The organism is Stutzerimonas stutzeri (assembly GCF_002909485.1).
Classification (GTDB): domain Bacteria; phylum Pseudomonadota; class Gammaproteobacteria; order Pseudomonadales; family Pseudomonadaceae; genus Stutzerimonas; species Stutzerimonas stutzeri_AH.
This window is the reverse complement of record NZ_PPXG01000011.1, coordinates 1-115343: the sequence shown is the minus strand read 5'-3', so window position 1 is coordinate 115343 and position 115343 is coordinate 1. Positions and strand designations below refer to the sequence as shown.

Annotated in this window: 99 protein-coding genes, 2 tRNA genes, 1 other RNA gene and 1 pseudogene (1 of these 103 running past the window's edge); 50 read left to right on the top strand and 53 right to left on the bottom strand. The window is 60.2% G+C overall.

Annotated elements, in window-relative coordinates; genetic code table 11:
• The 3 genes from CXK91_RS21735 to CXK91_RS21725 form a co-directional block, all read right to left on the bottom strand.
• Positions 1-1563 carry the 5' portion of a DUF4011 domain-containing protein gene (locus tag CXK91_RS21735; RefSeq protein WP_258035667.1) on the bottom strand. The gene continues 2034 nt to the left of window position 1, outside the view, so only the first 1563 of its 3597 coding nucleotides appear in the window; the start codon lies at positions 1561-1563; its stop codon lies off the left edge, out of view.
• 749 nt (positions 1564-2312) lie between these two features.
• Complete coding sequence (locus CXK91_RS21730; RefSeq protein ID WP_103458074.1) at positions 2313-3170, bottom strand: hypothetical protein; 858 nt, start codon at positions 3168-3170, stop codon at positions 2313-2315.
• Positions 3171-3258: 88 nt separating this feature from the next.
• Entirely contained in the window at positions 3259-4164 is a 906-nt protein-coding gene (locus tag CXK91_RS21725; RefSeq protein WP_336440733.1) for an ADP-ribosylglycohydrolase family protein, read from the bottom strand.
• Between the two features lie 345 nt (positions 4165-4509).
• On the opposite strand from CXK91_RS21725, the gene CXK91_RS21720 reads away from it, so the two are divergent.
• From CXK91_RS21720 to CXK91_RS21700, 5 genes are read left to right on the top strand one after another with little or no spacing between them, the layout of a single operon-like run.
• The gene (locus CXK91_RS21720) at positions 4510-6486 is read left to right on the top strand and encodes a type I restriction-modification system subunit M (protein ID WP_103458072.1); all 1977 of its coding nucleotides are present in this window, start codon (positions 4510-4512) and stop codon (positions 6484-6486) included.
• Positions 6483-7847: a restriction endonuclease subunit S gene (locus CXK91_RS21715; RefSeq protein WP_103458071.1), complete on the top strand. Its 1365-nt coding sequence runs from the start codon at positions 6483-6485 to the stop codon at positions 7845-7847. The genes CXK91_RS21720 and CXK91_RS21715 overlap by 4 nt, the downstream gene beginning before the upstream one ends.
• Positions 7848-8879, top strand: a complete 1032-nt coding sequence (rhuM, locus tag CXK91_RS21710) for a virulence protein RhuM/Fic/DOC family protein (RefSeq protein WP_103458070.1) — start codon at positions 7848-7850, stop codon at positions 8877-8879.
• 41 nt (positions 8880-8920) lie between these two features.
• Positions 8921-12118, top strand: coding sequence for a type I restriction endonuclease subunit R (locus CXK91_RS21705; protein ID WP_103458069.1), 3198 nt, complete (start codon positions 8921-8923; stop codon positions 12116-12118).
• Positions 12119-12146: 28 nt separating this feature from the next.
• Positions 12147-13058: a restriction endonuclease gene (locus tag CXK91_RS21700; RefSeq protein ID WP_103458068.1), complete on the top strand. Its 912-nt coding sequence runs from the start codon at positions 12147-12149 to the stop codon at positions 13056-13058.
• A 30-nt stretch (positions 13059-13088) separates the two neighbouring features.
• On the opposite strand, the gene CXK91_RS22640 is transcribed toward CXK91_RS21700, so the two are convergent.
• From CXK91_RS22640 to CXK91_RS21650, 11 genes are all read right to left on the bottom strand, one after another.
• On the bottom strand, positions 13089-13886 hold the full coding sequence (locus CXK91_RS22640; RefSeq protein ID WP_146048140.1) for a hypothetical protein: 798 nt from the start codon (positions 13884-13886) through the stop codon (positions 13089-13091).
• A 38-nt stretch (positions 13887-13924) separates the two neighbouring features.
• Positions 13925-14149: a helix-turn-helix transcriptional regulator gene (locus CXK91_RS21695; RefSeq protein WP_103458067.1), complete on the bottom strand. Its 225-nt coding sequence runs from the start codon at positions 14147-14149 to the stop codon at positions 13925-13927.
• A gap of 73 nt (positions 14150-14222) precedes the next feature.
• Positions 14223-14714 (bottom strand): hypothetical protein, encoded by a 492-nt coding sequence (locus CXK91_RS21690; protein WP_103458066.1) that lies wholly within the window; start codon positions 14712-14714, stop codon positions 14223-14225.
• The gene (locus CXK91_RS21685) at positions 14711-15952 is read right to left on the bottom strand and encodes a tyrosine-type recombinase/integrase (protein WP_103458065.1); all 1242 of its coding nucleotides are present in this window, start codon (positions 15950-15952) and stop codon (positions 14711-14713) included. Before CXK91_RS21685 ends, CXK91_RS21690 begins: the two co-directional genes overlap by 4 nt.
• A 165-nt stretch (positions 15953-16117) precedes the next feature.
• Positions 16118-16496, bottom strand: a transfer-messenger RNA (tmRNA) gene (gene ssrA, locus CXK91_RS21680).
• Between the two features lie 132 nt (positions 16497-16628).
• Positions 16629-16925: a hypothetical protein gene (locus tag CXK91_RS21675; protein ID WP_003280841.1), complete on the bottom strand. Its 297-nt coding sequence runs from the start codon at positions 16923-16925 to the stop codon at positions 16629-16631.
• A gap of 181 nt (positions 16926-17106) precedes the next feature.
• Positions 17107-19959: an FAD-binding and (Fe-S)-binding domain-containing protein gene (locus CXK91_RS21670; RefSeq protein WP_103458064.1), complete on the bottom strand. Its 2853-nt coding sequence runs from the start codon at positions 19957-19959 to the stop codon at positions 17107-17109.
• Positions 19956-20627: a LutC/YkgG family protein gene (locus CXK91_RS21665; RefSeq protein ID WP_103458063.1), complete on the bottom strand. Its 672-nt coding sequence runs from the start codon at positions 20625-20627 to the stop codon at positions 19956-19958. Before CXK91_RS21665 ends, CXK91_RS21670 begins: the two co-directional genes overlap by 4 nt.
• Entirely contained in the window at positions 20624-22084 is a 1461-nt protein-coding gene (locus CXK91_RS21660) for a LutB/LldF family L-lactate oxidation iron-sulfur protein (protein ID WP_103458062.1), read from the bottom strand. Before CXK91_RS21660 ends, CXK91_RS21665 begins: the two co-directional genes overlap by 4 nt.
• Entirely contained in the window at positions 22081-22902 is an 822-nt protein-coding gene (locus tag CXK91_RS21655) for a (Fe-S)-binding protein (protein ID WP_103458061.1), read from the bottom strand. Before CXK91_RS21655 ends, CXK91_RS21660 begins: the two co-directional genes overlap by 4 nt.
• 88 nt (positions 22903-22990) lie before the next feature.
• Complete coding sequence (locus tag CXK91_RS21650; protein ID WP_103458060.1) at positions 22991-24685, bottom strand: L-lactate permease; 1695 nt, start codon at positions 24683-24685, stop codon at positions 22991-22993.
• 267 nt (positions 24686-24952) lie between these two features.
• Between CXK91_RS21650 and CXK91_RS21645 the strand changes: the two genes are divergently transcribed.
• Positions 24953-25747, top strand: a complete 795-nt coding sequence (locus CXK91_RS21645; protein ID WP_103458059.1) for a GntR family transcriptional regulator — start codon at positions 24953-24955, stop codon at positions 25745-25747.
• A gap of 106 nt (positions 25748-25853) precedes the next feature.
• On the opposite strand, the gene smpB is transcribed toward CXK91_RS21645, so the two are convergent.
• Positions 25854-26336, bottom strand: a complete 483-nt coding sequence (gene smpB, locus CXK91_RS21640; RefSeq protein ID WP_103458058.1) for an SsrA-binding protein SmpB — start codon at positions 26334-26336, stop codon at positions 25854-25856.
• A gap of 208 nt (positions 26337-26544) precedes the next feature.
• Between smpB and CXK91_RS21635 the strand changes: the two genes are divergently transcribed.
• Both CXK91_RS21635 and CXK91_RS21630 read left to right on the top strand, forming a co-directional pair.
• Positions 26545-26979: a type II toxin-antitoxin system RatA family toxin gene (locus CXK91_RS21635; protein WP_003280861.1), complete on the top strand. Its 435-nt coding sequence runs from the start codon at positions 26545-26547 to the stop codon at positions 26977-26979.
• Positions 26972-27286 carry an RnfH family protein gene (locus CXK91_RS21630; RefSeq protein ID WP_103458057.1) on the top strand — a complete coding sequence of 105 codons (315 nt, stop codon included), beginning with the start codon at positions 26972-26974 and terminating at the stop codon, positions 27284-27286. The genes CXK91_RS21635 and CXK91_RS21630 overlap by 8 nt, the downstream gene beginning before the upstream one ends.
• A 49-nt stretch (positions 27287-27335) precedes the next feature.
• Here CXK91_RS21630 and CXK91_RS21625 read toward each other — a convergent pair whose 3' ends face one another.
• Positions 27336-27851 carry an outer membrane protein assembly factor BamE gene (locus CXK91_RS21625; protein WP_103458056.1) on the bottom strand — a complete coding sequence of 172 codons (516 nt, stop codon included), beginning with the start codon at positions 27849-27851 and terminating at the stop codon, positions 27336-27338.
• A gap of 95 nt (positions 27852-27946) precedes the next feature.
• On the opposite strand from CXK91_RS21625, the gene fur reads away from it, so the two are divergent.
• Positions 27947-28351, top strand: coding sequence for a ferric iron uptake transcriptional regulator (gene fur / locus CXK91_RS21620; RefSeq protein ID WP_103458055.1), 405 nt, complete (start codon positions 27947-27949; stop codon positions 28349-28351).
• 61 nt (positions 28352-28412) lie between these two features.
• On the opposite strand, the gene recN is transcribed toward fur, so the two are convergent.
• Positions 28413-30086 (bottom strand): DNA repair protein RecN, encoded by a 1674-nt coding sequence (recN, locus tag CXK91_RS21615; RefSeq protein WP_103458054.1) that lies wholly within the window; start codon positions 30084-30086, stop codon positions 28413-28415.
• Positions 30087-30302: 216 nt separating this feature from the next.
• Between recN and grpE the strand changes: the two genes are divergently transcribed.
• The 8 genes from grpE to CXK91_RS21575 all read left to right on the top strand — a co-directional run bounded on the left by grpE (position 30303) and on the right by CXK91_RS21575 (position 40527).
• Positions 30303-30872, top strand: a complete 570-nt coding sequence (gene grpE, locus CXK91_RS21610; protein ID WP_103458053.1) for a nucleotide exchange factor GrpE — start codon at positions 30303-30305, stop codon at positions 30870-30872.
• A gap of 98 nt (positions 30873-30970) precedes the next feature.
• Positions 30971-32884, top strand: coding sequence for a molecular chaperone DnaK (gene dnaK / locus CXK91_RS21605; protein ID WP_103458052.1), 1914 nt, complete (start codon positions 30971-30973; stop codon positions 32882-32884).
• A gap of 122 nt (positions 32885-33006) precedes the next feature.
• Positions 33007-34137 (top strand): molecular chaperone DnaJ, encoded by a 1131-nt coding sequence (gene dnaJ, locus CXK91_RS21600; RefSeq protein WP_103458051.1) that lies wholly within the window; start codon positions 33007-33009, stop codon positions 34135-34137.
• 78 nt (positions 34138-34215) lie between these two features.
• The gene (gene dapB, locus CXK91_RS21595) at positions 34216-35022 is read left to right on the top strand and encodes a 4-hydroxy-tetrahydrodipicolinate reductase (RefSeq protein WP_103458050.1); all 807 of its coding nucleotides are present in this window, start codon (positions 34216-34218) and stop codon (positions 35020-35022) included.
• A 216-nt stretch (positions 35023-35238) separates the two neighbouring features.
• Positions 35239-36387, top strand: a complete 1149-nt coding sequence (gene carA, locus CXK91_RS21590; RefSeq protein ID WP_103458049.1) for a glutamine-hydrolyzing carbamoyl-phosphate synthase small subunit — start codon at positions 35239-35241, stop codon at positions 36385-36387.
• A 36-nt stretch (positions 36388-36423) separates the two neighbouring features.
• A complete protein-coding gene (gene carB / locus CXK91_RS21585; RefSeq protein ID WP_103458048.1) occupies positions 36424-39645 on the top strand; it encodes a carbamoyl-phosphate synthase large subunit in 3222 nt (1073 codons plus the stop codon).
• Positions 39642-40118 (top strand): transcription elongation factor GreA, encoded by a 477-nt coding sequence (gene greA / locus CXK91_RS21580; protein ID WP_103458047.1) that lies wholly within the window; start codon positions 39642-39644, stop codon positions 40116-40118. The genes carB and greA overlap by 4 nt, the downstream gene beginning before the upstream one ends.
• The gene (locus CXK91_RS21575; RefSeq protein ID WP_103458046.1) at positions 40096-40527 is read left to right on the top strand and encodes a DUF4149 domain-containing protein; all 432 of its coding nucleotides are present in this window, start codon (positions 40096-40098) and stop codon (positions 40525-40527) included. Before greA ends, CXK91_RS21575 begins: the two co-directional genes overlap by 23 nt.
• A 32-nt stretch (positions 40528-40559) precedes the next feature.
• On the opposite strand, the gene CXK91_RS21570 is transcribed toward CXK91_RS21575, so the two are convergent.
• The gene (locus tag CXK91_RS21570) at positions 40560-40871 is read right to left on the bottom strand and encodes a YhbY family RNA-binding protein (protein ID WP_003280880.1); all 312 of its coding nucleotides are present in this window, start codon (positions 40869-40871) and stop codon (positions 40560-40562) included.
• A gap of 730 nt (positions 40872-41601) precedes the next feature.
• Between CXK91_RS21570 and ftsH the strand changes: the two genes are divergently transcribed.
• The 15 genes from ftsH (at position 41602) to CXK91_RS21495 (ending at position 56704) form a co-directional block, all read left to right on the top strand.
• Positions 41602-43512, top strand: coding sequence for an ATP-dependent zinc metalloprotease FtsH (ftsH, locus tag CXK91_RS21565; RefSeq protein ID WP_103458045.1), 1911 nt, complete (start codon positions 41602-41604; stop codon positions 43510-43512).
• 169 nt (positions 43513-43681) lie between these two features.
• Positions 43682-44533 carry a dihydropteroate synthase gene (gene folP, locus CXK91_RS21560; RefSeq protein WP_103458044.1) on the top strand — a complete coding sequence of 284 codons (852 nt, stop codon included), beginning with the start codon at positions 43682-43684 and terminating at the stop codon, positions 44531-44533.
• 11 nt (positions 44534-44544) lie between these two features.
• Positions 44545-45882: a phosphoglucosamine mutase gene (gene glmM / locus CXK91_RS21555; RefSeq protein ID WP_103458043.1), complete on the top strand. Its 1338-nt coding sequence runs from the start codon at positions 44545-44547 to the stop codon at positions 45880-45882.
• A 65-nt stretch (positions 45883-45947) separates the two neighbouring features.
• Positions 45948-46703, top strand: coding sequence for a triose-phosphate isomerase (tpiA, locus tag CXK91_RS21550; RefSeq protein WP_103458042.1), 756 nt, complete (start codon positions 45948-45950; stop codon positions 46701-46703).
• Between the two features lie 4 nt (positions 46704-46707).
• Complete coding sequence (gene secG, locus CXK91_RS21545; RefSeq protein ID WP_103458041.1) at positions 46708-47091, top strand: preprotein translocase subunit SecG; 384 nt, start codon at positions 46708-46710, stop codon at positions 47089-47091.
• A 7-nt stretch (positions 47092-47098) separates the two neighbouring features.
• Positions 47099-47184 (top strand) — tRNA-Leu (locus CXK91_RS21540).
• Between the two features lie 95 nt (positions 47185-47279).
• A tRNA-Met gene (locus CXK91_RS21535) sits at positions 47280-47356 on the top strand.
• 127 nt (positions 47357-47483) lie between these two features.
• Complete coding sequence (gene rimP / locus CXK91_RS21530) at positions 47484-47942, top strand: ribosome maturation factor RimP (RefSeq protein WP_103458040.1); 459 nt, start codon at positions 47484-47486, stop codon at positions 47940-47942.
• A gap of 48 nt (positions 47943-47990) precedes the next feature.
• A complete protein-coding gene (nusA, locus tag CXK91_RS21525; RefSeq protein WP_103458039.1) occupies positions 47991-49472 on the top strand; it encodes a transcription termination factor NusA in 1482 nt (493 codons plus the stop codon).
• Between the two features lie 28 nt (positions 49473-49500).
• Entirely contained in the window at positions 49501-51999 is a 2499-nt protein-coding gene (gene infB, locus CXK91_RS21520; RefSeq protein ID WP_103458038.1) for a translation initiation factor IF-2, read from the top strand.
• A 102-nt stretch (positions 52000-52101) separates the two neighbouring features.
• Complete coding sequence (gene rbfA, locus CXK91_RS21515) at positions 52102-52491, top strand: 30S ribosome-binding factor RbfA (RefSeq protein WP_103458037.1); 390 nt, start codon at positions 52102-52104, stop codon at positions 52489-52491.
• A gap of 2 nt (positions 52492-52493) precedes the next feature.
• Positions 52494-53411, top strand: coding sequence for a tRNA pseudouridine(55) synthase TruB (gene truB / locus CXK91_RS21510; protein ID WP_103458036.1), 918 nt, complete (start codon positions 52494-52496; stop codon positions 53409-53411).
• Positions 53412-53525: 114 nt separating this feature from the next.
• Positions 53526-53795: a 30S ribosomal protein S15 gene (gene rpsO / locus CXK91_RS21505; RefSeq protein ID WP_003280896.1), complete on the top strand. Its 270-nt coding sequence runs from the start codon at positions 53526-53528 to the stop codon at positions 53793-53795.
• Positions 53796-53963: 168 nt separating this feature from the next.
• Positions 53964-56069: a polyribonucleotide nucleotidyltransferase gene (gene pnp / locus CXK91_RS21500; protein WP_103458035.1), complete on the top strand. Its 2106-nt coding sequence runs from the start codon at positions 53964-53966 to the stop codon at positions 56067-56069.
• 266 nt (positions 56070-56335) lie between these two features.
• A complete protein-coding gene (locus tag CXK91_RS21495; protein WP_103458034.1) occupies positions 56336-56704 on the top strand; it encodes a BON domain-containing protein in 369 nt (122 codons plus the stop codon).
• Between the two features lie 73 nt (positions 56705-56777).
• On the opposite strand, the gene CXK91_RS21490 is transcribed toward CXK91_RS21495, so the two are convergent.
• The 16 genes and pseudogenes from CXK91_RS21490 to dksA form a co-directional block, all read right to left on the bottom strand.
• Positions 56778-57086, bottom strand: a complete 309-nt coding sequence (locus tag CXK91_RS21490) for a DUF2845 domain-containing protein (protein ID WP_103458033.1) — start codon at positions 57084-57086, stop codon at positions 56778-56780.
• Positions 57087-57103: 17 nt separating this feature from the next.
• Complete coding sequence (locus CXK91_RS21485; RefSeq protein ID WP_103458032.1) at positions 57104-57400, bottom strand: DUF2845 domain-containing protein; 297 nt, start codon at positions 57398-57400, stop codon at positions 57104-57106.
• Positions 57400-60292: pseudogene (locus CXK91_RS21480) on the bottom strand (DUF748 domain-containing protein). The gene CXK91_RS21485 and the pseudogene CXK91_RS21480 overlap by 1 nt, the downstream one beginning before the upstream one ends.
• 86 nt (positions 60293-60378) lie before the next feature.
• Positions 60379-61395 (bottom strand): class I SAM-dependent rRNA methyltransferase, encoded by a 1017-nt coding sequence (locus CXK91_RS21475; protein ID WP_103458031.1) that lies wholly within the window; start codon positions 61393-61395, stop codon positions 60379-60381.
• 66 nt (positions 61396-61461) lie between these two features.
• Positions 61462-62337: an oxygenase MpaB family protein gene (locus CXK91_RS21470; RefSeq protein ID WP_103458030.1), complete on the bottom strand. Its 876-nt coding sequence runs from the start codon at positions 62335-62337 to the stop codon at positions 61462-61464.
• Positions 62338-62481: 144 nt separating this feature from the next.
• Positions 62482-64146, bottom strand: a complete 1665-nt coding sequence (pgi, locus tag CXK91_RS21465) for a glucose-6-phosphate isomerase (RefSeq protein WP_103458029.1) — start codon at positions 64144-64146, stop codon at positions 62482-62484.
• Positions 64147-64504: 358 nt separating this feature from the next.
• Positions 64505-64885, bottom strand: coding sequence for an aspartate 1-decarboxylase (gene panD, locus CXK91_RS21460; protein ID WP_021205856.1), 381 nt, complete (start codon positions 64883-64885; stop codon positions 64505-64507).
• A gap of 83 nt (positions 64886-64968) precedes the next feature.
• Positions 64969-65829 (bottom strand): pantoate--beta-alanine ligase, encoded by an 861-nt coding sequence (panC, locus tag CXK91_RS21455; protein ID WP_103458028.1) that lies wholly within the window; start codon positions 65827-65829, stop codon positions 64969-64971.
• On the bottom strand, positions 65826-66626 hold the full coding sequence (gene panB / locus CXK91_RS21450; RefSeq protein ID WP_103458027.1) for a 3-methyl-2-oxobutanoate hydroxymethyltransferase: 801 nt from the start codon (positions 66624-66626) through the stop codon (positions 65826-65828). The genes panC and panB overlap by 4 nt, the downstream gene beginning before the upstream one ends.
• Before the next feature lie 124 nt (positions 66627-66750).
• Positions 66751-67278, bottom strand: a complete 528-nt coding sequence (gene folK / locus CXK91_RS21445) for a 2-amino-4-hydroxy-6-hydroxymethyldihydropteridine diphosphokinase (protein ID WP_103458026.1) — start codon at positions 67276-67278, stop codon at positions 66751-66753.
• Position 67279: 1 nt separating this feature from the next.
• On the bottom strand, positions 67280-68674 hold the full coding sequence (locus CXK91_RS21440) for a polynucleotide adenylyltransferase PcnB (protein WP_103458025.1): 1395 nt from the start codon (positions 68672-68674) through the stop codon (positions 67280-67282).
• A gap of 743 nt (positions 68675-69417) precedes the next feature.
• Complete coding sequence (locus CXK91_RS21435) at positions 69418-70830, bottom strand: sigma-54-dependent transcriptional regulator (RefSeq protein WP_103458024.1); 1413 nt, start codon at positions 70828-70830, stop codon at positions 69418-69420.
• 61 nt (positions 70831-70891) lie between these two features.
• Entirely contained in the window at positions 70892-73846 is a 2955-nt protein-coding gene (locus CXK91_RS21430; protein WP_103458023.1) for a sensor histidine kinase, read from the bottom strand.
• Complete coding sequence (locus CXK91_RS21425) at positions 73830-74006, bottom strand: hypothetical protein (RefSeq protein WP_003284901.1); 177 nt, start codon at positions 74004-74006, stop codon at positions 73830-73832. Before CXK91_RS21425 ends, CXK91_RS21430 begins: the two co-directional genes overlap by 17 nt.
• Before the next feature lie 106 nt (positions 74007-74112).
• On the bottom strand, positions 74113-75018 hold the full coding sequence (gluQRS, locus tag CXK91_RS21420; protein ID WP_103458022.1) for a tRNA glutamyl-Q(34) synthetase GluQRS: 906 nt from the start codon (positions 75016-75018) through the stop codon (positions 74113-74115).
• A 91-nt stretch (positions 75019-75109) separates the two neighbouring features.
• Positions 75110-75556, bottom strand: a complete 447-nt coding sequence (gene dksA, locus CXK91_RS21415; protein WP_003284903.1) for an RNA polymerase-binding protein DksA — start codon at positions 75554-75556, stop codon at positions 75110-75112.
• A 191-nt stretch (positions 75557-75747) separates the two neighbouring features.
• Between dksA and CXK91_RS21410 the strand changes: the two genes are divergently transcribed.
• From CXK91_RS21410 to CXK91_RS22770, 5 genes are all read left to right on the top strand, one after another.
• On the top strand, positions 75748-76920 hold the full coding sequence (locus CXK91_RS21410) for a pyridoxal phosphate-dependent aminotransferase (protein WP_103458021.1): 1173 nt from the start codon (positions 75748-75750) through the stop codon (positions 76918-76920).
• Positions 76920-77627, top strand: a complete 708-nt coding sequence (gene sfsA / locus CXK91_RS21405; RefSeq protein ID WP_103458020.1) for a DNA/RNA nuclease SfsA — start codon at positions 76920-76922, stop codon at positions 77625-77627. Before CXK91_RS21410 ends, sfsA begins: the two co-directional genes overlap by 1 nt.
• 272 nt (positions 77628-77899) lie before the next feature.
• A complete protein-coding gene (rfbD, locus tag CXK91_RS21400; RefSeq protein ID WP_103458019.1) occupies positions 77900-78820 on the top strand; it encodes a dTDP-4-dehydrorhamnose reductase in 921 nt (306 codons plus the stop codon).
• A gap of 112 nt (positions 78821-78932) precedes the next feature.
• Positions 78933-79832 carry an AEC family transporter gene (locus tag CXK91_RS21395; RefSeq protein WP_103458018.1) on the top strand — a complete coding sequence of 300 codons (900 nt, stop codon included), beginning with the start codon at positions 78933-78935 and terminating at the stop codon, positions 79830-79832.
• Between the two features lie 41 nt (positions 79833-79873).
• Positions 79874-80047 carry a hypothetical protein gene (locus CXK91_RS22770; RefSeq protein WP_181003997.1) on the top strand — a complete coding sequence of 58 codons (174 nt, stop codon included), beginning with the start codon at positions 79874-79876 and terminating at the stop codon, positions 80045-80047.
• A 60-nt stretch (positions 80048-80107) separates the two neighbouring features.
• Here CXK91_RS22770 and CXK91_RS21390 read toward each other — a convergent pair whose 3' ends face one another.
• The gene (locus CXK91_RS21390) at positions 80108-80842 is read right to left on the bottom strand and encodes a VC0807 family protein (RefSeq protein ID WP_336440735.1); all 735 of its coding nucleotides are present in this window, start codon (positions 80840-80842) and stop codon (positions 80108-80110) included.
• A 105-nt stretch (positions 80843-80947) separates the two neighbouring features.
• On the bottom strand, positions 80948-81895 hold the full coding sequence (locus CXK91_RS21385; protein ID WP_103458017.1) for a lysylphosphatidylglycerol synthase transmembrane domain-containing protein: 948 nt from the start codon (positions 81893-81895) through the stop codon (positions 80948-80950).
• A gap of 223 nt (positions 81896-82118) precedes the next feature.
• Here CXK91_RS21385 and CXK91_RS21380 point away from each other — a divergent pair, with 223 nt between their 5' ends.
• Positions 82119-83369 carry a cytochrome P450 gene (locus CXK91_RS21380; protein ID WP_003284912.1) on the top strand — a complete coding sequence of 417 codons (1251 nt, stop codon included), beginning with the start codon at positions 82119-82121 and terminating at the stop codon, positions 83367-83369.
• A 15-nt stretch (positions 83370-83384) separates the two neighbouring features.
• On the opposite strand, the gene CXK91_RS21375 is transcribed toward CXK91_RS21380, so the two are convergent.
• The 12 genes from CXK91_RS21375 to CXK91_RS21320 all read right to left on the bottom strand — a co-directional run bounded on the left by CXK91_RS21375 (position 83385) and on the right by CXK91_RS21320 (position 98119).
• Positions 83385-86192, bottom strand: a complete 2808-nt coding sequence (locus CXK91_RS21375; protein WP_103458016.1) for a hybrid sensor histidine kinase/response regulator — start codon at positions 86190-86192, stop codon at positions 83385-83387.
• Positions 86193-86308: 116 nt separating this feature from the next.
• On the bottom strand, positions 86309-87601 hold the full coding sequence (gene purD, locus CXK91_RS21370; RefSeq protein ID WP_103458015.1) for a phosphoribosylamine--glycine ligase: 1293 nt from the start codon (positions 87599-87601) through the stop codon (positions 86309-86311).
• 218 nt (positions 87602-87819) lie between these two features.
• Complete coding sequence (gene purH, locus CXK91_RS21365; RefSeq protein WP_103458014.1) at positions 87820-89424, bottom strand: bifunctional phosphoribosylaminoimidazolecarboxamide formyltransferase/IMP cyclohydrolase; 1605 nt, start codon at positions 89422-89424, stop codon at positions 87820-87822.
• 75 nt (positions 89425-89499) lie between these two features.
• A complete protein-coding gene (gene fis, locus CXK91_RS21360) occupies positions 89500-89820 on the bottom strand; it encodes a DNA-binding transcriptional regulator Fis (RefSeq protein ID WP_003279911.1) in 321 nt (106 codons plus the stop codon).
• The gene (gene dusB, locus CXK91_RS21355) at positions 89817-90830 is read right to left on the bottom strand and encodes a tRNA dihydrouridine synthase DusB (RefSeq protein WP_103458013.1); all 1014 of its coding nucleotides are present in this window, start codon (positions 90828-90830) and stop codon (positions 89817-89819) included. Before dusB ends, fis begins: the two co-directional genes overlap by 4 nt.
• 204 nt (positions 90831-91034) lie before the next feature.
• Positions 91035-92267 (bottom strand): DUF3426 domain-containing protein, encoded by a 1233-nt coding sequence (locus tag CXK91_RS21350; RefSeq protein ID WP_103458012.1) that lies wholly within the window; start codon positions 92265-92267, stop codon positions 91035-91037.
• Positions 92268-92366: 99 nt separating this feature from the next.
• On the bottom strand, positions 92367-93248 hold the full coding sequence (gene prmA, locus CXK91_RS21345; protein ID WP_103458011.1) for a 50S ribosomal protein L11 methyltransferase: 882 nt from the start codon (positions 93246-93248) through the stop codon (positions 92367-92369).
• Between the two features lie 148 nt (positions 93249-93396).
• The gene (gene accC, locus CXK91_RS21340; RefSeq protein ID WP_003279902.1) at positions 93397-94746 is read right to left on the bottom strand and encodes an acetyl-CoA carboxylase biotin carboxylase subunit; all 1350 of its coding nucleotides are present in this window, start codon (positions 94744-94746) and stop codon (positions 93397-93399) included.
• Between the two features lie 17 nt (positions 94747-94763).
• Positions 94764-95222, bottom strand: a complete 459-nt coding sequence (gene accB / locus CXK91_RS21335) for an acetyl-CoA carboxylase biotin carboxyl carrier protein (protein ID WP_003279900.1) — start codon at positions 95220-95222, stop codon at positions 94764-94766.
• 73 nt (positions 95223-95295) lie between these two features.
• Positions 95296-95739, bottom strand: coding sequence for a type II 3-dehydroquinate dehydratase (gene aroQ, locus CXK91_RS21330; protein ID WP_003279899.1), 444 nt, complete (start codon positions 95737-95739; stop codon positions 95296-95298).
• A 213-nt stretch (positions 95740-95952) separates the two neighbouring features.
• Complete coding sequence (locus CXK91_RS21325) at positions 95953-97752, bottom strand: protein-disulfide reductase DsbD (protein WP_103458010.1); 1800 nt, start codon at positions 97750-97752, stop codon at positions 95953-95955.
• Between the two features lie 31 nt (positions 97753-97783).
• On the bottom strand, positions 97784-98119 hold the full coding sequence (locus tag CXK91_RS21320; RefSeq protein ID WP_011914334.1) for a Rieske (2Fe-2S) protein: 336 nt from the start codon (positions 98117-98119) through the stop codon (positions 97784-97786).
• A 133-nt stretch (positions 98120-98252) separates the two neighbouring features.
• Here CXK91_RS21320 and CXK91_RS21315 point away from each other — a divergent pair, with 133 nt between their 5' ends.
• The 3 genes from CXK91_RS21315 to CXK91_RS21305 are packed head-to-tail and all read left to right on the top strand — an operon-like array spanning position 98253 to position 100953.
• Entirely contained in the window at positions 98253-99290 is a 1038-nt protein-coding gene (locus tag CXK91_RS21315; protein ID WP_103458078.1) for a FecCD family ABC transporter permease, read from the top strand.
• 5 nt (positions 99291-99295) lie between these two features.
• Entirely contained in the window at positions 99296-100057 is a 762-nt protein-coding gene (locus tag CXK91_RS21310) for a heme ABC transporter ATP-binding protein (RefSeq protein ID WP_423834297.1), read from the top strand.
• 11 nt (positions 100058-100068) lie between these two features.
• Positions 100069-100953, top strand: coding sequence for a ChaN family lipoprotein (locus tag CXK91_RS21305; RefSeq protein ID WP_103458008.1), 885 nt, complete (start codon positions 100069-100071; stop codon positions 100951-100953).
• Between the two features lie 216 nt (positions 100954-101169).
• On the opposite strand, the gene CXK91_RS21300 is transcribed toward CXK91_RS21305, so the two are convergent.
• From CXK91_RS21300 to CXK91_RS21285, 4 genes are all read right to left on the bottom strand, one after another.
• Positions 101170-101967 carry a Crp/Fnr family transcriptional regulator gene (locus CXK91_RS21300; protein ID WP_103458007.1) on the bottom strand — a complete coding sequence of 266 codons (798 nt, stop codon included), beginning with the start codon at positions 101965-101967 and terminating at the stop codon, positions 101170-101172.
• Positions 101968-102077: 110 nt separating this feature from the next.
• Positions 102078-102341, bottom strand: a complete 264-nt coding sequence (locus tag CXK91_RS21295) for a TfoX/Sxy family protein (RefSeq protein ID WP_103458006.1) — start codon at positions 102339-102341, stop codon at positions 102078-102080.
• An 18-nt stretch (positions 102342-102359) separates the two neighbouring features.
• On the bottom strand, positions 102360-103145 hold the full coding sequence (locus CXK91_RS21290; RefSeq protein WP_103458005.1) for a class I SAM-dependent methyltransferase: 786 nt from the start codon (positions 103143-103145) through the stop codon (positions 102360-102362).
• A 73-nt stretch (positions 103146-103218) separates the two neighbouring features.
• Entirely contained in the window at positions 103219-104781 is a 1563-nt protein-coding gene (locus tag CXK91_RS21285) for an AAA family ATPase (protein ID WP_103458077.1), read from the bottom strand.
• A gap of 158 nt (positions 104782-104939) precedes the next feature.
• Here CXK91_RS21285 and mrcB point away from each other — a divergent pair, with 158 nt between their 5' ends.
• From mrcB to CXK91_RS21270, 3 genes are all read left to right on the top strand, one after another.
• Positions 104940-107252 carry a penicillin-binding protein 1B gene (gene mrcB, locus CXK91_RS21280; protein WP_103458004.1) on the top strand — a complete coding sequence of 771 codons (2313 nt, stop codon included), beginning with the start codon at positions 104940-104942 and terminating at the stop codon, positions 107250-107252.
• Between the two features lie 65 nt (positions 107253-107317).
• Positions 107318-108019, top strand: a complete 702-nt coding sequence (locus tag CXK91_RS21275) for a tetratricopeptide repeat protein (protein ID WP_103458076.1) — start codon at positions 107318-107320, stop codon at positions 108017-108019.
• Positions 108019-108354: a YqcC family protein gene (locus CXK91_RS21270; RefSeq protein WP_103458003.1), complete on the top strand. Its 336-nt coding sequence runs from the start codon at positions 108019-108021 to the stop codon at positions 108352-108354. Before CXK91_RS21275 ends, CXK91_RS21270 begins: the two co-directional genes overlap by 1 nt.
• Positions 108355-108386: 32 nt before the next feature.
• Here CXK91_RS21270 and CXK91_RS21265 read toward each other — a convergent pair whose 3' ends face one another.
• Positions 108387-108824, bottom strand: a complete 438-nt coding sequence (locus CXK91_RS21265; protein ID WP_103458002.1) for a DUF4124 domain-containing protein — start codon at positions 108822-108824, stop codon at positions 108387-108389.
• 407 nt (positions 108825-109231) lie between these two features.
• Between CXK91_RS21265 and CXK91_RS21260 the strand changes: the two genes are divergently transcribed.
• The 6 genes from CXK91_RS21260 (at position 109232) to msrQ (ending at position 115216) form a co-directional block, all read left to right on the top strand.
• Complete coding sequence (locus tag CXK91_RS21260) at positions 109232-110956, top strand: acetolactate synthase 3 large subunit (RefSeq protein WP_103458075.1); 1725 nt, start codon at positions 109232-109234, stop codon at positions 110954-110956.
• 2 nt (positions 110957-110958) lie between these two features.
• Positions 110959-111450 carry an acetolactate synthase small subunit gene (gene ilvN / locus CXK91_RS21255; protein ID WP_003279875.1) on the top strand — a complete coding sequence of 164 codons (492 nt, stop codon included), beginning with the start codon at positions 110959-110961 and terminating at the stop codon, positions 111448-111450.
• Between the two features lie 78 nt (positions 111451-111528).
• Positions 111529-112545 (top strand): ketol-acid reductoisomerase, encoded by a 1017-nt coding sequence (gene ilvC / locus CXK91_RS21250; RefSeq protein WP_103458001.1) that lies wholly within the window; start codon positions 111529-111531, stop codon positions 112543-112545.
• A 152-nt stretch (positions 112546-112697) separates the two neighbouring features.
• The gene (gene pssA / locus CXK91_RS21245) at positions 112698-113537 is read left to right on the top strand and encodes a CDP-diacylglycerol--serine O-phosphatidyltransferase (protein WP_103458000.1); all 840 of its coding nucleotides are present in this window, start codon (positions 112698-112700) and stop codon (positions 113535-113537) included.
• A gap of 54 nt (positions 113538-113591) precedes the next feature.
• Positions 113592-114599: a protein-methionine-sulfoxide reductase catalytic subunit MsrP gene (msrP, locus tag CXK91_RS21240; RefSeq protein WP_103457999.1), complete on the top strand. Its 1008-nt coding sequence runs from the start codon at positions 113592-113594 to the stop codon at positions 114597-114599.
• Complete coding sequence (gene msrQ, locus CXK91_RS21235) at positions 114599-115216, top strand: protein-methionine-sulfoxide reductase heme-binding subunit MsrQ (protein ID WP_103457998.1); 618 nt, start codon at positions 114599-114601, stop codon at positions 115214-115216. The genes msrP and msrQ overlap by 1 nt, the downstream gene beginning before the upstream one ends.
• Positions 115217-115343 lie beyond the last annotated feature (127 nt).

The window sequence follows — 115343 nt, the reverse complement described above, 5'->3', positions numbered from 1 at the left end:
GCTTTTGTGGCTATGCAACTCCAGACAGAATTCCCCTAATCCTGCACGTGTGAGTCGATTTTTAACGACCTCTAGCGCGGCGCGTTTTTCCGCCACGAATAGCACCTTTTTGCCCTGTGCCATTGCTGCGGAGATCATATTGGTGATGGTCTGTGACTTACCTGTGCCAGGCGGCCCTTCGATCACCAAGTCCTCGCCGCGCATTACATCGACGAGCGCACTGTGCTGTGAGCTGTCCGCGTCATCGATCAACGGGTAAAGCTGATGAACTTCCTGAAGCTCGTCAATGGCATGCTCGGAGCTAAAAGTACTGGCAGCAAATTCGGGCCTTTGGCTATCTACGAGGCCAATTAGTCGCTGGACCAGACTATTCTGCAGTAACGCCTGGTTTTTACCTGGCTCCAGATCGAGGTACATCATCAGCTTGCCGAACTCGAACAAACCAAGGGAAGCAAAGCGGTGCAGCTTCCAATCAGGCTTCACTTCGAGAACAGTCTCCCGTACGCGGGCGAAGTACTCTTCTGGCAGGATATCGTCGGTGATACGTGGCAGTGCGATTCCGAAGTCGCGGCGTAGCTTCTCCCGGAGCGAGAGGTTGGTGAGAATGTCTTCGCCGGTGTACAGAACCTCATAGTCGAAGGTCGCTGTTTTGGAGTTGAGCTTCCCCTTCTCCAGGCGGACGGGCAGCAGCATCAGGGGTGCCAGGCGCGAGCTGTCTTTTCCGGCTATCGACTCGTCCCATTCGAGGAAACCGAGCGCTAAATAAAGAATGTTGGCGCCGGTTTCATCCAACGAGAGTCGCGACTGCGCGTGCAGAATCTGCAGGCGTGACTCAAGCTCGGCTGGGTAGTAAAGCGTTTGAATGGCATCGTCAGCGTGTTTCCCGCTAGGGGCATCCGATCCTGTTGGCAGTTCATAGCTTGTTTCCATGCCTAGGACCTGCGCCCACGTTTCCGCTGTTGGCGGTTTTTTCAGCTCGCTGACACTGCCGGTTTGCTCGTCGTATTTAAGGTAGCCGTGCTCGATCAGCTGTCGCTCCGTTGGCTCGGGTACCGGCGCGAAGCGCATCGTTTCTTCGGCGGTTAACGTCTCAAACAGATGATCGGGGAGCTCGTCGATGATCCGCGCGAAACGTTTGGACCGTGCGTGCGAAAAATTCAGGAGCCTGTTTCTAGCGCTGAGATCTAGCAGGCGGCTGCGAAGTTTCTCCAAGCTTTCTGGACTGTCGCTGGCAGCATCGTCGAGATCCTCCCAGTTGGATGGCTCGTCGGGTCGAGGTTGCTGACTGCTCGGTCTCCAGCTGCTGTCGACGCGGTACACCGAGCCGCCCCGACCGCTTCCTTTTTGCAGCTTGCCCTGGCCAATCAATTCTTCACGGACTGACCAGTAATCATCGTCGGCGATTCCGAAGTCGTGAAGTTCTGCTTTTTCTTCAAGCCGCTGTTTTAGCGTCTTGTTACCTACTGCCGTCCCGTCGCCGGGAACCAGGTCCAGTATCCAATCCTGTACGAGTTTCCGTTCATTGGCTGTCAAAGGCATGCTGGCCGAAGATTGCACTGTCATCTAACTCATCCATCGAGAAAAACGTATAGGTAGATGCAGACCGAGCTTGTCGCGTCGGGACAGTTAGGTAGGAGGGCGAAGGCTGGATGCGTTTGAGGCGCTGCTAAGCTTGCGGAGTCCATCCCTGGTGTCTTGCGGCAATACTGTGACTGCGTTCCCATCACAGTAGCGAGGTGCAAGATTGCGGTAAAGCGTGATGGCGCGTTAATAGCAGAAGTGCTGAGGATTTTTAGACGCATGGCTAAGCCAGCTTCCGGTTTGACCCATTTGGTTGCCTGCTATCGCCGACGGCTGATAGTTCGGTTTCGTTGGATACCGGCTTGGATACTGCTCGACCGAGAGCTTGACGCAAGTCGCGAGCACTAGGAATCCGTGTTAACTAGCTTGTTAACCTGCAGTTGTTAATCCTAGCGGTTGTCCCTGCCAATGGAAGTTTCCGTGCGTACCAAGCTGCGTACCGATCACTGCGTACCATTTTGACTATCGCGATAATGGTCACCCGGTGCAGTTACCGTAGCGAGTCGTCTAACTGAGCCGTCATGACGCTTCCGTTGCTGTCCTCACTGGCCAAAGCACGCTCCGGCCTACTCACACGACAACTACTCACTGCAGCCTTGTTCGTTGGTCGTGCCCACAAGCGCCTCAGCGTAAATCGACATTTGACGACCGAGGGCCACAGGCTTCCACAAACTTCGGAGTGAAGCCACAACCGGTGCAGTGGCTCGTTATGGTCAGGAGCTGAACTGCCGTCAAGCTCCTAAGCTCTGAAGGCCGTCAAAGCTAAAGCCAATATTAGCTGCGGTTATCTCCGATTTTTCATGACCCTGTTTGGCACGCCTGTTTAAAGCTATCAATCCCGCATAACGCAGGTATGCACCCGCAGCTGTAGCTTCCTGTTGGAATCTCTCCAGTACGAAGGGCGCAGGGGTTGTACGCGCAGGCCAGATGTCCACATGCAGCAGTACATGAAAAATAATGGTGCCTTTTTCAATGATCAGGCTGGGAATGTCGCCCCGGCTTTCGCCCATCCACTTGATCGCGTATCCCTCATCACAGAGCTGAAGGCTCAAAAATTCAATAGCATGGGTATAGGCCTCGGCCTTACTTATTAAGCCAGCGGTATTCCTAGGTTTCGACTCAGTCGGTCTTTCTGATTGCCTATTGCCAGAATGCTGAGCTCTGGACAGCAGTTCAGCATTGAGGAGATGTTTTTCGATGCGTTTGGCTTCAAGCCTGCGTTGTTCTTCCAATGTCTCAAGCCTTTCCTGTTCAGCAAAGCGCTCGCCTGCTAGGCGGATTGCCGGATTGAAAATTGCGGTAGCGGCAGCGAGCTCTACGGCAAGTTCCCTAGTGGCGTTGCGACACTCGGGGCTTAGTCCAGCGCTGTGGCCGTAGATATCTAAGAACCGAACAAGCCCGCTGGCGAGAATGAACTGGGCCTCTGGATCAGGGTGATTGAAAGTCCAGTTGCCAAGAGATGTTAGCCAGGCGTCCTCTGTCCTCATGTTGGCGGTCTTTATCAGACCTGAAGCCATCGTGGCTATTTGCCCGCCATCGCCGGGGTCGAGTCGCGTTGCATCCATCCATAGCCCAGCAATCTTTGCCATCCGGGTTCGTTCAGAGAGCCATCCAAGCATTCTTGTACCCTTATTTTTGAGTAGCTTCGTTTGCCGTTTCGAAATAGCAGACTGATAGTCAACTCGCTTCGTGTTGCTTCAGCTGTGCCAGCTGGTGAGCTATCCGCCGGATGTCTTCACCCCGGTACAAACTGCTAATCCAGTCCTCGGGGATCTGGCTGCTCCCGTAATACGCACCAGCTATCTGCCCACATATCGCAGCTGTGGTGTCCGCATCATCGCCAAGATTCGCGGCCGCGAGTATCGCGTCCCGGAAGTTGTCCGTATGCCAAAAAGACCAGAGCGCAGCCTCAAGGCTTTCCACCACATAGCCGGACCCAGATACTTCTGCTTCTGACGCATGGCGAAAACGCTGCTCGATGATCCGTTTCATTGTCTCCGGGGCGTCAAACTCAAGGCGAGCTGGGAACAGCTTAGCCTTGTCTCGTTCACCGGCTAACGCTCGTAACAATACCGACGCGAAATAGCGGCAACTGGCGAGACACTCTTCTGATGCGTGTGTAGTGGCCGATCCCAGGGCCGCATAATCCAGCGCTCGGTCCGGGTCGTTGAGGTAGTACATGGGAATAGGTGCCAACCGCATCAGCGAGCCATTGCCCGATGAGCTGGGGTCCGTTGAGCCGCAGTAAGGTTCGCCGGTTCGGTGAAAGCGGGTCAACGCTGCCGCAACGGTCTTTCCAATGCCGAAAGCATGTGGCCGGCACGAGTTGTGCCCCTGATCAGCCCATTGCCAGTACCGCTGCATCTGGTCGAGTGGGTCGAAGCCGTTACACTCGATCAGGCTTTCCGCGAGGCACAGCGCCATCGAGGTGTCGTCTGTCCATTCTCCTTTGAGAAGTCTGAATTTCCCGCCTCCAGTCATATCTGTTAATGGCGCAAACCGCCCCCGCGGCACGAACTCCACTGCTGTGCCTACAGCGTCGCCACAGGCCAAGCCCAGTAGACAACCCTCGTAGCGATCCATATTCACGTCCATAACCGTCCCTGACAAAACTGAATGAGCTCATAGGAGGGCTCGCCGTCACGTTCGCGACTCCCAGCCATGTGGATACTAAGCTGGATACCACCGTCGTGAGCATCCACGCTGTATTGCTTTGAGCAGGGAAGGGGCATGTGAATATTGTGGACTGATGCGTTCAGAGTACCTTCCAAAAGATGGCTATTTCGTGCGTACCACCTTGCGTACCAACTTTTGCGTACCAGTTGGTAGTGACAATGGCGTGGAAGGGATTGGGTTCGCATTAGTCTAATTCTTGGTGATCTCCTCGGGTTAAAGTAGCGGCTTTGCTCGATACCCGGGAGCTGTAGCGTGAACACGGAAAACCATTCCCAGACGGCCGCTTTTCTCTGGTCGATTGCCGACCTGTTGCGCGGTGACTTCAAACAGTCCCAGTACGGCCGCATCATCCTGCCGTTCACCCTGCTACGGCGGATGGAATGCGTGCTGGCTCCGACCAAGGATGAGGTGGTCAAGCAGACCTACGCGCAGGAAGGCCGTCCCGATACTGTGCGCGAAATGATTCTGCTGCGCGCCGCGGGCCAGCAGTTTTTCAACGCCTCGCCGCTTACTCTTGGCACCCTATCCGACACCCAGACCGCCGACGACCTGATGAAGTACGTGCACTCCTTCAGCAAGGACGCCCGCGAGATTTTCGAGCACTTTCACTTCGAGGATTTCGTTCAGCAGCTGGCCAGCGCCAACCTGCTGTACCAAGTGGTGCAGCGCTTCGCTGCCACCGACCTGAGCCCAGAGCGCATCAGCAACTTCGGCATGGGCATCATCTTCGAAGAGCTGATCCGCAAGTTCGCCGAAAGCTCCAACGAAACCGCCGGGGAGCACTTTACCCCGCGCGATATCGTGCACCTGACCACCTCGCTGGTGATCACCGGGCAGGACGGCAAGCTCGCGCCCAACAGCATCGTCACCATCTATGACCCGACTGCGGGCACCGGCGGCTTCCTCTCCGAGGGCGACGAGTACATCCAGTCCATCAGCGAAAAGGTCACCGTGTCCCTGCACGGCCAGGAGCTCAACCCCGAGTCCTACGCCATCTGCAAGGCGGACATGCTAATCAAGGGCCAGGACGTGGCCAGCATCAAGCTCGGCAACACCCTGTCCAACGACCAGCTCGCCGACAAGCGCTTCGACTTCATGCTCAGCAACCCGCCGTTCGGCGTGGAGTGGAAGAAGGTGCAGAAGCAGATCACCGACGAGCACAGCCACAAGGGCTTCGACGGTCGCTTCGGCCCCGGCCTGCCGCGCGTGTCCGATGGATCGCTGCTGTTCCTGCTGCACCTGGTCAGCAAGATGCGTGACCCGCGCGACGGTGGCTCGCGCATCGGCATCATCCTCAACGGCTCGCCGCTGTTTACCGGCGGCGCCGGCTCCGGCGAGTCGGAAATTCGCCGCTACCTGCTGCAGAACGATCTGGTCGAAGCCATCGTCGCGCTGCCGACGGACATGTTCTACAACACCGGCATCGCCACCTATGTGTGGATTCTTTCCAACCACAAGGCCGCCGTGCGCCAGGGCAAGGTGCAGTTGATCGACGGCAGCCAGCACTACGCCAAAATGCGCAAGTCGCTGGGCAGCAAGCGCCAGTACATCACTGAGGATCAAATCAGCGAACTGGTGCGCCTGTATGGCAGCTTCGAGCAAACCGCGCAGAGCAAAATCTTCCCCATCGACGCCTTTGGCTACCGCCGCATCACCGTCGAACGCCCGCTGCGCCTGAACTTCCAGACCAGCGCCGAACGCATCGGCAAAGTGCTGGAAGAAAAAGCCCTGCAGAAACTCGACAGCGCCGCCCAGCAACAACTGCTGGCTGCTTTGCACTCGATGGACTCCAGCCAGCTGCACCGCAACCGCGAGCAGTTCAGCAAGCTGCTGAAAAAAGCCCTCACCGCGCACAGCGTCAGCCTGAGTACGCCGGAACTCAAAGCACTGATGAGCGCCCTGAGCGAGCGCGACCCCGAGGCAGACATCTGCACCACCAAAGGCCAGCCGGAAGCCGACGCCGGCCTGCGCGATAACGAGAACGTGCCGCTGGGCGAGTCGGTGTACGACTACTTCCAGCGTGAAGTCATCCCCCATGTACCGGATGCCTGGATCGACGAAAGCAAGACCGATGCGCTGGACGGCGAGGTCGGTATTGTTGGCTTCGAGATTCCGTTTAACCGCCACTTTTATGTGTTCCAGCCACCGCGTCCGCTGGAAGAAATCGACCGCGACCTAAAAGCCTGCACCGACCGCATCAAGCAGATGATTGAGGGGCTGTCGGCATGAGTTTTCCAGCGTACCCCGCGTACAAAGAATCGGGCGTGAAATGGCTACCAGAGGTGCCTGAACATTGGGTCGTTAGACGAAACAAGCAAGCTTTTAGAATTGTGTCCACGCTTGTGGGGAGCAAGTCCAAAGATTTTCAGCTATTGTCACTTACTCTTCGAGGGGTGATTCCCCGAGATATGGAAAGCGGGAAAGGTAAATTTCCAGCTGAGTTCGACACATATCAAACAGTTGAGCCAGACGATATTGTTTTCTGTCTGTTTGATATTGATGAGACACCTCGCACGGTCGGAATTTCCAGCGACTACGGGATGATCACCGGTGCATACACGGTTGCCAGAGCCTTTCCGGCTGCGGACCCAAGATTTATTTATTATTGCTACTTTGCTATCGATTTACGCAAAGGGCTTAGGCCTTTTTATACCGGACTAAGAAAGGTTGTAAGACCAGAAACCTTTATGAATATTGAGCTATCGCTTCCTCCCCGAGGCGAGCAGGCAAATATTTGCAATTTCCTCGACCACGAAACCGCCCGCATAGACGCGCTGATCGAAGAGCAGCAGCGCCTGATCGAACTGCTCAAGGAAAAGCGCCAGGCCGTTATCTCCCACGCCGTCACCAAAGGCCTCGACCCGACTGTGCCGATGAAGGACTCCGGTGTGGAGTGGCTGGGCGAGGTGCCGGCGCATTGGAAGGTTTCCAAGCTTAGCCACTACGCACAAATCAAGACGGGGTTTCCTTTTCCGTCTGCATCTTTCTCTCATGACGAATCAGATGTGCGGCTTCTACGTGGGGCAAATATTGGAGTCGGCTCGCTTAAGTGGATCGACACCGTTTACTGGAGCCTCTGTGAGGGCGATAACCTTTCGAGTTATCTCATGGAGGAAGGGCAAATCGTGCTCGGCATGGATCGGCCATGGATCAGTGAGGGAATGCGGATCGCCCGAGTGACAAAAGAAGATATGCCGTGCCTGCTTCTTCAGCGTGTGGCTGCCATTAGCCCAATTGCAGAGCTTGATGACGAATATTTGTTTTGCTTGCTCGCGTCAGAGCTATTTAAGACATATGTAGAGCCTGATTTAACTGGGGTTAGCGTTCCGCATATCAGTCCTGAACAGATAATGAGTTTTCAGATATCAATTCCAGAAATTGACGAACAGCGCAGGATCAGCAGCTTTATCAGGAACCAACTCGATCAGATGTCCGCGCTATTTGAGCAGGCAAGCGAGAGCGTTGAACTGCTCCAAGAACGCCGTTCCGCCCTAATCTCCGCCGTCGTCACCGGCAAAATCGACGTGCGAGGCTGGCAACCACCGGCCCGCGCGCAAGCACCCAAAATAGAAGAAGCGGAGGCCGTGTAAATGGCGGACAGCCAGGAGGCGCCTTACCAGCCGGCCATAAGCCAGCAGATCCAGCTATTTACCTCGGCCGACGGCCAGGCACAGCTGCAGGTCGCGCTGGAGCACGACACGCTTTGGCTGAGCCAGGCGCAAATGGGCGAGCTGTTCGACACCACGCCTGAAAACGTCTTGATGCACCTGAAAAACATCTTCAGGGATGAGGAATTGGCCGAGCAGGCAACCACTAAGGATTTCTTAGTGGTTCGTCAGGAAGGTATCCGCCAGGTGCGTCGGCGCATCAAGCACTACAGCCTGGATGCCATCATTTCCGTGGGTTATCGCGTGAGTTCCAGGCGGGCTACCCAGTTCCGTCAGTGGGCTACACGGGTGTTGCAGGCGCATCTGGTCGAAGGCTACACCCTCAACCAGCGCCGTTTGGCGGAGCGCGGTATCGAGTTTGAGCAGGCGGTGAGCCTGTTGTCGCGCACCCTGGCCAACCAGCAACTGGTCAATGACCAAGGCCGGGCCGTGCTCCAGGTGATCGGCGACTACGCCCGCAGTTGGAGCCTGCTGCAGGGCTACGATGAGCAAAGCCTGCAGGAGCAGAGCGCACGTCAGACCGACATGCGCGCCCTGGAGCTGGATGATGTGTTGGCGGCCATCGCGCAGTTGAAGGCCACGCTGATGGCCAAGGGCGAGGCGACCGAGCTGTTCGGCCAACTGCGCGGCGATGGCCTGGCCTCGGCCATTGCCACCATCGAGCAAGGTTTTGGCGATGAATGGTTCTACCCCAACGTGGCCAGCCGCGCGGCGCATCTGCTGTATTTCGTCATCAAGAACCACCCGCTGGCCGATGGCAACAAGCGCAGTGGTTCGTTTTTGTTTCTCTGGTATCTGCAACTGAACCAGCACCTGCTGGCGCGGCCGGTGGAGCAGTTGATCAATGACAACACGCTGGTAGCGCTGGCGCTGTTGGTGGCCGAGAGCCTGCCTGAGCAGAAAGAATTGATGGTGCGCCTGGTGGAGCATTTCGTGCTGCTGAGGCCGCTGTAAAAAACAACACCCACATTGCCGAGAAGGGAGCAGGGAGCGTTATGGCGGATAGCCGGGAAGCCCAGTTTCAACAAGACATCATCACCGCCATGACCGCCCACGGCTGGCTCACCGGCCCGGCCAGCGGCTATGACCGGCGCACGGCGCTGTATACCGAGGACTTTCTCGGTTACTTCAAGGATGCCTGGCCCGAGCGTTGGGACAAGTTTGCCAAGGCCAATCCGAACAACCCGGACGAGGTGCTGGTACAGAAGCTGGTCCGCGAGCTGGAGCAGAGCGGCACGCTCGATGTGCTGCGCCACGGCTTCAAGCTGCCCGCGGTGAAGGTGGAGCTGTGCAGCTTCAAACCCGACCACGGCATGAACCCGGATACCCTCAAGCGCTACCAGTGTAACCGCCTGCGCGTGGTGCCAGAGGTGTCCTACTCACCCCATGCGCGGGAAGCCGGTGTGGGCGGGCAAAGCTACAACCCGCGTCTGGACCTGGTGCTGTTCGTCAACGGCATCCCCACCGCGACGCTGGAACTGAAAAGCGAGTTTAAGCAGTCGGTGGAAAACGCCAAGCGCCAGTACCGCTACGACCGCCCGGTAAAAGACCCGCTGACCCGCAAGCCCGAGCCGCTGCTGACCTTCAAGCGCGGCGCGCTGGTGCATTTCGCGGTCGGGCAGAACGAGGTGGCGATGACCACCAAGCTGGACGGCAAGGACACCTTCTTTCTGCCGTTCAACCTCGGTAGCGCGGAAGGCGGCGCCGGCAACCCACCGTCTGCCGACGACGGCCAATACGCCACCGGCTACCTGTGGCAGCAACTGTTCCAGCCGGATGCCTGGCTCAAGGTGCTCGGGCGCTTCCTGCACCTAGACAAGAAAACCAGCGAGGGCTTCGACGGTACGCTGACCACCAGGGAAACGATGATCTTCCCGCGCTATCACCAGTGGGATGTGGTCAACCAGCTGATCGAGACCACACACGCTGAAGGGCCGGGCAAGCGTTACCTGATCCAGCACAGCGCCGGTTCCGGCAAGTCCAACTCCATCGCCTGGACTGCTCACCAGCTCGCCTCGATGTACAGCGCTGACGGCCAGCGGCTGTTCAGCTCGGTGATCGTGGTCACCGACCGCACCGTGCTGGACAGCCAGCTGCAGAACACCATCTACCAGTTCGAGCACGCCCAGGGCGTGGTCCGGCCGATTACCCGTGACATCGGCAACCTGAGCAAGTCAGAGCAACTGGCTGAGGCGCTGGCCGACCAGGTGCGCATCATCATCGTCACCATCCAGACCTTCCCGGCGCTGTTCGATGCGCTGGAGAAGTATCCGAAGCTCGCTTCGGGGCGCTATGCAGTAATCGCCGACGAGGCGCATTCCTCGCAGACCGGATCTTCAGCGAGCAAGCTGAAACAGATTCTTGGTAGTGATGCGCTTGAGGCGGAGGAAATCAGCGCCGAAGACGTGCTGGACGCCGCTGTGCAGGCGCGCCAGCCGAACGAGCGCATCAGCTATTACGCATTCACCGCCACCCCCAAGGCCAAGACCCTGGAGCTGTTCGGCCGCGTGCCCGACCCGACGCTGCCACCAAGCGCCAGCAACAAGCCCGAGGCGTTTCATCTGTACTCCATGCGCCAGGCCATCGAAGAGGGCTTCATCCTCGACGTGCTGCAGAACTACACCACCTACAGCACCGCTTGGAAGATTGCCCACCCGGACGGCGAAGACGACGAGGTGGACTCGAAGAAGGCGCGCATGAAGCTGGCGCGCTGGGTGCGCCTGCATCCGTACAACATCGACAAGAAGGTCGAGATCATCGTCGAGCACTTTCGCGCCAACATCCTCCATCTGCTCAATGGGCAGTCCAAGGCCATGGTGGTGACCAGCAGCCGTCAGGAGGCAGTGCGCTACCAGTTGGCGGTCAAGGCCTACGTGCAGCAGATGGGCTACGCTGACGTGCATCCGCTGGTGGCGTTCTCCGGCAGCGTGTTGCCCGATGAGGTGATCCCCGAGGAAGTGACGGAAAGTAGCAGCCTGCTCAACGCCGGCCTGAACGGTCGCGACCTGGCGAAGGCGTTCGATACCCAGGACTTCAATGTGATGATTGCGGCCAACAAGTACCAGACCGGCTTCGACCAGCCCAAGCTGTGCGCCATGTACGTGGACAAGAAGCTGCAGGGCGTGGACTGCGTGCAAACCCTGTCGCGGCTGAACCGCACCTTTCCGGCCAAGCAGACCTTCATTCTCGACTTCTTCAATGAGGCGCAGGACATCCTCGACGCCTTCCTGCCGTACTACACCCGGGCCGAGCTGACCGACGTAACCGACCCGCAGATCATCTATGACCTGCAGAAAAAGCTGGACGCCGAGAACATTTATTACTGGCAGGAGGTCGAGGCCTTCGCCCTGGCCTTCTTCGACCCGAAGGCCGCCGCCAGCAAACTCAGCTACTACTGCCAGCCCGCCAAGGAGCGCTTCGCCAAGCGTTACGCCTTCAGCGTCGAGTCACGCCAGCAGGCGCTGGATTACAAACGCACCGCCGAGGCCAATGGCGACAGCGCCGGCCTGAAGAAGGCCGAGCACGCCCTAAAAGAAGCCGGTGAGCAAGTGGACCAGCTCGACCTGTTCCGCAAGAACCTGCAGAGCTTTGTGCGCCTGTACGAATTCCTTTCGCAGATCGTCCCCTATGAGGATCGCGAGCTGGAGCAGCTCTGCGTATTCGCCAAAAACTTGCACCCGCTGCTGCGCACGGACCGCCTAGAACAGGACGACGTGGACGTCGGCGAGCTGCAGTTGACGCACTACCGGCTAAGCAAGCGCGCCGAGCACCAGCTGCGCCTGAGCGAGGAGGGAGGGGAGTACACCCTGGACCCGGCCAGCGCGGTAGGCAGCGGGAAACCGCACGACCCTGAGAAGAAGCGTCTCTCAGAGATCATCGAGGCGCTCAACGATATCTTCGGTGCTGAAGTGAGCGATGAGGACCAGCTGCAGTTCCTAACCGGCATCGCCCAGCGCATTAGCCGCCAGGACGACGTAATGGCGCAGGTGAACAACCACTCAGTTGATCAAGTGATGCACGGCCTGTTCCCCAAACGCGTCCTGGATACCGTGCTCGACGCCATGACCGACCACGAGAAGTTGTCGCTGGAAGTGTTGGATAACCAGACTAAGAGTCGGGCGTTTGCACTGGTGATTTTGAAGATGCTGACGCAGCAGGCGGGCGTTGGTGAGAGCGGCGCGCGCGGTGCCTGAGCGCAGCCATCAGAGATAAGGAACGACGATGGCAATTCCGGATTTTCAAAGCGTGATGCGACCTGTTCTGGCCACTGTACGGAACGGTGTGCCGATGCCCCTCAACGAGGTGCGCGAGCGGGTGGCCGAGCAGTTTCAATTGACCGAGGACGAGCGTAAGGAGCGGCTGCCCTCCGGTCATCAGACGGTGATAAATAACCGTGTGGGCTGGGCTCGTACTTATCTGAACAAAGCTGGGCTGCTGTGCATTCCGACCAAGGGGATGGTTCAGATTACTCCGCGCGGCGTTGACGCTCTGACAAATGGGCCGGAGCGCATCACGGTTAGCTGGTTGAAGCAGTTTCCCGAGTTCGCGGACTTTCACACCGCCAAACCGCAAGCGCCTGACGCGCCCGTCTTGCTGGATGTTGCGATTGCCGAAACCACGCCTGACGAACAGTTGGCAGAGGCGCATCAAGCGCTGGTGCAGTCCCTTGCAGACGAGCTTCTAGTGCAAGTCCGGGCAGCTACACCCAGTTTCTTTGAACAGTTGGTGGTCGATCTGATGATCGCTATGGGCTACGGCGGCTCGCGCAAGGAGGCCGGCAAGGCGACCCAGGCGACCAACGATGATGGCATCGACGGGATTATCAAAGAAGACAAGCTCGGCCTCGACGTGATCTATCTGCAGGCCAAGCGCTGGGCCAACACGGTGCACCGTCCGGAGATCGATAAGTTCATCGGCGCATTGACTCGCCAGCGTGCACGCAAAGGCGTGTTCATCACCACCTCGGAATTCTCGGATGGTGCTCGTACTGCAGCGCTGGGCTTGGATATCAAAGTGGTGCTGATCGATGGTGTTGAGTTAGCTCGACTGATGGTGGAGAACAACCTGGGCGTGAGCGTAAAGCAAGTGTACGAGGTGAAGCAGCTCGACAGCGATTACTTCGCAGAGGAGTGATGGTCGCTTTTGTTGCTCGCCATCTAGTGGCTAGAGCTCGGCCGTCCATTCGTCAACGGTTTGGTCTTGCGGTCGTTTGAGTAAGGGGGCTGAGCTAGGCCCCGTGTCATCGCGATCCCTGATTACCGCTTTACCGCAGCTTCGATCCCACGTAGTTGATATTGGCTGAGAGGGCCGCCCTGTATGGCCTAGAGCCAAATTCTTATCCGGCGTGGTTATCCGGAAGTTATCCGGGGTATATCCGGATGCTATCGGTGAGCTATCCGGTAAAAACGCTTTCCTCACCAGGTCCGGTGAGACAGAAAGAGGGCTTATTGAACCTGCATCCATCCGTCCATCATCTCTTCCTTCCGTCAGGTTTGCCGTGAACAGTATATTTTTTAGGTTCCCCATGTAGTCATGAAATGAGGTAAGGCTTTTGGGAACAGCCAGCGGTGTTGATTTCCAGAATTTATAGAAGTGACTGCGGTCTCCAACATGGAAGTGCCCCTTCGGTAATGGCGAACCTTTCTTTCCTGCTTTGGTAGTACGGCTACGCGTAAGCGATACGTTGAAAACAACGTAGCTTGCTTCGTCATTTATCGTTGACCTGAACTGAAGGCTAACCCCGGGATGTTTGCCCTGATCGTAATAGCCTGTGGAGTAGCTGCGGTATTCGTATGCGTCTATTTTCAGCGTGGCCAAGATCTCGTGTAGCAGATCCGTCGAATGGTTCTTTACCCAATCTGGATCCACCTCTTTACCGTTGGGTTGCAGCACAACGAGCCGGCCAAATTCGATACTGACTTTACCTTTGCAGCTAAGGAATCGACCAATACGTGAGGCCATAGGCTTTTCAGGCTCTGATCAGTAAAAGGCAATGCGGATTACTCCGCATCACGCTCCTTGATCTTGCGAGCGAGCCAGGCATTCAGCTCGGCAACTACATAGTAGGCAGCAGCCTGACGGGTATCGCTGAATTTAATCGGCTTCGGGAAGGTGGGGTCTTTCTTGCGTAACTTGTCCAGGCCAGAGCGGGTCTGGCCAATAGCTTTGCAGACGTCGGGTTGGGGAATCAGGGCTTGGTTGATGCAGGGACTAACTGGGCGCATTTGAGTGGCTCCGTATGGGTACGGCGCACACAGTGGGGCGTTCTAGGAAGTTGGTCCAAACTGCATAAAGCGTTTATGGTGATATTGGATGCTCGGCGGCGAGCACTTGCAAGGTTTCATCTGGCAGGTCTAGCTCTTCAAGTGCTTCACGCCAATCGGCGCAAGCACGTTTGACAGTCATATCTGATATGCCGAGCAGCTCGGCCGCATCATTACTGCTGTCCTCCAAATTTAGCCCCTGCCTGAGTCGCAGGATGACGATCGCCGTTGCATGCAGATCGCGGGAATGGGTATCCGGGCGAGGGTACTTTCCTTTCTCCGTCTTGAGTCCAAAAGCTTGATCGGCACTTTTGCCCTCCATGATTTGGGCAAAAACATGCTTCATCAGTGAGTGGAGCAATGCCGGGTCAAAATCAATATCGTCCCGCATCCGCTCGTGGAAAAGCTCTATTACCTTGTGCGACAACTCGGCATCAAAATTACTCTTAAGATACTGAATGATGGTGTATAGCCCCTCAGGGGTTACCTGGTCCCATTTGCGTTGCTCTGGCTGTTCCATGTTCATGCCTTCCGCCTGATATCTACGATATTGCCAGATGCCAGCTTGTCGAGATGGTCGCCATACCACTGCATCATCACCTTGCGCTGTTCAAGATAGGTACTCTTGTCATACACACCTCGGACACCTTCCTTGACATGTGAGAGTTGGGCTTCGACGTGCTGAGAGTCGAAGCCATGTTCGTTGAGGATGGTGCTGGCAAGGTGCCGGAAGCCGTGACCAGTTTGACGGCCTTCATATCCCAGGCGGCGCAGAGCCATCAGAAATACGGTGTTGCTGCGAGGTTTGGTGCTGTTACTGCGTCCGGGAAACAACAGAGAGTAGCTGCCTGTGAGGTTATGCAACTCGCGCAAGAGTGCGACCGCTTGAGTTGGCAACGGCACCAGGTGTTCCCGACGGCGCTTCATGCGCTCGGCGGGAATTAGCCACAACGCGGCGTCGAGATCGAGCTCGTGCCAGCGAGCTTCACGCAGTTCTGAAGGTCGGCAAGCGAGCAGGGTCAGCAGCTGCAAGCCGATGCGTACATCAGGCGCGTGAGGATATGAGCGGATTGCTCGCAACAGCGCAGGCAGTTCTTCAAGGGATACATGAGCGAAGTTTTCAACGGGCTTGGTTAGCAGGAACTTATGCAAGCCTTCGAGCGGATTGTGGGCGGCGCGGCCTGTGACTCGAGCCAGATCGTAAACCTCCCGACACATACCCCGCACCCGACTGGTTTGTTCAACAATGCCTGTCTGCTCCATGGTGCGCAGGAACTTCATCCATTCCATTGGGGTAATGCCCCCGTAGGGTCTTTTCCCGAATACGGGGAAGACGTGTTTCTCCAGTGCGCCGATGGTGCGAACAGCCGTGCCTTCGGTCCAAGTTTTGCGCTTGGTGGCAAACCACTCCCGGGCCAAGTGTTCGAATGTGTTGTTAGCTGCTTCAGCCTCGGCCGCCTTTTTGGCTTGCTTGGTAGCCAGCATGCTTCCGTCCTTAGACGTTGCTTCTCGCAGATCGCGAACTTTTCTCCGCGCCTGTTCGCCGCTGAGCTGATGCTCTCCCTTGCCATAGGCACCGAGCCCCAGCCATGACCATTTCCCGTCCGGTTTTTTGTAGCGCAGCTGCCATGATTTTGACCCGTCCGGCTTCACCCGGAGATACAGGCCGTCGCCATCAAGCTCCCGATACTCCTTAGCGTCAGCTTCCAGGCTAGCCAGTACTGTATCGGCCATTGGACGCTTCCTGATCTGGCTGCGCTTCATATTTGTATCCCGTCGGTTCAATAATTCAGGAAGGATACATGCAGGGATACAGAAAGAGCAATGCTATGGGTGCGCATGTGGGTACATGTAGAAACAAGAAGCCCCGCACTAGGCGGGGCTTCTGGGGTGTCTCCAATCATGTGGGAACATGTGGAAACTTGCATTTGGTGGAGCCGGGGGGATTTGAACCCCCGTCCGCCAGCTCTCCGCTATCGGTTCTACATGCTTAGCCAGATCTACTGAGTTAACTCCGCGCCGCCCGATTGGCAGGGTGCTTGGAGCGAGCTGTATGAGTTTTAGCCGTTACGTCTACAGCGAACTTGGCGGCGATCCTGTTCTATCTGACAGTCATTTCGGGTTTACAGGCATCCCCTAGTGACCGCTGGCGCCGAAGCGACCAGATGAAGGTTAGGCGGCTAGCGCGTACCCTTCGTAGTTGTCGTCGTTGGCAACTATAAGTTTGCAACAGTTTATTTACGAGTTCTGTTACCAACTCGGCATGCCCCTCAAGTTTTGTTACCGGCGTCGAATCCTAATCGGCCCCTGGTGACGCTTGTGGTGCTGGGCGCGAGTGTACGGCGATCTTTACGCGCTGTCGATCAGTTTGTAGCCATGATGGTTATACAACGTACAGCTGGCCGCGGCAGGATCGCTGGTGCGACCCCGCCGCCTTGGCTCAGTTACCGGAGCCGGAGCCTGCAGTGCCGCTGCTGCCCGAGCTGCCCGGGCCTTTGAGCTCTTGCAGGGCTTTGGTGGAGTGCGCGATGCAGGCCTCAGTGTCACCGGACTGCTGAGCCTCGCGGGCTTGTTTGACGTACTCGTCGACTTTGCTCTTGGCCGGCTCACCCAGAGTGGCGGTGTTGGTGGCCATGTTGTCGTCGATTTCCTGCAGGTTGATCTGGCACAGGTCTTGTGCGAAGACAGCCGGGCTAGCGAGCAGTACCGCGGATGCAAGCAGTGCATGAACTTTCATTGTGGGGCCTCCAGTCTTGTGGACTTCCCGGGCCTGCCTGATAACAGCTGAAGCGGCGGCTCCGAGTCGAATAGAACCCGTCACGGGCTCTAAAAATCCGACTGCGATTGCGCGTGAGCGTTCATCGAAGCGACACAAACGAAGCGGCCCCGCGCTCTTGAGCGGGGCCGTGGTGCGCGAGTTAGAGCGGCAGGGCCGCTGTTTTACTGCGCGTGACGCGATCTACCAGATAGACCAGTCCGTGGTAGTCGATCTGGCCATGACGGGACAGGCCGATCTCGCAGGTGCGGCTGGTGGATATGCCTTCATCGCAGATCTGCACCGCATCCTTCAGGCTGCGCAGGGCGTGACCGTTGAGCTCCGGGGTGGTGAAGCCTTTGTCTCCGGCGAAACCGCAGCAATGAATGCCTTCTGGCACCACAACTTCCTTGGCGCAGCGACGAGCAATGTCGATCAGTGCCTGCGCTTCCCCAAGGTGCTGGGTGCTGCAGGTGACGTGCACGGCGATCGCTTTTTCCTGCGGGACGAAGTCCAGCTTGTCGAGCAGGTGTGTGCGGATGAAGCGCACCGGATCGTACATGTCGAGGCGCTGATCGGTCAGGCCCTGGACCAGGCGCAGCGTGCAGGGGCTGGTATCGCAGTAGATCGGATCAAGGCCGCCGCGGCTGGCCTTGAGCAGCGCGTCGAGCATTTCCTGACGCTTGCGCTCGCCCTGTTCGGCGTAACCCTTGGAGGCAAACGGCTGGCCGCAGCACAGATCGTTCAGCTGCTCGGGGAAGATCACTTGGTAGCCGGCCTTTTCCAGCAGGCTGCGGGTCTTGTCGAGCAGAGGCTCTTGTTCCTGATCGCGTGCGGCGGGCGCCATGGCACGCGAGACGCAGGCGGCCAGATAGACCACGCGCGGGCGTTCGTCCTGAACGGCAGGCTGGGGCAGGTGCAGGCGCTGCAGGGGTTGCGGCATCGCCGGTGTCCATTGCGGCACGCGACCCTTGCTGGCATTGGTCATGGTCGCGGACAGCTTGGCCAGGCGCTTGGTACCGAGGATGATGTGCGCGCCGTTGGCGGCATGCAGCATGAAACGGGTGCCCTGCACGGCGGTGCCGAAATGGTCGGCCAGCCAGTTGGCGGTACCGGTCTTGTTGGCCTCCTTGCCACGCAGCTTGCGCACGAGGTCGCCGGTATTGATGCCCACCGGGCAGCGCTGGGCGCACAGGCCGGTGGCGGCGCAGGTTTCGACGCCGTGATAGTGGTAAAGCCGCTCGATTTCCGTGGTGTCTACACCGGCGCGCTTACGGGCCTGGATGTCGCGCCAGATGACGATGCGCTGGCGCGGCGTCAGGGTCAGTCCGTTGGACGGGCAAACCGGTTCGCAGAAACCGCATTCGATGCATTTGTCGACAATCTCGTCGGCGGCCGGCATCGGCTTGAGATTCTTCAGGTGGATGTCCGGGTCTTCTGAGAGCACCACGTCCGGATTGAGGATGCCGGTGGGGTCGAGCAGGCGCTTGATCTTCCACATCAGCGCGTAGGCTTCGCTGCCCCATTCCAGCTCGACGAAGGGCGCCATGTTGCGCCCGGTGCCGTGCTCGGCCTTGAGCGCACCGCCGAATTCGACGGCGACCAGCTGTGCCACTTCGCCCATGAAGGCTTCGTAACGGGCGATCTGCGCCGGATCATCGAAGCCCTGGGTGAAGACGAAGTGCAGGTTACCCTCCAGCGCGTGGCCGAAGAGGATCGCCTCGTCGTAGCGGTGCTTGTCGAGCAATTCGATCAGCCGGTTGACGCCCTCGGCCAGGCGCTCGACGGGGAAGGTGACGTCCTCGATGATCACCGTGGTGCCGGTCTGGCGCACGGCGCCGACTGCCGGGAAGGTGTCCTTGCGGATCTTCCACAGCTGGTTGTAGATCACCGGGTCTTCGCTGAAGTCGACCTGTTTCTCCACCGGGAAGTGCGCGATGGAAGTCATGATCAGGTTGATCTGCTCATGCAGCAGCGACTGGCTGGCTGCGCGCGATTCGATCAGCAGCGCGCAGGCGGTCGGCGACAGTTCCTTCACCCACTCGGGCATGCCGGCCTTGTGTTCGACCGAGCGCAGGCTGCGACGGTCGAGCAGCTCCACGGCTGATACCGGTTGCTGCTTGAGCACCGGTACGGCCAGGCAGCAGGTTTCTACGTCGGGGAACACCACCAGCGCGCTGGCCTTGTGCGGATGGTCCGGCACGGTGTCGTAGGTCACCGCGCTGATAAAGCCCAGCGTTCCTTCGGAGCCGACCATCAGGTGGTTGAGGATATCCAGCGGCTCGTCGTAGTCGACCAGCGCATTGAGCGAGAAACCGGTGGTGTTCTTCAGCCGGTACTTGTGGCGGATCTTCGCGGCCAGTTCTGCATTGGCGCGAGTTTCGCGTCCGAGTTCGGCCAGTTGATCGAGTAGTGCTGCGTGGCTCTGGCGGAAGGCGTCGACGCTGGCGGCATCTTCGCTGTCGACCACGGTGCCATCGGCCAGCACGACGCGCAGCCCGGCGAGGGTTTTGTAGGTGTTCTGCGCCGTGCCGCAGCACATGCCGCTGGAGTTGTTGGCAACGATGCCGCCGATCTTTGCTGCGTTGATCGAGGCGGGATCAGGGCCGATCTTGCGCTGGAAAGGTGCGAGTACGGCGTTGGCGTTGGCGCCGATGACGCCGGGCTGCAGGCGGATCTGCTCGCCGCCGTTGCGAATCTCGCGGCCGTTCCAGTTGTCGCCGAGCACGATCAGCACCGAGTCGCTGATCGCCTGGCCGGACAGGCTGGTGCCGGCGGCACGGAAGGTGACCGGGACATTTTCCGTGTGGGCCAGCTTGAGCAGCGCGATCACCTCGGCTTCGGATTCGACGCGCACCACCAGCTTGGGAATCAGCCGGTAGAAGCTGGCGTCGGTGCCGAAGGCGAGGGTGGAGAGCGGATCGTCGAAGCGCCGCTCGACCGGGATCAGGCGTTCGACTTCGCCGATGAATGCGGCTGGCAAAGGCACGCGTTCGAGTTGCACGGCCGAGTTCATGCGTCCTCCAGGATCAGCAGGATCAAATCCTTCGGACCATGGGCGCCATAAGCCAGCACCTGTTCGATGTCGGCGGTTTTCGACGGGCCGGAAACCAGCAGCGCATTAGTCGGCATGCCGGCAGCCCACTGGAACTTCTGCTGGATCTCGTAGAAGTTGTCGTGGATTTCGCTGGCCTTGAGGATGGCGAAGTGCACCGGTGGCACCAAGCTCATCAGGCGCGGCTCCTCGCGGGTCGGCCACATGATCAGGCTGCCGGTGGAGGCGATGGCACCGAGGGTGCCGGTGAGGCTCGCCGGGGTGTCGTTGAACAACTCGTCCTTCCAGTCTTCGACCGGGCGGTCGTAGGACTTCAGCGTCGGCAGGCCTTCACGGCCGGCGCAATGCTCGGTGAAGCGCTGGCCGTACGGCGTGGTCGGGGCAATCAGCAGGCTCGGCAGCTGACGGTCGTGCAGCAACTGTTCGAGCAGGGCGGGCCAGCCGGCGTCCGTGGTCAGGTGGATTTCGGTGTGCACCGCCTCCATCAGCTGGCGCAGGCGGGCGATACGCTGCTCGGGTGCGTAGCTCCACGGCTGGGTGACCAGCGATACGTCGTAGTCATCTACGATAGGCGTAGCGCCTTCCAGGCTCTTCTTCAGCTTGGCGAGGATATTGGCCTTGGCGCTCATCGCTTGCCCTCCAGGTGCTCGCGGGCCAGCTCGTGCAACGAGCGGGCGGCAGGTTTCGGTGCGCTGTGGTTCTGCGTCCAGGGGCCGATGTTCGATGGCGTCAGGCCGCGCAGGCGAGTGGCGAAGAAGCCGAACACGCGGTACAGCGTCGGGCTGGTGTTGAGCAGGCGCCAGCCGGACCACATCAGTCGTTCTTTCTTCGAGTATTTGCTGCCCTGGCCGCGCATGACCTTGTGCGGATCGTCCGGCGCCTTGACGTTCTCTTCGCGCAGCCGGCGCAGAATGGCCGGGATCGGGATTTTCACCGGGCAGACTTCGCCACAAGCGCCGCATAGAGAAGAGGCGCTGGGATGATCCGGCACCTTGTCCAGGCCGACCATGTGAGGAGTGATGATCTTGCCGATGGGGCCGGGGTAGACCTCGCCGTAAGTGTGACCGCCGACGCGGGTGTACACCGGGCAATGGTTCATGCACGCGCCGCAGCGAATGCAGTTGAGCGTCTGGCGCAGTTCGCTGTCGGCAAAAGCCTGGCTGCGGCCGTTGTCCAGCAGGATCAGGTGCACTTCTTGCGGGCCGTCGAGCTCGTTTGCCTTGCGCGGGCTAGAGATCATGTTGACGTAGGTGGTGATGGGCTGGCCCAGCGCTGAGCGAGTCAGCAGCGAGAGCAGCGGAACTACGTCACGCAGGTTCTCGACAACCTTTTCGATGCCGGTGACGGCAATATGAACCGGCGGCACACCGGTGGACATGCGGCCGTTTCCTTCGTTTTCCACGAGCAACAGGGTGCCGGTTTCAGCTACCGCGAAGTTCACGCCAGAGACGCCGATATCCGCTTCGAAGAACTTCTGGCGCAGCGTGCGGCGGCCGATCTGAATGAGCTCGTCGACGTCCTTGGTGTACTCCACGCCGAGCTTCTCGTGAAACAAGGTCGCGACCTGGCCGGCGTTCTTGTGGATGGCGGGCATGATGATATGGGACGGCTTTTCGTGGTCGAGCTGGACGATGTACTCGCCCATGTCCGATTCCAGGCATTCGATACCATGGCCTTCGAGGAAATGGTTCATCTCCATCTCTTCGCTGACCATCGATTTGCCCTTGATCACTTGCTTCGCCTCGTGGGCGCGGGCGATCTCGAGGACGATGTTGTTTGCCTCTTCAACCGTTTCCGCCCAGTGCACTTTCACACCATTGCGGGTCAGGTTGGTTTCCAGCCGCTCGAGCAGTTCGGGCAGCTTGGACAGTGCGCGGGCGCGGATACGGTTGCCCATCTCGCGCAGCCGCTCGCGTTCGTCGGCATCGCTGAAGGCCACGGCACGCTTGGTCATCAGCGAGTCCATGGCGGTGCGGAAGTTGCGCCTTAGCTGGTCGTCCTTCAGGGACTTGCGGGCGCGGGCGCGGAAATCCGGGTCGCCGGCGTTCTCGATCTGTATTGCAGGAATGCGCTGTTCGGCGTTCATCGGGCACCTCCCGTGCGCTGCCAGAGGAAACTCGCCAGATGCTGGCCGCGCAGGGCTTCACGCTGTTTTTCCAGCGAACCATTGATGTTCATCAGGCAACCGCAGTCGGCGCTGATCACCTGATGCGCGCCGGATTCCTTCAGTGCGCGGGTCTTGTCCAGCACCATGGCGCCGGAAATGTCGGGCATACGCACGCTGAAGGTGCCGCCGAAGCCGCAGCACTCGCTTTCGTGGTCATGCTCGACGCGCTCGACCTGGCCCAGCTGGGCGAGTAGCTCGCGGCCGTGCAGGTGGGTGTTCATCTCGCGACGGGCCGAGCAGGAAGTGTGCAGCGCGACCTTGGCTGGCGTGCCGACATCCTTGAACTCGACCTTGCAGACGTTGAGTAGAAATTCGGCCAGCTCAAAGGTGCGCTCCGCCAGCCCCTCGGCTCGGGCGAGGGTGGCCGGCTCGTCCTTGAACAGATCCAGATAATGGTGGCGCAGCATCCCGGCGCAGGAGCCGGAAGGGACGACGACGGGCCAGTCGTTGGCGAACAGTTCCAACTGCGCCCGTGCGACCTTGCGCGCCTCGTCGGTGTAGCCGGTCGTGTAAGCCGGCTGACCGCAACAGGTCTGCCCCTGCGGATAGTGCACGGTCAATCCTTCGCGCTCGAGCAGGTGGATCGCATCCAGGCCAGCCTCGGGATAGAACAGGTCGACCACGCAGGTGCCGAACAAATAAACCTGGCTCGGCTTGGCGGGGTACGCGCGGGGCTTTGGCAGTGGCGGCGCAACGCGGGTGGCGTTTGGCGCAGCATCGTAGAAGAGTTCGCTCATCGGCTTGGTCTCCGGGTGGGCCCGGTTATCCGCAAAATGCGGTTTCTGGAATGCAACCGTGCCCCCATTGGGGGCACGGTTCTGTTTCTTACACCCCGACCAGTGGGTCGGTAACGCCCAACACGTAGATGGCGATCAGGCTGATCACCCCCGTGAAGAGCACGTAGTACAGCGTAGGCCATATGGTCTTGCGCAGCGTGGAGCCTTCGCGACCGAGCAGGCCGACGGTGGCGGAAGCAGCGACCACGTTGTGGATCGCAACCATGTTGCCTGCCGCAGCGCCAACAGCCTGGGTGGCAACTACCATCGCGCCGGAAATTCCGAGCGACTGTGCAACGCCAAACTGGAACTGGCTGAACATCATGTTGCTGACCGTGTTGGAGCCGGCCAGGAATGCGCCCAGTGCGCCTACGGCGGGTGCCAGCAGCGGGTAGATGCTGCCCACGCTGTCGGCGACGTAGCGCGCCATGACGATTGGCATGCTCGCCAGTTCAGCGCCGTTGACGCCAGAGTTGATCAGGATGCGCACCATCGGCACGGTGAACAGCAGCACGAAGCCGGCGCTGAGCAACACACCACTGGATTCCTTCACAGCAGCCTTGAGTTCCGAGGCGCGCATGCCGTGCAGGAAGAAGGTGATCAGCACCACCATGACGAGGATGCCGCCCGGCAGGTACAGCGGTTCGATGCCCGCATTGATGCCTGTCTCGCCGAGGATGTTGGCAAAGGCTATGGAGACCGATTTCAGCGCGGCAGTGACCTGCGGAAACACGCGGCTGATCACCAGGATCGCACCCACCAGCACGTAGGGGAGCCAGGCGCGGAAGGCGCTCATCGGGCGAGCCGTCATCTCGTCCAGCTTCATTTCGATGGTGCCCAGCCACTCGGCTGGCCATTCCTTGGCATCGGCAAAGTCCCAGGTGGTCTTCGGCGTCAGGAATTTGTAGCGAGCAGCCGTGGTGACAATCGCCAGGCCGACCAGACCGCCCAGTAGCGACGGAAATTCCGGGCCGAGGAAGATGCCGGTGGCCGCGTAGGGCAGGGTGAACGCCAGGCCGGCGAAGATCGCAAATGGCAGCACTTCAAAGCCGGCTTTCCAGCTCTTTTCCTTGCCGAAGAAGCGGGTCAGCATCAGGACCATGATCAGTGGCATCACGGTACCGACGATGGCGTGGGTGATCGCCACGCTGCTGGTGATCTGCTGCAGATAAGCGTTCCAGCTTGAACCCTGCGCAGCCAGCTGTGCACCGATGGCCGCAGTGTCCAGGCCGCTGTTGATGCCGACGACGATCGGCGTGCCGACGGCGCCGAAGGAAACCGGCGTGCTTTGTACCAGCATGCCGAGCAGGACCGCCGCCATTGCCGGGAAGCCGACCGCGACGAGCAGTGGTGCGGCGATGGCAGCCGGGGTGCCGAAGCCGGAGGCGCCTTCGATGAAGCAGCCGAACAGCCAGGCGATGATGATGGCCTGGATACGGCGGTCGGGGCTGATGGTGGTAAAGCCGGCGCGAATGGCGGTGATGCCGCCGGAGTGTTTCAGGGTGTTCAGCAGCAGAATCGCGCCGAAGATGATCCACAGCAGGCCCAGGGTTATCACCAAGCCCTGTAGCGTCGAGGCGATGATGCGGTTAACGCTCATGTCCCAGACGAACAACCCGATGGCTGCAGTGAATAGAAATACCAGCGGCATGGCGCGGCTGGCTGGCCAGCGTAGGCCGATCAGCATGATTGCCGCGAGCAGAATGGGTGTGAAGGCGAAAAGTGCGAGCAGTCCGTTGGACATGTCAGGCTTCCCCTGCGGTTCGGTTCAGATGGGGTCCTGAGCGGACCGGGAAATTGTTGTTGTGCGCAGATCTCATGCTGAGTCCTCTTATTTTTAGACCACTCTGTAAATTGGTAAGACCAATTAACAGGAGGGAATGGCCAGCGTAAGAGCTGCGTATAGGGGCGTCAATTAGCTAGCTATAGACTTTGGTCGCAACACTCGGGCTTGTGCGGATGCGCGGGCATCGCTAGCATTTTCAGATTGGTAAGACCATTCGGGGTGATTATGGACGTGGGGATGGTGCGGCAGCGGCGGCTCTCGGACGATATCGTCGCGCAATTGGAAACCATGATTCTCGAAGGCACCCTCAAGGCGGGCGAGCGGCTTCCGGCGGAGCGTGCCCTAGCCGAACGTTTCGGTGTCTCGCGGCCATCCCTGCGCGAGGCGATCCAGAAACTGGCGGCCAAGGGCCTGCTGGTCAGTCGGCACGGCGGCGGCACCTTCGTCGCCGAGTCGCTGGGGTCTACCTTTAGCGACCCATTGCTGCATCTGCTGGAAAACAACGGCGATGCGCAGCGTGACCTGCTGGAATTCCGCCATACGCTGGAGGGCAGCTGTGCTTATTACGCGGCGTTACGTGCAACCGAGGTGGACCAGAAGCGGCTCACCGAAGCCTTCGTGGCATTGCAGGATTGCTATGCCCGCGAAGGCAAGGTCACTCGAGCCGAAGAGGGCGCAGCGGATGCCCAATTCCATTTGGCCATCGCCGAAGCCAGTCACAATGCTGTTCTGCTGCACACCATTCGCGGGCTCTTCGATCTGCTCAAGCGCAACGTGGTCACCAACATCGGAGGCATGTACGCCCTGCGTGACGAGACGCGGGACATGCTGATGAGTCAGCACCGCGAGTTGTACGAGGCGATCATGGCCCGGCGAGCGGCTGAGGCCCGCGAGGTCATCCATCGCCATATCAATTACGTGCAGGAAGTGCTTGCCGAAGGGCAGCAGGAAGCCCAGCGGCTGGCACGGGCGCAGCGCAGGCAGGGCGAACGGGTGGGGGCAGGGCAGAAGGTCGTGTGAGGGTCGAACCGGCAGATCGCCGGTTCGGTGCCTGCGCAGGCGAATCCGTGCGGTGCTGCCAAGGAAGTGCTGATCGGGCAGAGCTGCTGGCGCTGCTCTGCGGTTCTCAGTCGTCTTTACCCTTGGTGCGCATCGCGCGCTGGATCTCCCGATCGGAGTCACGCTCCTTCTCGGTGTGGCGCTTGTCGAATTCTTTTTTGCCTTTGCCAAGCGCAATCTCGCACTTGATCATGTGCTTCTTCCAGTACAACGCAAGCGCCACGCAGGTGTAACCCTTTTGCTGCACGGCGCCGAACAGCTTGCCCAGTTCGCGTTTGTTCAGCAGTAGCTTGCGGGTGCGGGTCGGGTCGGCAATGACGTGGGTGCTGGCGCTGGTCAGCGGGGTGATGTGGGAGCCCATCAGCCAGGCCTCACCATCCTTGAGCAGCACATAGCTGTCTACCAGCTGCGCCTTGCCAGCGCGCATGCTTTTCACTTCCCAACCGGCCAGGACGAGGCCCGCCTCGAACTTCTGCTCGATGAAATAATCGTGTAGCGCCTTCTTGTTCAGCGCGATGGTCCCGGGGGACTGTTTCTTCTGTTTGGCCATAGGGGCCGCATTATAGGGAGTCCCGCTGCGGCTGGCGACAGCTCGCAGGGGGCGCAACAGCAGAAACTTGAGGGGCAGCCGCTAATCCCCGACAATGTGCCCGCTTTGCGCCGCATGGGCTCTTCGCTATACCAGTGCCGCGGTTGCGGGCTGGCTGCGTCGTTCTTCATCCATGGCGCACAATGAAACGATGACGTAGAAGGTCTGCATGACAACGCACATTCAACGTTCCGCTCTGCTGCCATATCCGGCGCAGGCGCTGTTCGACATGGTCAACGACGTAGCCAGCTACCCACAGTTCCTGCCCTGGTGCTCTGCGACCGAGGTGCTTTCCAGTAGTGAGACCGAGATGCACGCCAGCATGACGGTGGCGAAGGCTGGATTGAGTCAGCGTTTCATGACGCGCAATGCCCTGCAGCTCGGCAAGCGTATAGAGATGACGCTGGAAGAAGGTCCTTTCAGCCATTTGCACGGCATATGGGAATTCAAGGCGCTTGGCGAAAAGGCTTGCAAGATCAGTCTTGACCTGAAATTCGATTACGCCGGGCCGTTGGTCAAGGCGACGTTGGGGCCGTTGTTCAATCAGGCTGCCAACACATTGGTGGATGCGTTTTGCGAGCGAGCGAAGCAGCTATATGGATAAACAGTCGATTGCAGTCGAAGTAGTCTATGCGTTGGCCGACAAGCAGAAGCTGCTGCAAATGACGGTGCCGGCCGGCACAACTGTGCGCGAGGCGGCTTTGCGTTCAGGAATGGAGGCGCATTTTCCCGGTCTGGACCTGGCTGGGGCGCCGCTGGGTATATTCGGCAAGGCAGTGCCTAAGCCTGAAGAGCGCGTGCTAGAGGAGGGCGAGCGGGTGGAGATCTATCGACCGCTGATTGCCGATCCGAAGGAGGTGCGTAAACAGCGCGCCGCGCGTGCAGCGAAGAATAAGGCCGAAGACGCCTGAGCTACGCATGTTGAAACATAAAAAACGCCCGGACAAGCCGGGCGTTTTTTTATTCGGTTTCCAACGGTTCTGGCGTTGGCACCGGAACCGTTTCGGCTTCGTCCACTTCGCGCTGGATCTGCTCCAGCAGCGAACCAGGTGCCGGATGTTCTTCGGCCTCGCGCGGTACGGCGACGGGCGCTGTGCCCGTGCCTTGTGCCTCGCGGCCGAGAATCTGTTCGTCGCGGCTCACGCCAGGCATGAAATCGCCAGCCAGACCGGCCAACTGATCGTTAGCGTTGAAGACCAGGCTCACGCGTTCCTGCTGGCGCGGACTGCCCCCCGGCTGGATGCTGTACAGGTAGTCCCAGCGATTGGCGTGGAATGTATCGGTGATCAGCGGGTTGCCCATGATAAACCGCACCTGCTGGCGGGTCATTCCGGGGCGCAACTGGTCTATCATGTCCTGCGTGACGACATTGCCCTGTTGAATGTCGACCTTGTAAACCCCGGGAAATGAACAACCGGCGAGTGCGACCAGACCTGCGAAGGTGAGACTGGCCAGCATGAGCTTGGTGTTTTGCATCGGTGGGTGACTTCCACTATCTTGGCTGGGCAAAGAACCCGGATCATACCCGTATTGAAGGAGGCTGCGAAACAGCAGCAGCGAGAAAGCCAACCATGGTCGAAAATAGCGAACTAAGAAAAGCTGGTCTCAAAGTAACTCTGCCGCGGGTCAAGATCCTGCAGATGCTGGATACGACGGACCGTCGTCACATGAGCGCTGAAGATGTCTACAAGGCGTTGATGGAGGCGGGTGAAGATGTCGGTTTGGCAACGGTCTATCGCGTGCTGACACAATTCGAGGCGGCCGGTCTGGTAGTTCGGCACAACTTCGATGGTGGTCACGCCGTGTTCGAACTGGCCGATGGCGGGCACCACGACCACATGGTCTGCGTCGATAGTGGCGATGTCATCGAGTTTTTCGATCCCGAGATCGAAAAACTGCAGAAAGAGATCGTCCAGCGTCACGGTTACGATCTAGTGGATCACAATCTGGTGCTCTACGTGCGTAAGAAAGACTGATTCAAGATGTATGAAAAAGGCGGCCGAGGCCGTCTTTTTCTTATGCGCATTCTTCAAAGGGTCAAACCTGTGCGGATGTGACCATTTGCCGAGCGTGCGCCAGCGATTGCTCGGTCAGGTCGACGCCGCCAAGCATTCGCGCGATCTCCTCGACGCGGCCGGCCTGGTCCAGTTCGGTTACTGCGGTGCGGGTTTCATCGGCCCCGCGGGCCTTGTGTACGAACAGGTGGTGATGACCTTGTGCAGCCACCTGTGGCAGGTGAGTAACGGTCAGTACCTGGCCGCGTTCGCCTAGGCGACGCAGTAGTTGCCCGACGACTTCCGCGGTCGGGCCGCCGATGCCGACATCGACCTCATCGAAGACCAGCGTAGGCACGCGAGATGTCTGCGCTGTGATCACCTGGATCGCCAGGCTGATGCGTGATAGCTCTCCGCCGGAGGCGACTTTGGCCAGCGGGCGCAGCGGTTGCCCCGGGTTGGCGCTGACCAGAAACTCCACCTGTTCCAGGCCGTAAGGCATTAACTCCCCTTCTGCGGCTGGCTTGAGTTGCACGTTGAATCGGCCGCCCGGCATGCCCAGTCGCTGAATCTCCACCTCTACTGCGCGTGCCAGCTGATCAGCGGCCGCTTGGCGGCTGCGGCTGAGTTCGCTGGCTTTTTCCTCGTAGTGTCGAGCATAGGCCGCCAGCTCTTCGCCGAGTCGCTCGACTGCTTCGTCGTCAGCGTTGAGTCCTTCGAGTTCTTCCAGCAGTTGCTGATGCAGGCCCGGCAGTGCCGCGGGTTGTACCCGATGCTTGCGTGCCAGGGTGTAGATGGTGTCCAGCCGCTCTTCCAGCGTTTGCTGGCGCTCGGGGTCGGCGTCGAAATGGTCTACGAAGCGGTTGAGTTCGCCAATGGCCTCTTCGACCTGAATCTGCGCGCTCGCCAGCAAGTTGACCGCTTCGGTAAGAGCCTGGGGTTGGTCTTGGAAGGCGGTCAGGCGCTGCAGGCTGCTGGTCAGCGCCGACAGCACATTGCCTGCATCGCTCTCGCTGCACAGTTCCATGACTTGGCGGCAGGCGCCGAGCAGCTGTTCGGCGTTGGCCAGGTTCTTGTGTTCGTGTTCCAGTTGCTCCAGTTCGTTCTCGCCCAACGAGAGGTTCTCCAGCTCTTCCAGCTGGTAGCTGAGCAGCTGGTGACGGGCGCGCTGTTCGTCACCGCTATTGCTTAGGCGCTCCAGCGTCTGGCGCGTTTGCCGCCAACGCTGCGCGGCCAGCTGTACCTGTCGCGCGAGTTCTTGGTTGCCACTGTACTCATCGAGCAGGCGCCGATGAGTGTCGGTCTTCAGTAGGGACTGATGCTCGTGCTGGCTGTGGATGTCGATCAGCAACTCGCCCAGTGCCTTGAGGTCGCCCTGGGGGCAGGGGGTGCCGTTTATATAGCCACGCGAGCGGCCCTCTGCGGTGATTACGCGGCGCAGGATGCACGGCCCGTCGCTATCCATATCGCGCTCGGCGAGCCAGGCTCGCGCATCCGGAATGTCGTCCAGATCGAAGCTGGCGAGGATGTCGGCCTTGTCGGCGCCGATGCGGACGACGCTGCTGTCGGTGCGATCGCCCAGGGTCAGACCAAGGGCGTCCAGCATGATTGACTTGCCCGCGCCTGTTTCCCCGCTGATGACGCTCATGCCTCGTTTCAGTTCGAGGTCGAGGTGCTCGACGATGGCGTAGTTGTGTACCGACAGATGAACCAGCATGTGAGGCTCCCCAAGTTGCGTGCCTGGGTATTTATACAGTGGTTTCTGTGGCGACTACAAGCGTTGGCGGATCAGTGCGAGCGGGCATTTGGCGTGACGGTTCGTCATTTCCTGCATCGGCTGCCAGCGATAGCCCTTGAAGCCGGTTTTCGCGCCCCCATATAGCCGCACAAGCGCGGGTTTGCTGCCCGCTGATCGTATGAGAGAGGAGGACCCATGGCTGACGAGCAGAACCTGGATAACCAGACCCCGGAAACGCCCGAGCATTCGGAAGCGGACGTAGCTGAGGATCTGGCTGCCCGCGTGCAGTCGCTGGAAGAGCAGTTGGCCGCAGCGCAGGACCAGTCCCTGCGCGTAGCGGCGGAGCTGCAGAACATTCGTCGGCGTGCAGAGCAGGATGTGGAGAAGGCGCACAAGTTCGCGCTGGAAAAGTTTGCCGGCGATTTGCTTGCCGTTGCCGACAGTCTGGAACGCGGTCTCGAACTGTCTAGTTCGGACGACGAAGCGGTGAGGCCGATGCGCGAGGGGGTCCAGCTGACCCTCAAGCTGCTGCAGGACACCTTGGCCCGTCATCAGCTCGAGCAGCTCGATCCTCACGGCGAGCCGTTCAATCCCGAGCATCATCAGGCTATGGCCATGGAAGAAAGCACCCATGTCGAGCCGGGTAGCGTGCTCAAGGTATTTCAGAAGGGCTATCTGCTCAACGGTCGCTTGCTGCGCCCGGCGATGGTCGTCGTCAGCAAGGCACCGGCCGATGCGCCGCCTTCCATTGATGAGAAGGCTTGAAATTCGGTTGCCAACCCCCATCTGGTAGCCAAGCGTTTTTTTGTTACCCGCAGCCGGTAAACGGGCGCGGACCAATCGAAATTTGGAGAGCGAATTAAATGGGCAAGATCATTGGTATCGACTTGGGAACCACCAACTCCTGCGTCTCGATCCTGGAAAACGGTAAAGCCAAGGTTATTGAGAATGCCGAAGGCGGCCGTACTACCCCGTCGATCATCGCGTATGCGAATGATGGCGAAATCCTGGTTGGCCAGTCGGCCAAGCGTCAGGCGGTGACCAACCCGCACAACACTCTGTACGCGGTGAAGCGACTGATCGGTCGTCGCTTCGATGAAGATGTCGTGCAGAAAGACATCCAGATGGTCCCTTACAAGATCGTCAAGGCGGACAACAGCGACGCCTGGGTTGAAGTGAATGGCCAGAAAATGGCTCCGCCGCAGATCTCTGCGGAAATTCTCAAGAAGATGAAGAAGACTGCCGAGGATTACCTCGGTGAGCCGGTGACCGAAGCGGTCATCACCGTGCCGGCCTATTTCAACGACAGTCAGCGTCAGGCCACCAAAGATGCCGGCCGCATCGCTGGTCTGGACGTCAAGCGCATCATCAACGAGCCGACCGCGGCTGCGTTGGCGTACGGTATGGACAAGGCCCGGGGCGATCACACCGTCATCGTTTATGACTTGGGCGGCGGTACGTTCGACGTGTCGGTGATTGAGATCGCTGAAGTCGATGGCGAGCACCAGTTCGAAGTGTTGGCCACCAACGGTGACACCTTCCTCGGTGGTGAAGACTTCGACATTCGCCTGATCGACTACCTCGTCGACGAATTCAAGAAAGAAAGCGGCATGAACCTCAAGGGTGATCCGCTGGCCATGCAGCGCCTGAAGGAAGCTGCTGAAAAGGCCAAGATCGAGCTGTCCTCCAGCCAGCAGACTGACGTCAACCTGCCGTACATCACCGCAGACGCGACCGGTCCGAAGCACCTGAACGTGAAGATTTCTCGTGCCAAGCTGGAAGCGCTGGTCGAGGATCTGGTGCAGCGCACCATCGAGCCTTGCCGCATCGCGCTTAAGGACGCCGGTGTTGATGTTTCGAAGATCGATGACGTGATCCTGGTCGGCGGTCAGACCCGTATGCCGCTGGTTCAGCAGAAGGTCGCCGAGTTCTTCGGCAAGGAAGCGCGCAAGGACGTCAACCCGGACGAAGCTGTGGCCATGGGCGCCGCCATTCAGGGCGCGGTACTGGCTGGTGACGTGAAGGATGTGCTGCTGCTTGACGTATCGCCCCTGACCCTGGGTATCGAAACCCTGGGCGGCGTGATGACTCCGCTGATCGAGAAGAACACCACCATCCCGACCAAGAAGTCGCAGGTGTTCTCCACTGCCGACGACAACCAGAGCGCGGTGACCATTCACGTGCTGCAGGGTGAGCGCAAGCAGGCAACCGGTAACAAGTCGCTGGGCCGCTTCGACCTGGCCGAGATTCCGCCGGCACCGCGTGGCATGCCGCAGATCGAGGTCACCTTCGACATCGACGCCAACGGCATCCTGCATGTGTCCGCCAAGGACAAGGCCACTGGCAAGCAGCAGTCCATCGTGATCAAGGCCAACTCGGGTCTGTCCGAGGAAGAAATCGAGCAGATGGTCCGCGATGCCGAAGCGAATGCCGAGGAAGACCGCAAGTTCGAAGAGCTGGCGACTGCGCGCAACCAGGGGGATCAGCTGGTGCACGCGACCCGCAAGATGCTCGTTGAGGCTGGCGACAAGGCCAGCGACGACGACAAGGCGGCAATCGAGAAAGCGCTTGGCGAGTTGGAGCTGGCCATCAAGGGCGACGACAAGGCCGAGATCGAAGCGAAGATCGCTGCTGTTTCCCAGGCTTCCACGCCGGTCGCGCAGAAGATGTACGCCGAGCAGCCCCAGGGTGCTGAGGGTCAGTCGGCAGATGAGCAGACCCAGCCGGGCGACGACGTGGTCGACGCCGAGTTCGAAGAGGTCAAGGACAACAAGTAAGCCCTGGCTTGCTTCCGTTCCAGCCCGTCCCGACATCGCTCGGACGGGCCCGACCGCTGCGCGGGGGCTTGCTCCCGCGTCGGCGCGTCTGGAAGGCATGAAATTGAGGGTTCAGGATAGTTATGGCCAAACGCGATTTTTATGAGGTGCTGGGCGTCGAGCGTGGCGTCAGCGAGGCGGAGCTGAAAAAAGCCTACCGGCGCCTTGCGATGAAGCATCACCCGGACCGCAATCCGGGAGACAAAGCTGCCGAGGAAGCCTTCAAGGAGGCCAACGAGGCCTATGAAGTGCTTTCCGATCCGAGCAAGCGGGCTGCCTACGATCAGTACGGTCATGCCGGTGTCGATCCGCAGATGGGTGCTGGCGCAGCCGGTGCCGGCTATGGCGGGGCGAACTTCTCCGACATCTTCGGCGATGTGTTCAGCGATTTCTTCAGTGGTGGCCGCGGCGGCGGACGTGGCGGCGCGCAGCGCGGCAGTGATCTGCGTTACACGCTAGAGCTCGATCTCGAAGAAGCGGTACGCGGTACCACGGTGACTATTCGCGTGCCGACGCTGGTCGAATGCAAGACCTGTGATGGCTCCGGCGCGAAGAAGGGCACCAGTCCCGTGACGTGCACCACCTGTGGCGGTATCGGCCAGGTGCGCATGCAGCAGGGCTTCTTCTCGGTGCAGCAGACCTGCCCGCGTTGCCATGGCAGCGGCAAGATGATTTCCGATCCGTGCGGCAGCTGCCATGGGCAGGGGCGCGTGGAGGAGCAGAAAACACTATCGGTCAAGGTTCCGCCAGGTGTCGACACTGGCGACCGCATTCGTCTGTCCGGCGAAGGCGAAGCGGGCACCCAGGGTGGTCCAGCCGGCGATCTGTATGTAGTGGTCAACGTCCGCGAGCACGCGATCTTTCAGCGTGACGGTAAGCATTTGTATTGCGAAGTGCCGATCAGCTTTGCCGATGCTGCGTTGGGTGGCGAGTTGGAAGTGCCGACCCTGGATGGTCGCGTCAAGCTGAAGATTCCCGAGGGTACCCAAACCGGCAAGCAGTTCCGCTTGCGTGGTAAGGGCGTCGCGCCGGTGCGCGGTGGCGCGGCGGGCGATCTGCTGTGTCGGGTTGCGGTGGAGACGCCGGTCAACCTGAGCAAGCGCCAGCGCGAGATGCTTGAGGAGTTTCGCAGCACCTTGCAGGGCGATACCTCTCATTCACCTAAGGCCAGTGGCTGGTTCGAGGGTGTGAAGCGTTTTTTCGGTGATGTATGACACAGGGCTGCGGGTGGCAGGTGACAGGCTTCGTGCTTGCGTCGGCCGCCCGCAGGCCTGCAGCCTGGAGCTGATTTGATGCGACGTATTGCAGTGACCGGCGCCGCCGGGCGTATGGGCAAGACCTTGATCGAGGCGGTGCAGCAGACCAGCGGTGCCGCCGGCCTTACGGCAGCCATTGATCGTCCGGACAGCACCTTGGTGGGTGCCGACGCTGGCGAACTGGCTGCCATTGGCCGTCTAGGTGTGCCGTTGACCGGGGAGCTCGCCAGGGCTGTCGACGAGTTCGACGTGCTTATCGATTTCACCCATCCATCGGTAACGCTGAAGAACCTTGAGGTCTGTCGCCGTGCCGGCAAGGCCATGGTGATCGGTACGACCGGCTTCTCTCCGGAAGAGAAGGAGCGTCTCGCTGCGGCGGCCAAGGACATCCCGATCGTCTTCGCGGCCAACTTCAGTGTCGGCGTCAATCTGTGCCTCAAGCTGCTGGACACGGCAGCGCGGGTGCTGGGCGACGAAGTCGATATCGAGATCATCGAGGCGCATCACCGCCACAAGGTGGACGCGCCATCGGGTACTGCGCTGCGCATGGGCGAGGTAGTGGCCGAGGCGTTGGGGCGTGACCTGCAGAAGGTGGCAGTGTATGGGCGCGAAGGCCAGACCGGGGCGCGTCAGCGCGACACCATTGGTTTCGCTACTGTGCGGGCCGGCGATGTGGTCGGTGATCACACTGTGTTGTTTGCGGCGGACGGCGAACGCGTGGAAATCACTCACAAGGCCTCCAGTCGTATGACCTTTGCCAAGGGGGCAGTGCGTGCAGCGCTGTGGCTCGACCAGAAGCCGGCAGGTCTGTATGACATGCAGGATGTGCTGGGGCTGAAGTGAGTTTTTCTGCCTGTCGGCAAGGGGATGCTCGGTTTAGGTGCGTTTACCAGCCATTTTGGCTGGACCCGAAAAGCGGTTTTCTGTAAGCTTCTCGCTTTAGTGTGTCCACTAAAAGTTGCGCAGAAATGAATCAAATAAAAAGCGGGATGACCTTCATACGTCATCCCGCTTTTTTACAATCTGCGTCTGCTCCAGCCTTGATCTACGGGAGGTCTCTTGACTAAGCCAGCCCTTACGCCAGCCATTCTGGCTCTTGCCGATGGCAGCATCTTTCGCGGCGAATCCATCGGCGCCGATGGGCAAACCATTGGTGAGGTGGTGTTCAACACCGCCATGACCGGCTATCAGGAAATCCTCACCGATCCTTCCTACGCCAAGCAGATCGTTACGCTCACCTATCCTCACGTCGGCAATACCGGCACCACGCCGGAAGATGCAGAGTCCTGGAAGGTTTGGGCTGCGGGTCTGGTGATTCGCGACTTGCCGCTGATCTCCAGCAACTGGCGTAACAAGCAACCGCTGCCTGACTACCTCAAGGCCAACGGCACCGTTGCCATCGCTGGCATCGATACCCGTCGTTTGACGCGCATCCTGCGTGAGAAGGGTGCGCAGGACGGCTGCATTCTGGCTGGCAGCGACGCGACCGAAGAAAAAGCGTTGGAGCTGGCGCGCAGCTTCCCAGGCCTCAAAGGCATGGATCTGGCCAAGGAAGTCAGCGTCAAAGAGCGTTACGAGTGGCGTTCCAGTGTCTGGTGCCTGAAGGATGATGGTCATGCCGAAATCCCCGCCAGCGAGCTGCCCTATCACGTCGTCGCTTTCGACTACGGTGTGAAGTACAACATCCTGCGCATGCTGGTCGCCCGCGGTTGCCGCGTGACCGTGCTGCCCGCGCAGACGCCCGCCAGTGAAGCCTTGGCGCTAAATCCGGACGGTATCTTCCTGGCCAACGGCCCGGGCGATCCCGAGCCGTGCGACTACGCGATCAAGGCGATCCAGGAAGTGCTCGAGACCGACATTCCTGTGTTCGGCATTTGCCTGGGTCACCAGCTGCTGGCACTGGCCTCCGGCGCCAAGACAGTGAAAATGCCTAACGGCCACCATGGCGCAAACCATCCGGTGCAGGACCTGAAGACCGGCGTGGTGATGATCACCAGTCAGAACCATGGCTTTGCGGTGGACGAGGCGAGCCTACCGGCCAATGTGCGCGCGACGCACAAGTCGCTGTTCGACGGCACCCTGCAGGGTATCGAGCGCACCGACAAGGTTGCCTTCAGCTTCCAGGGGCACCCCGAAGCGAGCCCAGGTCCGCATGACGTCGCGCCGCTGTTCGACCGTTTCATCGAAGCCATGGCCAAGCGCCGCTAAGCCTGTCGACTGACCAAAGGATTCGAGAGTAAGAAAATGCCAAAACGTACAGATATCAAAAGCATCCTCATCCTCGGCGCCGGCCCCATCGTCATTGGCCAGGCCTGCGAGTTCGATTATTCCGGTGCTCAGGCGTGCAAGGCTCTGAAAGAGGAAGGCTTCCGCGTCATCCTGGTGAACTCCAATCCCGCCACCATCATGACCGACCCATCGATGGCCGACGCCACCTATATCGAGCCCATCAAGTGGGCCACCGTGGCCAAGATCATCGAGAAAGAGCGGCCCGATGCACTGCTGCCAACCATGGGCGGCCAGACTGCGCTGAACTGTGCACTGGACCTGGAAAAGCACGGCGTGCTGGAGAAGTTCGGCGTCGAGATGATCGGCGCCAATGCCGATACCATCGACAAGGCTGAAGACCGCTCGCGCTTCGACAAGGCGATGAAAGACATCGGCCTGGCCTGCCCGGTTTCCGGCATCGCCCACAACATGGAAGAAGCCTACGCGGTGCTGGAGAAGGTCGGCTTTCCCTGCATTATCCGTCCGTCCTTCACCATGGGCGGCACCGGCGGCGGCATTGCCTACAACCGCGAAGAATTCGAAGAAATCTGCGCCCGCGGTATCGATCTGTCGCCGACCAGCGAACTGCTGATCGACGAATCGCTGATCGGCTGGAAGGAATACGAGATGGAGGTTGTCCGCGACAAGAAGGACAACTGCATCATCGTCTGCGCCATCGAAAACTTCGACCCGATGGGCGTGCACACCGGTGACTCGATCACCGTGGCCCCAGCGCAAACCCTGACCGACAAGGAATACCAGATCCTGCGTAACGCCTCGCTCGCGGTGCTGCGTGAGATCGGCGTGGAAACCGGCGGCTCCAACGTGCAGTTCGGCATCTGCCCGAACACCGGCCGTATGGTGGTGATCGAGATGAACCCGCGCGTGTCGCGTTCCTCGGCCCTGGCCTCCAAGGCCACCGGCTTCCCGATTGCCAAGATCGCCGCCAAGCTGGCCGTGGGCTACACCCTCGACGAGCTGAGCAACGACATCACCGGCGGTCGCACCCCGGCCTCGTTCGAGCCGGCCATCGATTACGTCGTGACCAAGATCCCGCGTTTTGCCTTCGAGAAATTCCCGAAAGCCGACGCCCGCCTGACTACGCAGATGAAATCGGTCGGTGAAGTCATGGCCATCGGCCGCACCTTCCAGGAATCTCTGCAGAAAGCCCTGCGCGGTCTGGAAGTGGGCGTGGCCGGCTTCGACGAAAAACTCGACCTGGCCGACCCTGAAGCTGAGAGCACCCTGCGTCGCGAGCTGACCGTGCCCAGTGCGGACCGTATCTGGTACATCGCTGATGCCTTCCGTGCGGGTAAGACCGTGGCCGACGTCTTCGCGCTGACCAATATCGATGAATGGTTCCTGGTGCAGATCGAAGACCTGATCAAGGACGAAGAGCGCATCAAGACCCTGGCGCTGTCCAGCATTGATCGTGACTCGATGTACACGCTCAAGCGCAAAGGTTTCTCCGACATTCGCCTTGCCAAACTGCTGGGTGTGACCGAGAAGAACCTGCGCAGCCACCGTCACAAGCTCAAGGTACTGCCGGTGTACAAGCGCGTCGACACCTGCGCCGCCGAGTTCGCCACCGACACCGCCTACATGTACTCGACCTACGAGGAAGAGTGCGAAGCCAATCCGTCGAGCCGCGACAAGATCATGATCCTTGGTGGCGGCCCGAACCGTATCGGCCAGGGTATCGAGTTCGACTACTGCTGCGTACACGCCGCGCTGGCCCTGCGTGAAGACGGTTACGAGACCATCATGGTCAACTGCAACCCGGAAACCGTCTCCACCGACTACGACACCTCCGACCGCCTGTACTTCGAGCCGGTGACCCTGGAGGACGTGCTGGAAATCGTCCGCGTCGAGCAACCGAAAGGCGTGATCGTGCAGTACGGCGGCCAGACCCCGCTGAAGATATGTCGCGCTCTGGAAGAAGCCGGCGTGCCGATCATCGGTACCAGTCCGGACGCCATCGACCGCGCCGAAGACCGTGAGCGCTTCCAGCAGATGGTGCAGCGTCTCGGTCTGCGTCAGCCGGCCAACGCCACCGCGCGCAGCGAAGAAGAAGCCCTGGCACACTCCAAGACCATCGGCTACCCGCTGGTGGTGCGTCCGTCCTATGTATTGGGCGGCCGGGCGATGGAAATCGTCTATCAGGAAGACGAGCTCAAGCGTTATATGCGCGAAGCGGTGAAAGTTTCCAACGACAGCCCGGTGCTGCTCGATCACTTCCTCAACTGCGCCATCGAAGTGGACGTGGATGCGGTGTGCGACGGCGAAACCGTGGTGATCGGCGCGATCATGCAGCACATCGAACAGGCCGGCGTGCACTCCGGTGACTCCGCCTGCTCGCTGCCGCCGTACTCGCTGCCGATGCATATCCAGGACGAGATCCGCGACCAGGTCAAGAAAATGGCCCTGGAGCTCAATGTGGTCGGCCTGATGAACGTGCAGATGGCCGTGCAGGGCGAGGACATCTTCGTTATCGAAGTCAACCCGCGCGCCTCGCGTACCGTGCCGTTCGTCTCCAAGTGCGTTGGCGTCTCGCTGGCCAAAGTGGCCGCGCGCGTCATGGCCGGCAAGTCGCTCGAAGAAGCGGGCTACAGCGCCGAGATCATCCCGCCGTATTTCAGCGTCAAGGAAGCGGTGTTCCCGTTCGCCAAGTTCCCAGGCGTCGACCCCATCCTCGGCCCAGAAATGAAGTCCACTGGTGAGGTGATGGGCGTGGGCGATACCTTCGGCGAAGCCTTCGCCAAGGCCCAATCGGGCGCCAGCGAAATCCTGCCGAATGCCGGTGTGGCCTTTATCAGTGTGCGTGACGACGACAAGCCGTTGGTGGCGGGCGTGGCGCGTGACCTGATTGGTCTAGGCTTTGAAGTGGTGGCCACTGCCGGCACTGCCAAGCTGATCGAGGCGGCGGGTTTGCCTGTGCGTCGCGTCAACAAGGTGACCGAAGGTCGCCCGCACGTGGTCGACATGATCAAGAACGACGAAGTCACCCTGATCATCAACACCACTGAAGGTCGTCAGTCGATCGCTGACTCTTATTCCATTCGTCGTAACGCTCTGCAGCACAAGATCTATTGCACCACGACCATTGCGGCGGGTCAGGCGATCTGTGAAGCGCTGAAGTTCGGTCCCGAGAAGACCGTGCGCCGGCTGCAGGACCTGCATGCAGGAATCAACGCATGACTAAATACCCGATGACCGTCCAGGGCGCGCGCGCCCTGGAAGAAGAGCATGCGCACCTCACCAAGGTGGTGCGTCCTAAGCTCAGCCAGGATATTGGCACCGCGCGCGAGCTCGGTGACCTCAAGGAGAACGCCGAGTACCACGCTGCGCGCGAGCAGCAGGGCATGGTCGAGGCGCGTATCCGCGATATCGAAGGGCGTCTGCAGAATGCGGTGATCATCGACGTCACCACCATTGCCCATACTGGCAAGGTGATTTTCGGCGCCACCGTGGAAATCGCCAATGTCGAGACAGATGAGCGAGTGACCTACCAGATCGTCGGTGACGATGAGGCGAATATCAAGCAGGGCAAGCTGTCGGTGAGTTCACCGATTGCGCGCGCACTGATTGGCAAGGCAGAAGGCGACGTTGTGGCCGTCAAGACGCCCAGTGGCGTGATTGAGTACGAGATTGTCGAAGTCCGCCATCTCTGACCGGCAGCCCGCGCGGGCTGGCATCATCACCTGGCAACTGGCCCAGACATTCTGGGTTGGTGGCCTGTGGTTGCTGCAGTTTTTGGTTTTGCCCGCGATCGGGCGCATCGGCCTGGCGCCGTTGCTGGTCGAGGAGATCGCTGGCAACCTGCGGCCGTTGCTGGTCGGCTTCGCCGCACTATGCGGTGCGCTACAGGTGCTGGTTCTGATTCAGGTAACGGGGTTGCGCGGGCTGTGGCGCGATGTGCGCGGGCAGTTGCTGTTGACGGTGATACTGCTCGCAGGCAGTCAATTGATGATGCGGGCTGGCTGGTTCGAATCGCTCTACTGGGCCAGTTTCAGTTTTCTGGTCATGGCGCTTTGCGGGCTGATGCTGGTGCTGCAGCCGGCTCCGGGAAGCGAGCGTTAAGAGGTGCGGCAGGCTCGACCTGCCGCACGATCTCAAGCCTGGAAGCGGTGAACGTTCGATAGCTGTTTGTTCACTTTTGGGTTCTTACGGTATACCAGCGCCATTTTGCCGATCGCTTGTACCAGATCGCACTTGCCGATCTTGCACAGCTCTTCCATCAATGCGCGACGGTCTTCACGTTCGGTGAGACGGAACTGGATCTTGATGAGCTCGTGATCATTCAGGGCTCGCTCAAGCTCGGCTTGAACACCCTCGGTCAGCCCGTTTTCGGCTACGATCAGAACCGGTTTCAGGTGGTGGCCGATGGACTTGTACTGTTTCTTCTGCTCGTTTGTGAGCGGCATATTTCGACCCTTGCGTCAGAACCCTTAAAAAACGGCTGTTAGTGTAACTGAGAGGTGCGAGGCCGCACAGATCAGGCAGCAGCTTGACACGGCCGACAGTGCAACGTCGGCTCATTGGCAAAAGGGGCGATCCATTGCTTCTGATATCCTTTGCGCATAGGCGTTACCGGTGTGATCCTTTTCACCTCGTTGGTTATTTCGTAGGTGAGGTGTCTGCAGATCCTTGTTGTAACTGCCAGCGTGGCCGGCCTTGTGTTTTCGGATATGGCCCCAATATGAGTCAGCGGGCTGAAACTCAATCGTGTGTCATGCTTCTCCGGAGTTGTTGGGTCTCGCTATGCGCGAGGTGCCGTCCCAGAGATTTCCTGATCAGAATATGTCGGGCATTTTCCTGAATCCGGGCGTGGTGCGGCAGGTGTCGGAAGCTCAGGCTTTGCAGGGCAGGTTATGCGAGCGGCGCCCCCATGCGGTAGTGGTAATGGCTTGAGGTTTCGCAGGCGGTGCAAGCCGATTCGGCCGGTGGTGCCAAAACGGCTCTTTCGTGGTCTATGAAAGCAGGCTTCAGTCGAATGGACGGCCCCGCGGCACAAGGGCTAGGCTGTTTCATAGGGTTACAGACCGACTGCCAGTTCCAGTGCGTTGTGTAGTAAGTTAGGCCGAGCAACCAATCGGCCGTCATGCGGGCCTGAAGACAACGGGTTTGCTCCAGAGGGTAGTTAATTTGAACGACATGGCAAAAAACCTGATCCTGTGGCTGATCATCGCCGCCGTCCTGGTCACGGTGATGAACAACTTTTCCAGCCCGAGCGAGCCCCAGACGCTGAATTACTCGGACTTCCTCGAGCAGGTCAAAGAGGGACGGGTCGAGCGCGTTACCGTCGATGGTTTTGTCATCATCGGTAAGCGCAGCGAGGGGGATACCTTCAAGACCATTCGGCCAGCTATTCAAGACAATGGCTTGATCGGCGACTTGCTCGATAACAATGTGCTGATCGAGGGCAAGCAGCCTGAGCAGCAAAGCATCTGGACGCAGCTGCTCGTTGCCAGCTTCCCGATCCTTGTGATCATTGCCGTATTCATGTTCTTCATGCGGCAGATGCAGGGTGGCGCTGGCGGCAAGGGCGGCCCTATGAGTTTTGGCAAGAGCAAAGCCCGTCTGCTGTCGGAGGATCAGGTCAAGACTACCTTTGCTGACGTTGCAGGTTGTGACGAGGCAAAGGAAGAAGTTCATGAGTTGGTCGAGTTCCTGCGCGATCCGGGCAAGTTTCAGCGCCTAGGCGGACGTATCCCGCGTGGTGTGCTGATGGTTGGCTCGCCAGGTACCGGTAAAACTCTTTTGGCCAAGGCAGTTGCTGGCGAAGCCAAGGTGCCGTTCTTCACCATTTCCGGTTCAGATTTTGTGGAAATGTTCGTCGGTGTCGGTGCATCCCGCGTGCGTGACATGTTCGAGCAAGCCAAGAAGCACGCGCCTTGCATCATCTTTATCGATGAGATCGATGCCGTAGGCCGCCATCGTGGTGCGGGCATGGGTGGTGGCCACGACGAGCGTGAGCAGACTCTCAACCAGTTGCTGGTAGAGATGGATGGCTTCGAAATGAACGACGGCATCATCGTGATCGCCGCCACCAACCGTCCTGACGTGCTCGACCCTGCCTTGCTGCGTCCGGGCCGTTTCGACCGTCAGGTGGTGGTTGGCCTGCCGGATATCCGTGGTCGCGAGCAGATCCTCAAAGTACATATGCGCAAAGTGCCCATGGGCGAAGACGTTGCTCCGGCCGTCATTGCGCGCGGTACGCCGGGCTTTTCCGGTGCCGACTTGGCTAACCTAGTCAACGAGGCTTCGCTGTTTGCTGCCCGTGCCGGTAAGCGTGTGGTCGAGATGAAAGAGTTCGAGCTGGCCAAAGACAAGATCATGATGGGCGCCGAGCGCAAGTCCATGGTCATGTCAGAAAAGGAGAAGCTCAATACCGCTTACCATGAGGCAGGTCATGCCATCGTTGGTCGGGTGGTTCCTGAGCATGATCCCGTTTACAAGGTGTCTATCATTCCGCGTGGTCGGGCGCTCGGCGTCACCATGTTCTTGCCGGAAGAAGATCGTTACAGCCTCTCGAAACGCGCACTGATCAGTCAGATATGTTCGTTATTCGGTGGCCGTATCGCTGAGGAAATGACTCTGGGGTTCGAGGGCGTCACTACCGGTGCGTCGAACGACATCATGCGGGCAACGCAGCTGGCTCGGAATATGGTCACCAAATGGGGCCTGTCGGAAAAGCTCGGACCGTTGATGTATGCCGAAGAGGAGGGCGAGGTGTTCCTCGGTCGCAGTGCTGGCAGTCAACATTCCAACGTGTCCGGTGAAACCGCGAAGCTGATTGATGAGGAAGTACGCAGCATCATTGATCGCTGCTACGGCACGGCCAGGCAAATTCTGACTGACAACCGCGACAAACTCGACACGATGGCTGAAGCGTTGATGAAGTACGAAACCATTGATGCGCCGCAGATCGACGACATCATGGCTGGTCGCCCGCCGCGCGAACCGCGCGACTGGGAGGGTGGCTCAGGGACTTCGGGAACGCCTGCTGTGCCGGACGACAGTCGCCCGCAATCGCCAATCGGCGGGCCGGCTGGCGAGCATTGAGCGCAGCGTCGCCTGATGGTCTCATCGGTGCGTGATGTGATGGTTTATCCGGAAGGGGCGCATAGGCGCCCCTTCTGGTGTAAATTGTTCGCCCCCTTTGCGCCATAGTGGTGCAGTTGGCGTGGACCGCCTGCTCAGGGTGTCCGGCCTGAAAGCTCAAGGCTCGTAAATGACAGATTCCTCTTCTACCGCTCGACTGGTCTGTGGCAGTCGGATTCTCGACTTATCTCGTCCCCATGTGATGGGGATTCTCAATGTCACCCCCGATTCTTTTTCCGATGGTGGTCGTTTTGCCGAGCGCGACGCAGCTGTGCGTCATGCCCAGGCAATGGCTGCTGCAGGCGCTACGCTGATTGATGTTGGTGGTGAGTCCACCCGCCCCGGTGCGCGCTCGGTGTCGCCTACTGAAGAGCTGGAGCGGGTCGCTCCCATCGTCGAGGCTATTGCGCGCGAGCTGGATGTTGTCGTGTCGGTCGATACATCCACCCCGGCAGTGATTCGCGAGTGCGCCCGTCTTGGCGCCGGATTGATCAATGATGTGCGCTCGCTGCGGCGCGACGGGGCGCTGGATGCTGCGGCTGACAGTGGCCTTCCAGTGTGCCTCATGCACATGCGCGGAGAACCCGGTGATATGCAGAACGATCCGCGCTATGACGACATCGCGCATGAAGTCTGTGCGTTTCTCAAAGAACGAATGGCAGTCTGTGTGACGGCGGGTATTCCGGTCGAACGCATTGTTCTTGACCCGGGGTTCGGCTTTGCCAAGACGCTGGCGCATAACCTCAGCCTTTTCAGACGGCTGGAGACGCTTCACTGCTTTGGTCGACCTCTGCTCGTAGGGGTATCACGCAAAAGCATGATCGGCGGCGTGCTGGGGCATCCAGTTGGTCAGCGCCTATATGGCAGTCTCGCGCTGGCGGCGCTTGCCGTGAGCAAAGGTGCGCAAATTGTGAGAGTGCACGATGTTGCTGAAACGGTTGATGTGATTCGAATGATCGCCGCAGTGCAGACGGCGGAATAAGGGAAAGCACCATGAGTAGAAAGTATTTCGGCACCGATGGCATACGTGGGCATGTCGGGCAGCACCCCATCACACCTGATTTCATGCTCAAGCTGGGTTGGGCGGCTGGAATGGCCTTTCGCAAGCAGGGCAAATGTCGAATCTTGATCGGGAAAGATACGCGCATCTCGGGTTATATGTTCGAGTCGGCCTTGCAGGCGGGGCTTTCTGCGGCAGGGGCCGATGTGCTGTTGCTTGGTCCGATGCCGACCCCTGCGGTGGCTTATCTGACACGTACCTTTCACGCCGAAGCTGGCATTGTCATCAGTGCCTCGCATAATCCTCATCACGATAACGGGATCAAGTTCTTCTCTGGCCGCGGTACCAAGCTTCCCGATGAGGTGGAGCTGATGATTGAGGAGCTGCTCGATACGCCGATGTCCGTGGTTGAGTCGGCTCAGTTGGGCAAGGCGTCGCGCATCAATGATGCTGCGGGTCGATATATCGAGTTTTGCAAAAGCAGCGTGCCAACCAGTACCGATTTCTCAGGCATGAAGCTGGTGATCGACTGCGCTCACGGCGCTACCTACAAAGTTGCGCCTAGCGTGTTTCGTGAGTTGGGTGCCGAGGTGGTCGTAATCGGCGCGCAGCCTGATGGTCTGAACATCAATGCTGATGTTGGCTCCACTCATGTAGCACAGCTACAGAGGGCTGTCGTCGATCATGGTGCCGATCTAGGGATCGCCTTCGATGGCGATGGTGATCGGGTGATGATGGTCGACCATACCGGTGCGGTAGTCGACGGCGATGAGTTGCTTTACATCATCGCGACCGATTTGCAGGAGCGGGATCGGCTTGGAGGGGGGGTAGTGGGTACCTTGATGAGCAATCTCGGGCTCGAGTTGGCTCTGAAGGCGCGCGATATCCCGTTCATTCGGGCCAAGGTGGGAGATCGTTACGTAATCGCAGATATGCTCGAGCGTAACTGGGTGTTGGGTGGTGAAAACTCCGGGCATATCGTATGTGCGCAACACACCACCACAGGTGATGCGATCATCGCTGCGCTTCAGGTCGTGCTGGCACTCCGTCGCCGTGAGCAGACGCTTGCCCAGGAGCGGTTGGCTTGGCACAAATGCCCGCAGGTATTGATTAATGTGCGTTTCTCGGGTGATCGCGATCCAATCTCGCATCCAGATGTGAAGGCCGCTTGCGAGAGCGTCACCGAACGGATGGGCGGTCGTGGTAGGGTGCTGCTGCGCAAGTCCGGAACTGAGCCGCTCGTGCGTGTCATGGTTGAGGGCGATGATGAAAGCCAGGTGCGCAGCATGGCAGAAGAGCTTGCGAAGGTGGTGACTGAAGTTTGTGCGTGATGGTGCTTGCCAGGGCGTTTTCTGTTGAGTAACATCTGCGCCCACTTTGACCGATGAGGTAAAGCATGCGTCGCGCCATGGTTGCTGGTAACTGGAAAATGAACGGTACCGGCGCTAGCGTCGCAGAGCTGATCGGGTCTCTCCGGGCGCAGGAATTGCCTGCAGCGGTTGAGGTTGCCGTGTTCCCCTCCTGTTTGCATATCTGTCAGGTCCTGAAGGCTGCCGATGGTGCTGGATTTGCTGTCGGCGCCCAGGATTGTGCGGTGCAAAATGGTTTTGGGGCGCTAACCGGTGAGGTGTCAGCCGATCAGTTGCTTGAAGTCGGTTGTGAATGGGTGTTGGTTGGTCACTCCGAGCGTCGCCTGATTTTGGGCGAAACGGATGAAGTGGTAAGCCAAAAGTTTTCAGCGGCGCAGGCTGGTGGTTTGAAGCCTGTGTTGTGCCTGGGTGAAACGCTTGAAGAGCGTCAGGCGGGAAAAACGCTTGAAGTGGTCGGGCGGCAGCTGGCGAAAGTGCTTGATGATCATGGTATAGCTGCTTTTGAGTCGGCGGTCATTGCCTATGAGCCGGTCTGGGCGATCGGCACTGGCCTGACGGCGAGCCCTCAGCAGGCTCAGGAAGTACACGCTGCCATTCGAGAGCAGTTGTCGCGTTTGGATCGCCATGTCGCCGAGGGTGTCAGGCTTCTGTACGGTGGCAGCGTAAAGGCGGAAAACGCCGCCGAGCTGTTTGCAATGGCAGATATTGATGGGGGGTTGGTTGGTGGGGCCTCTCTGAAAGCGGATGAATTCGGTGCGATCTGTCGCGCCGCAGGGAACTGAACAGATGTTGCAGACTGTTGTGATTGTGGTGCATCTGCTGGTTGCTCTTGGTGTTGTTGCGCTGGTGCTGCTGCAGCAGGGCAAAGGTGCGGATGCTGGTGCGTCTTTCGGTTCGGGTGCTTCGGCAACTGTTTTCGGAAGCCAAGGTTCTGCTACCTTTTTGAGTCGGCTTACTGCTATACTCGCCGGCGTTTTTTTCGTGACCAGTCTGGGGTTGGCGTTCTTCGCCAAAGAGCAGGCTGATCGGTTGTCACAGGCAGGTTTGCCGGATCCGGCGGTTTTGGAAGTTCCGGCCAGCAAGCCCGCAGTTGAAGATGTGCCTGTGCTCGAGCAGCGCAAGCCGACAGATACTGCAAGCGACCTCCCTGAAGTGGAGAGGGGGCAGTAAGGTTTTTGCCGAGGTGGTGGAATTGGTAGACACGCTACCTTGAGGTGGTAGTGGCCATAGGCTGTAGGGGTTCGAGTCCCCTCCTCGGTACCAAACAAGCAGGCCCGCCTAGTGCGGGCTTTCTTGTGTTTTAAGGGTTTAGGTTGACCCGTATAAGGCATGGGTCGTATAATTCGTGCCCAGTTTGACGCGGGGTGGAGCAGTCTGGTAGCTCGTCGGGCTCATAACCCGAAGGTCGTTGGTTCAAATCCAGCCCCCGCAACCAGTCAATAAAGAGCCCCTGTACAGGGGCTTTTTATTAGCTTGAGGCCAGGCCGCCGGCATTTACAGGCGGTTAAAGGGATGGGCGTTTCGCCCATTTTTCATTTGTACAGCATGCGCGAGGGACTTCGATGTCGAGCAAGCTAGAACAGTTGCAGGCCTTGTTGGCCCCGGTGGTTGAGGCGCTTGGCTATCAGTGCTGGGGTATCGAGTTTATTTCCCAGGGGCGGCATTCACTGTTGCGGGTCTATATAGACCATGCCGACGGCATCCTCGTCGACGATTGCGAGAAGGTCAGTCGCCAGCTGAGTGGTGTGCTCGACGTGGAGGATCCGATCAGTGTGGACTACACCCTTGAGGTCTCTTCTCCTGGAATGGATCGGCCACTGTTCACAATTGAGCAGTACACCGCTCATGTCGGTGAGCAAGTAAAAATAAAGCTGCGCTCGCCCTTCGAGGGCAGGCGCAATTTCCAGGGTCTTCTCCGTGGGGTTGAAGAGCAGGATGTTGTGGTGCTTGTGGACGACCATGAATACCTGCTGCCGATCGACATGATCGATAAGGCCAACATAGTTCCCTGTTTTGACTGAGAGCGGATCCCCGCGGACCCCAATGGATTGCGAAAGGCGAGGCGTACGATGAGCAAAGAAGTACTGCTGGTTGTGGAGTCGGTGTCCAATGAAAAGGGCGTACCGGCTAGTGTGATCTTCGAAGCGCTTGAGCTGGCTCTGGCCACTGCTACCAAGAAGCGCTACGAGGACGAAGTTGATCTGCGTGTAGAAATCAATCGCCAAAACGGCAGCTACGAGACCTTCCGTCGCTGGACCGTCGTTGACGATGAGCACTTCGATGATCCAGCCCATCAGCTGGCTCTGGATCAGGCCCAGGCACGTAATCCGGACGCCAAGCTTGGTGATGTGTTCGAAGAGAAGATCGAATCCATCGAGTTCGGGCGTATTGCGGCTCAGACTGCCAAACAGGTCATCGTGCAGAAGGTGCGCGAGGCTGAGCGGGCGCAGGTGGTAGAAGCCTATCGTGATCGTCTGGGCGAGATCATTTCGGGTACCGTCAAGAAAGTTACCCGTGACAGTGTCATTGTCGATCTGGGTAACAACGCCGAGGCCTTGTTGGCGCGCGAAGATATCATCGCGCGTGAGACCTTCCGCGTTGGCGCCCGTGTTCGTGCGCTGCTCAAGGAAATTCGTACTGAGAATCGTGGCCCGCAGCTGATCCTGTCGCGTACTGCGCCGCAGATGCTGATCGAGCTGTTCCGTATTGAGGTTCCAGAGATCGCCGAAGGACTGATCGAGGTCATGGGCGCGTCTCGTGACCCGGGATCGCGCGCCAAGATTGCCGTTCGCTCCAAGGACAAGCGCATCGATCCGCAGGGCGCCTGTATCGGTATGCGTGGTTCTCGCGTTCAAGCCGTGTCCGGTGAGATCGGCGGCGAGCGCGTCGATATCGTCCTTTGGGATGAGAACCCAGCGCAGTTCGTCATCAATGCAATGGCCCCGGCCGAAGTCGCAGCGATCATCGTCGACGAGGATGCCCATGCAATGGACATCGCGGTGGGCGAAGACAACCTGGCACAGGCGATCGGTCGTGGCGGTCAGAACGTGCGTCTGGCCAGTCAGCTGTCCGGCTGGACGCTGAATGTCATGACCGAAGCGGACATCCAGGCCAAGCAGCAAGAAGAAACCGGCGACATTCTGCGCAACTTTATCGAAGAGCTGGACGTCGATGAGGAGTTGGCTCAGGTGTTGGTGGAAGAGGGCTTTACCTCCCTCGAAGAGATTGCCTATGTCCCCATGGAGGAAATGCTTGGCATCGAAGGCTTCGACGAAGACATCGTCAATGAGCTACGTACGCGGGCCAAAGATCGCCTGCTGACCAAGGCCATCGCTAACGAGGAGAAGCTTGCAGACGCTCAGCCGGCTGAAGATCTGCTGGCGCTCGAAGGCATGGATAAAGAACTGGCGGTCGAGTTGGCCGTGCGGGGCGTCATCACCCGCGAAGACCTGGCCGAGCAGTCGATAGACGACCTGCTCGACATAGACGGCATCGATGAAGAGCGTGCCGGCAAGCTGATCATGGCCGCCCGAGCCCATTGGTTCGAGTAAGTAATTAGCGGCCTGAGGAGAGAAATGCATGACGGAAGTCACGGTGAAAGAACTGGCCCAAGTGGTCGCCACACCGGTCGAACGACTGCTTCAGCAGATGCGTGAGGCAGGACTGTCGCACACCAGCGCCGAGCAAGTAGTGACCGATAGTGAGAAACAAGCCCTGCTGGCGCACCTCAAGAGCAGCCACGGGGCCAAAGTGGCCGAGCCCAGCAAGATAACCTTGCAGCGCAAGACCACGACCAAGTTGAAAGTGGGCGGCAGCAAGACCATCAGCGTTGAAGTGCGCAAGAAGAAAACCTTCATCAAGCGCAGCCCTGATGAGATTGAGGCTGAGAAGCAGCGCGAGCTCGAAGAGAAGCTCGCCGCAGAAGAAGCAGCGCGCCATAAGGCAAACGAAGAGTCGCGTTTGCGTATAGAGGAAGAAGCGCGTCGTCAGGCCGAGGCCACTTCGGCCAAAACCGCCGAGGCTGCTCCCGCTAACGATGTGCCGGCACCTGCCGTTGCGGCGCCGGTTACCGAAGCGCCTACTGCGCCGGTTGATGATCGCAAGAAGGATGAGCCACGTCGCCCTGATAAGGCGCGTAGCGACGATGACGAGCGCCGCGACCGCAAGCAGGCGCAGCACCGTCCGTCCCTGAAGGCGAAAGCTCCGTTGTCGCGCACAACGCGTAGCGGTGAAGACGACGCCGATGGGTTCCGTCGCGGTGGTCGTGGCAAGTCGAAGCTGAAGAAGCGCAATGCGCATGGTTTCCAGAGCCCAAGCGGTCCGATCGTTCGCGAAGTCGCGATTGGTGAGACCATCACCGTTGGTGATCTGGCGCAGCAGATGTCGGTCAAGGCAGCCGAAGTCATCAAGTTCATGTTCAAGATGGGCACACCTGTGACCATCAACCAGGTTCTGGATCAGGAAACTGCCCAGCTCATTGCTGAGGAACTTGGCCACAAGGTCAAGCTGGTCAGCGACAACGCGCTGGAAGAGCAATTGGCCGAACTGTTGAAGTTCGAAGGTGAGGCCATCAACCGCGCGCCCGTCGTAACCGTAATGGGTCACGTTGACCACGGTAAGACCTCGCTGCTCGACTACATCCGTCGCGCCAAGGTGGCTGCTGGCGAAGCGGGCGGTATCACCCAGCACATCGGCGCCTATCACGTCGAAACCGATCGTGGGATGGTTACGTTCCTCGACACCCCCGGCCACGCAGCGTTTACCGCAATGCGTGCCCGCGGTGCCCAAGCGACTGACATCGTCATTCTTGTCGTTGCGGCGGATGATGGCGTGATGCCGCAAACCATCGAAGCGATTCAGCATGCCAAGGCTGCTGGTGTTCCGCTAGTGGTAGCGGTGAACAAGATCGACAAGCCGGGCGCCGATCTGGACCGGATTCGTAGCGAGCTGTCTGTTCACGAGGTGACTTCGGAAGAGTGGGGTGGCGACACGCCGTTTGTATCGGTATCCGCGAAGATGGGTACTGGTGTGGACGATCTGCTCGAGGCGGTGCTGCTGCAGGCTGAAATTCTCGAACTGACTGCAACGCCGTCGGCTCCGGGTCGTGGAGTGGTGGTCGAATCGCGCCTGGACAAGGGCCGTGGTCCGGTTGCTACCGTACTGGTTCAGGACGGTACGCTGCGTCAGGGCGATATGGTGCTGGTTGGCTCGAACTTCGGCCGCATCCGCGCCATGCTCGACGAGAACGGCAAGCCGATTAAAGAAGCAGGTCCTTCGATTCCGGTCGAGATCCTTGGTCTCGATGGCACTCCAGATGCCGGCGACGAGCTCAGCGTGCTGAGCGATGAAAAGAAGGCGCGCGAAGTCGCCATGTTCCGTCAGGGCAAGTTCCGCGAAGTGAAGCTGGCGCGTGCGCATGCCGGCAAGCTGGAAAACATTTTCGAGAACATGGGTCAGGAAGAGAAGAAGACGCTCAACATCGTCCTCAAATCCGACGTCCGGGGTTCTCTCGAAGCGCTGCAGGGTTCGCTTGGCGGGCTGGGTAACGACGAAGTGCAGGTCCGTGTGATTGGCGGCGGCGTTGGTGGTATCACCGAAAGCGATGCCAACCTCGCGCTGGCATCCAACGCGGTGCTGTTCGGCTTCAACGTGCGGGCCGATGCCGGCGCGCGCAAGATCGTCGAGCAGGAAGGTCTGGATATGCGTTACTACAACGTGATCTACGACATCATCGAAGACGTCAAGAAGGCGCTGACCGGCATGCTCGGCAGCGATGTTCGAGAGAACATCCTTGGCATCGCTGAAGTGCGCGACGTGTTCCGTTCGCCGAAGTTCGGCGCTGTGGCGGGCTGCATGGTCATCGAGGGTATGGTGCATCGCAACCGTCCGATTCGTGTCCTGCGCGATGACGTGGTCATTTTCGAAGGCGAGCTGGAGTCCCTGCGTCGCTTCAAGGATGACGTTGCGGAAGTCCGTGCCGGTATGGAATGCGGTATCGCGGTGAAGAGTTACAACGACGTCAAGGCTGGCGACAAAATCGAAGTATTCGAGAAGGTCGAAGTGGCTCGTTCGCTGTAAGCAAGCGTCAATCTGAAAGCTGGAAGCAAGGAGTCGGTGACCGCTGAGATGCGGTCACCGCTTCGAGCTTCCAGCTTTCGGCTTTTAAACGGGTGGAAATCAATGGCCAAAGAATTCAGTCGTACCCAGCGTATCGGCGACCAGATGCAACGTGAGCTGGCTTTGCTCATTCAGCGCGAGATCAAAGATCCGCGCTTGGGCCTGGTCACCATCACCGGCGTCGACGTTAGTCGCGACCTCTCTCATGCGAAGATCTTCATCACGATCATGGGGCAGGATGACGATGAGGCTGCGGTCAAGGGCAACCTGCGCATTCTCAACGACGCCGCAGGTTTTCTGCGTATGCTGCTGGGCAAGAGCATGAAGCTGCGCAGCGTGCCGCAGCTGCATTTCAATTATGACGCCAGTATCCGCCGGGGGGTCGAGCTGAGCTCGCTGATCGAGCGTGCTGTGGCTGAAGATCGCAAGCACAGCGACGAGCGCGGGGAATAAGGGTGGCACAGGTCAAGCGTATACGGCGTAACGTCAACGGTATCATCCTGCTCGACAAGCCGAAGGGTTTTACGTCCAACGCAGCGCTGCAGAAGATTCGCTGGCTGCTCAATGCCGAGAAGGCCGGGCACACCGGAAGTCTCGATCCGCTGGCCACTGGCGTGTTGCCGTTGTGCTTCGGCGAAGCCACCAAGTTCTCTCAGTATCTGTTGGAGGCCGACAAGGCCTATGAAACGGTCATGCAGCTAGGCGTGACCACGACCACTGCCGATGCCGAAGGCGAAGTCTTGGAGCGCAAGCCGGTAGCTGTTACTCGTGAGCAGCTGGAGGTACTGCTGCCACAGTTCCGCGGCGACATCCAGCAGGTGCCGCCGATGTATTCGGCGCTCAAGCGCGACGGTCAACCGCTATACAAACTGGCGCGTGCCGGAGAGGTAGTGGAGCGCGAGCCACGTTCTGTTAATATTGCGCGCCTGGAGTTGCTAGCGCTCGACGGTGACAAGGCGCGGCTTGCCGTGGCATGCAGTAAAGGCACCTATATTCGGACGCTGGTTGAAGACATCGGCTTGTTGCTAGGTTGCGGTGCTCATGTCGCAGAACTGCGTCGGACGCAGGCCGGTCCATTCGAGCTGTCGCAGACGGTGACGCTCGAGACGCTGGAACGGTTGCATGGCGAAGGCGGTTCCGAGGCATTGGATGGTTTGCTGCAACCGGTCGACAGCGGTCTGGAACATTGGCCATTGCTGCAGCTCTCCGAGCATAGTGCCTATTACTGGCTGCATGGTCAGCCGGTTCGGGCGCCGGAAGCGCCCAAGTTTGGCATGGTGCGTGTACAGGACAACAACGGCCGCTTCATCGGTATTGGTGAAGTGAGCGAGGACGGGCGCATTGCGCCGCGTCGACTGATTCGGTCGGAATGACCGTAGCGCATCGCGTTCGCGCGGTGCGTCAGAGGGTGGCTGTCAACAGGCATGGTCATTTCTCTTAATTAAACACGGGATGATTCCCGGCCTGTTCACTCAAGGAGCCCTATCATGGCACTGAGCGTTGAAGAAAAAGCCCAGATCGTTAACGAGTACAAGCAAGCTGAAGGTGATACCGGTTCTCCGGAAGTGCAGGTAGCCCTGCTGACCGCCAACATCAACAAGCTGCAAGGTCACTTCAAGGCCAACGGTAAAGACCACCACTCTCGTCGTGGCCTGATCCGTATGGTTAACCAGCGCCGCAAGCTGCTGGACTACCTGAAGGGCAAGGACACCACTCGTTACAGCACCTTGATTGGTCGTCTGGGTCTGCGTCGCTAAGACGTACCCGAGCTGGAAGCCGGAAGCTGGAAGCCTGGAGTTGAAAGCAGAGATATCTCTCGCTGACAGCTTCGGTCTTCCAGCTTTCGGCTTTCTTGCAGGAGGTTTCGGGCCGACTCCCGAGCGTTCTGCCAATTTCCCCAAAGGCAACATAGAGAAGGAAGAACCGTGAACCCGGTAATCAAGAAGTTCCAGTTCGGTCAATCGACCGTTACCCTCGAAACGGGTCGTATCGCCCGTCAAGCCAGCGGCGCAGTACTGGTCACCGTTGACGATGATGTCACCGTGCTGGTCGCTGTCACCGGCGCCAAGACTGCTGATCCCAGCAAAGGCTTTTTCCCGCTGTCTGTTCACTACCAGGAAAAAACCTACGCAGCCGGCAAGATTCCTGGCGGTTTCTTCAAGCGTGAAGCGCGCCCGAGCGAGAAAGAAACCCTGACCTCGCGCCTGATCGACCGTCCGATCCGTCCGCTGTTTCCGGAAGGTTTCCAGAACGAAGTGCAGGTCATCTGCACCGTGGTTTCCACCAGCAAGAAGACCGATCCGGACATCGCTGCGATGATCGGTACCTCGGCTGCGCTGGCTATCTCCGGTATTCCGTTCAACGGCCCGATTGGCGCCGCGCGCGTCGCTTTCCACCCGGAAACCGGTTACCTGCTGAACCCGAACTACGAGCAGCTCAAGGCTTCCAGCCTGGACATGGTCGTAGCCGGTACCAAAGACGCCGTGCTGATGGTTGAGTCGGAAGCCAAAGAGCTGACCGAAGACCAGATGCTGGGCGCCGTACTGTTTGCCCATGATGAATTCCAGGCTGTGATCCAGGCTGTGACCGAGCTGGTTGCTGAAGCTGCCAAGCCGCGTTGGGACTGGCAGCCGAAAGCGGAAAACACCGCGCTGCTCGATGCCATCCGCAGCGAGTTTGGCGAAGCGATCTCCCAGGCTTACACCATCATCATCAAGCAGGACCGCTATGCGCGTCTGGGCGAGCTGAAAGAGCAGGTTGTCGCCAAGTTCGCCGGTGAAGAAGGCCAGCCTTCTGCCGGTGAGGTGAAGGAAGCCTTCGGTGAGATCGAGTACCGCACCGTCCGCGAGAACATCGTCAACGGCAAGCCGCGTATTGATGGTCGTGACACCCGTACCGTGCGTGGTCTGAATATCGAAGTCGGTGTGCTGGACAAGACCCACGGTTCGGCTCTGTTCACCCGTGGCGAAACCCAGGCTCTGGTGGTCGCTACTCTCGGTACCGCCCGTGATGCGCAGCTGCTCGACACCCTGGAAGGTGAGAAGAAAGATCCCTTCATGCTGCACTACAACTTCCCTCCGTATTCGGTGGGTGAGTGTGGTCGCATGGGCGCTACGGGTCGTCGCGAAATCGGTCATGGTCGCCTGGCTCGCCGTTCCGTTGCGGCCATGCTGCCGAGTGCCGACGAGTTCCCCTACACCATCCGCGTGGTTTCGGAGATCACCGAGTCCAATGGCTCCAGTTCGATGGCCTCGGTATGCGGCGCTTCTCTGGCGCTGATGGACGCTGGCGTGCCGATGAAAGCACCGGTGGCCGGTATCGCCATGGGTCTGGTCAAGGAAGGCGAGAAATTCGCCGTTCTGACCGACATCCTTGGCGACGAAGATCACCTGGGTGACATGGACTTCAAGGTGGCCGGTACCGCCATAGGCGTTACCGCACTGCAGATGGACATCAAGATCCAGGGCATCACCGAAGAGATCATGGAGCAGGCTCTTGAGCAAGCTCTGGAAGCACGCCTGAACATCCTCGGTCAGATGAACCAGGTCATCTCCCAGTCGCGCAGCGAACTGTCGGCCAACGCTCCGACCATGATCGCGATGAAGATCGATCAGGACAAGATTCGCGACGTTATCGGCAAGGGTGGCGCTACCATTCGCTCCATATGCGAAGAGACCAAGGCGTCGATCGATATCGAGGACGATGGCTCAATCAAGATCTTCGGCGAAACCAAGGAAGCGGCTGAAGCAGCGCGCCAGCGAGTACTGGGCATCACTGCTGAAGCGGAAATCGGCAAGATATACGTCGGTAAGGTCGAGCGCATCGTCGACTTTGGTGCTTTCGTCAACATCCTGCCTGGCAAGGATGGTCTTGTGCACATCTCGATGCTGAGCGATCAGCGTGTCGAGAAAGTCACCGATGTGCTGAAGGAAGGTCAGGAGGTCAAAGTACTGGTACTGGACGTAGATAACCGCGGCCGTATCAAGCTCTCCATCAAGGATGTGGCAGCTGCAGAGGCCTCTGGCGTCTAAAGCGGTACGCGTAGTTTACAGAAAGGGCCTTAGGGCCCTTTTTGTTTGTCCATCTTTCGTCAGCAAGTCCAAGAAAGGTTGCAAGATGCACGTACTGTTAGCGCCGAACATGCATTGTGCAAGTCAAACGCACTTAGCCATATCTATAACTATTTGATTTTAAAGAATAAAAAATTATCAGAATGTTGGCACACCGCTTGCGATGTTATCTGTGCATCTGAGGCCGGAGTCATGCCCCAGAAATCATGAGAACAGGAGTGACATCTATGAAGACTACTCAGACCCTTACTGCCGCCGCCATCGCCGCTGCTCTTAGCCTGCCGTTCGCCGGTGCAGCCCTGGCAGATAACACCCCTGCCATCGACAAGACCGACACCGTCATGTTGGCCGCTAATACTATGGATGATGCCGGTGACGCTGTATCTGATACCTGGATCACCACCAAGGTGAAGTCGACCCTGTTGGCTGAGGGCGCCACCCCTGGCATGGATATCGAAGTGGAAACCAAGGATGGCGTCGTTTCGCTGTCCGGGACTGTAGCTACTGAGGCCGAGAAAGAAGTCGCCGTCAGCAAGGCTAAAGGCATCAAGGGCGTGCGTGACGTTGCTGCGGACGGCCTGAAAACCGCCGAGTAATATCTCTTCCCCGCCTGAGACTGGCGGGTGAGCGAATAAAAAACCCCGCTGATCGCGGGGTTTTTTCGTGCGGTTAATTACCTCGTTGGCTGTCGATTTGCCGGAGCCGATTGCCCTCGAAGCGTAGGAAATGGAGCATCCCGTGGTTAGGCCCATAGGTCCATTCCTCGACTGGCACCTCTTGACGGTATCCGTAATCGTCGGTGATTTCCTTGTAGCCGACCATTGCACTACTGGTTGGGTCTCCGCATTTGCTGCGCACTTCTGCGGTGGTTGCATCCAGGCTCACCAGGCGGCTGTTACAGCGGTAAGTGGACGATGCGTGTGCTTCCAGGCTGCATGACAGCAGGCCGATTAGAACCAATAGCGTGCGACGATTCATTTACAGGCTCCATGCGCTCAGTTGGCTCGTTGAGTTTCGATGCGTATCAGACGATTGCCTTCGAAGGTGAGAATGCTGAGCATGCCGTTGCGCGGACCATATACCCACTCCTCCAGCTTGAACTCCTGCCGATCATTGCGAGTCAGGCTGTAACCGACCAGATCCCGATGCTGCGGCGTTCCGCATTTGCGCTCCACCTCGAAGGTGCGGTCACCCGTGGTGACCAGCTGACTACCGCAGCGCAGGGTATCCGCATGGGCGCAGGTAGCTGCGACCAACAGCAAACAGGTGCCGATACACGTTCTCAAGGCCATTATTCACTCCCCAATTGCAGCACTGTGGCAACCTTGCCATCCTTTTCCCGTTCGGTGGTTCCGGTATCCAGCAGATAAATGCGCTCCGAGTCCAGGCCGGCCTGGACCAGATGGCCTTTTATCGCGCCCGCCCGCTCGCGGCTCAGCCGGCGTAGTAGCGTGGCGTTATCCGCCCAGGAGTCCAGCACAGCTTGGCGCAGCTGCTGGGTACGCTCCTGCGAATCGAGCTCAGCCCACTCGCTTGGTGGCTGGCGGCTAAGCCGACTGCGGTAGATTCCTTCGAGTAATGGCGCTTCATCGTCGTCTTCGATTTGGATCTGAGCTGGATCCGCCGGGACCTTGTCACCGCGGCGTTGCAGAATTCGGTACTGGGTTTCGCGGAGCTCCTGTTGCAAGCGCTGCTCGGCTACTAGCGGGCCGTCGGCGGCGGTTGAGCTCATGCCCTCGACCTCAAGGCGTAGGCCTGGGCGCTCCTTTAGTGCCGAGGCCAGGGTGTCCAAATTCTTGCGGGCTTCGCCATCCAGCTCACTGCTAGCGGGCGCGAAACCGATGTGGCTGAGATCCTCCTCGCCGCCGCCTGCGAGTCCGGCAATGAACTTGAATGGTGTCTGGGCGGCGCGCACTACCAGGTTACGTAGTGTCTGCCAGACGATCGGCATGACGCTGAACTGCGGATCGTTCAGATTGCCCTGCACGGGCAGCTCAATCGAAATAGTGCCTTTGGTGTCCTTGAGCAACGCCACCGCCAGACGTATTGGCAGGTCTACCGCATCAGGGCTGTCGACTTTTTCGCCAAGCTGCAGCTGCTCCAGTACAACCTTGTTTTGCGCGTTCAGCTGGCCCTGCTGGATACGGTAGTGCAAGTCCAGGTTGAGACGGCCCTTGCGGATGCGATAGCCAGCGAACTTGCCGGAGTAGGGGGTTAGGGTGGTCAGCTCGACTTGGCGAAAACTCGTGGCGATATCGAGGCTTTGCAGCGGGTCGAACGGCGTCAGGCTGCCCTTGATACTGACTGGCGCGTATTGATCCACCTTGCCGGCGATATCCACCGAGGCGGCCTTCTGCGCTCGGTTGTCCAGCGTGCCGATCTCGCCGTTCAGCGACTGGACGGCTGTGACGAAAGGCGGGCGTAGGCTGAAGTCGGCGAAATTAGCCGAGCCGTCTGCGATAGCGATACCGCCGATGCGAATAGCGAGCGGTTCCGACGCGGCTGGCTGCGCTTGTGCATTTTCGCTTTCAGGCCCGTTGCGATTGACCAGCAGGTCATTGATGTTGGTACTCAGGTCCGGATTGATAATGAAGCGGGCGTAAGGCTGACTCAATTCGATCCGGTCTATGTCCAGGCTGTGTGGGTGCTGGTATTCGAGTCCGCTGAGCTGCAGTCGCCGCCATTTGACGAAGTCGCGATTGTTTATCGTATCGAGCGTATGCAGTTGTGTAGCGTCGATCGCTCCACGCACGCTGAACGCCAGCGGTTCGGCGCTCTGTACATCCACCGCGAGTTCACTGGCCAGCATGCCGCTACGGAGCTCCAGGTGGACCAGTGGGCTTAGATAAGCCTGAGCGAGCCGCAGGTCAATGTCGCTGGTGGTGATTTTCAGGTTGCCGCTCACAGGGCTCAGCTGAAGCTGCCCGGCTGCCTTGAGAGCCCCCTGCTTGCCTACGCCGGTATCCAGCTTGAGGGAAAAGGGGCTGGTTCCCAGACTATCGAATTCGCTGATGTCGAGGTTCAGTGGGCCTAGTTTCAGCGCAACTTCATCATCGGGGACGCGATCGACGAGGTGCACCTGATAATCACGCAGTTGGGCGCTGCGCACTAGCACCTGCCAGGGTTTGCTCTGCGCATCCTGTGGGGCTGTTTTAGCGGCGCCTGTCGGAGCGGCCGCTCTGTCATTTGCGGGGGCAAACAGCTTCTGCCAGTCCAGCTCTCCATCAGCCTCGCGGGCTGCCCAGGTTTCCAGGTTGCGGCTGCGCAGCTTGCCAATGATGACTTGCTGCTTCGCTAGATCCACCGCGGTTTCGCTCAGCTCGACCTGCTCCAGACGAACTAACTGGCGCCCGTCAGGACCGTCGAGCGCCAGTGATTGCAGTCCCAGGGTGGCATCCTCCAGTCTCAGTGCCAGTCCTTTGCTTAGGTCCAGAACATAAGTGGTGTTGAGCTCGAGGCTGCCTCCTTGGAGAGCCAGTGGAGCAGCGTCGCGCACGTAGGGCCAGAAGTCCTTTAGCTGGAGGTTGCTGACATGCAGCTGGCCTTGAGATGCCAGCGGTTGCAGGCTGACATTGCCTTGCCAGTCGATACGCCCACCACTCTGGCCGCTGGCGGTTAGGCGGGCCTCGGCGCGGCCGTCGGCGCGGGTTGCCAGATTATGCAATTCGAAATCAAGCGAATCGTAGATCAGGGCTATCGGCTCGCTGGGGCGCAGGTCCTGAAAGCTGAGGTATCCACGCACCAGCTGCAGGCGATCGATGCGCAGCGAAGATTTCGTTTTCTTCGCTGGCAGGTGCGTCTGACTTGGGCACGTCGAACAGCTGGCTGAGGTTGAGCACGCCATCTTCCGAAAGGCGCACTTCGGTATGCGGCGCCACCAGCTCTGCGTTGGCAAGGTGCAGCGTGCGCTGCCAGAGGCTGTCCCATTGCAGGTCGAGGTAGAGCTTTTCCAGCGCCAGCTGGCGATCGTTCTGCTCACCTATATGTAGGTTGAACAGCGCGAGCTCGAGGCTGAAGGGGTTGAACTCGATGCGTTCCAGGCTGGCCGGGACGGTGGCGTAGGCTGCCAGTTGCTGATTGGCGATGCGTTGGGCGACACCGGGCAGGACCAGGAAGCCGAGCAGGCTGTAGCAGATTAACGTGAGTGCGACACCGGTGAACGCACGCTTCATTCCATTGGGCATGGCCGGATGTATTCCTGGCGGATGGTTGCCTTGGAGTATGGCATGTGTTCGCGGTTCCCCGAATCGAGCGATATGAGCAATGCAACTCAAAGCTGCAGAATCAGAACCTTGAGTGGCGGCAACCCATCGTGGGAGGGAAAATCCGCGGCAGGGGTCAGAGTTTGCCATTCGCGCACCGGTCTACCCGCCTTCTCGGCGCAACGCAGCACTTGAGTGCGCCAGTCCTCCATCGACACCTTTGCCAGGTTATTGCAGCAGACCAGCACGCCGCCCTTAGCGGTGGCCAGCAGTGCCGGTTTGAGCAGGCTCTGATAGTCGCGCAGCAGGTCCACCGTCCCGAAGGCGCTGCGCGCCCACGCGGGCGGGTCGAGCAGCACCAGATCGAACTGGCGTTGCGCCAGGCGTGGGTAATCCGGCAGCGTTCTTCCGCGGCGCGCACTGACGGGGAGGCCGGCCAGTTGGCGAATGGCTGGAAAGTAGTCCGAGTGGATGAAGTGCATGTCTGGCAGCGATGGATTCAGTTCGCCGTTTTCCCGGCCCACCGCCAGATTGCGCTCGGCAAAGTCGACGTTCCAGACTTCCCGTGCGCCGCCGGCTGTAGCGCACAGACCAACACCGCAGGTATAGGCGAACAGGTTGAGCATCGACTTGCCGGTGCTGTGCTGCTTGACCCAGCCGCGGGCATTGCGCAGGTCGAGAAACAGTAGTGGATCCTGGCCACTGTGGCGGCCGCGGACACGGTAGTTGAGGCCCCACTCGTGCGCGATCTGGTCTTCAAGTGCGACATCGCCTGGTTGATGCAGGGCAGTGCTGCGATCAATTCGCGAGTTGCTTTGAGATCGGTCGTTGTAGATGAGCTGCAGCGGCTGCCCGATGAAGCGGATGGCCTCTTCATGGATAGCCTGAAGTGATCGCGCGTCGAGCGGCTGATGAAAACTCTGCACCATCAACTGCGGACCGTAGCGGTCCACGGTCAGGCCGGACGCGCCTTCCTGGCTGCCGTGGAATAGTCGGTAGCAATCTGTGCCCTGTTGCTGCAGCTCGTCGAGCAACGGGCGTCGAGAGTCGAAGGCGGCGCGCAGCGCCTGGTCTAGAGATGCCATGCGCGGCGGCTCGAAATATAGAAGGGCGCGCAGTTTAACAAGAAACGCTTTAGTGGGCGGTCGTCACTAGCGTGACGGCAGGCCCATACGCCGCCGCGCACGGTGTACCGAGGCGTTACGTACCGCCCAGCGCAGCACTGGTGCGGTGTTGCGCACACCTGTACGAATAAGCTGACGGCGGGCCTCGCTCAGGGATAGGCCGAACATGGCAGGGGCCCATTCGGGCATCAGGTCTATCCCTGCGTGCAGCATCAGCGTACCGAAAGGTCTTAGCAGTCTGCTGGGGGCGGGGGCAGTGCGCAGTATCTGCAGTATTTCCTGCGCACGCTCGTCACTTCGTAGCTGCGGGCGAATGCGCTCCAGGTATGTCTCGATCTGCGCGCGCGAGCGTGGTACGTCGCGGGCGCCGAGGCGCTCGGCGATCAGCGAGACTTCGGCGTAATAGCGATCCTGCTCGGCACCGGATAGCCCTGGATTGAGATAGCGCAGATGCGATTTGAGGAAGCTGCTGACTTCGGCGACATGGACCCAGGTCAAGAGGTCTGGATCGGACGCGGCGTAAGGACGGCCGTCTGGTGCGATGCCTGTCACGCCGCAGTGAATCCGCCTGACCCGCTCGATTAAACGCTCGGCGTCGGCGTGGCTGCCGAACGTCGTTGCGGCGATGAACTGCCCGGTGCGGCGCAGTCGGCCGAGTAGATCTTCACGGAAGTTCGAGTGGTCCCATACGCCGGCCAGCGCCAGCGGATGTAAGGCCTGCAATAGCAGCGCGGAGATCCCGCCAACCATCATCGAGGTGAAGTCACCATGCACGCGCCAGCATACCGACTCGGGTCCGAACAGGCCGGGGTCGCCGGGCGGGTTCTCATAGTCCACACCGCCGATTGCAAGGCCAGTGAGGCTCAGTACGCGGGTTTCGATATGTTGGCGGATGAGTTCCATGGCGACAGCGCTTCTGGCTTGGGTCGGGGCGATGTTACCTGATCAGGCAGCTGCCATCGGCCGCTCGTCAGTTGCTGGCGCAATAAGAGGGGAGACGGGAATGAGACCGGACAGTAGTCGTGCACTGTCCGGTCGAGGGCGATATCAACCGCGATGACGGCCGCGGAAGAAGTCGATCAGGCCCTGAGTGGAGGCGTCTTCTGCCGGGGCCGCATCGAAGCAGGTCATCTGGTTGTAGACGGTTTTGCCCAGGTCCTTGCCCAACTCGACTCCCCACTGATCGAACGAATTGATTCCCCAGATCACCCCCTGTACGAACACCTTGTGCTCGTACAGCGCGATCAGTGCACCGAGACGGCCGGGACTGATGGTTTCCATGACCACAGTATTGCTTGGCCGGTTACCGGGAATGACCTTGTGAGGCGCCAGGCGCTGAACTTCCGCTTCGCTCAGTCCCTTGGCACGCAGTTCGGCCTCGGCTTCCTCGCGTGTCTTGCCTCGCATCAGCGCCTGGCTTTGCGACAGGCAGTTGGCGTAGAGCCACTCGTGGTGGTCGGCGACCGGGTTGTGGCTGACTACCGGCACAATGAAGTCTGCTGGAATCAGCGGTGTGCCCTGATGCAGCAACTGATGGTAGGCATGCTGACCATTGGCGCCCACACCACCCCAGATTACCGGTCCGGTGGTACAGGAGACCGGCGTACCGTCTTGCCGCACACTCTTGCCGTTGGACTCCATGTCCATCTGCTGCAGGTGTTTTACGAAGTTGCGCAGGTAGTGGTCGTAGGGCAGGAAGGCATAGCTTTCAGCGCCCCAGAAGTTGTGATACCAGATGCCGAGCATTGCCAGCAGAACCGGCATGTTGCTTTCGAACGGCTCAGTGAGGAAGTGCTGGTCCATGCTATAGGCGCCGGATAGCAGGTCCTTGAAGTTGGACATACCGATGGCCAGCGCGATGGGCAGGCCGATTGCCGACCACAGGGAGTAACGGCCACCGACCCAGTCCCACATCGGGAAGATGTTCTTCTCCCGAATACCGAAATCGATGGCGGCCTTCTTGTTGCTGGTGACAGCGATGAAGTGGCGGTAGAGCTTCTCTTCGGTGCCGCCCTTGCCCAGATACCAGGTGCGCGCGGCCTGGGCATTCTTCAGCGTTTCGAGCGTGCCGAAGGTCTTGCTGGAGATGATGAACAGGGTCGTTTCGACGTTGAGCTTGGCGGTTACTTCGCGGAACTCGCTGCCGTCGATATTGGCCAGGTAGTGCGTGCGCACGCCGTGCTGGGTGAACGGCAGCAGCGCTTCTGATACCAGCTGCGGACCGAGGAACGAGCCGCCGATGCCGATGTTCACCACATCGGTGATGGTCTTGTCGCTGAAGCCGCGCCACAGGTTGTTGTGGATTCGGGTAACGATATCGGTCATCTGGGCCAGTGCGGTGTGCACATCGCGCATGATGTTCTGCCCGTCGACCATCACTGACTCACCCATAGGGCGACGCAGTGCGGTGTGCAATACGGGGCGGTTTTCTGATGCGTTGATGCGCTCGCCTTCAAACATGGCGCGTGCAGCCTGCTCGACGCCAGCCTCGCGGGCCAGGTTCACCAGCAGCGTGCGGGTTTCAGGGGTGATCAGGTTTTTCGAATAGTCGAGAAACAGGCCGCTGCAGGAAACCGACAGATCATCGAAACGCGTCGGGTCGGCCTTGAATGCCTCTCGCATGCTGAAGTTCTGCATGGTCAGGCGGTGTTCTTCCAGGGCCTTCCAGGACGGCAGGCCGGTGACATCGAGCGGATGCTGGTAGTAGCTCATGGTGATGCGGCTTCCTTTGCTTTGACAGGCCGCTGAATCCCTGCGGTTCACGCGTCGGCGGGCAATGCCGTGACAGGATTCAGTGATGTGTATGACCGTGCGGGCGCGCCGGCACTCCTCCTGAATGCTGCGGATGCTGGCCGAACCCGGCTTTGACCGAGCCGGTGAAGGCACATCCTATGCCATCAGAGACAGGTCAGACAGGGAAACCCCCTACTGTGTTCCGGGCTTTTGCCTTCTATTGTGCTCGTATCAGCGCTTTCGCCCAATCGCCTCCTGACCGTTGAGTCGCGATCAAACGAAAAAGCCCGAAGTGCGGAACACTTCGGGCTTTCATTCGACAGCATCTGGCGGTGGCTCAGGCAACCTGTACCGGGATGGCGTTGCTGGTGTGGCTCAGCTCGCCATCGGCGCCCATGTAGAGAACATGGGGTTTGAAATTGGCCAGTTCTGCCTCGCTGTAATGAGCGTAGGCGCAGATGATCAGGCGATGACCGACACCAGCCTTGTGGGCCGCGGCACCGTTGACCGAGATGATCTTGGAACCTTCTTCGCCGCGAATGGCGTAGGTGGTGAAGCGCTCGCCGTTGTCGACGTTATAGATCTGGATCTGTTCGTATTCGCGGATTCCGGCCAGGTCCAGCCAGTCGCCGTCGATGGCGCAGGACCCTTCATAGTCGAGCACCGAGTGAGTTACCTGGGCGCGGTGCAGTTTGGCCTTGAGCATGATGGCGTGCATGGCGGGGTCCTCCGGGGGCGCAAGCGGCGCAGAGTGTGCCCTAAGCCTTGAACGCGATCAAGGCTATGGGTGGTTGGAAAAACTCAGGCAGATGGATGGATATCGATCAGCAGGTTGTCGATCAACCGTGTCTTGCCCAGGTACGCCGCTGCGAGGATGACCAGCTCGCCGGCTTCGCCATTTATCGGCTGCAGGTCGACCGCGTTGCGGATTTCCAGATAGTCAGGCCGCAGGCCGGCAGCTTGCAGGGCGCTCAGGCCCTCGGCGATCAGTGCCGGATAATCACGGCGGCCGCCGCGAATCGCCACATCCAGCTGGCCAAGCGTGCGATACAGCACGGGCGCAATGGCGCGCTCTTCTGCACTCAAGTAGCCATTGCGCGAAGACAATGCCAAACCATCTTCGGCCCGAACGATTGGCTCGGAGAGTATCTGCACCGGCATGTTCAGGTCGCGAACCATGGTGCGGATTACAGCCAGCTGCTGGAAGTCCTTCTGCCCGAATACGGCCAGATCCGGCAGAACCATGTTGAACAGCTTGGTCACCACCGTGGAGACGCCGTCAAAGTGCCCGGGACGGCTGCCGCCACAGAGCCCTTCGGAGACGCCCGGGACCCGAACGATGGTCTGCTGAGCTTGGCCGTGTGGGTACATTTCTTCGACATTTGGCGCGAAGAGCAGATGACAGCCGGCTTCGAACAGCTTGTCCTGATCCGCCGCGAGCGTGCGCGGGTAGTTGTCCAGGTCCTCATTGGGGCCGAACTGCAGCGGATTGACGAAGATGCTGGCAACCACGAAGTCGGCACGCTGACCGGCCTTTTTCACCAGCGCGATATGGCCGTCGTGCAGGTTGCCCATGGTCGGCACAAAGCCGATACGCTTGCCTTCCCCACGGGCGCGGGCGACCGCAGCACGCAGGTCGGCAATGGTCTTGACGATGTTCATGCGGAGAAACCGTGTTCGGCTGCGGGGAATTCGGTGGCCTTGACGGCTTTCACATAGCCGGCGATGGCAGACGGTATGTCACCGTGCTCGCGCATGAAGTTCTTGACGAACTTCGGCACTCGGCCACCGAGAGAGAGCCCGAGCATATCGTGCAACACGAGCACCTGGCCGTCGGTGTCGCTGCCGGCGCCGATGCCGATCACCGGAATCTGTACCGCCCGGGTGATGCGCGCAGCCAGTTCGCTGGGAACGCATTCGAGCAGCAGCATCGCGGTTCCTGCTGCTTCCAGCGACTTGGCGTCTTCCAGCATCTGCTGCGCCTGGGCTTCTTCGCGGCCTTGTACTTTGTAACCGCCAAACAGGTTGACTGCCTGCGGCGTCAGCCCCATGTGGGCACACACCGGAATACCGCGTTCGGCCAACAGGCGGATCGATTCGGCCAGCCAGGCGGCGCCTTCGAGCTTGATCATGTGCGCACCGGCCTGCATCAGCAGCGCGGAGTTGTTCAGCGTCTGCTCGGTGGTGGCGTTCGCCATAAATGGCAGGTCGGCGACGATCATGGCGCCGCGGTTACCGCGTTTGACGCTGGCGGTGTGGTAGGCCATGTCGCCGACGGTGACCGGCAGGGTGCTGTCGTGACCTTGCAGGACCATGCCGAGTGAGTCGCCGATCAGGAGCATTTCGACGCCCGCATCGCAGGCAGTCTTGGCGAAGGTGGCGTCATAGCAGGTGAGCATGGCGATCTTCTCGCCCTTCTGCTTGAGCCCTTGCAGCGTGGTCAGGGTTACGTCTGGCATGAATGCCGTCCTCTTCGAGCCTCGGAGGTCAGGATTGCCGGGCGGTGCATGCGAGGTGCAATGGCCGCTGGCGGCAGAGGGCGCTTATAGTCCCGGCGGCGGCAGAGTAAGTCAATCGCGAGTGTTACCTGCGCGTTACGTTCGTTACTGCGCCGGTGACACTCTTGTCGTGGAGTCGCTCAAGGCCATTGAACGGGCAGGCCGCAAGCAGATCGACGAGCCGTCTTCCATCGGCCAGCACCAGTTCGGTCGGTGCGATCTCGGCGAGCGGATAGAGTACGAACGCGCGGGCCTGCAGGTGATAGTGCGGAACCTGCAGGCGGGGCTCATCAATCATGCGGTCGCCGAATAGCAGAATGTCCAGATCCAGCGTCCGCGGCCCCCAGCGTTCGGTCTTGCGCTCGCGACCTTGGGCCAGTTCGATGTGCTGCAGGGCGTCGAGTAGCGCCAGTGGCGCGAGGCCGGTTTCCAGCACAGCAACGGCATTGACGTAGCGTGGTTGGTCGGCAGGCCCGAGTGGGTCGCTTGCGTAGAGTGACGAGACTGCTGCCAAATTGCTCTGCGGCAGTTCCGCCAGCGCCTGCAGCGCGCCGCGCAATTGCTGTTGCGGATCGGCCAGGTTGCTACCCAGTCCGATGTAAACGCGCTCCATCCTATTCAGCCGGGTTGCCGGCGCCTTCGCCCGGACCACGGCGACGGCGCCCGCCGCGGCGGCGCTTCTTCGCACCGCCGGCTTCTTCCTTGTTGCTCAGGCCGCGAATCATGTTGCGGCGTTCACTATCGGTAGCGTCCTGGTATTCGGTCCACCAGTCGCCCAGCCCTCCGGTCTGCTCCCCGGCACTTTCGCGCAGCAGAAGAAAATCGTAACCCGCACGGAAGCGCGGATTTTCCAGCAACTGATCGGCGCGGCGGCCCTGGCGACGGGGCAGGCGCTCCTGCATATCCCAGATTTCGCGCATGGGCATGGTGAAGCGCTTGGGAATCGCGGTGCGCTGGCACTGTTCCCAGATGATGTCATGTGCCGCTTCCTGCATCGCCGGGATCGGCGGCATGCCACGGTCCTGCAATTCCTGCACGCGCGCGGGCAGGGCAGGCCAGAGCAACGCGGCGAACAGGAATGCAGGCGTTACCGGTTTGCCCTGTTCGATGCGCAGGTCGGTATTGGCCAGGGCGTTGCGGATCAGCGTGCCGGCATATTCCGGGTCGCGCTCAAGCGCTGCGGCGCTCGCCGGGAATAGCGGGGCGAAGAGGTCGTACTCGAGCAGCAGTTCGAAGGTGCGTTCGGCTTTGCCACCAAGGAACAGTTTGAGCGTTTCGTCGAACAGGCGTGCCGAGGGAATGCCGTCGAGCAGATCGGCCAGATCGACGATGGGCTCGGCGCTGTGGCGCTCGATTTCGAAGTCGAGCTTAGCGGCGAAGCGTACGGCGCGCAGCATGCGCACCGGGTCTTCCTGATAGCGCTGCTCCGGATCGCCGATCAGGCGTATCAGCCGATTACGGATGTCATGTACGCCGCGGGTGTGATCGAGGATGCGTTCAGTGGTCGGGTCGTAGTACAGCGCATTGATGGTGAAGTCGCGGCGCTGGGCATCGTCTTCCAGTGTGCCGTAGATGTTGTCGCGCAGAATGCGGCCGCTCTCGTTGCGCGAGGCCAGGTGGCTGGCGTCATCGTCATCCTCTTCCGGGTGGTTGGCGCGGAAGGTGGCTACCTCGATGATCTCGCGGCCGAAATGCACATGTACCAGCTTGAAACGTCGGCCGATCACGCGCGCATTGCGGAACTCGGCGCGAACCTGTTCGGGCGTTGCGCTGGTGGCGACGTCGTAATCCTTGGGGTTCAGCTGCAGCAGCAGATCGCGTACGCAGCCGCCCACTACATAAGCCTCGTAACCGGCCTGCTGTAGGCGTTCGACCACGCTCACCGCGTAACGACTGATCTCGTTGCGATGTAGGGAATGCTGCCGGCTGGACAGAATTTCAGGTGAGCGACGGGGATGCGGGATGCGGCGCAGAGGAAGACGAAAAGACTGGAACAGCTTTTTCAGCATGGGGGGCAACTGTGTGGCGGAATGACGGGCCGGTTCGCGAATGGCCGCGAAACCTGTGCGGATTCTAGCACCGAGAGTGCTGGATGTTGAACGATGCGTAGGGAGCTGTCAAAAAGCATCTCGAATAGCGAGACGAGGGTATCGCGGGGACGGTAAGTCTGCAGGGGCAGGCAGCATTCACGTGATGGGTGCGAGGGATGTTGTAACGCAAGGGAAGAGGCAGATAGCACAAAGGGGAGCCGAAGCTCCCCTTTGAATACTGTAGCGTGCTTTATTGTTATTAGTCGTTCAGGCGTTGCTGTTCTTGTTGTTCGCCTGTTCCCTTCGGCCGTGGCCGTCAGGAGCACTCCACATTGGGAGCTAATAGCAAACGGATTTCTTTGGTCGCTGACTTTGCCGTGATCTTCGATCCAACCAGTGCGGGCCCTGCTGATGCAGTTTTTATTGTTCTCGGCCTGGTCGTGGGGCGAACCCCGTGGCAAGTCCTCTCCAAAAGAATCAGTTAGCTGCGCCTCCGCCTTCTTGTCTTTGTTTTGCTGGAGCCGTTACGTCTTGTTCTTATTGTGGGATCTGCTTGTTATTGTTGTTGTGCCAGTAAGTAAGCAGTTGTCGTGCCAGTTTTACGAAGTCCTTATTTATCAAGGTGTTATAGATTCTGGTGATTGCGCCGAGCAATAAAAAACCGGGGTAGCGTTACCGTTACTCCCGGTTTTTGTTACGAATCATGCCGTGGCGGTAACAGACTACCCAGCAGCGCTACTCGATTTGCGGCGTGGGATGCCCAGGCGCTGGCGCCGTTCCCAGAGACATTTACGGCTGATGCCCAGCTTGCGAGCCAGCTCGGTTTCGGTCATGTGGTCCTGGTGCTCGAGCACAAAGTGCTGGAAGTAATCCTCTAGCGACAGGTCCTCGGTCGGCTCGTTGCCAGTGGCTATGCCGCGGATGCTTCCCAGTGGCTCGTCGAAGTCGTCGTCCAGCTCATCGAGTTCGATATCGATGCCAAGCAGCTCTGCGTCGATTTCCGGGCTTTCGCTAAGAATCGCCGCACGCTCGATGGCGTTTTCCAGTTCGCGCACGTTGCCCGGCCAAGAGTAATGACGGATCGCTTGCTCGGCATCGCGGGAGAAGTGCAGGTCGTCGCTGCTCATGCGCTCACCCTGGCGAGTGAGGAATGCCTTGGCAATCTCCAGCACGTCGCTGCCGCGCTCGCGCAGCGGCGGCAGCTTGAGCGCGATGACATGCAGTCGGTAATAGAGGTCTTCACGGAACTGGCCGGTCTTGGCCAGGGTTTTCAGATCGCGGTGCGTGGCCGCGATCAGTCGCACATCGACCTTTTGCGATTGCACCGAACCAACCCGGCGGATCTCACCTTCCTGTAGTACCCGGAGCAGCCGAGCCTGCGCCTCAAGCGGTAACTCGCCTATCTCGTCGAGGAACAGCGTGCCGCCGTCGGCGGCTTCTACCAGGCCTGCACGACCGGCGCTAGCGCCGGTGAAAGCGCCTTTCTCATGGCCGAACAACTCGGACTCGATCAGTGTTTCCGGAATGGCTGCGCAGTTGACCGAAATCATCGGCGCCTTGGCACGTCGCGATAGGTTGTGCAGCGCACGGGCGACCAATTCCTTGCCTGTGCCCGACTCGCCCTGAATCAGCACATTGGAGTCGGTGGGAGCCACCTTGCGGATCTTGCCGAACAGATCTTGCATGGGAGCACAGTGGCCGATGATGCCAATATCGTTTCGTACTGCCTCGCCCGGTGCACTAGTCTGGCCGCGGGTGGCTTGCGCCTGGGGCGTAGCGTTTTGCTGATGATCGTCGAGAATCCGGGCGACCGTCTGCAGCATTTCGTCGTGATCGAAGGGCTTGGCGATGTAGTCGACCGCGCCCATCTTCATCGAGTCCACCGCCGAGCGCAGGCTGGCGTAACTGGTCATGATCAGCACTGGTGTGCCTTCGGCGAGCTTGATCAGCTCCGTTCCGGGTGCCCCGGGGAGTCTCAGGTCGCTGACGATGAGATCGAAACCCGGGATGCTGTAGCGCTCCTGTGCTTCCTGCACCGAGCCGGCTTCGCTGACCTCGTACTGGTTGCGCTCGAGGAGGCGCCTCAGGGCGGAGCGGATGATGGTTTCGTCTTCGACGATCAGTATGTGTGACATCAGTACTCTCTCGACGGTCTGGAGGCAGAACCGGCGCAGGGCCGGTACGGCAGTCGCCTCTTCAACTTACGGCATGGGACGCTTCGACATGCCGCGGCAGGGTGATGCGAAAACGGGTGCCGCGTTGTGTTTCCGGGTCGGCCGGGCTGTCGATATCAATCTGGCCATAATGCTCTTCAATGATCGAATAGACCAGTGCGAGGCCCAGGCCGGTGCCTTCGCCGGGGTCCTTGGTGGTGAAGAACGGCTCGAACAGGCGGTCCTGGATGTCCTTGGGAATCCCACTGCCTTCGTCCTCCACGATGAGGTACACGGTCTGCTCGGCAACTTCGCTGCTGATGCGGATGATCCCGCCTTGCGGCGACGCGTCGCGGGCGTTCGATAGCAGGTTGATCAGCACTTGGGCGAGGCGCTGCGGGTCACCCTCGGCGAAATGGGTCGGGTCACAGATGTTGATGAATTGCACTTCGGTGCGATTGCGGTTGAGCGAGAGCAGGCCGATGGCATCCTGCGTGGCTTGCGCCAGGCTCACTGGATACAGCTGGTGCTGGCGCTCGCCGGCATGGGCAAAGCTCATCAGCGATTGCACGATGCGCGAGACCCGTTTTGTTTGCTCGATGATTTGGCCGCTGATCTCGACGATTTCGCCATCACCGTCGCGCTCCTCCCGCAGGTTTTGCGCCAGGCAGGCAATGCCGGTGATCGGGTTGCCGATCTCGTGTGCGACGCCGGCTGCCAGACGGCCAATACTGGCCAGGCGTTCGGAGTGCACCAGGCGGTCTTCAAGCTGCTGGGTTTCGGTCAGGTCTTCGACCAGCAGCACGAGGCCGCTGTTGCCCGGCGCCAGTGGTTCAGCAATGGCTGCCTTGTGCAGATTGAGACAGCGGCGATGGCCGTTGTGCGCCAGGCGCTGCTTGTGCAGGTGCTCGTCGGCCTGGCTGATGAAGTCGCTCAGGAGGCTTCGCCAGGGTTCGGCAATGGTCGAAAGACGCGAGCCGACTACCTGCAGCGCGGGAATCTCGGTGAGCTCTTCGAGGGCGCGGTTCCACATGAGAATTTCCTGATCCTTGGCCAGCGAGCAGACACCCATGGGCAGTTCCTGCAGTGTTTGCCGGTGATAGCGGCGCAGGGCGTCGAGTTCTGCGGCCAAGCCGGTAAGGCGCGAGTGATACTCCTCCAGGCGGCTCTCGATGAAGTGAATATCCTCGGTGATATAGCCCTCTGCACCGTTCTTGTAGGCCAGGAAATTCTCGACGATATCCTGGGCCACGCTAGGCCCCATCAGGCCAGAAAGGTTGGCTTCGATACGGTCGCGCAAGCGGCGCAAGGCGTACGGTCGGTGTTCGTCGAACGGCAGCTGCAGATCGCGCAGTGCCTGCTCCACTTCGCGTTGGGCGGTCTTGGCGCCAAGCGGCTTGGCCAACTGAGTGGCGAATTCCTGCGGCGAGGCCGCCATCAACTCGCGACGTTGCGGTCGACGCACGTTTTCCACGGCGCAAGCTTCGGCGGCGCTCTGCTCCTCGGGGCTGGTTTCGGTGAAGATCGAGAACAGCGAGAACGCCAGCACATTCACTGCCAGCGAGGCGATCGCCGCCAGGTGCCAACTGGTGTCGTCCAGCACATAGACGACGTTGAATAGCGGGATGTAGAAGCCATCCAGGTTGCCCACCAGTGGCAACAGCATGGTCACCACCCAGACGCCGATGCCGGCCAGTAGGCCGGCGATGTAGCCGCGACGATTGGCGGTTGGCCAGTAGAGTACCGAAAGCACGCCGGGGAGGAACTGCAGGGTGGCGACGAACGCGACGATGCCGAGGTTGGACAGGTCCTGCTCGGCGCCCAGCAGCAGGTAGAAGCCATATCCGGCCATGATGATGGCGAAGATCAGGCTGCGCCGCGTCCACTTCAACCAGCGATAGATATTGCCCTCGCTGGACGGCTGATACAGCGGTAGCACCAGATGGTTGAGCGCCATGCCCGACAGTGCCAGGGTGCTGACGATGATCAGCCCGCTGGAGGCCGAGAGTCCGCCGACGAACGCCAGCAGCGCCAGAGTCTCGCTCTGCGCGGCGATGCCCAGGCCAAGGGTGAAGTACTCCGGATTGGTACTCACCCCAAGTTTCAGCCCGGCCCAGAGGATCAGCGGCACGGCCAGGCTCATCAGTAATAGATAGAGCGGCAGACCCCAGCTGGCGCTGACGAGTCCGCGAGGATCGAGGTTCTCGGTAAAGGTCATGTGATACATGTGCGGCATCACGATGGCCGAGGCGAAGAAAACCAACAGCAGCGTGCGCCATGGACCTTCCTGCAAGGGGGTATGCAATGCCTGCAGGGCCGACTGGTTCTGTAGCAGCCAGATCTCCAGCTGATGGGGGCCGCCGAACACGACGTAGAGCGCATAAAGGCCGATGGCGCCGAAGGTGAACAGCTTGACGATGGATTCGAAGGCGATTGCGAATACCAGGCCTTCGTGCTTTTCCCGCGTGGCGATGTGGCGGGCGCCGAAGAGGATGGTGAACAGCATGATCATCAGGCAGTAGCCCAACGCCACGCGTTCCTGCAAGGGCTCCAGGGTGAGGATGCCGATCGCATCGGCTACTGCCTGGATCTGCAGCGCCAACAACGGCAGCATGCCGATCAGCATGACGATAGTGGTCAGGGCGCCGCTCCAGGTGCTACGAAAGCGGAACGCCACCAGATCGGCCAGTGAAGACAGCTGATACGTGCGGGTAATCCGCAGGATCGGATAGAGCAGCACCGGCGCCAGCAAAAATGCGCCGCAAACCCCTAGGTAAGTGGCGAGAAAGCCGTAGCCATACTGATAGGCCAGGCCGACCGTGCCGTAGAACGCCCAGGCGCTGGCGTAGACGCCCAGCGACAGGGTGTAGGTCAACGGGTGCCGGATGATCCAGCGCGGAATCAGGCCACGTTCGCTGACCCAGGCGACACCGAACAGCATGAACAGGTAGGCGGCGCTGATCAAAATCAGCTGGCTTAGGCTAAAGCTCGTCTGCATCACGCTGGCTCTGGAGAATGAAGGTCACCACGATCAGGATCAGCCACAGCACGTAGGGCCGATACCAGGCACCGTTAGGGTCGATCCACCAGTCCATGATGGCGGGGGAGAACAGGTAGATCCCCACCACCAGGAGCAGCACCAGTCGGTAGATATACATGCCGGATCTCGTGTCGGAAGTGAGGCGATGGTAGAGCAGCGGCACGTTGCAAGCCACCAGCGCTGGGCAAAACCACTCGTAGGTCCCGCTTCGCCGCCGCCGCTACTCAGCGCAGCTGTGTTTCAGCCAGTGTCCGGGTGCGCGGAATGCGATCGGCGTCCCAGTGCCTAACCGCCCAGTCTAGGATTTCACTCGGCAGCGCGTTGTCCAGCTCTGCTAGCGGTTGCTGGCCGAGGGCGCGCAGTGCACGCAGCAGCAGCGGGCTGGCTTCGTGGGGCTGCAGCGGGGGCGAGCGGTAGCTTTTGCCCAGCTTGTGTCCGTCGGGCTGGATGATCAGCGGCAGATGCAGATAGCGTGGCTGCGATACGCCAAGGACTTCCTGCAGGTAGAGCTGGCGCGGCGTGGAGTCGAGCAGATCGGCGCCGCGTACGACGTCGGTAACGCCCTGCCAGGCATCGTCGAGCACAACCGCCAGCTGATAGGCGATCAGGCCGTCGCGACGACGGATCACGAAATCCCCGACCTCCCTGCCCAGATGCTGGCGGAACTCGCCCTGCACGCGGTCAGTGAAGCCGTACTCGCGGTCCGGCACGCGCAGACGGATGGCGGCGTCGTCGAGGCCATGGCCGGCGTCGCGGCAGAAACCCGGGTAGGGGCCGGGATAGTCTTGGAGCTGCTTGCGTGAGCAGGTGCAGGCATACGCCAGGCCTTTATCTAGCAGGCGTTCGATGGCGGCGCCGTAGGCTGCGTGGCGCTCGCTCTGGCGCTGCATATCGCCGTCCCATTCAAATCCGTAGCTCGACAGCGTCTCGACGATGGCTGCCTGCGCGCCTGGCATTTCCCTTGGTGGGTCGATGTCTTCCATGCGCAGCAGCCAGCGACCGCCGACCGCGCGGGCATCGAGATAGGAAGCAAGGGCTGCGACCAGCGAACCGAAATGCAGATAGCCACTGGGTGTCGGGGCAAAGCGGCCGACATAGCGATTGGCTTGGGATGGGAGGAACGAGGGCATGATGGGGGCCGGCGCAATCGAGGATGGCGGGGCGGATGAATCAGTGCATAGCCTGGAAATGAAGCGGGGCGCCGAAGCGCCCCGTTCTGGATCAGGAACCGATCTGCTTTTCCTTGATCTCCGCCAGCGTCTTGCAATCGATGCAGAGCGTAGCGGTGGGTCGGGCTTCCAATCGGCGAATACCGATCTCGACGCCGCAGGAATCGCACCAGCCGTATTCGTTGTCTTCGATCAGCTGCAGCGTCTCGTCAATCTTCTTGATCAACTTGCGCTCGCGGTCACGGGCACGCAGTTCCAGGCTGAATTCTTCTTCCTGGCTGGCGCGATCGGCCGGATCGGGGAAGTTGGCCGCCTCGTCCTGCATGTGGTGTACGGTGCGGTCGACCTCTTCCATCAGCTCCTGTTTCCACTTGTTCAGGATGCCGGTGAAGTGGGCGCGCATCTTGTCGCTCATGTATTCCTCGCCCTTGCTTTCCTTATAGGGCTCGAAGGCGCGAATCAGTTGCTTGCTCGACGGTGTTTCTTTGGTAATGGGCATGGATGAACGCCTCTCGCTATGTCCATTGCGCAGGATGATTTGTCCCTTGCCGACCCGTGCCGGCCCTGCGGCTGCAAGCGGGCGAACTTACCAGATCGGATCGGGGCGCGCTACTCCCGAATCCAACTGTAACTGCAGCAGTATCGGGACCTTGGGTAGAATTCACGTTTCGTTCTCAACAGGAAGGTCAAATGACCTCGTCATACAGTGCGCGCAGCCGCGCAATCGAACCTTTCCACGTCATGGCGCTTTTGGAGCGGGCCAACCAGCTGCAAGTTCAAGGCCACGACGTCATTCATCTGGAAATCGGTGAGCCGGACTTCACTACCGCAGCCCCAATCGTCGCAGCGGGACAAGCCGCGCTGGCCGCGGGGCACACGCGCTATACGCCTGCCCGTGGCCTGCCGCAGCTGCGTGAAGCGATCGCGAACTTTTACGCGCAGCGCTACGGATTATCCATCGACCCCGAGCGCATCCTGATTACGCCCGGTGGCTCCGGCGCCTTGTTGCTGGCCGCTAGCCTGCTGGTGGACCCAGGCAAACATTGGTTGCTGGCTGATCCAGGCTATCCCTGCAACCGACATTTCCTACGCCTGGTGGAAGGCGCAGCGCAGCTGGTGCCCGTCGGTCCCGATGTGCGTTACCAGCTGACCCGCGAGCTGGTCGAGCGCTACTGGGATCGCGACAGTGTCGGTGCACTGGTGGCTTCGCCGGCAAATCCCACGGGCACCCTTTTGGAACGTGATGAGCTGGCGGGGCTGTCGGCGGCGTTGAAGGAGCGTGGCGGCCACCTCGTTGTTGATGAGATCTATCACGGGCTGACCTACGGTGTGGATGCGGCGAGTGTGCTGGAAGTCGACGACGACGCTTTCGTGCTCAACAGTTTCTCCAAGTATTTCGGCATGACCGGCTGGCGCCTGGGCTGGTTGGTGGCGCCGCCTGCTGCCGTTCCGGAGCTGGAGAAGTTGGCGCAGAACCTCTACATCAGCGCGCCGAGCATGGCCCAGCACGCAGCTCTGGCCTGTTTCGAGCCGGCTACGCTGGAGATTCTCGAAGCACGCCGCGGTGAGTTTGCCCGCCGCCGTGATTTCCTGCTGCCAGCCTTGCGTGATCTGGGCTTCGGCATCGCGGTCGAGCCGCAAGGCGCGTTCTATCTGTACGCCGACATCAGCGCCTTCGGCGGCGATGCCTACGCGTTCTGTCAGCACATGCTGGAAACCGAATTTGTCGCGATCACCCCAGGCCTGGATTTCGGCCGCTTCCAGGCTGGGCATCACGTACGCTTCGCCTACACCCAGGATTTGCCGCGTCTCGAGCAGGCCGTGCAGCGAATTGCCCGCGGCTTGCGCAGCTGGCAGTCCTGATGCGTTTCGCTCAACCGCTGGAGCGCGGCCGTCTGGTAAGGCGCTACAAACGTTTTCTCGCCGACATCATCACCGATGAGGGCGAGGCGCTGTGCATTCACTGCCCTAATACCGGTTCGATGCTCAATTGCATGGAGGAGGGCGCGCGGGTGTGGTTTCAGCGCAGCAACGATCCTCGGCGCAAGTTACCTGGCACCTGGGAGTTGGTTGAAACCCCTCAAGGCCGGCTGGCTTGCGTGAATACCGCACGAGCCAATCCGTTGATCGAGGAAGCTCTGCTGAGCGGACGGATCACCGAGCTGGCTGGGTTCACAGCGCTCAAGCGCGAGGTGGCTTATGGCGTCGAGAACAGTAGGGTGGATTTCCGTCTCGACTATCCCGGTGGCGCGGCCTTCGTTGAGGTCAAGAGTGTCACCCTCGGGTTCGCCAACACAGCGGTCGCAGCATTTCCCGATGCCGTAACGGTGCGCGGTGCCAAACACTTGCGTGAGCTGGCAGCGCTGGCGCGTGCGGGTGTTCGCGCCGTGCAGTTGTATTGCGTGAACCTGAGCGGCATCGAGGCGGTGCGTTCGGCCGGCGAAATCGACCCGCTATATGCCGCGGCGCTGAACGATGCCGTGGCAGCTGGGGTGGAAGTGCTGGCTTATGGCGTTGAGCTTTCCGAGCAGGAAATGTACGTGAGCTGTCCGTTGGCGGTACTGCTCTGACTGCTGGAGGCCGGGCCTGCAAAAAAATATATAGCTGGGTGGGGAACAAAGTGCCTTTCGTCTGGCCTCAACGAGGCTGGAAACCATATCCCACCATGCACGGGAAGGGCTCTGCTCCGCCGTTTGCCACGGCGTCGAGACGCGGCTCTGCCTGTTTCGGTAGGAAGAGACAGCGGTGCCGCAGCGCTCTGGCGTGCATGCGGCGTCGTGGCAAAAAAACAATTATGGATGCTTGCGCCAGCCGCGAGCATCGACGATGAGGCAACAGAAGAATGCGAATTCTCGTTTGCGGTGCGGGTGGCCAAGTAGGTCGGGAGCTGGTTGAGCGGGCGGCAGACTTCGGGCTGGAGGTGCTGGCACCAGCGCGTGCGCAGCTGGATGTCTCCAAGCCGGAGCAAGTCGCTGCTGCGATGCGCCAGCGTCCTGGGTTGATCATCAACGCCGCCGCATACACGCATGTGGACAATGCCGAATCCCATTCCGACCAGGCTTACGCGGTAAACCGCGATGGCCCGCGGTACCTCGCCGAGGCCGCCAAGGGGGCGGGCATTCCGCTGTTTCACATTTCCACAGACTATGTGTTTTCCGGTGAAGCCAATCGGCCGTACAGCGAAGACGATGACACCGGCCCCACTGGCGTCTACGGCGCTAGCAAGCTGGAGGGCGAAGAGGCTATCCGTTCGTGCCTGCCAGCCCATCTGATCCTGCGCACCAGCTGGGTCTATGGCGTGCACGGACACAACTTCGTCAAGACCATGCTGCGCTTAGCCCAACAGCGCGACGCGCTTGGCGTAGTGAGCGATCAGATCGGCTGCCCGACCCAGGCTGGGAGCATTGCCCGGGTATTGCTGGAACTGGCGCGCCGCTACGCCGCCGAAGGTGAACTCGCCTGGGGGGTTTATCACTACAGCGGCGCACCTGCCTGCTCCTGGTATGACTTTGCCGTCGAGATATTCCGTCAGGGTGCGGATGTAGGGCTGCTGGCGCGGCAGCCTAAGGTATCGCCAATTGCAACCGCGCAGTACCCGACTCCGGCGCGACGTCCAGCCTGGTCTGTGCTCGATTGCAGCCGTTTCCAGAAGACGTTCGGCTTGGCGCCTCACGACTGGCAGGACGACTTGGCCGAAGTGCTTGCCATCCTCCATCAGCAGGAAAGGCCGGCAGTCGCGCGTGGGCGCAGCTCGCGAGCCTGAGTTAAACGCTGCGCGGCCGGCAGGGCCGCCGTGCCATTACCCCCACTGCCAATGTATTCTTGCGCTCCCGCGCCAAGGTGCGGCCTGACGTTCGGCTCTCGGGAGGCGCGACATGGTAGTGGTGTTGGCAATTCTGCCGATCTTCGGTCTGATTGCGCTCGGGTATCTGTTTGGCTGGCGCCAGTGGTTGAACAACGAAGGTGCCGCTGGGCTGGGCAGTGTCACATTCAAGCTGTTCATGCCCGCTGTACTGTTCAACGGGATCGCGCGCGCCGAGCTTAGCGACGGCATGTCGCCGATGCTTCTGCTGGCCTATTTCGTGCCAGTGCTGCTGGTCTTCGTGCTGGTCAACGCCGTCGCCCACCGGCGAGCCGGGCGGGCGACTCCGCTGGGTCTTACGGCCGCCTACTCGAACAACGTGCTGGTCGGCATCCCTCTGGTGACGACGCTGCTCGGTGCGGAAAGCCTGATCTACGTGTTCGCCATTCTGGTATTTCACAGCCTGATACTTTTCTCCCTGCAAAGCTTCTATGCCGCGTTGGGTGATGGCGACAAAGTCAGCGTCCCGGCGCTGCTAAAGAATCTGGCCAATCCCCTCATCATCGGCCTGCTACTCGGCGCGCTCCTGAATCTCTCTGGTCTCGAGCTGCCCGAGCCGCTGTGGCGTGTCGCAGGGTGGTTGGCGCAGGCGGCGTTGCCCTGTGCGCTGATGGTGCTGGGAATCAGTCTGTCGCGTTATCGGCTGCGCCCCAGTGGCTCAGTGCTGCTGCTAACGCTGATCAAGCTAGTGCTGTTTCCAGCAGTGGTCTGGTGGCTGAGTGGCTTGTTGCCTGGCTTGAATCAAGATGCGCGCAATGTACTGGTGCTGCTGGCGGCCTGCCCGAGCGGCGTGAACGTGCTGGCCTTCGTCAAGCACTCTGAAGATACGCGAGCGGTCAGCTCGACCGTGTTTCTCTCCACCGTGGCGGCTGCTGTCAGTCTGCCATTGTGGATGCTGCTGGTTGCTGGCTGACACAGCGGGCAGTGTGCTCGCCCACTGCCAGAGTGGACGGCTTGAACGGTTCCATGTCGGTTTTAACGAACGCCCTCGCACCAGGGAGGTCACAAAAACACAGACTTGGAAAAACGGGAGAGAACAGCATGCTGAAATTCATCGGCGGGACCGCAGGAATCATCTTCATCATCGGCCTGATCGTCGTGATCGGGATATTCAAGCTGCTGTTCTGACGGAACGGGGGCGCGGACGGGCTGCCCAGCGTGCGCTGGGCAGCCCTTTTTCATGCTCAGCTACTTGTTACGGCCGGCCTGCTCCTGTGCTCCGGCAGCCATGATGTCTTCGAGGCGCAGGCCGGTAAGGCCGTGGATGGTGCGCCAGAGGTAATAGAAGATCGCCATCATCATCAGCATGCTGGGAATGGCAATCATCGGGTAGCTGAGTAGGGTCATGCGGCCCAGTTCGGCATTGAAGGCTTCGCTGCCGGCGGGGCTGTTGACTATCCACTTGGCCAGCACGTAATTCATGAAGGACGAGAAGAAGAACGTGCCGCTTAGAAGGTACGTAGCCCGCAGCAGGCGCGTCTCGAAGTGTTCGACCTGACCATTTTGTTCGAGCTGCTCGTGGATCTTGTCGACGTTGAGCACCTTGGGGTTGTACAGCAGTGTGCGAATCAGGGGGTAACGCGTGCGCGTCGACGCCAGCACGGCGATGCCGATGACGCCCGGGACAGCTGCTTCTTTGACTGCCAGCCATTGGGTGTCGAGCTGCAGCAGGCCGATGCCGCCGGTCAGCATGACGCTGATGAGGCCAAGCAGTGCGATCCAATTGAACTTGCGGTATTTGGCCAGTTCCCACAGCCCCCAGCTCAGCGGAAAAGCCAGGGCGAGTAGGAGTGCGCCATCAGCGCCTAGACGATGTTCGCCACTGAGCTTCATCAGGATCAGCGAAGGAATGACGATGCTGACGGCGAGGTCGATCAGCGGGCGCGGTTTATGTTCGGCAGGGGCGTGGGTGGTATCGGTCATGACATCGGGTTGGTCTGAAGAGGGCTGCATGATCGCTCGTGTAGCGCCTCTTCGCCAGACCATCTTCGTCGGGATGGGAATTCTGCATGTTTCGACTGCGGCCATTTAGCGAGACGATGCCTCGGCACGCCTCGTGCGCCATTGGCTGTGCTCGAAAAACAGTACAACGACGATCGCCAGTGCGAATGGCAGCAACAGGTAGAAACCGCGGAAGACGATCAGCGCCGCGAGCACGTCGACTGTAGGCAGCTCCGGTAAAGCGGCGACGAAGGTCAGCTCGAGCACGCCGAGTCCTCCTGGCGCGTGCGAAAGCAATGCCAGCGTAAAAGACGCCAGGAACACGCCGAGAATTGTCAGATATCCAGGGTTGTTTTCTGCGGGTAGCGCGAAATAGATGATTGCTGCCGCGCAGAAAAGCTCAAGCGGCCCGGCCAGCAGTTGGCGGCCGACAATAGGCAGCCGTGGGTATTGGATGTGCCACTTGCCAAGGCGCCAGGAGGGCAGTTGGCGCCACGCCCCGAAAGCGTAGAGCGTGATTAGTGCGAGCAGCCCGGCACCGATGGCGATCGATACCCAGCTGGCGCTGTGGACGGCGCGGTCTAGCAGTTGTGGCTTTAAAATCAGCACGACGCCGGATGCAAGCAAGGTTCCCAGTGCAAAGGTCAGCGAGCAGAAGACGATGAGGATGCCGATTTCCTGAGGCGTCAGCCCTTTGCTGCGGTAAGCGCGGTAACGCACCAGCGCGCCGGAGAACACCGAGGCGCCGATATTATGGGCCAGGGCATAGGTAGTGAATGAGCAGAGCGCGATGAACCACCAGGAGATCTTCTTGCCCAGGTGCGCCATGGCGATGCGGTCGTACCACGCCAGTGCCACATAGGCGCCCAGAGTCGAAAGCGCAGCCAGCAGCCAATGTCGTGCACCGATTGCCTGCAGGCTGCCGGTGAGCTCGGCCAGTGAGATATTGCGCACCTCGTGGTACAGCAGGTAACCAGATAGCAGCACGGCTGAGACCCCGAACAGGGTCCAGGCGACATCGCTCCTCTTCATCATTGCGTGACTCCTTGGGTTTTCAGGGCGGTCACGCTCGCTGCTGGCGCGCACCGGTCATCCCTGATTCGCCGCCAGGCCAACCACCTCCACCTGTTTCGGCTCGTCCTGATAATCGGCAGCAATCGGTGGGTTTTGTTCAGTTTTCCGACTCTCGGGGAGCTCCCCCGGCAACGCCTGAAGCAGTGAGCTGTCGACTGCAGACCCAGCTAAAAGGAGTACGCCAATGACCGACATTCCCCGTGACGAACATCTGGAGAGCTCGCTTTCGCTGCTTGGCGAAGGCTATCCCTTCATTCGTGAGCGCTGCCGACGCTTGCACAGCAACCTGTTCCAGACGCGTCTTCTGATGCAGAACACCATCTGCCTGAGTGGCGAGGAGGCTGCGCGCCTGTTCTATGACGAGCACTATCTGCAGCGGGACAAGGCAATGCCGCGGATGCTGAAAAAGACCTTGATCGGCGAAGGTGGTGTTCAAGGACTGGACGGTGAGGCCCACCGACATCGCAAGCGCATGTTCATGCAGCTGTTGGATGCCGCAGCCGTCGAAGAGATCGTAATGGCGACCGAACAGGGCTGGCGCCGTGCTATCGGCGAGTGGCAGGCGCGCAGCAACATCGAGCTCATGCGCGAGGTCCAGACCCTACTCACCGATAGCGTATGCCGCTGGGCCGGTGTGCCACTGCCGTCAGCGGAATTGGCTGAGCGCCGTGACCAGTTGGTGGCCATGATCGACGGCGCGGGGGGCATTGGCACGCGGCAGTGGGCTGCACGCAAGGCCAGGCGCGAAGCAGAAGCCTGGTTGCAGCAGCTGATCGAACAGGTACGTTCGGGCGAGCTGGAGGCCGATCCGGCGACAGCGCTGATGGTCGTCGCACACCACCGCAATCTGGATGGCTCGCCCCTCGACAGCCGCGTGGCGGCAGTCGAGTTGCTCAACCTGCTGCGCCCGACCGTCGCCGTCTCCTATTTCATTATCTATGGCGCGCTGGAGTTGTTGGCTCACCCACAGTGGCGCGAGCGCCTACGCACCGACGATGCCATGCTCGAGCCTTTCGCGCAGGAGGTGCGGCGAATTCATGCGTTCTTCCCTTTTACCGCCGCCCGGGTGCGCGAAGGGTTCGATTGGCAGGGCTACCATTTCCCTGCGGGCACGCGTGTGATGCTCGACCTATGGGGCACGAACAGGGAAGCAAGTCGCTGGAGCGAACCCGACACGTTTCAACCAGAGCGCTTCGAAGGTTGGCAGGGCAACGCCTTCAGCTTCGTGACCCAGGGCGGCGGCGATCCTGCCGAGGGGCATCGTTGTCCGGGCGAACGGCTGGCCATCGAGTTACTGAAGCTTGCATTGCGCATGTTGACCCGGGAGATGCAGTACGCGGTGCCGGCGCAGGATCTGCGCATCGACCTGACGCGCATGCCAGCTAAACCGGAAAGCGGCTTGCTGATTTGTGATGTGAAGCCACTGGCTGCCTGATGCTCACGCGGGCGGTCAGTCGATGTGCTCGGCCTGCTTGACGCGGACCCAGTGGTCGATCAGCTCGCGCAGATGCGAGAGTTCGACCGGCTTGGCCATGTGGCCGTCCATGCCCGCTTCCCGCGCACGTTCTCGGTGCTCGCTGAGAATGTGCGCGGTCAGGGCGACCACCGGGGTGCGCGGTCGCCCGTTTTGAGCCTCCCACTCGCGTAGTTGGTGGGTGGCCTGGAAACCGTCGAGCACCGGCATCTCGCAATCCATCAGCACCAGGTCATACGGTTGGGCCTTGATTGCCTCCAGCGCTTCCTCTCCGTTGCAGGCGGTATCCGGTTGCAGGTTGAGCTTGTTCAGCATGCCACGGATGACCTTGGTGGAGATGCTGTTGTCCTCGGCGACCAGGATGCGGAAGTCGGCAGGGACGTCGAGCAGTGTCGACGATTGTGGTGCCGTCGTTGGGCGATGCGGGCCTCCCTGTTGGCGCTGGGCGAGCTCGTCAGCAAGGGTTGTTCTTAGCGTGTAGCCTGCGACCGGCTTGGCAAGGATGCGCTTGATACCCGCATTGCGCGCGATGATCTTGCTCGGTGCGCTGCTCATGCCGGTGAGCATGATCAGCAGGATGTCGTGGTTGAGGCTGGAGTCTTCCTTGATCTTGCTGGCTAGCTGCATTCCGGTCATCCCAGGCATGTCCTGATCCAGTAGCACAACATCGAAGTACTCCTTGAGATGAGCCTTGGTGCGCAGCAGGGCCAGTGCCTCCTTGCCCGAGGCGACCGCGCTGACCTCCAGCCCCCAGGCACTGCACTGCTGGACCAGTACCTTGCGGCAGGTGTCGTTGTCATCGACGATCAGCAGGCGCGTGCCTTGGAGTGGCCCGTCCAGGTCGGGGTTGTTCTGCGCCAGCCCATCGCTGGCCAGCGGCAGGCTGATCCACAGCGTATTGCCCTGGGTGGTGCCGGTCTGGATTCCGAAGTCGCCATCCATCAGCTGCACCAGCTGGCGAGCGATGATCAGACCAAGGCGCCCGCCGTGACGCGTCGCAGCCAGAAAATCGTGGCTATCCACTGCAGCGTTAAGCAGGGCGTCGCGCTCGTAGGCCTCCAAGGGGCGGCCGCTGTCCTGTACGGTGATTCGCAGGCGCGGGTTATCCTGTGGCCCGTCCACCGCTGCGATCAACAACACTTCGCCTTCGTCGGTCTGTTTGAAGGCGTTCTCGAGCAGATTTAGCAGCGTCTGGCGAAGGCGCGTGGGGTCACCGGCTACTACTTGCGGCAGCTGAGGCTGGATGAAGCTGATTAGCTCGACCTTTTGCTGTTCGGCTTTGGCGCGGAAGATGCTCAGGCAATCTTCGATCAGGGCATTGAAATCGAACTGCACGTCATCCAGTTCAATCTGGCCGGATTCCAGCTTGGAAATGTCGAGAATCTCATTGATCAGATTGAGCAACTCGTTGCCCGAGCTATGAATGGTCTGAACGTAGTCGCGCTGCTTTGCCGACAGCGATGTTCCCAGCAGCAGTTCGCTCATGCCCAGCACGCCGTTCATCGGCGTACGTAGCTCGTGGCTAATTTTCGAAAGGAAGTCGGCCTTGGTTTTCAGTTCAGCGCTGGTGACTGCGGCGGCGGTGTACTGGGTGCGACTGTCTGATTGTAGTTGCCGCTGCCGCTCAAGCAACGCGAAGCTAAGCAGCAGGCCGCCAAACGTCGCCAGGCTGAACAGCCCGCCGGTCAGCCATCCGGGATCGAGCTGGTCGAAGCCGAGCAACATCGGCATGAAGAACGCCATGCCGATGTTGAACAGCATCAGACCGGCGACGACGAGTCGCGCCGGCTGATAACCCTGCCGCCATTGATACAGCGCCACGAACAACGCACTGAATGCAGCGGCTAAGACAAGCGAATAAATCAGCCAGCTGTACCAGAGCCAATCGCCGAGCAGGATGGCGCCCGCCAGGGCCAGCACAATATTGAGCTCGATGCCCAGCAGCCAGGTGATCCAGGTGCGCCCTCGGTGATGGAAAAAGCCCAGGCTGTAACCAAGCAGCGCACTGCTGGCTGCCAGCGCCGAGAGGTCGGCTATCAAAGGTTGGCTGTAGGTCAGCCCAGGCAGCCATACCGCCAGTACTCCCAGGTTGGCCATGGCGCAGGTCAGCAGCGCGCCGTGCAGTAGGCTGAGCCAGATATGGGTGTAGCTGCGCGTATAGGCAAAGCGCAGCAAGTTGTAGACCATCAACAACGCCAGGGCGCCGAACAGTGCACCGAACAGATAGGCCGGCTTGCTTTGGCTGACCAGGCCACTATCGTCGATGGTTTTGAACCAGGTCATCACCGGATGACTGGACTGCAGGCGGATATAGGCTTCGCGTGGCTGTCCATCGTTCGGCAGGCTGAACAAGTACGCCCGGTTAGGCAGCGGCCTTGCGCTTAATGGGCGCAGCTCGCCGGTCGCTGTGTGTTGCTCCAGTTGGCCGTCGCGTAGCAGATAGAAATCCAGATACTGCACACGCGGTGCGAACAGCCATAGCCATTTCGGCTTGGTCAGCGGCGGCAGGCTGACTTGCAACCAGACGGCTTTGTCACTCTCCGGGGCGCTATATGACAGTTTGTCCAGGCGCTGAAACAGGGCGCGCTGGGAGAGCACTTCGTCGAGCGTAAGCCTGCCGGACTGGTCGATCAGCATGCGCCAGTTCTGCGGTACGGAGTCGGGTTCGGCGGTTAGAGCGGAGGATGGGGATGGTTGGGCAATGGAAGCCTGGGCCGACAGCGGGATCAGGTTGATCAGCAGCAGGCCGAAGATGACAGCGATGGCAATCCGGAGCCGACCCACTAGCGAAGTCCGTTCATGTGTGTGACGGCGGATTATAGCCATGCCTTTGTCGGCCTGTAATGCGTGCGGCACCGATAAAATTTGGTGTCGCACGCATTATTGGTGGCTGGCGCCGCTTAGCTGTCGCCCAGCTCCCGGGCGATGGCGCGGTAGCCGATGTCGTTCCGATAGAAACAGCCGTTCCAGCGGATTTTTTCCGCCAGACGGTAGGCCTGCTGTTGCGCTTCCGAAACGGTGCGGCCGATGGCGGTTGCGCAGAGCACTCGACCGCCTGCCGTGGTGACCTGGCCTTGGGCATTCAGCATCGTGCCGGCATGGAATACCTTGCCATCCAGCGCCGCGGCATCGTCCAGCCCTTCGATTACGTCGCCCTTGGCATAGTCGCCCGGATAGCCGCCGGCAGCCAGTACTACGCCGACCGTAGGGCGCGGGTCCCAGGTGGCTTCCACCTTGTTCAGTGCCTTGGCCAGGGCAGCCTCGACCAGCAATACCAGCGACGATTCCAGGCGAACCATGATCGGCTGGGTTTCCGGATCGCCGAAGCGGCAATTGAATTCGATGACCTTGGGCGCGCCGTTCTGGTCGATCATCAACCCGGCATAGAGGAAGCCGGTGTAAACGTTACCTTCGGCGGCCATACCGCGCACGGTTGGATAGATCACCTCGTCCATCACGCGCCTGTGCACTTCGGCGGTGACCACTGGAGCGGGGGAGTAGGCACCCATACCGCCGGTGTTCGGGCCGCTGTCGCCGTCGCCGACGCGTTTGTGGTCCTGGCTGGTAGCCATCGGCAGTACGTTCTCGCCATCGACCATGACGATGAAACTGGCTTCCTCGCCGTCGAGAAATTCCTCGATGACCACACGGGCACCAGCATCGCCGAAGGCATTGCCTGAGAGCATGTCACGTACAGCGTCTTCGGCTTCTACCAAGGTCATCGCCACGATCACGCCTTTGCCGGCAGCCAGGCCGTCGGCCTTGATGACGATCGGCGCGCCCTTTTCGCGCAGATAGGCCAGGGCTGGTTCGACTTCGGTGAAGTTCTGATAGTCGGCGGTCGGGATCGCGTGGCGAGCCAGAAAGTCCTTGGTGAACGCCTTGGAGCCCTCCAGCTGAGCAGCTGCGGCAGTGGGGCCGAAGATGTCCAGACCGCGCGATCGGAACAGATCGACCACGCCTTTGACCAGAGGCGCCTCAGGGCCGACGATGGTCAACTGCACATTGGCTGCAGCGAAGTCGGCCAGTTGCTCGATGGCCAGTACGTCGATGGCGACGTTCTCGCACTTGGCTTCGGTCGCGGTGCCGGCGTTGCCCGGGGCGACGAAGACCTTGGCGACGCGAGGGTCCTGCGCGACCTTCCAGGCCAGGGCGTGCTCGCGGCCGCCGCTGCCGATGATCAGTACATTCATTGCTGTCTCCTAGAGAGGGAGGCAAGGGCCGTTGGCCCATTCGGTGGAAAACGCTACGCGGTTTTCCACCCTACGAAAAAGGCGACTGGGTGCGAGGTCGCAATGGAGCCGGTAGATACAAGGCGCCCCGGGCTTCGACAAGCGCAGTTACCTGTTGGCAATGAGCATTGGCGGAGTCCGGGGCAACGCAGCAGATGCTGGCTACAGTGCGGCCGGAATCAATGCCTAAAGTGGCGCATGCCGGTGAACACCATGGCAATGCCTGCTTCGTCGGCCGCTGCGATCACTTCGTTGTCGCGCATCGAACCGCCCGGCTGGATCACTGCGGTGATGCCCGCCTTGGCCGCGTTGTCGATGCCGTCCCGGAACGGGAAGAAGGCGTCTGAAGCCATCACCGCGCCGGGCACCGGCAGGCCGGCATGCTCGGCCTTGATCGCGGCGATACGCGCCGAATTGACGCGGCTCATCTGGCCGGCGCCGACGCCGACGGTCTGGCGGTTCTTGGCATAGACGATGGCGTTGGACTTGACGAACTTGGCCACCTTCCAGGCAAAGATCAGGTCGTGGATCTCCTGCTCGGTCGGCGCGCGCTGGGTCACGATCTTGAGGTCGGCTTCGGTGATCATGCCGATGTCGCGGCTCTGGATCAGCAGGCCGCCATTGACGCGCTTGTAGTCCCAGCCCGGGCTGCGTTCGACCGGCCACTGGCCGCACTCGAGCAGACGCACGTTGGCCTTGCTGGCAACCACGTCGCGCGCGGCTTGAGAAACCTTGGGCGCGATGATCACTTCGACGAACTGGCGCTCGACGATGGCCTGGGCGGTTTCGCCGTCCAGCTCGCGGTTGAAGGCGATGATGCCGCCGAACGCCGATTCGCTGTCGGTGGCGTAGGCCAGCTCATAGGCCTTGCGGATGCCACCTTCATCTTCCGGAACCACTGCCACACCGCATGGATTGGCATGCTTGACGATCACGCAGGCCGGTTTGGTGAAGCTCTTAACGCATTCCAGCGCAGCGTCGGTGTCGGCGACGTTATTGAACGAAAGTTCCTTGCCCTGCAGCTGCTTGGCTGTGGCGACGCAGGCTTCTTCCGGTTTGTCGACATAGAAGGCAGCTTGCTGGTGCGGGTTTTCACCGTAGCGCATGTCCTGCGCCTTGATGAACTGCATGTTGTAGGTGCGCGGGAACAGGCTGCGGCCTTCGGTGCTGAGCTGCTCGGTGCCCTGGTCGATGCCGCCCAGGTAGTTGGCGATCATGCCGTCGTAACCGGCAGTGTGCTCGAACGCCTTGAGCGCCAGGTCGAAGCGCTGGGCGTAGGTCAGCCCGCCGTTCTTCAGGTTGTCGACCACTGCCGCGTAATCTTCGGCATTGACCACGATGGCGACGTCCTTGTGGTTCTTCGCCGCGCTGCGGACCATGGTCGGACCGCCGATGTCGATGTTCTCGATGGCATCCGGCAGTGTGCAGCCGGGCTTGGCTACAGTGGCGGCGAACGGATAGAGGTTGACCGCCACCAGATCGATCGGAGCAATGCCATGCTCGGCCATCACTGCGCCGTCCAAGTCACGACGACCAAGGATGCCGCCGTGGATCTTCGGATGCAGGGTCTTCACGCGACCGTCCATCATCTCCGGGAAACCGGTGTAATCGGCAACTTCGACGGCAGCGATGCCATTGTCACGCAGCAGCTTGAAGGTACCGCCGGTGGAGAGGATCTCGACGCCAAGGGCTTCAAGGTCGCGCGCGAAGTCTACGACGCCGGTCTTGTCGGATACGCTGATCAGCGCGCGGCGCACGGGAAGGCGGGTGGTTTGGTCGGTCATTGACGTTTCCTAGAGGCTACAGGCTTGAGGCCGCGAAACAGGCAGGTGGCTCAGCCGCGCCTGCCGGTTGTCGCGTCAGAGCAGGTCGTACTGTTTGAGTTTCTTGCGCAGCGTGCCGCGGTTCAGGCCCAGCAGCTCCGAGGCCTTGGTCTGGTTACCCTTGACGTAGTGCATCACGGTTTCCAGCAGCGGCGCTTCCACTTCGGAGAGTACGAGGTTGTAAACGTCCGTGACGTCGGCACCTTCGAGGCGGGCGAAATAGTTGTGCAGCGCTTTCTCTACGCTGCCACGCAACGTCTGCCCCGCTTCGCTCGGCGTGTTCAGGTGCTGCTTGAGGTTCACGTTGTCACTCACGGATGTTGTTCCACTTACCAATGTTTCATTCAACAGCGTCATGCGGCCACCTCTGTTCCATCCACCGAGCCAGGCCCTGAGCGTTGTTCGGCAAAGAATTGCCGAATGCTGAAGCCCTGTGCATCCCTGTCTTCCAGATGATTGAAACGGGCACGGAAGTCCCGCGCGCCCGGCAGTGTTGCGAGATACCAACCTACGTGTTTGCGGGCGATACGGACTCCCATCACCTCGCCATAGAATTCATGCAGCGCCTGCACGTGTTCGAGCAGGGTGTCTTCGATTTCTTCCAGCGCCGGCGCCGCCAGCAGTTCGCCGGTGCGCAGATAATGCGCCACCTCGCGAAAGATCCAGGGGCGACCCTGCGCCGCACGCCCTATCAGCAAACCATCCGCCCCGGTTGCCTGCAGCACCTGTGCCGCCTTGAGCGGTGAGTCGATATCGCCATTGGCGAATACCGGAATGGATACCGCCTGCTTGATGGCTGCGACGGTGTCGTACTCGGCATCGCCGGTATACAGGTCCGCTCGGGTCCGCCCGTGGACGGCAAGTGCTGCAATGCCCGACTGCTCGGCGATACGTGCGATGGTCAGGCCGTTCTTGTTCTGCCGGTCCCAGCCGGTGCGTATCTTCAAGGTCACTGGAACATCCACAGCGGCCACCACTGCTTCGAGGATTTCCACCACCAACCGCTCATCGCGCATGAGCGCCGAGCCTGCCGCCTTGTTACAGACCTTCTTTGCCGGGCAGCCCATGTTGATATCGATGATCTGCGCGCCCAGCTCCACGTTGCGTCGCGCCGCTTCGGCGAGCATCTGCGGGTCGCCTCCAGCAATCTGCACGGAACGCGGTTCGGGCTCGTCGGCATGCGGCATGCGCAGGCGAGATTTACGGCTGTTCCACAGGCGTACATCGCTGGTGAGCATTTCCGAAACCACTAGGGCCGCGCCGAAGCGGCGGCACAACTGGCGGAACGGTTGATCGGTCACGCCGGCCATGGGCGCGAGGATCAATTGATTCATCAAGGTGTATGGGCCGATGCGTACCGCTGACATGAAGATTCCCTGCTTGGGGCCTGCTTGTTAGGTAGATCGGGACTGCAAAAAAGGGTGGGCATAATACCCGCTACGCATGACGGGTTAAAGGCTGTTTTGAACAAATTCTGAACAGCGGTCGCCTTATCGCCGGGAGTTTGGATGGCGCAGTTGTCGGCGGTTGTGAGTCCCGTCGCTTAACACTGGTGAAAATGCCGAACGCCGTTATTCGGGCGAATGGAAGCTCAGGCTGTAGTTAACCGCCTTGGCGCCGGGGTCGAGGATGTCCAGAGCTATATGGATGGGTACCTGGGGTGGCATCTGCGCCTGCCCTGCGAGTTCACCGGAGAGGTATTCGCTTGGTTTGAAGCTACGACTGGCCAGCAGCTTTCCGTTCAGATCGGCGAAGCGGATTTCCAGCAGTGGAAATGGCTGCGCGAAGGCGGCGCGGTTGTAGAGAATTGCGTCGACCACCAGAGCGCCTGTGAACTCGGGGTGGCTGCGCACGACCAGGTTACTGCTCTTGATCTGACCGATATCAACCAGCGCAGGCAATTCGCAGCCAAGCGCCGGGCAGATTCGCTCAAACCAGGGGCGGTATTGATGCTGCCGCGACAGCTCTTCGTAGTTGTATGCGACGTACTGCGCGCAGAGTGCGCCTAGGGCAAGAAGATTAAGGACGCTCCAGCCGAGCCAGCGGCCCCAGGGCTTCTTGCGCTCTTGCCAGTCGAGTTGCAACGGCTCGTCGTCGAGCTCGAACAGCGGCTCGTCACGCAGGTCAGGCTCGCGGCGTGGGCTGGAGGGGTCGTTCGGTGCGGTGGGGGTGGCAGGCTCGATGGGCGTGATGTCTGGTTCGATGCGCTCACTGTTGACCTGTTGCGTCTTGGCCGTGGACAGCAGCGTCGTGTCTACCGCCAGAGGGGACGGCGGCTGCGGTGCATCGGCTGTGATTGGAGTAAAGCTAACCGCTTCATCGTGCGGGCTCGTCGGAGTATCCGCAGTGCCCTGCTCGGCGTGCAACAGGATCTCGGCCCAGCTCTCGTCATGCGCGGTAGCCGCGTCCGATTGAGCTTCCGCCGCTGCGTTGTCGACCGACTTCAGGCCGGCCAGATCACGCGACAGCTCGCGTTCCTGCCGCTCGAGCTTGGCCAGCTCTTCGTCGAGATCAAGGCTGTCCAGATCCAGGTCATCGTGAATCCACAGTGTTTCATCGGCTTTCTCAGGCGTTGGAGCGCCAGGCGCTGCGCCGCCCTCCGTCGGCTGGACCTCGACCTTTGCGGGCGTGGGTGCAGTCAGTGGCCGCGTCGGATCCAGCTCATCACGCAGCAGGTGGTGGGCTGCGTTGAACACTTCCAGACAGGCGCCGCAGCGCACCGCGCCATGAGCTGCGAGGAGCTGGCTGCGGCCAATGCGAAAGCGGGTGCTGCAGTTGGGGCACTGGGTGATGAAGCTGGTCATGCGTGTTTCCGCGCGAAGGTGCCGGCTAGTCTAGCGCAAGCCGGCCGCGCCGCGGCAGTGGGCCGGCGCAAGTGTGCGGGCGAGGTCGCAACGCGCCTTTCAGGTACGGCGGACGCCACTGATACGTACCCAGCCGTCTTTTTCCGCGGTTGGGTCGAGCTCGAACGCTTCGTAGTAAGCGGCACGGACCTCGTCGGCCTGCTCGGCGAGGATGCCGGACAGTGCCAGGCGACCGCCGGGTTTGACCAGTGCTGTGATGCGTGCTGAAAGCGACACCAGTGGCCCGGCGAGGATATTGGCTACCACGACATCGGCTGGCTGCTCTGGCAGCTGTTCCGGAAGATAGAGCGCGAAGCGCTCCTCTGCGATGCGATTGCGCTCGGCGTTGTCGCGCGAGGCGTCCAGGGCCTGGGTGTCGATGTCGGTGCCGACCGCGTGTTCTGCGCCCAGCAGGAGGCCGGCGATGGCGAGGATCCCGGAGCCGCAGCCAAAGTCCAGCAATGACTGCTTCTCGAGAGGCTGGGCGTCAAGCCACTCGAGGCACAACGCCGTGGTGGGGTGGGTGCCGGTGCCGAATGCCAGGCCGGGGTCCAGCAGCAGGTTGACGGCATCGGGCTCTGGCGCTGCGTGCCAGCTTGGAACGATCCACAGGCGGCGACCGAAGCGCATGGGCTTGAAGTTGTCCATCCAGCTACGCTCCCAGTCCTGATCTTCAATCACCTCGACTTGATGTTCGGGCAATTCAACGCCGCGTAGCAGTTGCAGATGTGCAAGCAAGGTGTCCGGGTCGGTATCGGCTTCGAACAAGGCCAGCAGATGGGTATGCGACCACAGGGGGGTGGTGTTTAGGTCCGGCTCGAAGATTGGCTGATCTTCGGCGTCCATAAAGGTCACGGAGACTGCGCCCAGCTCAAGCAGCTGGTCTTCCAGCGGTTCGGCCTGATCGGGGGTGATGGCGAGTCGGATCTGCAGCCAGGACATGGAAGCCTCTCGAAGGGGTCGCGGTAAAAACCGGCAAGCTTACTGGAGGGGGCTTGTTGCGGCCAGCACGGGGTGTCCGGGCGGCGGTTTTCAGAAACGACAGAGGCCGCCCGAAGGCGGCCTCTGTGGTGCAGCAGCGAGCCGGGACTCAGTGCTTGTCCATACCTAGCTTCTTCTCCAGGTAATGGATGTTGACGCCACCTGCGCAGAAGCCAGCGTCGCGCACCAGGTCACGGTGCAGCGGGGCGTTGGTCTTGATGCCATCTACGATCAGCTCGTCGAGCGCATTGCGCATGCGTCCCATCGCTTCGTCGCGGCTGGCGCCGAAGGTGATCAGCTTGCCGATCAACGAATCGTAGTGTGGTGGGACGGTATAACCGTCATACAGGTGCGAATCGACGCGTATGCCGTTACCGCCTGGCGCGTGGAAGTGCTTCACCTTGCCCGGGCTGGGCATGAAGGTGCGCGGATCTTCGGCGTTGATGCGGCATTCGATGGCGTGGCCGCGGATGACCACGTCTTCCTGCTTGATCGAGAGCTTCTGACCGCCGCCGATCAGCAGCATTTCCTTGACGATGTCGATGCCGGTGACCATCTCGGTAACCGGGTGTTCCACCTGAACCCGCGTGTTCATCTCGATGAAGTAGAAGTTGCCATCTTCATAGAGAAACTCGAAGGTGCCGGCACCGCGGTAGCCGATGTCGATACAGGCTTTGATGCAGCGGGCCTGGACCTTGCGACGGGCTTCTTCATCGATCAGCGGGGCTGGGGCTTCCTCGATCACCTTCTGGTGGCGACGCTGTAGCGAGCAGTCGCGATCGCCCAGATGAATGGCGTTACCCTGGCCGTCGGCGAGCACCTGGATTTCCACGTGGCGTGGATTGGTCAGGAACTTCTCGAGGTAGACCATCGGGTTGCCAAAGGCTGCGCCGGCTTCGTTACGGGTCAGCTTGGCGGAGTCAATCAGGTCCTCCTCCTTGTGCACCACACGCATGCCGCGACCACCGCCGCCACCGGCGGCCTTGATGATCACCGGATAGCCCACTTCGCGAGCGATCCGCAGCGCTTCCTTTTCGTCTTCCGGCAGCGGGCCGTCGGAACCCGGTACGGTCGGTACGCCGGCTTGCTTCATGGCGTCCTTGGCGGAGACCTTGTCACCCATCAGGCGGATAACGTCGGCGGTTGGGCCGATGAAGGTAAAGCCGGATTTCTCCACCTGTTCGGCGAAGTCGGCGTTCTCGGCGAGGAAGCCGTAGCCGGGATGGATGCCGTCGGCACCCGTCACTTCGGCGGCAGCAATCAGCGCCGGTATGCTCAGGTACGACTGTGCAGAGGCGGCCGGGCCGATGCAGACGGACTCGTCGGCCAGCGACACGTGCATCAGGTCACGGTCGGCAGTGGAGTGCACCGCCACGGTCTTGATGCCCAGTTCCTTGCATGCGCGCAGAACTCGAAGGGCGATCTCGCCGCGGTTGGCGATCAGTACTTTTTCCAACATCGCTGGCTCTCCGCGGTTCAAACGATGGTGAACAGCGGCTGGTCGTATTCGACCGGCTGACCATTCTCCACCAGGATGGATTCGATGGTGCCGCTGGTTTCGGCCTCGATGTGATTCATCATCTTCATGGCTTCTACGATGCAGAGGATGTCGCCTTTCTTCACGCTCTGGCCAACGTCGACGAAGGACTTGGACTCTGGCGAAGAGGCGCGGTAGAAGGTGCCAACCATCGGTGAGCGAACCACGGTGCCATTCAGTTTGGGAGCGGCCGGAGCAGCGTCGGCCGCCGGAGCGGCAGCTGCGACAGGTGCGGGCGCTGGCGCGGCCGGTGCCTGTGCGTAGATCGGCTGCTGCATCGCTACTTGCTTGCTGTGGCGGCTGATGCGTACCGACTCTTCACCCTCGTGGATTTCCAGTTCGTCGATACCGGACTCTTCCAGCAGTTCGATCAGCTTTTTGACTTTGCGAATATCCATGAAGCATTGACTCCCAAGTAAGTTCAAAGGGCATTGCTGCTCGCTTCTTCAAGATTCGGCCAGTGCGAATCCATCAGGAAGCAGCGAGTTGTTCCAGGGCGGCCTCCAAGGCCAGTCGGTAGCCGCTGGCGCCAAGGCCGCAGATCACCCCTACCGCGACATCGGAAAAGTAGGAGTGATGGCGGAAAGGTTCACGCTTGTGCACGTTGGACAGGTGCACTTCGATGAATGGGATGCTCACGGCCAGCAACGCGTCACGTAATGCGACGCTGGTATGCGTGAATGCCGCGGGATTGATCAGAATGAAGTCGACGCCTTCGCTGCGAGCGGCATGGATGCGTTCGATCAGCTCGTACTCGGCATTGGATTGCAGGTGCAGCAGGTGGTGTCCGTTTTCACGGGCGCGCTGCTCCAGATCATGGTTGATCTGTGCCAGCGTCACCGCGCCGTAGACGCCTGGCTCGCGGGTGCCGAGCAGATTCAGATTCGGGCCGTGGAGGACCAGAAACGTGGCCATCGGTATTCCTTGTTTTTCTGGGTGCGCTGAGCCGGCGAGTGCGGACCGGTTCGCGGGAAGGGAAAAACTATGCCCCAAGCAAGGGCTGACTGTCCAGTCATGTCGCGATCGCGGGAAATGCCCGCATTATGTCTGAAGATTGCCGCAATCATTCGGTCAGCCAGCAATTGCTTGGCTTATCGGAGGCGATATAGGGAAATCATTGTTCGCGAGTTATAGCGATGGTGCTGCGCGATCCAGTCGATCGACGAAACCGGAGGCGTCTATTTCGCCGACTACACGTACGTCGCTCAGCTCCTTGCCGTTGCGATCAAAGAACAGAATGGCTGGTGGGCCGAAGAGCTTGTAGCGGTCCAGCAGGCTGCGCTGGACGGCGTTGCTTTCGGTGATGTCGAAGCGGATTAGACGATAGTCTGCAAGGCGAGGTGCTACCTGAGGATTGGCGAACACTTCACGCTCGATGACCTTGCAGCTGATGCACCAGTCTGCATACCAATCGAGCATGAGTGGTTGGCCGGCGGCGCGGGCTGCGGCCAGCTGTGAATCGAGTTCGGCCGGCGTGGAAATGGTGTGCCAGCCCTCGCTGGCGATGCTGTTCGGCGATGCGCCAGCAGTGGCGTTCGGTAGTGGCCGAAGCGGGTCGGAGCCGCCCTGTAGCGCGCCCACCCAGGCGGCTAGTGCATAGACCAGCAACACCAGCCCCAGCAGTTGTGCGAGCTTTTGCCGTGGCGTCTTGCTGGTGAGTTCCAGGGTGCCGAGAAAGACGGCGCTGCCTGCTGCGAGCAGTCCCCACAGGGCCAGCGCGACCGGGCCGGGCACGACACGCTCGAGCATCCAGACGGCGACGGCGAGCAGAAGCACACCGAAGACGTTGCGCACGGTGACCATCCATGGCCCGCTTTTGGGCAGCAGCGCGCCACCCCCAGTGGCGAACAGCACCAGTGGCGCACCCATCCCCAGGCCCAACGCGAAAAGCTTCAAACCGCCGCCCAGCGCATCACCGCTGGCGCTGATATACAGCAATGCGCCGGCCAGTGGCGCGGAAACGCAGGGCGATACCAGCAGGCTGGATACTGCGCCGAGCAATGCTGCGCCGGTGAATGAACCGCCCCGTGCATTGCCTGCGAGGCGATCTAGTCGACTGCTCAGGGCCTGGGGTAGGCGTAGTTCGAACAGCCCGAACATGGCCAGCGCGAAGACGACGAAGAACAGCGAGAAGGGCACAAGAATCCACGGTGACTGCAGGCGAGCTTGCAGATTGAGCTCCGCGCCGAACACCCCCATCAATGCGCCCAGCAGGGCGAAGCCGCCCGCCATCGGCAGTACATAGGTCAGCGATAGCAGGAAGCTGCGCATGCCTCCGGGCTGGTCGCGCAAAACCACCCCGGTGAGGATTGGCAGCATCGGTAGCACGCAAGGCGTGAAGGTCAGGCCCAGGCCGGCGAGGAAGAACAGTGCGATGGAGCGCCAGGAAAGATCGCGGCTACCTGTTTCGCTACCCTCTGCAGTGCTTGGTGTGGCTCCGTCACCAATGGAAAGCGATTCGGTTTCCGGCGGGTAACACAGGCCTTTGTCGGCACAGCCCTGGTAGGAAACCTGAAGGACGAAGGGGCGATTGTCAGGGTTGGTTATGGGGATTTCGATGTCGAGGATGCCGTAATAGGCCTCGATCTCGCCGAAATAGTCGTCGACCTTGGCAACTCCGTCGGGCAGTTGCGCCTCGCCGATTTCTACGCCCGGCTCGTCGGTCTGGAACGCAAAACGGTGCCGATAGAGGTAGTAGCCCTCTGCTGCGACGAAGCGCAGAGTGATCTGCTCGGGCTTTGCATCGACAAGGCTGAGTCTGAACGCCTCGCGCACCGGCAGGAAGTCACCGCTGTTGTTCAGCGCACTGCCGAAGGTGGCGCTGGGCTTGTTGTCGAACAGGCCGGCGTTGGCGGGGAGCACGAATAGCAGGAGCAGCAGGCTCAGGAGGCGAAGCATGGCGATCTCACGGTAAAGCTGTGCCGGCATGATAACCGCGGCCGGCGTCCGGCGCCCGCGCTCAACTGTCGCTCTGCCGATCAGTTTGCAACCAGATGCTGTCGTGCTTTTCGATTCCACGGAGCTGACGCAACGTTTGGCCTGCGCAGGGGCCGGCCACGCACTCGCCGGATTCGATGAGAAAGAGCGCGCCGTGGGTGGCGCATTGCAGCAGGCTGCCGCTGTCATCGAGGAACTGATCGGCAAGCCATTCCAGCGCTACGCCACGATGCGGGCAGCGGTTTTCGTACAGATATGGCCGGCCCTCCCGGCGAACGGCGATCACTTTCAACTCGCCGACGGTGAAGCCGCGGCTTTGCCCTTCGAGCAACTCGGACGTTGCGCACAATCTGATCATCTTGTTCTCCGCCATGAGTCAGGATTATCCCGCAGCATTCGATGATGTGCAGCCTGATAATCTTCGCCGGGCTGGCGGCCCCAGCAGCGTGCTCTTATTCTTCGCCGCTCATATCGCTTGGCAACGCAATCCGATGGGTAGTCCGATTCCCGCGCGCTTTCTGTTTTTCGTCCTTGGCTTGTTGCTGCTGGTCGCCATATGGCTATCGCTGGCGTTGGGGCCGCTGAGCCTGACGATGGGCGACAGCCTTGCTGCGGCATTGCGGCTAATCGGCGTGCCGATCGACCCTTCCGGGCTCGAGCAGGCAGAGCTGATTCTCGCGCAGATCCGTCTGCCGCGTACGTTGCTGGGGTGTGCGGCCGGTGCAGTGCTAGCGCTTTGCGGCGTAGCGATGCAGGGCCTGTTTCGCAACCCCCTGGCGGATCCGGGGTTGGTCGGGGTTTCCAGCGGTGCGGCACTCGGCGCGGCTGTGGCGATCGTCGGTAGCACATTCGTTCCTGCGTTGCCCCTGGTGCTGGAGCCTTATGTGCTGTCGGTATTCGCTTTCGTCGGGGGGCTGGGCGTGACCTTGCTGGTCTACCGGCTGGGACGCCGTGATGGCCAGACCCACGTGGCCACGATGCTACTGGCCGGCATCGCACTGACGGCGCTAGCCGGTGCCGTCGTCGGGTTGTTCACCTACCTCGCCGACGATCGGACGCTGCGCTCGCTGACCTTCTGGAATCTCGGCAGCCTGAATGGCGCCAGCTACGCACGGTTATGGCCGTTGCTGCTTATTACCGCTGCGGTTGCGCTTTGGCTGCCGCAGCGGGCGAAGGCCTTGAATGCGCTGTTGCTGGGCGAGTCCGAAGCGCGCCATTTGGGCTTCGACATCGAGCGAATCAAGCGCGAGCTAGTGGTGTGTACGGCACTGGGCGTCGGTGCTGCGGTTGCGGCCGCGGGCCTGATTGGCTTTATCGGGTTGGTGGTCCCGCATTTAATGCGCTTGGTGGTGGGGCCCGATCACCGTCTGCTGTTACCGGCTTCGGCGCTTGCCGGCGCCAGTCTGCTACTACTCGCCGATATTGCAGCGCGGCTGGTGATTGCGCCTGCCGAGCTGCCGATAGGCATCGTCACTGCGTTGCTCGGCGCGCCTTTCTTTCTTTATCTGCTGCTGCGGGAGCGCGTCTGATGCTGGTGGGTACTGACCTGACGGTGCAGCGAGGCGCGATAACGGCTCTGCAGGGCGTTTCGCTCGAGCTGCGGCCAGGACAGGTTTTCGGCGTGCTGGGCCCGAACGGTGCAGGCAAGAGCACGCTGCTTGGGACGCTGTCCGGTGAAATCAGACCATCCATGGGGCACGTGTCGCTGCAAGGGCGAGCGCTTGGCGAGTGGCCGGACGTGGAGCGCGCGCGCTGCCTGGCCGTGTTGCCGCAAAGCTCGACGCTCAGCTTCGCCTTCCGGGTCGTGGATGTGGTCGCCATGGGCCGTCTGCCCCATCGTAGCGGGCGTGCGGTCGATGCCGCCGTTGTCTCAGCCGCACTCGTTGCTGCTGACGCGCAGCATCTTGCCGGCCGCAGCTACCTTAAACTGTCCGGCGGCGAACGCCAGCGTGTACATCTTGCCCGGGTGCTGGCGCAGCTGTGGCCGGGCGGGGCAGGGCAAGTACTGCTGCTCGACGAGCCTACGTCGATGCTCGACCCTGCACATCAGCACAGCATTCTCCAGGCAGTAAGGGGCTTTGCCGAGCAAGGCGGAGCCGCCCTGGTAATCCTGCATGACCTTAATCTGGCCGCGCGTTACTGTGATTGTCTATTGCTGTTGAGGGCTGGCCGGTCGATCGCTGCTGGTTCACCTGATGAGGTGCTGCGGGCCGAGCCGCTGCGGACCGTATTCGGTCTGGATGTGCTGGTCCAACGTCATCCTGAGCTCGGTCACCCGCTGATCATCGCTCGCTAAGGAGGTCCGCTGTGCGAATTATTGTGTTGCTGGTATTGGGGCTGCTTGCGGGATGCCATTCCCTGCCACCTCTGCCCGAGTGGCAAAGTCCGGAGGGGCGTGCGCATCCCGACTTGGGTCTGATCGTCGATCTGCGTAGAAATGCCGTTCTCGGCCCCGCGCAGCTGGTGGCGCAACTCCAGATTTATGACGGTCTGCTGGTCGGCGAACGGCACGACAATCCCGACCATCACGCACTGCAACTCTGGTTGCTACGAGCGCTGGAGGGCGAGCGTCCGCAAGGCAGTCTGCTGCTGGAGATGCTTGAGCCTGATCAGCAACCGCGAGTCGATGCGGTGCGCCGCGAGATGCGTGATCGTCGCGAGCCTGCCGATCTTCCCAAGGCGCTTGGCTGGCAGAAAGGCTGGGACTGGAGCCTGTACGGAGCGCTGGTCAGCCATGCGCTCGCTCAGTCGTACCCATTGCTGCATGCCAACCTTGGGCGTGACGAAATCATGTCGATCTATCGCTCCGTGCCACCCCTGCAGGGACGCGCATCTGCAACCCCTGGGGTAAGCAATGCACTGTTGGCGCAAATCGAGGTTTCTCACTGTGGCATGTTGCCCGCATCCCAGCTGCCGGCAATGCTGGCGGTGCAGCAGCAACGTGATCGGCGCATGGCTGAGCAGATGGTTGCTGCACCGAAGCCCGCGATGCTGCTAGCCGGCGCGTTCCATGTGCGGCGTGATCTGGGCGTGCCGTTGCATATCGCGGATCTGTCAGGGGAGCGGGTAGGTGTGCTGATGCTTGCCGAGGTGGGGGAGACGGTAACCGCAGCGCAGGCCGATTACGTCTGGTACACCGCAGCGCAGCCAGAGCAGGATCACTGCGAGCAACTGCGCCAACATGGAAAGTAGAAGAGGCCGAGTTTTCTGCAGGCAAAAAAAGACCCGGCAGAGCCGGGTCAAAACCGTGATTAGCCTGATGAGGAGATAACCTGAAGGATCGACTGCCTGAGCCTTCAGCTATCGGCTGACCTCGCGATCAGTTGCGATAATAATAACAATTCTCATTTCTGCGTCAACAGGCTTTCGTAAAAATATTTGTTGCGCAGCAAAAACGGCCCGTCCGCCTCAAACGGCAACATTGACGCGCAGGTGGGTGACTTCCTTGTTAAGCAGGTCGATGCGCCGTGCCATGCTCTCAATAAGGCTGTGGGCAATTCGCGGATTGCTCTGCGTCAGACCTAGGAACTGCTCCTTCGGAATCACCATGACCGTACAGGGCTCGCTGGCGACTACCGTAGCGCTACGCCGCTCGCGGGTGAAGACCGCCATGGCACCAAAGATCTCGTCTTTTTGTACGTCACCCACTTTTTGTCCATCGACTACAGCCTCGGCATGGCCTTCAATGATGATGAACACGTTGTCTGCCTCGTCTCCTTGGTGAATCAGTTCTTCACCGACGGCGAAATGCTTGAAGCCGGTAGCCGGTCGAATCTCCGGTTGCTTCAGGCGCGCTAGGGCATCGCCGAGCAGTGCTGTATGTCCGATCAGGTACTGAGTGAACAACTCCTGGCGATGCTCGTCAGCGTGAATGTGCTGAAATACTGCATTGCGCGAGTAGGGGATCAGGCTGATGGGTTCATCGCTGCAATAGCGGCAATCTGGCAGATCGCCTGACTGGCGCAGCCCCACGAGGTCACCCTCCTGTAGGTAGAACAGTGCCTTATCGTCGATCAGCGCATGCAGCAGCCCGGTCTCGATGATGAACAGTTGTTGCGCCGGAAGCTCGGCGCACAGGTTATCGGTGTGTTTGAGTTCAAGATTGGGCCCCGAGGGCGACAAGCCTTCCAGCAATTGGCAAGGAATTGTTTGCAGGCGATTGATCAGGCGATCGGCGTACGCCGGTTGCTCCCCGAGTAAATACATGTCGGTAATCCTTGAACGAACGGGCAGACGATTGGCAGGGTCACGTCGGCGCACAATAGGCTCGGGTGAGGGCTGAGTAAATCTCGCCGAGCAGAGGTTGTGAGCTAGCTCTAGTTGTCGGGATTGGTGCCAAGATTTCGATTGAGCTCTTCCTTCAAGGGCGCCGGCAGCTGCTGCCAGGGCATGTCGCGCAGCGCGCCTTCGATGGCATACAGCAGTACCTTCGAGGCGCCGAAGCCGCGCGACTTTACTGCGAGATAGGAGCTAACCGCGCCGAGCCTGCGCAAATCCGCAGCCGTATGGATGCCTGATGCGTGCAGCCATTGCACCGATGTCTTGCCGAGATTGCGGAGCGAAAGCAGTTCGTCGTGCATGGTGGCGTCCTTGCGGTGCTAGCGGTTGGGGAAGCCCGTCAGAAAGTGTAGCGGCCAGCGGATGATTCGCCGCCGTTCGGCAGGGCCCCAGGCCGACGACAACCGAGCCTCGATCATTGCAATGGGATCGCGATCATGCCGCTGTCGCCACAGCTTCACAGCTGACCATGTACCTAAATAGCCGATCAGCTCAGAGAGATTCCAACACGCTTCGAGTGCGAACGCTGGGGTTTCGATGCTCTCGAATGGAGCCTGGATATCGCTGTAACCAGCGTCGACGCTGGAGCGACCGGCTGGCCAGTAGCCCGAGAGGGTTTCGCTGTACAGCGTGCGGATCACCGCATCCACCTCTGCCGATACCTCCAGCAGGCTGTAGCACCAAGCGCAGAATAGGCCGTTCGGTTTCAGCGCGAATTGCGCCTGGGCGAAGAATGTGGGAGTGGCAAACCAGTGCAACGCTTGTGCGACTACCAGCAGATCCAGCTGGTTGCGACGCAACGGCAGGTATTCCGCTTCGGCGACGAAACGCCGGACGCCCGACCAGTCGCCTACGGCGCTGAGCTGCTTGGTGCTGGCATCGCACGCCAAGACGCGACGAAAGTGTCCTATTAGCGGGATGCTGGCTTGTCCGTTACCTGCTGCGAGATCCAGCGCTGTGTCGGTCGCTACGCACTGGCTTGCGAGCCATGTGAAAAGCGCCTCGGGGTAAGTCGGACGGAAGCGTGCATAGTCGACGGATCGGCTAGAGAACAGCTGGACGCTGTCGCTGGCTGGGTTGGGCGTAGGTGCTTCACGGGCAGACATGGTGGTGTTCCATGATTGGAATACCGAGAGTATAGAAGCACCGCCGCACTCTGCTGGCGGCGGTGCGCGGCCGTCAGAGCCCCGGCAGGTGCTGGCGGATGCTGGCGACCAGCTCGTCAAGGCTGCCGGCGTCCTGCGTGTCGACCCGGCGGCTGTGCAGCCGCTCGCGTTCGCTCAGTTCTTCGCGGCTGGCCTGCTGGGCATGCACCACTTCCATGGTCGCGTCAGATGGATCGAGTCCCTCGGCCTGGCGTTGCGCCAACCACTGGGCGATCACCGCATCGGGAGCCTGGCAGTCAAGAATCAGGAAGGGCACACCGGTGGCCTCGGCCGCCTGCCATGCATCCTGACGCTGCTGTAGTTTCAGGTATGCCGCGTCGATCACCACGGAGAAGCCTGCCTGCAGTGCGGTGGTCGCCAGCTGGTGCAGATGCCGATAGGTCTCGTCGCTGGCCTGCTGGCTATAAATGCCGGTATCCAGCTGGCCCTGCTGTGCCTGGGACTGCTCGCCGTGCAAGCGCTTGCGTTCGACATCCGAGCGCAGGCGTATTGCGCCAAGAGCCTCCACCAGGCGCAGTGCGACGTGGCTTTTGCCTACAGCCGACACGCCGTGGGTGATTGCGAGAAAGCGCGAGGGAATGGCGCTGTAACTCTCGGCCAAATTGGCATAGCTGCGGTACTGGCGCACGATCACCTTGCGTTGCACGGCGTCCTGCTCCTGATACAGGCGGAACAGGCTGACCTTCGCGCGCACCAGTGCGCGATAGGCTTTGTACAAATTCAGCAGCGCCAGTGCCGCATAGTCACCGGTGTGCTCGAACCAGCCATTGATGAAACGGCGCGCCTGGCACTTCAGACCGCGATCTTCGAGATCCATCGCCAGGAACGCGGCATCCGAGGCGATATCGATCAGGCGAAACGGCTCGTTGAACTCGATGCAGTCGAACAGCACGACCTTGCCATCAATCAACGTGGCGTTGCCCAGGTGAAGGTCACCGTGGCACTCACGCACGAAGCCCTGCTGGCAGCGCTGATCGAGCAGTGGGCGCAGACGCTCAACACTGGTTTCGGTCCACTCCTCGAGCGCGTCCAGCTGGCGCAGATCCGCCGCTTCGCTTAGCAGGGGGCGGATCTGCTCGAAGTTCTGCCGCATTGGCGCGACGATCGCGTCGGCGCTTCGTAGTGCATGACCCGCAGGTACTTGAGGGGTGCTTTGGTGAAAGTGAGCGATTTGCTCGGCCAGCGCGTCGATGTGCGCATCCGTCAGCTCACCGCGTGCCTGCAATTCGGCCAGCAGTTGGGTCTGCGGAAACTCGCGCATCTTCAATGCATACTCGAAGGGCTCGCCAGCACCGTTGATCTCTGGTGCACCCGGCGAGCCGCTGATGGGCAACACTTCGAGATACAGGTCCGGCGCCATGCGTTGATTAAGGCGCAGCTCCTCTTCGCAGAAATGCTTGCGCGCCGCGAGATCGGTGAAGTTGAGAAAGCCGAAGTCCACCGGCTTCTTGATCTTGTAGGCGTACGTGCCGGTGAGGATCACCCAGGAAATATGGGTTTCGATGACCCTGCATTCCTCGGCAGGGTGCGGGTACAGCGCAGGATTCTGCAGCGCGGCGATCAGTGCTTGGCTCACGGTCATTCCTTGTTGAAGTTCTTGAACGGGCGTGCGAGTCCACTGCAAAGCAGTTCACACAGTCGAAAAGTCGCTGGCATTATGGCCGCTGAGCGTTGCACTGCAAACTGCTGAGAGGCCGTCGGTCCGCCGCGGCAAAGTGCGTATAATGCGCCGCCATGACTAAACCTCGCTCCTCTCGTACACGCTCCAAGCGCCGCTCTGCAGGCGCTCGCCCCTGGTTGGGCTGGGCGGTCAAATTGTCCATTGTCGGCCTGGTGATCCTGGCCGGTTTCGCTATTTATCTCGATGCCGTGGTGCAGGAGAAATTCTCCGGCAAGCGCTGGACGATTCCGGCCAAGGTCTATGCGCGGCCGCTTGAGTTGTTCGTAGGACAGAAACTGGACAAGAACGACTTCCTGGCAGAACTGGACGCGCTGGGCTATCGCCGCGAAAAAGCAGTCAGCGGCCCTGGAGGCGCTTCCGTTGCGGGCAACGACATCGAATTGCATACCCGTGGCTTTCAGTTCTATGAGGGCGCCGAGCAGTCACAACGGCTGCGGGTGCGCTTCTCGGGCGACTTCGTCGCCGGCCTGACTGCTGGCAACGGCAGTACCACACCGGTTGCTCGTCTCGAGCCGGTGCTGATTGGTGGGTTGTACCCTGCGCATAACGAGGACCGGATCCTGATCAAGCTCGATCAGGTGCCGCCGTATCTGATCGAGACGCTGGTCGCGGTGGAGGATCGGGAGTTCTTCAATCACTTCGGCGTGTCGCCCAAGTCCATCGCTCGTGCGGTCTGGGTCAACCTGACTGCAGGCCAGGTCCGGCAGGGTGGCAGCACCCTCACTCAGCAGCTGGTGAAGAACTTTTACCTGACCAACGAGCGTAGCCTCAATCGCAAGGCCACCGAGGCGATGATGGCGGTGCTGCTGGAGTTGCACTATGGCAAAGAGGAAATCCTCGAGGCCTATCTGAATGAAGTGTTCCTCGGTCAGGATGGGCGACGTGCGGTGCATGGCTTCGGTCTGGCAAGTCAGTACTTCTTCGGGCAACCGTTGGCCGAGCTGAAGCTGCCGCAAGTGGCGCTGCTGGTCGGCATGGTGAAAGGCCCGACTTACTACAATCCTCGCCGCAACCCCGAGCGGGCGTTAGAGCGACGCAATCTGGTTCTCGATCTGCTGGCTGAACAGCAGGTGGTGAGCGCTGAGGTCTTAGCCAAGGCCAAGCAGGCACCTTTGGGCGTAACCCAGCGTGGCAGCATGGCGGACAGCTCGTATCCGGCGTTCCTCGACCTCGTCAAACGCCAGCTGCGCGAGGATTATCGAGATGAGGACCTCACCGAAGAGGGGCTGCGAGTCTTCACCAGTTTCGATCCGATCCTGCAACTGAAGGCCGAGCAGGCCATGAGCGAAACGCTCAAGCGCCTCGGCAAGAGCACCGAGGGCGTTGAAGGCGCGATGATCGTGACCAACCCTGAAACCGGGGAGATCCAGGCGATGCTGGGCGGTCGCCAGCCTGGATACGCCGGCTTCAACCGGGCATTGGACGCGTCGCGGCCGATCGGCTCGCTGATCAAACCTGCCATCTACCTAGCCGCGCTTGAGAAGCCCAGCCAGTACACGCTGACCAGTCTGCTCGAAGATGAGCCCTTTTCGGTCAAGGGTGCGGACGGGCAGATATGGAAGCCACAGAACTATGGCCGTCAGGCTTACGGCACGGTCTACCTGTATCAAGCTCTCGCCAACTCCTACAACCTGTCTACCGCGCGGCTCGGGCTCGATCTCGGCGTGCCCAATGTGCTGAAGACACTCGAGCGGCTGGGCGCCTCGCCTAAGTGGCCGGCTTACCCATCGATGCTGCTCGGGGCTGGCGGGCTGCGCCCGATCGAGGTGGCTGATATGTATCAGACATTAGCCAACGGCGGCTTCAACACGCCATTGCGTGGCATTCGCAGTGTGCTGACAGCTGACGGCGAACCGCTCAAGCGGTACCCGTTCCAGATACAGCAGCGCTTCGATCCGGGCGCCATCTATCTGACCCAGTACGCCATGCAGCGCGCCATGAGCGAGGGGACCGGGCGATCCGCCTACAATCGCCTGCCGCGGTCGCTCAATCTGGCCGGCAAGACCGGCACCACTAACGACTCGCGTGACAGCTGGTTCGCCGGGTTCAGCCAGGATCTGCTGGCGGTGGTCTGGCTGGGGCGCGATGATAACGGCAAGACCTCGCTGACAGGTGCAACGGGTGCGCTTCAGGTGTGGAGTGATTTCATGCGTCGTGCTGATCCGCTGCCTCTGCAGATGCCGGTGCCGGATAATGTGGCTTATGCCTGGATAGATGCGCGAAGCGGTCTGGGCACGGATGAGCGCTGCCCTGATGCTGTGCAGATGCCCTATATTCGCGGCAGCGAGCCGGCTCCGGGGCCAGGGTGTGGTATTCAAGCTCCGGCGGAGTCGGTCATGGATTGGGTGCGTGGATGGCTGCAATAGCAGCGGCCCACGGTGCATCTCGTGCTATTTGGTTTAAGAGGTCTGAATTAGTGAACAAGCAGTGGATGACTGTTATTGCGGTCGTGGCTCTGATCCAGGGTTGTGCCACCGTGGATCGCCGTTCGATTCCCGTCGTTGATGCAGGGGCTCCCGTGTCCGAGGAGACTGCCGCCCGTCAGGGTTATCGGGCTCCAGCCACCGCCGCGCCGCGCCAGCAACAGGAGGATTCGGGCGTGGTCGTGATGGTGCCGCAGGGTAGTTCCGCGCCCCTTGAGACATTTGCCGCGCCTGACGCACCGTTCTCTGGGGCGATCGATACCACGGGTGGGACACAGCCAACGTGGCAACCCGCCCCTTCGATCTCGGCCCCGGCCAGTGCGCCTCAACCAAGCATGCCCAGTGGCATTCCCTCGTCCCGTAGTGGCCTAGCTGCCGACGAACAACTCGACGGTCCCGTGCTGGCGCTGCTGACGACTGCGCAGCAACAGCAGGGTGGTGGCGATTTGAATGGTGCTGCCTCCAGCCTTGAGCGCGCGCAGCGCATCGCTCCGCGCGAGCCCCAGGTGCTTTATCGCTTGGCCCAGGTCCGTCTGGCCCAAGGCGATGCGACTCAGGCCGAGCAGCTGTCCCGGCGTGCGCTGAGCTATGCCGGTGACCGGCCTGCCCTGCAGGCGAGTCTGTGGGAGCTGATCGCTCAGGCACGTGAACGTCAGGGTGACACCGCAGGTGCCGCTCAGGCGCGCGAGCGTGCCAAGGTCAATCTGTAATGGATCAGCGCTTGCCTGTGGTCGCTCAGCAGCTGCTGTTGATCGAGCGTGAGTTGCGGGTGCTCGGGCTGTGGCGTGTCGAGCCTCCGACGGCGGAGGCTCTGGCCAGCGTCGAGCCGTTCTGCGTAGATACGCTACGGTTCGAAGAATGGCTGCAATGGATATTCCTGCCTCGGATGAAGGCCATCGTAGAGGCGGATCATCCATTGCCGGTGGTGTCCGGCATCTGCGCGATGGCTGAGATGGTCTATCGCGACGCGCGAGTCGGGAGCCTGCTGGAAGCGTTGCGGGGCTTCGACGACCTGATCGAAGCGCCTGGCGCCTCGGAGTTATGAGGCGCTGCAGCGCGTTTCACTCAGTGGTCTGATCAATTGCAGTGTTCCGCGATTTTATCGCGGGTTTCAGCGATTCGCGTCTGCCGTTCTTCTTCGCTAATTCGCCGGGTGTCGCCATTGTCCTCGACGCGCACGCGCGGATTGTTCTGCAGTTGGGCCAGGTTCGTGCGCATGCTTTCGCAGTAACGCTTGCGCTCAGCTTCCTGAGCGGCGACCTGCTGCTTCACTTTGCGGTCAATGCTGCTTTGATCAGCCTCGCTATCGGCTTCATCCGGCGCGACGTTGTCTGGCTTTGCGGCTGGTTTCGCCGGTGCCGTTACTGTATTGACGGTTTCCACTTGCTGGCCCTGCGGCGGTTGCGCACCGAAGTGCGTGACCCCTTGGGCGTCTACCCACTTGTACACCTGGGCAGCCATGACGTTGCCGCAAAGCGCCAGTACCAAGCCGCCCGCAAGAAACATGAATCGCATGTTTTTACCTTCGTTTAAATCGAAAACCGGCGGTCACTATACCCAAAAGCCAGAGCGTTGCTTCTGCACCCCGTCACAGCTCAACGTTGCTCAAACACAACGGCAAGCTTGACTTGCTGGTGCTGAATCCGAACAATTCGAAGCTTGCTGTCCTGAGTCGCCTCGCCGCAAGCGATACCGGCTCAGTCTAGACAGACATGAGGTGCTACCCGCGCCGACCTGCATCACCCGCAACGCGTTACCTCGCGCTGGGTGGAGAGCCCGAGACACCAGGGTCTCTTCCAATACTGGCTCAGTCAGTGGCTGACGTAGTCGGCGACCACCGTCGCTCATGCCCTGCTAGCAGTAAACCTATTTCTGGCGGCTCCGACTTGGATTCGCTATCTGGCGTTTCAGAGGTGAACAACGTGGAACTCTTATCCGGCGCTGAAATGGTCGTCCGCTTCCTGCGCGACGAAGGCGTTAAGTACATCTACGGGTACCCAGGCGGTGCCGTTCTGCATATCTACGATGCGCTTTTCAAAGAAAAGTCCATCGAGCACATCCTGGTTCGCCACGAGCAGGCCGCCACTCACATGGCCGATGGCTATGCGCGCGCGACCGGCAAGGCTGGCGTGGTGCTGGTGACCTCCGGTCCAGGGGCGACTAATGCCATCACCGGTATCGCCACCGCCTTCATGGACTCGATCCCGATGGTGGTCATCTCCGGTCAGGTGCCCAGCACCATGGTCGGCACCGATGCCTTCCAGGAAACCGACATGATCGGCATCTCCCGGCCCATCGTGAAGCACAGCTTCATGATCAAACATCCTTCGGAAATCCCCGAAGTGATGAAGAAGGCGTTCTATCTCGCCGAGTCCGGGCGTCCAGGGCCGGTTGTCATCGATATCCCGAAGGATATGACCAACCCGGCCGAAAAATACGAGTACGTCTACCCGAAGAAGGCCAAGCTGCGTTCGTACAGCCCGGCCGTGCGTGGGCATTCGGGCCAGATTCGCAAGGCGGCGGAGTTGCTGCTGGGAGCCAAGCGGCCCATCATCTACGCCGGTGGCGGCGTGGTCCTGGGCAAGGCCTCGGAGCAACTGACCGAGCTGGCGAAGATGCTCAACCTGCCGGTGACCAACACCTTGATGGGCCTAGGGTGCTATCCGGGCAGCGACCGCCAGTTCGTCGGCATGCTCGGCATGCACGGCAGCTACACCGCCAACCTGGCGATGCACCACTCCGATGTGATCCTGGCTGTCGGTGCGCGCTTCGATGACCGCGTGATCAATGGTGCGACCAAGTTCTGCCCAAGCGCCAAGATCATCCACATCGACATCGATCCGGCATCTATCTCCAAGACCATCAAGGCGGACATCCCGATTGTCGGTCCGGTCGACAGCGTGCTCACCGAGATGGTCGCCATCGTCAAGGAAATCGGCCAAGTGCCGAATGCCGAGACCGTGGCCAGTTGGTGGAAGCAGATCGACGAATGGCGCGGCAATGGCCGGTTGTTCCCCTATAACGAGGGCGATGGTTCGATCATCAAGCCGCAGGCAGCTATCGAGGTGCTCTGCGAAGTGACCAAGGGTCAGGCCTATGTAACCTCGGACGTCGGTCAGCATCAGATGTTCGCCTGCCAGTACTACAAGTTCGACAAGCCCAACCGCTGGCTCAACTCGGGCGGCCTCGGCACCATGGGCTTCGGCTTGCCGGCAGCCATGGGTGTGAAGCTGAGCTTCCCCGAAGCCGATGTCGCCTGCGTTACCGGCGAGGGCAGTATCCAGATGAACATTCAGGAGCTGTCGACCTGCCTGCAGTACGACCTGCCAGTGAAGATCATCAACCTCAACAACGGTGCGTTGGGCATGGTCCGCCAGTGGCAGGACATGGTGTACAACAGTCGCTACTCGCACTCCTACATGGAGTCGCTGCCTGACTTCGTCAAGCTGGCCGAGGCTTATGGTCACGTCGGAATGCGCATTACCGACCTCAAGGACCTCAAGCCGATGATGGAAGAGGCATTCGCCATGAAGGATCGTCTGGTCTTCCTGGATATCGCTGTCGATACCGCCGAGCACGTCTACCCGATGCAGATCAAAGACGGTGCGATGCGCGACATGTGGCTGAGCAAGACGGAGCGGACCTGATCATGAGACACATCATCTCCCTGCTGATGGAAAACGAACCGGGTGCACTGTCTCGTGTGGTCGGCCTGTTTTCGCAACGCAACTACAACATCGAAAGCCTCACTGTGGCGCCGACTGAAGACCCGACGCTGTCGCGTCTGACGCTGACCACGGTAGGCCATGAGGAGGTGATCGAGCAGATCACCAAAAACCTCAACAAGCTGGTTGAAGTCGTCAAGCTGGTCGACCTGTCGGAGAGCGCTCACATCGAGCGTGAACTGATGCTTATCAAGGTCAAGGCCACAGGAGCTCAGCGCGCCGAGGTCAAGCGCACCACCGACATCTTCCGCGGGCAGATCGTCGACGTGACCACCAGCGTATATACGATTCAGCTGGCCGGAACCAGTGACAAGCTGGACAGTTTCATTCAGGCCGTTGGCACCGCTTCGATCCTGGAAGTTGTGCGCAGTGGCGTCACCGGGATCTCTCGCGGTGACAAGGTACTGAGTATCTAGTCGGCTGTCGGACACGTCGTCTCGCCAGTCAGTAACGTTTTATCGAATGGCCCACGAGGCCGGCAACAGGGGTAATTCATGAAGGTTTCTTACGATAAAGACTGCGACCTCTCCATCATTCAGGGCAAGAAGGTCGCCATCATCGGTTACGGCTCCCAGGGCCACGCTCACGCGTGCAACCTGAAGGATTCCGGCGTCGACGTCACCGTTGGCCTGCGTCCGGGCTCGTCCTCCATCGCCAAGGCTGAGGCTCATGGCCTGAAGGTCAGCGACGTGCCGGCAGCCGTTGCCGCTGCCGACTTGGTGATGATCCTGACCCCAGACGAGTTCCAGGGCCGCCTGTACAAGGACGAGATCGAGCCGAACCTGAAGCGGGGCGCTACCCTGGCCTTCGCCCATGGCTTCTCGATCCACTACAATCAGGTCGTGCCGCGCGGTGATCTGGACGTCATCATGATCGCTCCCAAGGCACCAGGTCACACCGTGCGTTCCGAGTTCGTCAAGGGTGGCGGTATTCCCGACCTGATCGCGATCTACCAGGATGCTTCCGGCAACGCCCGTAACGTCGCGCTGTCCTACGCCTGCGGCGTCGGCGGTGGTCGTACCGGCATCATCGAAACCACCTTCAAGGATGAAACCGAAACCGACCTGTTCGGCGAGCAGGCTGTTCTCTGTGGCGGTTGCGTCGAGCTGGTCAAGGCCGGCTTCGAAACGTTGGTCGAAGCTGGTTACGCGCCGGAAATGGCCTACTTCGAGTGCTTGCATGAACTGAAGCTGATCGTCGATCTGATGTTCGAAGGCGGCATCGCCAACATGAACTACTCGATCTCCAACAATGCCGAGTACGGTGAGTACGTCACCGGTCCTGAAGTCATCAACGCCGAGTCCCGCGCCGCGATGCGTAATGCCCTGAAGCGTATTCAGGATGGTGAGTACGCCAAGATGTTCATCACTGAAGGCGCGTCGAACTATCCGTCCATGACCGCCTACCGTCGCAACAATGCGGCCCACGGCATTGAAGTCGTCGGCGAGAAGCTGCGTGCGATGATGCCTTGGATTGCGGCGAACAAGATCGTCGACAAGAGCAAGAACTGATCGTTCTACTGCTCAATAAACGCGGCTTCGGCCGCGTTTTTTCGTTTTGCCTGCCAGGCTTCTGGTATAAATCGCGGGTTTGGCCAGGCTGAACCGCAGGTCTCTTGATCTGGTCGAAATCTATCCGTACCTGTTGTAGAAGGTGAATGCGCATGAGTGGACAACCCGAAGATCCGAACAAGCCAGTCGAGCCAGAGAGCATTCTGCCGATCGATGAGCATGTTGAGGAAACCCAGGAGCCTGACGGCCGCAAGGTACGGCATCGCGGCATCTATCTGCTGCCCAACCTGTTCACCACTGCCAATCTTTTCGCCGGGTTCTTTTCGATCATCACGGCTATCAACGGCAACTTCTATGTGGCCGCGGCGACCGTGTTTGTCGCGATGGTGCTCGACGGCCTGGATGGACGTGTGGCGCGCTTGACCAATACCCAGAGCGCTTTTGGTGCCGAGTACGACTCGCTGTCTGACATGGTGGCGTTTGGTCTAGCGCCCGCGGTGCTGGCTTACGAGTGGGCACTGTCCGAATTGGGAAATGTTGGCCTCACCGTTGCCTTCATCTATGTCGCGTGCGCTGCGCTGCGCCTGGCGCGTTTCAATACGCAGATCGGCAAGGTAGACAAGCGCTGGTTTATCGGCTTGGCTAGTCCGGCCGCAGCGGGTGTGGTGGCGGGCTGGGTGTGGGCTGTTTGGGCGCTAGATGATGTCGGTATCCGCGGGGGCGACTTACCGCTGGTGCTGGTAATGCTGTTTGCGCTGATGGTCGCTGCTGCCGGTTTGCTGATGGTGAGCAATATCAAGTACTACAGCTTCAAAGACTTGGATCTGAAAGGGCGTGTTCCTTTCGTAGCCATTCTGGTGGTGGTGCTTGTGTTTGCCGTAGTGTTCAGTGATCCGCCGCGTATTTTGCTGTTGATCTTCCTGGCGTATGCGGTTTCCGGCCCCGTGCAGTACTTGATGCAGTTGCGCCGTCGTAAGCGCGTCGAGGGTTGATTTTCAATCTGGCTGCGCGTATTGCTTCGTTGGAGCCAATGCGCGGAGCTGCCCATGCTTATCAGGATTCCCGCCTCCGGCGAGTGCCGTGAGTCAGAAGTAACACCCGAGCCGGCTTATTTGAGTCGCCGGCAGGTGCTTAGCGGGGCAGCGCTTTCCGGCGTTGCCATCGCAATGCCGTCTCTGGTTAATGCGTCCGAGCGCTACCCTGGCGTTACCGCGGCGACAGCGCCCAAGTGGTTCGCTGACAAATTGGCTAACACCCGTTGGCAGGCTGCCGTCCCCGATGGCGAAGCTATAACGCCTTTTACCGATGCAACTCAGTACAACAATTTCTATGAGTTCGGCCCCAATAAGGGGGACCCTGCGCGGCACGCTTCAGCTTTGAAAGTGGAGCCTTGGACGGTGCTGGTCGACGGCGAGGTGGACAGACCTGGGCGTTACTCCCTTGAGGACCTTTTCTCTGAAGGGCGGCTTGAGGAGCGCATCTATCGACTTCGCTGTGTAGAAGCGTGGTCGATGGTCATTCCGTGGCTGGGGTTCCCCCTGGCTGATCTGGTTCGTAAGATCCAACCGCATTCATCCGCCAAGTTCGTTCGCTTCGAAACCGCCTACCGCCCTGAAGAAATGCGAGGCACCCGTTCTGGGTTCGCGCTGATTGATTGGCCCTACGTTGAAGGGCTGCGAATGGACGAAGCCATGCATCCTCTGACTTTACTCGCTGTGGGCATGTACGGTCGCTCCTTGCCGAACCAGAACGGTGCGCCCCTACGGCTGGTGGTTCCGTGGAAGTACGGGTTCAAAAGCATCAAGTCGATCGTGCGCATCAGCTTCGTTCGAGATCAACCCGCGACGACCTGGCAGTCGATGGCGCCGCAAGAATATGGGTTCTATGCGAACGTGAATCCGAAAGTGTCCCACCCCCGATGGTCCCAGGCCCGTGAGCGCAGGCTTCCCGGAAGCCTGTTCAGCCCCAACTTGCGAGACACCCAGCCTTTCAATGGGTACGCCGAGCAGGTCGCCGGGCTATATAGCCCAATGGATCTCCACAAGGATTACTGATGCGCTTCCCGTTGTGGCGGCTGACGGTATTCGCTTGTGCCGCGGGCGTGCCGCTGTACTGGTTGTATCTGGCGTGGCAATTCGCACTCGGTCCTGACCCTGGAAAAGTACTGGTCGATAACCTCGGGCAGGGAGCGCTGGTCCTGCTGCTGCTGACACTATCCATGACACCCTTGCAGCGGCTGGCCGGGTGGGGTGGCTGGCTAGCCATACGGCGTCAACTTGGGCTGTGGTGCTTCACTTACGCGCTGTTGCATATAACTAGCTATCTGTACTTTCTGCTGGGTGGCGAAATCGCTCGTTTGGGCGAAGAGCTGCGGGAGCGGCCGTACATTCTTGTCGGTGGTCTCGGTTTTTTGGGGTTGACCGTTCTGGCAACGACGTCCTCCCGATGGAGCATGCGCCGTCTTGGCAGGCGCTGGAAGACAGTGCATCGGTTGGTATATGTCATCGTAATAGTCGTGTTGCTACATATGCTCTGGGTGGTCCGCGCCGACTCCGCGCGCTGGTTTCTATATGCAGGCATTGCTGCAGTGCTGCTTATCGCGCGCGTTCCGTCAGTGGCTGCGGCCCTGGTCTCCCTTCGAAGCAGAAGAAGTAAGTTGGGGAAAAACTGAAATTAACGGTTGACGGTAGTTTTCAGGCCCCTATAATGCGCACCACTTCCGGCGCAGTCCTTAAGCAAAACCTCTTGCAAATCAAAAGGTTAGCGAGATAAAAGGGTTGCACTGGTGGCGGATTCGA

What these genes read in the sequence shown, in the direction of transcription:
- CXK91_RS21705 (WP_103458069.1), top strand. Translation starts at nt 8,921, where the DNA reads ATGGCGGATAGCCGGGAAGCCCAGTTTCAACAAGACATCATCACCGCC.
- CXK91_RS21325 (WP_103458010.1), bottom strand. Translation starts at nt 97,752, where the DNA reads ATGCCGGCACAGCTTTACCGTGAGATCGCCATGCTTCGCCTCCTGAGC.
- folK (WP_103458026.1), bottom strand. Translation starts at nt 67,278, where the DNA reads ATGGAGCGCGTTTACATCGGACTGGGTAGCAACCTGGCCGATCCGCAA.
- CXK91_RS21390 (WP_336440735.1), bottom strand. Translation starts at nt 80,842, where the DNA reads ATGACCGATACCACCCACGCCCCTGCCGAACATAAACCGCGCCCGCTG.
- CXK91_RS21410 (WP_103458021.1), top strand. Translation starts at nt 75,748, where the DNA reads ATGACCTCGTCATACAGTGCGCGCAGCCGCGCAATCGAACCTTTCCAC.
- rfbD (WP_103458019.1), top strand. Translation starts at nt 77,900, where the DNA reads ATGCGAATTCTCGTTTGCGGTGCGGGTGGCCAAGTAGGTCGGGAGCTG.
- nusA (WP_103458039.1), top strand. Translation starts at nt 47,991, where the DNA reads ATGAGCAAAGAAGTACTGCTGGTTGTGGAGTCGGTGTCCAATGAAAAG.
- CXK91_RS21425 (WP_003284901.1), bottom strand. Translation starts at nt 74,006, where the DNA reads ATGTATATCTACCGACTGGTGCTGCTCCTGGTGGTGGGGATCTACCTG.
- CXK91_RS21265 (WP_103458002.1), bottom strand. Translation starts at nt 108,824, where the DNA reads ATGCGATTCATGTTTCTTGCGGGCGGCTTGGTACTGGCGCTTTGCGGC.
- carB (WP_103458048.1), top strand. Translation starts at nt 36,424, where the DNA reads ATGCCAAAACGTACAGATATCAAAAGCATCCTCATCCTCGGCGCCGGC.
- rpsO (WP_003280896.1), top strand. Translation starts at nt 53,526, where the DNA reads ATGGCACTGAGCGTTGAAGAAAAAGCCCAGATCGTTAACGAGTACAAG.
- CXK91_RS21380 (WP_003284912.1), top strand. Translation starts at nt 82,119, where the DNA reads ATGACCGACATTCCCCGTGACGAACATCTGGAGAGCTCGCTTTCGCTG.
- CXK91_RS21300 (WP_103458007.1), bottom strand. Translation starts at nt 101,967, where the DNA reads ATGTATTTACTCGGGGAGCAACCGGCGTACGCCGATCGCCTGATCAAT.
- accC (WP_003279902.1), bottom strand. Translation starts at nt 94,746, where the DNA reads ATGTTGGAAAAAGTACTGATCGCCAACCGCGGCGAGATCGCCCTTCGA.
- mrcB (WP_103458004.1), top strand. Translation starts at nt 104,940, where the DNA reads ATGACTAAACCTCGCTCCTCTCGTACACGCTCCAAGCGCCGCTCTGCA.
- CXK91_RS21295 (WP_103458006.1), bottom strand. Translation starts at nt 102,341, where the DNA reads ATGCACGACGAACTGCTTTCGCTCCGCAATCTCGGCAAGACATCGGTG.
- grpE (WP_103458053.1), top strand. Translation starts at nt 30,303, where the DNA reads ATGGCTGACGAGCAGAACCTGGATAACCAGACCCCGGAAACGCCCGAG.
- CXK91_RS21685 (WP_103458065.1), bottom strand. Translation starts at nt 15,952, where the DNA reads ATGAAGCGCAGCCAGATCAGGAAGCGTCCAATGGCCGATACAGTACTG.
- tpiA (WP_103458042.1), top strand. Translation starts at nt 45,948, where the DNA reads ATGCGTCGCGCCATGGTTGCTGGTAACTGGAAAATGAACGGTACCGGC.
- gluQRS (WP_103458022.1), bottom strand. Translation starts at nt 75,018, where the DNA reads ATGCCCTCGTTCCTCCCATCCCAAGCCAATCGCTATGTCGGCCGCTTT.
- CXK91_RS21430 (WP_103458023.1), bottom strand. Translation starts at nt 73,846, where the DNA reads ATGCAGACGAGCTTTAGCCTAAGCCAGCTGATTTTGATCAGCGCCGCC.
- dnaK (WP_103458052.1), top strand. Translation starts at nt 30,971, where the DNA reads ATGGGCAAGATCATTGGTATCGACTTGGGAACCACCAACTCCTGCGTC.
- CXK91_RS21275 (WP_103458076.1), top strand. Translation starts at nt 107,318, where the DNA reads ATGACTGTTATTGCGGTCGTGGCTCTGATCCAGGGTTGTGCCACCGTG.
- ilvC (WP_103458001.1), top strand. Translation starts at nt 111,529, where the DNA reads ATGAAGGTTTCTTACGATAAAGACTGCGACCTCTCCATCATTCAGGGC.
- dusB (WP_103458013.1), bottom strand. Translation starts at nt 90,830, where the DNA reads ATGTCAGCGGTACGCATCGGCCCATACACCTTGATGAATCAATTGATC.
- CXK91_RS21290 (WP_103458005.1), bottom strand. Translation starts at nt 103,145, where the DNA reads ATGTCTGCCCGTGAAGCACCTACGCCCAACCCAGCCAGCGACAGCGTC.
- CXK91_RS22640 (WP_146048140.1), bottom strand. Translation starts at nt 13,886, where the DNA reads ATGGCCTCACGTATTGGTCGATTCCTTAGCTGCAAAGGTAAAGTCAGT.
- purD (WP_103458015.1), bottom strand. Translation starts at nt 87,601, where the DNA reads ATGAATGTACTGATCATCGGCAGCGGCGGCCGCGAGCACGCCCTGGCC.
- secG (WP_103458041.1), top strand. Translation starts at nt 46,708, where the DNA reads ATGTTGCAGACTGTTGTGATTGTGGTGCATCTGCTGGTTGCTCTTGGT.
- CXK91_RS21495 (WP_103458034.1), top strand. Translation starts at nt 56,336, where the DNA reads ATGAAGACTACTCAGACCCTTACTGCCGCCGCCATCGCCGCTGCTCTT.
- greA (WP_103458047.1), top strand. Translation starts at nt 39,642, where the DNA reads ATGACTAAATACCCGATGACCGTCCAGGGCGCGCGCGCCCTGGAAGAA.
- dapB (WP_103458050.1), top strand. Translation starts at nt 34,216, where the DNA reads ATGCGACGTATTGCAGTGACCGGCGCCGCCGGGCGTATGGGCAAGACC.
- rimP (WP_103458040.1), top strand. Translation starts at nt 47,484, where the DNA reads ATGTCGAGCAAGCTAGAACAGTTGCAGGCCTTGTTGGCCCCGGTGGTT.
- rbfA (WP_103458037.1), top strand. Translation starts at nt 52,102, where the DNA reads ATGGCCAAAGAATTCAGTCGTACCCAGCGTATCGGCGACCAGATGCAA.
- CXK91_RS21490 (WP_103458033.1), bottom strand. Translation starts at nt 57,086, where the DNA reads ATGAATCGTCGCACGCTATTGGTTCTAATCGGCCTGCTGTCATGCAGC.
- purH (WP_103458014.1), bottom strand. Translation starts at nt 89,424, where the DNA reads ATGACCGACCAAACCACCCGCCTTCCCGTGCGCCGCGCGCTGATCAGC.
- sfsA (WP_103458020.1), top strand. Translation starts at nt 76,920, where the DNA reads ATGCGTTTCGCTCAACCGCTGGAGCGCGGCCGTCTGGTAAGGCGCTAC.
- folP (WP_103458044.1), top strand. Translation starts at nt 43,682, where the DNA reads ATGACAGATTCCTCTTCTACCGCTCGACTGGTCTGTGGCAGTCGGATT.
- CXK91_RS21570 (WP_003280880.1), bottom strand. Translation starts at nt 40,871, where the DNA reads ATGCCGCTCACAAACGAGCAGAAGAAACAGTACAAGTCCATCGGCCAC.
- msrP (WP_103457999.1), top strand. Translation starts at nt 113,592, where the DNA reads ATGCTTATCAGGATTCCCGCCTCCGGCGAGTGCCGTGAGTCAGAAGTA.
- CXK91_RS21270 (WP_103458003.1), top strand. Translation starts at nt 108,019, where the DNA reads ATGGATCAGCGCTTGCCTGTGGTCGCTCAGCAGCTGCTGTTGATCGAG.
- glmM (WP_103458043.1), top strand. Translation starts at nt 44,545, where the DNA reads ATGAGTAGAAAGTATTTCGGCACCGATGGCATACGTGGGCATGTCGGG.
- infB (WP_103458038.1), top strand. Translation starts at nt 49,501, where the DNA reads ATGACGGAAGTCACGGTGAAAGAACTGGCCCAAGTGGTCGCCACACCG.
- CXK91_RS21660 (WP_103458062.1), bottom strand. Translation starts at nt 22,084, where the DNA reads ATGAACGCCGAACAGCGCATTCCTGCAATACAGATCGAGAACGCCGGC.
- CXK91_RS21655 (WP_103458061.1), bottom strand. Translation starts at nt 22,902, where the DNA reads ATGAGCGAACTCTTCTACGATGCTGCGCCAAACGCCACCCGCGTTGCG.
- pgi (WP_103458029.1), bottom strand. Translation starts at nt 64,146, where the DNA reads ATGAGCTACTACCAGCATCCGCTCGATGTCACCGGCCTGCCGTCCTGG.
- fis (WP_003279911.1), bottom strand. Translation starts at nt 89,820, where the DNA reads ATGACGCTGTTGAATGAAACATTGGTAAGTGGAACAACATCCGTGAGT.
- CXK91_RS21395 (WP_103458018.1), top strand. Translation starts at nt 78,933, where the DNA reads ATGGTAGTGGTGTTGGCAATTCTGCCGATCTTCGGTCTGATTGCGCTC.
- rhuM (WP_103458070.1), top strand. Translation starts at nt 7,848, where the DNA reads ATGGCGGACAGCCAGGAGGCGCCTTACCAGCCGGCCATAAGCCAGCAG.
- CXK91_RS21350 (WP_103458012.1), bottom strand. Translation starts at nt 92,267, where the DNA reads ATGACCAGCTTCATCACCCAGTGCCCCAACTGCAGCACCCGCTTTCGC.
- pssA (WP_103458000.1), top strand. Translation starts at nt 112,698, where the DNA reads ATGAGTGGACAACCCGAAGATCCGAACAAGCCAGTCGAGCCAGAGAGC.
- CXK91_RS21385 (WP_103458017.1), bottom strand. Translation starts at nt 81,895, where the DNA reads ATGATGAAGAGGAGCGATGTCGCCTGGACCCTGTTCGGGGTCTCAGCC.
- fur (WP_103458055.1), top strand. Translation starts at nt 27,947, where the DNA reads ATGGTCGAAAATAGCGAACTAAGAAAAGCTGGTCTCAAAGTAACTCTG.
- CXK91_RS21645 (WP_103458059.1), top strand. Translation starts at nt 24,953, where the DNA reads ATGGACGTGGGGATGGTGCGGCAGCGGCGGCTCTCGGACGATATCGTC.
- CXK91_RS21690 (WP_103458066.1), bottom strand. Translation starts at nt 14,714, where the DNA reads ATGAACATGGAACAGCCAGAGCAACGCAAATGGGACCAGGTAACCCCT.
- CXK91_RS21435 (WP_103458024.1), bottom strand. Translation starts at nt 70,830, where the DNA reads ATGTCACACATACTGATCGTCGAAGACGAAACCATCATCCGCTCCGCC.
- ftsH (WP_103458045.1), top strand. Translation starts at nt 41,602, where the DNA reads ATGGCAAAAAACCTGATCCTGTGGCTGATCATCGCCGCCGTCCTGGTC.
- smpB (WP_103458058.1), bottom strand. Translation starts at nt 26,336, where the DNA reads ATGGCCAAACAGAAGAAACAGTCCCCCGGGACCATCGCGCTGAACAAG.
- msrQ (WP_103457998.1), top strand. Translation starts at nt 114,599, where the DNA reads ATGCGCTTCCCGTTGTGGCGGCTGACGGTATTCGCTTGTGCCGCGGGC.
- dnaJ (WP_103458051.1), top strand. Translation starts at nt 33,007, where the DNA reads ATGGCCAAACGCGATTTTTATGAGGTGCTGGGCGTCGAGCGTGGCGTC.
- aroQ (WP_003279899.1), bottom strand. Translation starts at nt 95,739, where the DNA reads ATGGCCACGTTTCTGGTCCTCCACGGCCCGAATCTGAATCTGCTCGGC.
- dksA (WP_003284903.1), bottom strand. Translation starts at nt 75,556, where the DNA reads ATGCCCATTACCAAAGAAACACCGTCGAGCAAGCAACTGATTCGCGCC.
- CXK91_RS21675 (WP_003280841.1), bottom strand. Translation starts at nt 16,925, where the DNA reads ATGAAAGTTCATGCACTGCTTGCATCCGCGGTACTGCTCGCTAGCCCG.
- prmA (WP_103458011.1), bottom strand. Translation starts at nt 93,248, where the DNA reads ATGTCCTGGCTGCAGATCCGACTCGCCATCACCCCCGATCAGGCCGAA.
- CXK91_RS21650 (WP_103458060.1), bottom strand. Translation starts at nt 24,685, where the DNA reads ATGTCCAACGGACTGCTCGCACTTTTCGCCTTCACACCCATTCTGCTC.
- CXK91_RS21670 (WP_103458064.1), bottom strand. Translation starts at nt 19,959, where the DNA reads ATGAACTCGGCCGTGCAACTCGAACGCGTGCCTTTGCCAGCCGCATTC.
- CXK91_RS21475 (WP_103458031.1), bottom strand. Translation starts at nt 61,395, where the DNA reads ATGGCATCTCTAGACCAGGCGCTGCGCGCCGCCTTCGACTCTCGACGC.
- CXK91_RS21695 (WP_103458067.1), bottom strand. Translation starts at nt 14,149, where the DNA reads ATGCGCCCAGTTAGTCCCTGCATCAACCAAGCCCTGATTCCCCAACCC.
- CXK91_RS21315 (WP_103458078.1), top strand. Translation starts at nt 98,253, where the DNA reads ATGGGTAGTCCGATTCCCGCGCGCTTTCTGTTTTTCGTCCTTGGCTTG.
- CXK91_RS21700 (WP_103458068.1), top strand. Translation starts at nt 12,147, where the DNA reads ATGGCAATTCCGGATTTTCAAAGCGTGATGCGACCTGTTCTGGCCACT.
- CXK91_RS21440 (WP_103458025.1), bottom strand. Translation starts at nt 68,674, where the DNA reads ATGCTGAAAAAGCTGTTCCAGTCTTTTCGTCTTCCTCTGCGCCGCATC.
- panC (WP_103458028.1), bottom strand. Translation starts at nt 65,829, where the DNA reads ATGAACATCGTCAAGACCATTGCCGACCTGCGTGCTGCGGTCGCCCGC.
- recN (WP_103458054.1), bottom strand. Translation starts at nt 30,086, where the DNA reads ATGCTGGTTCATCTGTCGGTACACAACTACGCCATCGTCGAGCACCTC.
- CXK91_RS21635 (WP_003280861.1), top strand. Translation starts at nt 26,545, where the DNA reads ATGACAACGCACATTCAACGTTCCGCTCTGCTGCCATATCCGGCGCAG.
- CXK91_RS21665 (WP_103458063.1), bottom strand. Translation starts at nt 20,627, where the DNA reads ATGAGCGCCAAGGCCAATATCCTCGCCAAGCTGAAGAAGAGCCTGGAA.
- accB (WP_003279900.1), bottom strand. Translation starts at nt 95,222, where the DNA reads ATGGATATTCGCAAAGTCAAAAAGCTGATCGAACTGCTGGAAGAGTCC.
- CXK91_RS21625 (WP_103458056.1), bottom strand. Translation starts at nt 27,851, where the DNA reads ATGCAAAACACCAAGCTCATGCTGGCCAGTCTCACCTTCGCAGGTCTG.
- CXK91_RS21630 (WP_103458057.1), top strand. Translation starts at nt 26,972, where the DNA reads ATGGATAAACAGTCGATTGCAGTCGAAGTAGTCTATGCGTTGGCCGAC.
- CXK91_RS21725 (WP_336440733.1), bottom strand. Translation starts at nt 4,164, where the DNA reads ATGGATCGCTACGAGGGTTGTCTACTGGGCTTGGCCTGTGGCGACGCT.
- CXK91_RS21730 (WP_103458074.1), bottom strand. Translation starts at nt 3,170, where the DNA reads ATGGCAAAGATTGCTGGGCTATGGATGGATGCAACGCGACTCGACCCC.
- CXK91_RS21485 (WP_103458032.1), bottom strand. Translation starts at nt 57,400, where the DNA reads ATGGCCTTGAGAACGTGTATCGGCACCTGTTTGCTGTTGGTCGCAGCT.
- CXK91_RS21320 (WP_011914334.1), bottom strand. Translation starts at nt 98,119, where the DNA reads ATGATCAGATTGTGCGCAACGTCCGAGTTGCTCGAAGGGCAAAGCCGC.
- ilvN (WP_003279875.1), top strand. Translation starts at nt 110,959, where the DNA reads ATGAGACACATCATCTCCCTGCTGATGGAAAACGAACCGGGTGCACTG.
- panB (WP_103458027.1), bottom strand. Translation starts at nt 66,626, where the DNA reads ATGCCAGACGTAACCCTGACCACGCTGCAAGGGCTCAAGCAGAAGGGC.
- CXK91_RS21470 (WP_103458030.1), bottom strand. Translation starts at nt 62,337, where the DNA reads ATGGAACTCATCCGCCAACATATCGAAACCCGCGTACTGAGCCTCACT.
- panD (WP_021205856.1), bottom strand. Translation starts at nt 64,885, where the DNA reads ATGCACGCCATCATGCTCAAGGCCAAACTGCACCGCGCCCAGGTAACT.
- CXK91_RS21715 (WP_103458071.1), top strand. Translation starts at nt 6,483, where the DNA reads ATGAGTTTTCCAGCGTACCCCGCGTACAAAGAATCGGGCGTGAAATGG.